Raw genomic sequence first — 115,343 nt, forward strand, 5'->3', positions numbered from 1 at the left:
TAACCGTAACTTCGAAGGTCGCCAAGGCCGTGGTAGTCGCACCCATTTAGTGAGCCCGGCAATGGCCGCTGCCGCTGCGGTGGCTGGGCATTTTGTTGATATTCGCAAACCTTACTAATTACCGTAACCCCAAGAGGAGAAGTTAATGCAACCTTTTACCACCCATACCGGGCTTGCGGTCATGATCGACAGTAGCAATATCGATACGGATCAGATCATTCCGAAACAGTTTTTATCTAAGGTCACGCGCGATGGCTTTGGCGTGCACTTATTCCACGACTGGCGTTATTTAGATGATGCGGGCGATAAGCCTAACCCTGAGTTTTCATTGAATCAAAACCGCTATAAAGGCGCATCGATTCTGTTGTCGCAGGAAAATTTTGGTTGTGGCTCAAGCCGCGAACATGCGCCTTGGGCACTGGCTGACTTTGGCCTACGGGCGATTATTGCTCCCAGTTTTGCCGACATTTTTTACGGTAACTCAATCAATAATGGCTTATTACCGGTGGCATTAACTCACGCGCAGGTGCGCCAGTTGATGGACGAAGTGGCGGCGCAAGAAGGTGCAGAGATCACGGTTGATCTTACTGCCTGCAAAGTAATTTCACCGTCGGGCGCCGAGTTTAGTTTTACGCTGGCAGAATCGGCAAGGCATAAGCTGCTAAACGGTTTAGATGCAATTGGGCTGACCTTGTCCCATGTGGCGCAGATAAGTGAATACGAAACGCGAATCCAAGGCTGGTGCCGTTAGAATTTCAGCGTACATTTGTACTGTTGTTATGTGAGCTTTTTAGTGCTTAAGTGTATGCTTAGGCACTTTTGTTTTAAACCTCAATGCGATAAAAACATAACTAACTGTATTTAAATAAATAAAATGACCAACATTATTTCCATATTTTTTATTTTGTAAGTGGCAGTGATTTATGCTGAATTTATTAACTTTGAATGCGTTACAAGTGTTTTAGTTTTTTACGTGTATATGTGTATGTTTATGTTGTTTATTTTTTAATTCATGAGTTTTTCACCAACCATTCCCGCGAATAAATATTGAGCTAAAAAAGGTTAAATCCTGTTTAAATGGTGATATCGGTCACTAAATCTGTTTTAAAGCTGTGGCTTGTCAGTGTTTTTATCTGTTTTATCTCCTTTGGTTGCAAACATCTTCTGCATAAGTAAACTGCTTCGCATTCAACATGGAGTGTTTACTCTATTTTGCCTGAACGCCACAGTACTCATTCAAGTAGTACAGATAACAATAATATTATTAGAGAATAACAATGCAAAAACGTCTTCTAACTTTAGCTGTTACTGCAGCTTTGTTAACTTCAACGACTCAACTCCACGCCGCTGGTTTTCAATTAGCCGAATATTCTGCCACAGGTTTAGGCCGCGCCTTTGCCGGTGAAGCCGCTATGGCGGATAACGCCTCCGCTCAAGCGCGTAATCCTGCCATGCTGACTTACCTTGAGGGGCGTCAGTTATCTGCGGGAGGCATTTATGTAATGCCAAACGTTGATGTGAAAGGTGATGTAAGCCTAAGCTCGCCACTACTTAGCCCAACCCCGGTAGAAATGAAAGGTGGTGATGCGCTGGATGTCGCCGATAATGCGCTTGTACCTAACTTTTATTATTCAAATCAGTTAAGTGACCAATGGACTTGGGGCTTAGCCGTTAATTCAAACTATGGTTTAGCCACTGAGTTACCAGCAACCCATGCCGCCGCTATTTTTGGTAATAAGACTTCGGTCACCACAGTTGAATTTAATCCTAATATTGCTTACCGCATTAATGATGCTGTCAGCGTAGGCGGTGGTGTACGTATTGTTTATGGTGAAGGTGAAATTGGTGCATCGTTACCAGGTTGGGTTGATGGTATTAAACCTGCGCTGCCGCCTCAAGTGGCTGGCATGTTACCTGCTGGTGGCACTGAGCTGAAAAGCATGAAAGGTGATGATGTCGGTTATGGCTGGCAGTTAGGGGCAAGCTGGCAGATTAACTCTATTCACCGTATCGGTTTTGCTTACCACAGTGGCGTTAAGCTGGACTTAGATGGTCATGCTTCTGGTGTGTTATATACTGGTGGGCAGGATGTTTCTATTGAAGGCTATTTACCGCTTGAGTTACCAGCGTTTGCTGAAATTGCTTCCCATCACCAATTGACCGATAACTGGGCCATGCATGCTAGCGTAAACTGGACAGATTGGAGTGTATTTGATCAACTGGTGGCTTATTTCCCTGGAGATGTTAAACCTAAAGGTGATTTAGAGTCTGATTTAGTTAAGGAAGAACATTTCAAAGATAACTGGCGTTTCGCGTTGGGAACGACTTATCAAGTGAATAATGATTGGTTAGTCCGTGCGGGTGTGGCTTTAGATCAAACCGCCGCGACGGATGAGTGGCGTACTACTACGATCCCAGACTCTGACCGTCTGTGGTTCTCTGTTGGAGCAGGTTATCAGGCAACTAAAAACCTGAATGTTGATTTTGCGGTGACTTACCTCAAAGCCACGGGTAATGCACCTATCAACGAACAGCAAAACTTACTGAACTTAGCGACAGTTAACTTTAACGGTGACGCGAGCGGTGATGTATGGCTTGCGGGTATCCAAATGAGCTACAAGATGTAATCTTTATTAATCATAAAAAAGCCCTGAATTTTCAGGGCTTTTTTGTGGGTGTTATTTTATTTGGTAAGCATATTTATACAACACGCTGCTGGTCATGGGGTTCAATTACAAATATATTTATAAGATAAGCAACCTGAGTTCGGGATAAGCTCTGCGTCTCTACAGGTTAAGTAGTCCGTCATTTCCTCGGTCGTGCAAAAGTGGTAGCTCGATAATTTAAGTAGGGTAACAGTGTGCAGAAAAAATACGTGGTGGCCTTAGATCAAGGTACGACAAGCTCTAGGGCGATAGTGTTTGATCATGACGCCAATATTGTCAGCATGTCTCAGCGGGAGTTTACTCAGTTATACCCTAATCCTGGTTGGGTTGAACACGATCCTATGGAAATCTGGGCAAGTCAAAGTTCAGTATTGATAGAAGTGTTAGCGCGAGCGGGTATTCATAGTGATGAAGTGGCTGCTATTGGTATTACCAATCAACGGGAAACCACTGTCATTTGGGAGAAGGCCACAGGTAAACCTATCTATAATGCGATAGTGTGGCAGTGTCGCCGTAGCGTGGAGATCTGTGAGCAGCTCAAAGCCCAAGGGCTTGAAGAGTATGTTCGAGACAACACCGGTCTATTACTTGACCCTTATTTTTCAGGCACTAAGATTAAATGGATACTCGACAATGTTCCCAATGCTCGTGCGCAAGCTGAGCGTGGAGAATTGTTATTCGGCACTATTGATACATGGTTGGTGTGGAAGTTAACCGAAGGAAAAGTACATGTTACCGATCCCACTAATGCGGCCCGTACACTGTTGTTTAATATTCATAATCTGGCTTGGGATGATAAATTACTTAAAGCCTTAGAGATTCCTTTATCTATGCTGCCTGAGGTTAAACCATCTTGTAGTGTATATGGCACCACTCGGATTGCCGGTGAAGGCAGTGAAATCCAAGTAGCAGGAATTGCGGGCGATCAACAGGCGGCGCTTTTTGGTCAGTTATGTGTCGAGCCTGGAATGGCGAAAAATACCTATGGCACAGGTTGTTTCCTGCTGATGAATACAGGGACAAAAGCGGTACGTTCGAACCATGGTTTACTGACAACTGTTGCAGTTGGTCCTATGGGGGAAGTTAATTACGCGCTGGAAGGTTCAGTATTTATGGGCGGCGCGACGATTCAATGGTTACGGGATGAACTGGGTCTCATCCGTGATGCTAGCGATACCGAGTATTTTGCCTCTAAGGTTGTAGATACTCATGGTGTATATCTCGTTCCTGCCTTTGTGGGGCTTGGTGCACCTTATTGGGATCCCAATGCGCGCGGCGCACTGTTTGGATTAACCCGTGGCGCGAACCGTAATCATATTATTCGGGCGGCGTTAGAGTCGATAGCCTATCAGAGTAGAGATTTACTCGATGCCATGACCAAAGATAGTGGTGTGAGTCTTAAGCGTTTAAAGGTTGATGGTGGCGCGGTAGCAAATGATTTTTTAATGCAGTTTCAAGCCGATATCACTAATGTTGAAGTACTCAGACCCAGTGTTTGTGAGACAACGGCTTTGGGCGCCGCATTTTTAGCTGGGCTTGCTGTGGGCTTTTGGGACAGTGCTTTAGAGCTTGAGCATAAGGCTTGTATTGATAAACAGTTTATCCCCAATATTGACGTAGAGACTCGGGCGCGTTTATATACTGGTTGGCAGGATGCAGTCGCCAGAACTCGTTCTTAACGTATTTAACCTGAGCTCGGGATAAGCAGAATCGCTGAATAGGCATCTTTTCGGGCCTCTCTGCGTTGCTCTGTCTAACCATAGCTCGCTATGGCACACGACAGAGCGCCTTGATATGCGCAAAAATCTGCGCATTCAGTCAGAAAATAGATTTTTCGTTTCAAACTAATTATTTATAGCATTGATTTAGTTTGTTAAATTTAGATTTTTCGACACTCATTATCCCGAGTTCAGGTTATTTAGCTTTTATGATATCGCTCGCGTCGCTGCTCGAGCGTAGGCATGGTTTTTTTGTCGTAACTCGATTGCTGCTTTTATGTTAATGCTTATAAAGCAGCTATTTTGAGTGGATAGCGCCACTGAGCATATTTTTATACTTCTATATCAATAATGTGTCGGCTGGATTGTTTTTGAATGTCAGCGACATCGTCCGTTACTTCAAGCACAACACCTTCTTTTAATACCTCAGGTTCATCCGATGCGCGGCGTTGCTTATTCTTATTACGATTAGAATCTTTGCGCCGTTCTCTAACCTTAGTATCGCGACCTTCTAATGTGGGTGGTAATTGCGATTGCGGGCTCTCGTGGCTATCAGCGGCATTTGCCGTAGCACTGCTAACTTGGTCGACGACCCGTTTGGGGTGCAACACCGCTTTGACTGGCTGAGCCAGCATGGCATAAATGCTATCTAATCCACTCATAACGCCTCCTTGTTTTATCCCTGTTACCATCATATCGGCAAACTTCGGTTAATATGTAGGCTATGTGCTGATTGTTGGCCATTATTAGAGAATAAAGACAAAGGTCCATCAAGCGATATTGTTATAATTATTTTGCTAATATTGTCTATTTTTTGATCTTCACCCCTTTTGTCACATTAATTTTCCATTACCTACAAATTTATAACGTCTTTAGTTAGAATTTAAATTTAGCTGTTATGCTCTTTTTTACTCTTTTTTGACTAACGAAGAAGACCAAAGTGAGGCTTATTTTATCATTTTGTACGCTTTAGATTATTTATCCACCGGTAAAACTCTCTACCAATAGAAATAATCCGCGATTTATTTCATCGCAAACGTCTGAAAAATAAAGGTTGCTGAGTATATCAGCGTACTTATTGCTGTACTTCCTTCTGTTTAGCTCGTTTCTAGTGTTTTTTCTTGGCACTCACTTAAGTGCCCAACATGCTGCTAACCCGCTTGCCTACTGGATTTATAAAAGGATCCCATCCCTTGACATTGCTTGTCGACTGTCCCTAAACTTAGCAGTTGTGGGAAATAGTGGATATTTGTGGATCAAAAACCAAAGGATAGGATGAATTAGCGTGTTTCGTGGAGCCAGTGCGATCAACTTAGATACAAAGGGACGGATCGCTATTCCAGTGCGATACCGCGAACCTTTGCAGCTTGAGCACCAGGGCCGCATCGTGATTACTGTCGACATCCAATCCGCTTGTTTACTCTTGTATCCAATCCATGAATGGGAGTTGATCGAAGCTAAGTTGTTAACGCTTTCCGATACCGATAAAACCCAGAGATCGTTAAAACGTCTGTTACTCGGTTACGCCCACGAAGTGGAGCTGGACGGTAATGGACGGATATTATTGCCACCACCGCTAAGACAATATGCCAATTTAGATAAGCGCATCATGCTGGTGGGACAATTGAACAAATTTGAGCTGTGGGATGAGCAATCTTGGCTGCAGCAAATTGATGAGTGTCAGGAAACGATTCGAAGTGAGGAGCTTGCCAATAACGAGCGTCTCGCAGATTTTTCACTTTAACGAGTCGTGCTAACTAAATAAGAAGAGAGTAATGAGTCAAGAATTTGCCCATTTATCCGTGCTGCTTGCAGAAACGGTTGGCGGTTTAAACATCAAAGACGATGGCATCTATATCGATGGTACGTTCGGCCGCGGTGGTCATTCAAGACAGGTATTACAGCATCTTGGTGAGAATGGTCGATTGATCGCAATCGATCGCGATCCTCAAGCGATCGAAGCGGCAAAACAGTTTAGTGATGATCCCCGTTTTCAAATCGTTCATGGTGGTTTTGGTCAATTAGCCGATTATGTAGAAGAGCTTGGGCTTGTGGGCAAAATTGATGGCGTATTACTCGATTTAGGTGTGTCTTCACCGCAACTTGACGACGCTGAACGTGGTTTTAGTTTTATGCGTGATGGACCACTTGATATGCGTATGGACAATAGCCAAGGCCAAACGGCCGCTCAGTGGTTGGCTCGTGCGGAAATTGAGGATATGGCGTGGGTATTCAAAACCTATGGCGAAGAGAAAAATGCTCGGCATATCGCCCGTTGTATCGCAGCCGACCGCGAAAAAACACCTTTTTTACGCACTAAAGATTTAGCCGATTTAATTGCACGCATCACTAAAAATAAAGAGCGTAATAAGCACCCTGCGACTCGTGTATTTCAGGCTATTCGTATCTATATCAACAGTGAGTTAGACCAAATCGAGCAAGCGCTTGAGGGGGCCGTTAATGTACTCGCTCCCCAAGGACGTTTGTCGGTTATCAGTTTTCATTCTTTAGAAGACCGTCTCGTTAAACGCTTTATTCGTCGCCATAGTCAAGGCGAACAAGTGCCATACGGCTTGCCTATCACTGAAGAACAAATCAATAAGTCGCGTAAATTACGTGCCGTAGGCAAAGCAGTTATGCCATCTGACGAAGAAATCGAACGCAATGCCAGAGCGCGCAGCTCAGTGTTACGCATTGCTGAGCGTTTAGATTACTAAGGGGCACACTGTGAGTAAGCCCTCGATTAATCTGCCACAAATCGTATTGCACGATTTATGGCTGCACAAATGGATATTGTTATTAGCACTACTCGTGCTCTGCAATGCCGTTGCTGTTGTCTATGGTAGCCATACGACTCGTCAACTAACGACCCAGTGGGATCAGCTGCTGCAGGAGCGCGACAGATTAGATATTGAATGGCGTAATTTATTATTAGAAGAGCAATCGCAGACCGAACATAGTCGCATTACGCGTATTGCCTCAAAGGAACTCAACATGAGTCGTCCATTACCCAGCGAAGAAGTTGTGGTAAAGGTGCCGTGAATATAGGGAAGATATGATTAGGCAAGCGAAAACTAAACGGGCAAGCAAACCGCAAAAACCACAACAGATCCATTGGCGTTTATACGTGGTGGTGGGGTTTGTGTGTGCGTTATTTTGCAGCCTAGTGGGGCGCGCAGCTTACATTCAAATTATTGAACCTGACAAATTACGCCATGAAAGTGATATGCGTACCTTGCGCACTACCAGCCGTGAGGTGCAGCGCGGTTTGATTACCGACCGCAATGGCGACATGCTAGCGGTAAGTGTGCCTGTGCGTGCTGTCTGGGCAGACCCTAAACAAGTCAATGATAACAACGGTTTTGCGGATATGCGCCGTTGGCAAGCTTTAGCCGATGTGCTGCACGAGCCTGTTGAAGATGTTCTTGATCGTGTACGCAGTAATCCCACTAAGCGTTTTACCTACTTAAAACGCCAAATTACTCCCGCAGTGGCAGATTACATTACTCAACTTAAGTTACCTGGTGTATTCCTTAAATCTGAATCCCGTCGTTATTATCCCGGTGGTGAAATTACCGCTCAGCTTATTGGCATCACTAACATCGATGACGTGGGAATTGAAGGTGTTGAAAATGCTTATAACAGCTGGTTAACAGGTACGCCTTCTAAGCAAAAAGTGCGTAAATCACGTGATGGCCATGTGGTTGAACGCCTTGATATTATACAAGAAGGTGAAAGCCCCAACGATCTTGTGCTGAGTATTGACCACCGCATTCAGCAGCTTGCATACCGTGAGCTAAAACGCACTACCGAGATGAACCAAGCAACCTCTGGTTCAATCGTTGTGCTCGATGTTCACACTGGCGAAGTTTTGGCGATGGTGAATACGCCTTCATACAATCCTAATGCGCGCGACAATCTACAAACTTTCAGAATGCGTAACCGCGCCATGACAGATACCTTCGAGCCGGGTTCGACCATTAAGCCCTTTGTGGTAGCTGCTGCGCTTGAAGCTGGCACCGTAAAATCAACCGATATAATTGCAACGTCTCCAGGATGGATGCGTTTAGGCGGCCGCCAAGTGCGCGACCCTGCAAATTATGGCGATATGAGCTTGGCGCGTATTTTGGCTAAATCTAGTAACGTTGGAATTAGTAAATTAGCTTTATCCATTCCCGTACAGCAGTTACTCGGCACATATCAATCGATGGGACTGGGCAGCTTTTCTGGCATAAACCTTACCGGTGAAAGCGCTGGTGTGATTCAAGACCGCCACCGTTGGTCAGACTTTGAGCGAGCCACTCTGTCTTTTGGTTATGGCTTAACTGCGACCACACTGCAACTTGCACGTATGTATGCCACCTTGGGTAATGGTGGCACTTTATATCCAATTTCAATAATGAAACTGAAAAAGCCCCCCGTAGGCGAGCAAGTAATTTCACCAAGTGTGGCTCACGATGTGATGCAGATGATGGTAAGTGTGACGGAAAAAGGCGGTACAGGCACTTTAGCGCATATTGATGGATATCCAGTTGCAGGTAAGTCTGGCACGAGTCGTAAGGCGGTTGCTGGCGGTTATGGCGATGATTATGTGGCTTTATTTGCCGGTATTGCCCCCGCGAATAATCCAAGGTTAGCGATAGTAGTGGTCGTGAACGAGCCTAAGGGCGATCTGTATTATGGTGGTTCTGTTGCGGGGCCAGCATTTGCCAAAGTGATGTCAGGCGCACTGCAAATGTTAAACGTTGAACCCATTACCGATAAAGAACAAGTGCAATTGGCGGGTATTGCTGCTGGGAGAGCAGAATGATGTTATTACGAGATCTGCTCGCGCCTTGGCTGCATTATGCCGGCGCACAGTTCATCAACGATTTGACCTTAGATAGCCGCGCAATACGTCGCGGCGATGTGTTTTTGGCGTTGCCAGGACATAAGGTCGATGGCAGACAATTTATTGAAAAAGCCTTGGAGTTAGGTGTGGCAGCCGTATTGGTCCACACGGATGATGCTGACCAGCATGGCAAAGTGTTGCTGCGCGAACCAATACAGCAAAGCGATAACGTTGAGCAAGGCGTGCAGATATATTTCTTTCAGCTAAATCGTCAGGTGTCGGCAATCGCGGCCCAGCGTTACCCCTTAGCGCACAAGTCAGCCGCGACGCCATCACTTGGGATTATTGGCATTACTGGCACCAATGGTAAAACCTCAACAAGCCAGCTGATTGCACAGCTAACAACCTTGCTCGGCCGTAAAGCCGCCGTTATGGGTACCCTTGGTAATGGTCTCTGGGGTGAATTAGTCGATAGCGGCAATACTACCGCCGATGCAATTACCTTAATGCGTCAACTGCAAGAGTTTGAGGCTCAAGGCGCGAGTGTTTGCGCTATGGAGGTATCGAGCCACGGTTTAGTACAAGGCCGCGTCGATGCCGTCCCATTCGATGTTGCCGTATTTACTAATCTGACGCGCGATCACCTCGATTACCACGGCGACATGGAAAGCTATGCCGCTGCTAAGCAAAGCCTATTTCGTTTCAGCAGCTTAGGTCACGGTTTGTTGAATATTGACGATGCAGTTGGTGCGTCTTGGTTGACTGAACTTAAACACATTCCAGCCCAATTGTGGGGCTTTAGTATTGAAGGTAATCAAGCTGCGGCTTTTTATACCAAAAATGCCAAGTTTGACGATCAAGGCGTTAATGCAACCTTAGTGTGGCCTGAGGGCGAGACTCAAATCCAGTCACCACTACTTGGTGCTTTTAACCTATCAAATTTACTCGCGGCGCTATCGGCTTTGTATCTGCAAGGTTTTGATATGAAAGCGTTAGCCGAGCAAGTGCAATACCTAACAGCCGTAGCGGGTCGTATGGAGCGTTTCACTACAGTGGATAACATCACCTTAGTGGTCGATTATGCTCATACACCCGATGCCATTGAACAAGCCTTAAATGCGCTACGCCGTCATTGTGCGGGTGATTTATGGTGCGTATTTGGTTGCGGTGGTGACCGAGATAAGGGCAAGCGTCCTTTGATGGGCAGAGCGGCTGAGCAATTTGCTGATCGCATTATGATCACCAGTGACAATGCGCGCAGTGAAGATCCTGCACAAATTATTACCGATATTATCCAAGGGTTTATTCATCCTCAGCAAGCGTTGACTCAGGTTGACCGTATCACAGCGATTAAAGACGTGGTGGCACTGGCTAAATCTGGCGATGTTATTTTGCTGGCGGGTAAAGGCCACGAAACTTACCAAGAGGCGGCAGGTGTGCGTCATGACTATGATGAGCGCGCTCTGGCACGTCAATTATCGGAGCAATCAAGATGATCCCTCTTTCTCTCGAGACACTAAGTCAACACTTAAGTGCGTATCGAGTTGGTGACGATGTCACTATTGAAGATTTAAGCAGCGATAGCCGTAAAATGGGCACCGCAACATTGTTTGTCGCGTTAAAGGGTGAGCGTTTTGACGGCCATGATTTTACCGCTACGGCAATTGAGAATGGCGCTGCGGCGTTAATGGTCGAGCGCGAGTTAGCTTTTGATATTCCACAGTTGATCGTGGCTGATTGCCAAAAGGCTATGGGTGCGATTGGCGCCTATGTGCGCGATCAAATCAATCCGATTTGTGTGGCTTTAACCGGTTCAAACGGCAAGACCAGCGTAAAAGAAATGATCGCGACCATTTTGTCGGCTAAGCATCAAGTATTGTATACCGCCGGCAACTTTAATAATGAAATCGGTGTGCCCTTAACGTTATTACGCTTAACGCCAGCGGATGAAATTGGTGTGTTTGAGCTCGGAGCGAATCATAAGGGAGAAATTGATTACACCTCGGGGCTTGTGCGGCCAAATGTTGCACTGGTTAATAATGTTGGCAGTGCTCATTTAGAAGGTTTTGGATCGCAAGCGGGTGTCGCGCAGGCCAAGTCAGAAATATTTAATCACTTACAAGCCGATGGCACTGCCATTATTAACGCCGATGATGCTTTCGCCGATGTGATGAGCGTAAAAGCGAGACAATATAAGCAGTTAAGTTTCTCCCAGCAAGATGGTGCGGCTAAACGGCATATTGATGTGATTGCAACAGGCCATAAAGCCAATGCAGAAGGTTGCTATCGTTTTATGCTCAATTACTCAGGTGAATCTTGCCAAGTGGTGCTCCCGCTGGCTGGACGTCATCAGGTGAGTAATGCGCTTGCTGCTGCAAGTGTATGTATTGCATTGGGATTAAGTTTGGCAGAAATATCAGAAGGCTTAGGCCAGTTAACGCCTGTTAAGGGACGAATGCAGCCAAGCCAATTGGGGCGGGTACGCCTAATCGATGATAGCTATAACGCAAATCCTGTTTCTGTGGGTGCCGCCATTGCTTGGTTAAAGGAAATTTCTGAAAATCGCTGTTTGGTACTGGGAGATTTGGGCGAATTAGGCGACAATGCGCCCCTTTTGCACGCTGAGTTGGGGCAACTGGCCAAACAACAGGGGATTGATGCCTTGTTTTGTACCGGAATCTTAAGCCAGCACACGAGCCAAGCTTTCGGTGCGGAGCACTATGACAGCGTGGCAACGTTAGTCGAAAAACTCATAAAGCATATCAACCAGTTGCCGGGACAGGTAACGGTTCTCGTTAAAGGTTCACGTAGCGCCGCCATGGAGCGGGTCGTGGATGGCCTAACAATAGCCTTTGGGCGTGGGGAGTTAGTGTAAATGCTAGTATATCTGGCGGAGTATTTAACCCGTTTTTACACCGGGTTTAACGTGTTTTCCTATGTGACATTTCGAGCCATTTTGGGCTTATTAACCGCATTGATTTTTAGTCTATGGTGGGGGCCTAAAATGATCGAGCGTCTGCAATTACTGCAGATTGGTCAGATTGTACGTAACGATGGTCCCGAATCTCATTTTAGTAAGCGTGGCACGCCGACTATGGGTGGTTTACTGATATTAGCGGCAATCTTTATCAGCGTATTGTTGTGGGGTGACCTCGGTAGCCGTTATGTGTGGGTGATGTTATTTGTGCTCGCCAGTTTCGGTTTGATCGGCTTTATCGACGATTATCGTAAAGTGGTACGTAAAGATACTAAAGGTTTGATCGCACGCTGGAAGTACATTCTGCAATCTTTAGCTGCGCTATTAATTGCTTTTTTCCTGTATGCCACAGCGGCAAACCCAGGTGAAACCCAGCTAGTTGTGCCTTTCTTTAAAGACGTGATGCCGCAACTCGGCGGCGTGTTTATCGTACTGGCCTATTTCACTATTGTGGGTTCAAGTAACGCAGTCAACTTGACTGATGGCCTAGACGGTTTGGCGATTATGCCGACTGTGATGGTGGCTGCGGCGTTTGCCTTGATTGCATATTTATCGGGTCACGCCCAGTTTGCCAATTACTTACATATTCCACACTTGCCAGGTTCTGGTGAGTTAGTAATTGTCTGTACGGCGATTGTGGGTGCTGGCTTAGGCTTTTTGTGGTTCAACACTTACCCCGCGCAAGTCTTTATGGGTGATGTGGGTTCACTGTCTTTAGGCGCGGCACTTGGCACTATCGCTGTACTCGTACGCCAAGAGATTTTGTTAGTGATTATGGGCGGCGTATTTGTGATGGAAACTCTGTCGGTGATCCTGCAAGTGGGTTCGTACAAGTTACGTGGTCAACGTATTTTTCGTATGGCGCCAATACACCATCACTATGAATTAAAGGGCTGGCCTGAACCGCGAGTTATTGTACGTTTTTGGATTATCTCGATATTCCTCGTTTTACTTGGCTTAGCCACGTTGAAGTTAAGGTAGCAGAATATGCAAAATCAGTATTCACATATAGTGTTAGGTTTAGGGGCGACGGGTTTGTCTGTCGTGCGCTATTTATGTGGAAAGGGCATTACACCACTGGTAATGGACAGCCGCAGGCAGCCTCCAGGTGCTGAGACGCTCTTAACATCTTTTCCTGATGTGAAACTGATTTCTGGCGGATTTGATTGCCGTTATTTAGTGCAGGCAAGCCAAATTATTATTAGCCCTGGTATTGCCATGTATACCCCTGAAGTACGTGTTGCTTTGGATATGGGTATCGAAGTGATTGGCGATATTGAGCTATTTGCCCGAGAAATTGCTGACCGTACACCTTGTGTTATCGGTATTACTGGTTCTAACGGTAAATCGACCGTCACGACATTAGTCGGCGAGATGGCAAGAGAGGCGGGTATTGCCGTTGCCGTCGGTGGGAATATTGGTTTGCCAGCGCTGGATTTATTGCATGAAAATGCAGACTTATTCGTACTCGAATTATCGAGCTTTCAGCTAGAAACGACTCATAGCCTTAAATGTGTGGCGGCAACCTGTTTAAACATCAGTGAAGATCACATGGACAGATATAGCGATTTAGCCGCCTACCGCGCGGCTAAATTACGTCTATATCAGCAGAGCCGTGCAGTGTTATTTAATCGTGATGACAAGCTAACCATACCGCCAGAGCCTATGAACCAAAATAGTTTCGGCTTAGCTGCGCCTGAGTGTGACGAATGGGGTATTAGCGATGGCAAAATTTGTCATGGCAGTAGTGAAATAGTACCAATAGCTGAAGTTTCATTACTTGGCAGCCATAACCACGCAAATCTGATTGCCGCTATGGCGTTGGTCGATTTTGTTGATGTGAGTAAACAAGTCATGGCCGAGGTGGCGCGTACTTTTACTGGGCTATCCCATCGCTGCGAAGTGGTGGCAATAAAGAATGGCATTACCTATGTCAATGACTCTAAGGCAACCAATGTCGGTGCTACGGTAGCGGCTATTGATGGCTTAAGTGATCACTTAGGCGATATTATTCTAATTGCGGGTGGTGATGGTAAAGGTGCTGATTTTACGCCTTTAACTGCCGCTTTAGCTAAGGTAACGCATCTTATTACTTTGGGTCGTGATGGTAACAAAATAGCGGCATTAAAAGCCGGAGCTATCAAAGTGGACTCTATGGCTGGTGCGGTTGCGAAGGCAACGGAGTTAGCGACCTCTGGCGATATTGTTTTATTATCGCCCGCCTGTGCCAGTTTAGATATGTACAGTAACTTCATGGCTCGAGGTGATGATTTCCGTGGCCTTGTGGAGCAACTCAATGGCGAGTGATGTAAGGCAACTTAACCTCTTGGGACGTTTACGTTTAGCGATACCCAATTGGCAACGTGATACCGAAGTGCCGGGCGTGCAATTATACGACCGCGCTTTACTCACTGCGGTGTTGTCTTTGATTGGTTTTGGTTTTGTGATGGTAATGTCAGCCTCTATGCCAGAGGCGCAAACGCTCACGGGAAACCCGTTTTATTTTATGACTCGTCATATGGGTTATTTAGTCGGTTGCTTAGTGATTGCTGGATTTGTGCTTAGAGTTGAAATGCAAACTTGGCAGCGCTGGAGCCCAATGCTGTTATTAGTTGTTGGCTTGATGTTGTTAGCAGTTTTAGTGGTCGGTACTACAGTAAACGGCGCAACGCGCTGGCTATCCCTTGGGCCTATTCGTATCCAAGTGGCTGAAGTGGCTAAGTTTGCCTTTGCTATTTATATGGCTGGTTATTTAGTACGTCGTCATCAAGAAGTGCGTGAAAACGCGAAAGGTTTCTATAAACCCATTGCAGTATTCGCTATTTATGCCGTGTTGATTTTGATGCAGCCAGACTTAGGAACTGTGGTGGTATTGTTTGTTGGCACTGTGGGTTTATTGTTTTTGGCCGGTGCACGTTTACTCGACTTTTTTGCTTTGATTTTCGCTGGTGTGTTAGCGTTTGTTGCCTTGGTATTGTTAGAGCCTTACCGCATGCGCCGAGTAACGTCGTTTATGGATCCTTGGCAAGACCCTTTCGGTAGTGGTTATCAATTAACACAATCTCTGATGGCCTATGGCCGTGGCGACTGGCTTGGCCAAGGTTTAGGTAACAGTATTCAAAAATTAGAATACTTGCCCGAGGCTCATACCGACTTTATCTTTGCCGTTATTGGCGAAGAGTTAGGCTTTATTGGTATTATCGCCGTGTTATTCGTGTTGTTATTTGTAGCATTAAGAGCGATTCGTTTAGGTAATTTGTGCTTGGCTATGGATAAACCTTTCGAGGGTTATTTGGGTTATGCGATTGGTATTTGGGTTTGTTTTCAGACTGTCGTGAATGTCGGTGCCAGTATCGGTATGTTACCGACCAAAGGACTGACCTTGCCTTTTATCAGCTACGGTGGCAGTAGTTTATGGGTCATGACGGCAGCAACCATGATGTTGATACGCATTGATTACGAGCGGCGCATGACGTTAGTTCAGGCCGTGCAAGGGAGATTGAAGTAATGAGCCCAACAGGAAAACGTATTTTAGTCATGGCAGGTGGTACGGGAGGACATGTGTTCCCGGCACTGGCAGTGGCGAAGTATTTAGCGCAGCAGGGTTGGCAAGTGCGTTGGTTAGGCACGGCTGATCGCATGGAGGCGCGTTTAGTCCCTCAATATGGATTTGATATTGATTTTATTGATATCAAAGGTGTGCGCGGTAATGGTTTACTCCGTAAGCTTGCTGCACCCTTTAAAGTGGTACGCTCAATATTGCAGGCTAAGGCCGTGATTGCGGAGTTTAAACCTGATGTAGTGCTTGGCATGGGCGGATTCGCCAGTGGTCCTGGTGGCGTGGCTGCAAGATTGGCCGGTATTCCGTTGGTGTTGCATGAGCAAAACGCCATTCCAGGCATGACTAACAAATTGCTGTCGCGCATTGCGACGCAAGTGTTATGTGCCTTTAAAAATACCTTTACCACAGTGAAAGCTAAGGTTGTAGGCAACCCGATTCGCCAAGAGTTGATTGCCTTAGGTGCGCAGCCTAAACCAGAGGCTGATGAAGCTTTAAAAGTGCTGGTTGTTGGCGGCAGCCTTGGGGCTAAGATATTTAACGATCTTATGCCAGAGGTAGTTGCGATACTGAGCCATCGGCAGTCGGTTACAGTGTGGCACCAAGTAGGTAAGGATAACCTCGCTAGTGTCAAAGCGACTTATCAACAACAAGGCCAAGATGGCGGCGTGAATATCGCTGAGTTTATTGATGATATGGAAGCCGCGTATCGTTGGGCTGATGTGGTATTGTGCCGAGCTGGCGCGCTGACGGTCTCTGAGTTAGCGGCGGTAGGACTACCGAGTATTCTGGTGCCTTATCCCCATGCGGTGGATGATCATCAAACCCGTAACGCACAAGTATTGGTTGAGGCTGGTGCGGCTTTCCTATTGCCACAGGCCATCTTGGACGTGAATATACTGGCGAGTAAATTACAGTTGCTGGCCAATGACAGAACAGAATTAGCCCGTATGGGCCAAAGAGCGAGAGATGTTGCGGTACTGGATGCGACTGAACAAGTTGCCGCAGTGTGCATCAGCCTTGCTGAGAAAGGATAAGCATGACTAAGACAGAAAGATACGCACAACTGAGAAGCATGATCCCAGAAATGCGCCGTATTAAGCGTATTCACTTCGTCGGCATTGGCGGCGCGGGCATGGGCGGTATTGCCGAAGTATTAGTAAATGAAGGCTATCAGGTGAGCGGGTCGGATATCGCGCAAAATGCAGTGACTGACAGATTATGTTTACTCGGTGCTAAGATCCAAATTGGTCATGCCGCTGAAAACGTACAGCAAGTTGATGTCGTCGTCGTTTCAACGGCGATTAATCTGGAAAACCCAGAAATCATTGCCGCTAAAGAATTACGCGTGCCTATTGTTCGCCGCGCTGAGATGTTGGCCGAGCTAATGCGTTATCGCCATGGTGTGGCGATCGCGGGCACTCACGGTAAAACGACCACAACCAGTCTTATCGCCAGTGTGTACGCTCAAGCGGAGCGGGATCCTACCTTTGTGATTGGTGGCTTGCTCAATAGTGCGGGAACCAATGCAAGGTTAGGCACTAGCCGTTACTTGATTGCCGAAGCCGATGAGAGCGATGCTAGCTTCTTGCATTTGCAGCCTATGGTTAGTGTGGTGACAAACATTGAAGCCGATCATATGGATACCTATGGTGGCGATTTCGAAAAATTGAAATCTACCTTTGTGGATTTTCTGCATAACTTGCCGTTTTACGGTGTTGCTGTGGTGTGTATCGACGATGCTGTAGTGCGTGAAATCATGCCACGTATTGGCCGTAAACACGTGACCTATGGTTTTAGTGACGATGCGGATGTGCAAGCGCTGAATTTCAGCCAGAAAGGGCATCAGTGCAGTTTTACGGTGAGGCGTAAAGGTAAAGAAGATCTTGATCTGGTATTAAATTTACCGGGTCAACATAACGTACTCAATGCCTTAGCTGCGATTGCGGTCGCGACCGAAGATGAAATCGATGATAGCGCGATGATTCAGGCGCTAGTGGAGTTTCAAGGTATAGGTCGTCGTTTCCAGCATTTAGGTAAGTTTGCCACGCCAAAAGGTGAAGTCATGTTGGTTGATGATTATGGCCATCACCCCAGTGAAGTTGCTGCGACGATTAAAGCGGCCCGTGCGGGTTGGCCTGACAAACGTTTAGTCATGGCATATCAGCCGCACAGGTACACTCGTACTCGTGATTTGTACGAAGATTTTGTTGAAGTGTTATCGCAAGTCGATTGCCTGCTGTTACTCGATGTTTATAGTGCGGGTGAAACGCCTATTACGGGGGCCGATGGCCGAGCCTTATGTCGCTCAATTCGGCTGCGCGGTCAGTTAGATCCGATTTTTATTGCCAGCCCAGATCAACTCGCCGAAGTGTTGCCTGATGTATTGCAAGAAGGCGATTTATTACTCACTCAAGGAGCAGGTAATATTGGTGCCCTATCGCGACAATTAGCTTCCACAGAGTTAGGTTTTGCTGTTATAGAGTTACCCGCACAAGCGAGCTAAGTATTGGTGGTGGTTCTGTTAGAAAAGGAAATTTTGACCAAAGGATTTTGGTCTATATAATGGCCAGTTTTTTGTGGTTTTTCATGGGTGTCGTTAAAGGTGGAATGAAGCGTGTCTTGGAGTGATAAGCGGCGGCACTGGCGGGCAAAAATGTCACGGGTTAATTGGTATCTGTGGAGTGGAGCTGGCTTTTTATTCTTCATCGTGGCCAGTTTTTTGTTTGGTGGTTATCAGTTACATAAATTTTTAAATGATGCCACCACCTTGCCAATTGAGGCGGTTGCCATCAAAGGTGAGCGGGCTTACACCTCAGATAAAGATATTCAGATTGCATTACAGGATTTGATGCAACGGAGTTTTTTTAGTGCTGACATCACCTTAGTGCAACAAGCATTAGAAGCCTTACCTTGGGTATATCGCGCATCGGTAAGACGTGAGTGGCCAGCGAAGCTCAGGGTATATTTGCAAGAACAGCAACCGGCGGCTCGTTGGAATAGCACCTCGTGGTTGAATGTACACGGTGATGTTTTTGATGCGCCAGCGCATCCGGGACTTGAGCATTTACCACAGTTATCTGGACCAGATGATATGGGGCTTGAGGTATTGACAGTCTATGCACAAGTCAATTCTCTATTAAAGATTAATGGTTTTACCTTAGCGAGTTTGAATTTAACGCCACGACATGCGTGGCACGCGACCCTAGCGAACGGCATTGTTTTAGATCTAGGTCGAGAAGATAAAATTGCACGGATACAGCGATTTATTACTGTTTATCCGGTGTTGGCAAAACAAGACAAAACTGTTGCCAGAGTTGATTTACGCTACGACACAGGGTTGGCCGTAGGCTGGGGCGATGGACAAACAAGAGAGCCGGTAATTAATGATCAAAAACCAAGATAGAAACCTTATCGTCGGGTTAGACATAGGCACCTCTAAGGTCGCAGTGATCATAGGCGAAGTGCTGCCCGATGGTGAAATCAGCATAGTCGGCCTTGGCAACCATCCCTCAAGGGGCATGGATAAAGGTGGCGTGAACGATTTAGATTCGATAGTTCGCAGTGTGCAACGTGCGCTCGATCAAGCTGAATTAATGGCAGATTGCCAAGTCGCATCAGTTTATTTGAGCATTTCAGGTAAACACATCGCCTGCCAAAACGAAAATGGCATGGTATCGATCAACGATGAAGAAGTGACACAGGAAGATGTCGATAACGTAATCCATACGGCTCGCTCGGTGAAAATCCCGACCGAACGTCGCATTTTACACGTGCTACCGCAGGAATATGCTATCGATGTGCAAGACGGTATTCGTAGCCCAATCGGTATGTCTGGTATGCGGATGGAAGCCAAGGTGCATATAGTGACCTGCGCCAATGATATGGCGAAGAACATCACTAAGAGCGTCGAACGTTGTGGTTTAAAAGTCGATGATTTAGTGTTCTCGGGGATTGCTTCGGCCGATGCCGTGCTGACCTTCGATGAGAAAGACTTAGGTGTGTGCATCGTTGATATTGGCGGTGGCACCACGGATATTGCGGTATACACTAACGGCGCCTTGCGGCATTGTGCCGTAGTACCAGTTGCTGGCAACCAAGTGACGAATGATATTGCGAAAATTTTCCGCACGCCATCGTCACATGCTGAACAAATTAAAGTGCAATTCGCCTGTGCGCGTAGCTCCATGGTGAGCCGCGAAGATAGCATCGAAGTGCCATCGGTAGGTGGTCGTCCATCGCGCAGCATGTCACGTCACACGCTCGCTGAAGTGGTAGAGCCAAGATACCAAGAGCTGTTTGAGTTAGTGCTCAAAGAATTAAAAGACAGTGGATTAGAAGATCAAATCGCCGCAGGTATTGTGCTCACAGGTGGCACAGCGTCGATACAAGGTGTGGTTGATATTGCGGAAGCGACATTCGGCATGCCAGTTCGCGTAGCGTCACCGCTACCGATCAAAGGGTTATATGAATACGTGGACCAGTCTATTTACTCCACTGGAGTTGGACTGCTTCATTACGGTGCTAGACGGGTGATCGAACGTCAGTTCGAGCGTCCTGAGCGCCAAGGGGTAACTAGCGCTTGGAATCGGGTCCAAAGTTGGTTTAAGGGCGAATTTTAATTTTCATAACGCAGGCAACACGGAGATCAGACAATGTTTGAGATCATGGATACTCACTCAGACGACGCGGTGATTAAAGTCATCGGCGTTGGCGGCGGCGGCGGTAACGCTGTCGAACATATGGTCAAACACAACATTGAAGGTGTTGAGTTTATCGTTACCAATACAGACGCTCAGGCCCTGAGAAAATCAGGTGCTGGATCAACGATTCAATTAGGACGTGATGTTACTAAGGGTCTCGGAGCAGGGGCAAACCCAGATGTGGGTCGTGCAGCAGCAGAAGAAGACCGCGAAAATATTCGTGCGGCGATCAAGGGCTCTGACATGATCTTTATCGCAGCCGGAATGGGCGGTGGTACAGGTACAGGCGCAGCACCCGTTGTGGCTCAGATTGCTCGCGAAGAAGGTATTCTGACCGTTGCAGTCGTGACTAAGCCTTTCCCATTTGAAGGGAAAAAACGCATGGTTTATGCCGAGCAAGGTATTGCTGAGCTGGCTAAGCATGTGGATTCGTTAATTACGATCCCAAATGAAAAGTTATTAAAAGTATTGGGCCGTGGTACTTCATTGCTTGATGCGTTTGCCGCAGCAAATAATGTGTTACTTGGTGCTGTACAAGGTATTGCCGAGCTTATCACTCGCCCTGGCCTGATTAACGTCGACTTCGCCGATGTGAAGACCGTGATGTCCGAAATGGGTAATGCCATGATGGGTACAGGTGTTGCTCGTGGTGAAGATCGTGCTGAAGAAGCGGCCGAAGCGGCTGTTGCCAGCCCGTTATTAGAAGACATCGACTTAGCCGGTGCACGTGGGGTGTTAGTAAACATCACTGCGGGTATGGACATGAGTATCGAAGAATTCGAAACCGTGGGTAATCACGTTAAAGCTTACGCCTCTGACAATGCGACTGTAGTTGTTGGTGCAGTCATCGACCCTGAAATGAGTGATGAGCTGCGTGTAACGGTTGTTGCGACCGGTATTGGTGCTGAAAAACGTCCTGATATCCAGTTGGTTTCTAAACCGGCACCTCGCCCAGAGCCTACACCAGTTGTCGTTGAACCAAAAGTTGAAGCCTATGTCGAAGAAGCAGTACATGTAAATTATGCTGCGCCAAAAGGCAACGTCGTACCTGCGGCGCAACCTGTATCTACGCCAGCGCCGTCGACAAAGCATGAGTTGGATTATCTTGATATTCCAGCATTTTTGCGCAAACAAGCCGACTAATGTTAGTGCTTGAGCTCAGCATAATTGTGCGGTGTTGTTCAGTTTAGACAATGCCACAACACTGCTGAATTTGTGTGAAATAATAAAATGATGTTATTATGTGGTACCAGTGCGGCTATTTAGTCGCCGCTGAGTGTAAAAATATTAGGTTTAATAATTGAAATTTAAACGGGTAACTGAATGATATTTCAAAGAACTGTTCAAAAAATGGTGAAAACAACTGGTGTCGGATTGCATTCTGGCAACAAGGTCACTTTGAGCATTATGCCCGCGCCCGTTAATTCAGGGATCGTACTCGTGCGCACCGATTTGAGTCCTGCTGTTGCTATTCCAGCGAAGGCGGAACAAGTTCGTGAAACCACAATGTGTACGGCACTTGTCAATGACGACGGTATTCGAATTTCGACTATTGAGCATTTATTTGCAGCACTTGCGGGTTTAGGCATAGATAACGCTGTAATCGAAGTGGACGCGCCTGAAATTCCGATAATGGATGGTAGTGCGAGCCCATTCGTCTTCTTATTGCAGTCTGCTGGTATTAAAGAGCAGGCAGCACCTAAGAAATATTTAAAGATTAAACGCCCTGTGCGTGTTGAAGATGGCGACAAATGGGCTGAGTTAAAGCCGTTTAAAGGTTTTAGAGTTAATTTTAAAATTGACTTTTCACATCCTGAAATTGCTCGTAGTCAACAGCATGTGGTGATGGATTTTTCAACATCCGCTTTCGTAAAAGATATCAGCCGTGCTCGTACGTTCGGGTTTATGCGAGATATCGAATATTTACGAGCCAACAATCTAGCGTTGGGCGGTAGCATGGAAAACGCAGTTGTACTTGATGAATATCGCGTCCTTAATCCCGACGGCCTGCGTTATGAGGATGAGTTTGTTAAGCACAAAATTTTAGATGCGTTTGGTGACTTATATGTTGCTGGACACGCTATCTTGGGTGAGTTTACGGCATATAAAACCGGCCATGCACTGAATAACCAATTAGTGCGTGCTTTATTAGCGCAGCAAGATGCGTGGGAGTTGGTCAGCTTTGAAAAAGAAGCCGATGTCCCTGTTAGCTTTACGGTACCTGGTGGCGCCGTATTTGCTTAAAAAAACGCTGAAGTTATTTATTACGGCTGGCCAATGAGGCCAGCCGTTTTAGTTTTTCACCCAATGAGCCACCAATATTTTCTGCTAATGCAGTAATATGTTCCGCAGACTCCATGCTTAATTCTTTATGTCCCTGTTTAGGCTTTGCGTCATACATTGCTAATCTTGGGTTGACTTTAACCTCAATTGCGGTAAGGATTGGGAGCGTTTCTGCTTGGAGCTGCGTGAGTAGCTTAGGCTTTTGGAAATTAATTCGTGCAGCCCAGGCCGCCGAAGTCGTTTCAATCACAAGAACACCCTGACGGAAATTAGCGACTTTTAGTTGCTCCGCAACAGGACCTGCAATAATCTGCTTCACATGCTGATCCAGATACAACAGTAGTTCCGCTTTCTCAGCAAGATCGGGTAACTTTCCCGATTGGTGCAGTAATTTGCTGAGATCTTGAGGGGGCTTTTTCATATGATAATAAGATGGCTGAATTAGGCTATGAGTGTAACAGTATTTATTCAAGGTCGGAATGGCGTCACACGCTGGCAGCCCAGTAAACGCTGGTTGCTACTTCCAATGCTATTGTTGGCGACGGGATCGGGTGTTTATCAATACAGCTCTGCTCTATTTCAAGATCAGCAGGCCAGTGTCGATAATGATCGTCTTGTACGCGAGCAACAGAAAAAACAAGTCTTAGAGCTAAAAAGTGCTACAGAGTCACAGCTAACCATGTTAGTAACTCACGTTGCACGTATGCAAGCTAAGATCACCCGTCTCGAAGCTTTAGGTCAACAGGTCGCCCAGCAAAATAAACTAGATGAAGATTTTGATTTTTCATCTGAAGTTGGTGTCGGTGGTTTGAGTGAGTTAGGCACTAATATCGAGCTCGGACAGCTTATCGTCGATATGGATAAGCTCGCATCACGCATTGACAATAATAATGTTCAGCTTTCACTCCTTGAAACCGTATCATTTAACCACCATATAGATGATGAACGTTATATATCAGGTGTCCCACTCGATAAAGGTTGGTTATCATCATCCTACGGATTACGTAATGATCCTTTTAACGGTCGCAGGACTGTACATAAAGGGATTGATTTCACCGGGCGAGAAGGGGCTAAAGTGATTGCAACTGCAGCAGGCGTAGTCACCTTTGCCGGTAATATGTTCGGTTATGGCGAGTTGGTTGAAATTGACCATGGTAACGGTTTACATACGCGTTACGGCCATAATAAAGCTTTGTCAGTGACTGTAGGTGATGTGGTCGCAAAAGGCGATGCTATCGCTAGTATGGGAAGCACGGGGCGCTCAACTGGGGCTCATGTGCATTATGAAGTGTTGCGCGACGGACAACAAATAGATCCACAAAAATTTGTCTATCGTAAAGCAAGTTAATTGAAACATTGGCTTCTAGTTCCCATCATGGACTTGGCCTACAGAAAATAAGTGATTCAGATGTTTGGTAAATTACTGACAAAAGTATTTGGTAGTCGCAACGACCGCACTCTTAAAGGGCTTCAAAAAATCGTTATTAGTATTAACGCATTGGAAGCTGATTATGAAAAATTAACCGATGAAGCATTAAAAGCAAAAACCGCTGAATTCCGTGAGCGTTTAGCTACGGGTGCTACATTAGATAGCATCATGGCTGAAGCGTTTGCAACAGTGCGTGAAGCGTCTAAGCGTGTATTTGAGATGCGCCATTTCGATGTGCAATTACTCGGCGGTATGGTACTTGATAGTAATCGTATTGCGGAAATGCGCACGGGTGAAGGTAAGACATTAACGGCGACTTTACCGGCTTATTTAAACGCATTGACAGGTAAAGGTGTTCACGTCATTACTGTGAACGATTATCTGGCACGTCGTGATGCCGAGAATAACCGCCCTCTGTTTGAGTTCCTCGGTTTAACCGTGGGTATCAACGTGGCTGGTCTTGGTCAGCACGAAAAGAAAGCCGCTTATAACGCCGATATCACTTACGGTACCAACAACGAGTTTGGTTTCGATTATTTGCGCGATAACATGGCGTTTTCACCGCAAGAACGCGTGCAACGTCCATTGCACTACGCCCTCATCGATGAAGTGGATTCAATCTTAATTGACGAAGCGCGCACGCCACTGATTATTTCCGGTGCAGCTGAAGATAGCTCAGAGCTTTATATCAAGATCAATACACTGATCCCAAATCTTATCCGTCAAGATAAAGAAGACACGGAAGAGTTTGTGGGTGAAGGCGACTACAGCATCGATGAAAAAGCCAAACAAGTGCATTTCACCGAACGCGGTCAAGAAAAAGTAGAAAACCTATTAATCGAGCGCGGCATGTTAGCCGAAGGCGATTCTCTCTATTCTGCTGCTAATATTTCACTATTACACCATGTTAATGCTGCACTGCGTGCGCATACGCTGTTTGAGCGTGATGTAGATTACATCGTACAAGACAACGAAGTCATCATAGTCGATGAGCATACGGGTCGTACTATGCCAGGTCGTCGTTGGTCAGAGGGCTTACATCAAGCTGTTGAAGCCAAAGAAGGCGTGCACATTCAAAACGAAAATCAAACATTGGCGTCGATTACTTTCCAGAACTACTTCCGTCAATACGAGAAGCTGGCCGGTATGACAGGTACTGCTGACACTGAAGCGTTCGAATTCCAACACATCTATGGATTAGACACCGTTGTAGTACCGACAAACCGTCCAATGGTGCGTAAGGACATGGCGGATTTGGTTTATCTTACCGCTGATGAAAAATATCAAGCCATTATAAAAGATATTAAAGATTGCCGTGAACGGGGTCAGCCAGTATTGGTGGGTACTGTATCAATCGAGCAGTCTGAATTACTAGCACGCTTAATGGTGCAAGAAAATATTCCACATAAAGTACTGAACGCTAAGTTCCATGAGAAAGAAGCTGAAATTGTTGCTCAAGCAGGTCGTCTTGGTTCTGTAACCATTGCCACTAACATGGCTGGTCGTGGTACTGATATCGTGCTTGGAGGAAACTGGAATATGGAAATCGATGAGCTCGATAATCCAACTCCAGAGCAAAAGGCTAAGATTAAGGCCGATTGGCAAATTCGTCATGACGAAGTAATTACAGCCGGCGGCTTACACATCTTAGGCACTGAACGTCATGAATCACGCCGTATCGATAACCAATTGCGTGGCCGTGCCGGTCGTCAAGGCGACGCGGGTTCATCACGCTTTTACCTGTCGATGGAAGATAGCTTAATGCGTATCTTTGCCTCGGATCGTGTTTCTAGCATGATGAAAAAACTGGGTATGGAAGAGGGCGAAGCTATCGAGCATCCATGGGTGTCTCGCGCTATTGAAAACGCTCAACGCAAAGTTGAAGCACGTAACTTCGATATTCGTAAGCAATTACTTGAATTTGATGACGTAGCCAACGATCAACGTCAAGTGGTTTATGCCCAACGTAACGAATTAATGGATGCTGAGAGTATTGAAGATACTATCAAAAACATTCAAGACGATGTGATTGGTGCTGTTATCGATCAGTATATTCCACCGCAATCTGTAGAAGAACTATGGGATGCCCCTGGATTGGAGCAGCGTCTGCAGCAAGAGTTTATGCTCAAGTTACCTATCCAAGAATGGCTAGATAAAGAAGACGATCTGCATGAAGAGAGTCTACGCGAGCGTATTATCACTGCTTGGGGTGAGGCTTATAAGGCAAAAGAGGAAATGGTTGGTGCGCAAGTGCTACGTCAATTCGAAAAAGCCGTTATGCTACAAACGCTCGATGGCTTGTGGAAAGAGCACTTAGCCGCGATGGACCATCTGCGTCAAGGTATCCATTTACGTGGCTACGCACAGAAGAATCCAAAACAAGAATATAAACGTGAGTCGTTCGAGTTGTTCCAACAGTTGTTGAACACCTTGAAACACGATGTCATCAGTGTGCTGTCAAAAGTGCAAGTGCAAGCTCAGTCAGATGTGGAAGAAATGGAAGCGCGTCGTCGTGAAGAAGATGCCAAGATCCAACGTGACTACCAACATGCTGCGGCAGAGTCACTTGTTGGCGGTGGCGATGAGCATGAAGCTGTCACTGCGCAAGCACCAATGATCCGTGATGGTGACAAAGTGGGTCGTAATGATCCTTGTCCTTGTGGCTCTGGCCGTAAATACAAACAATGCCATGGCAAACTTAGTTAATCTGCATCTTACAGATTAAGCCTACTGAATAAGTAGAATAGACCGAACACTAAAGGCAACTTATCTAAGTTGCCTTTTTATTTCCTCTTTAATACAGTGCCATTTGGATTAGCTTCTAGCTCTGCTTATATAGCTAATCTGCTTAATTCTTCAATGGACTCTATTGCACTCATCTGACTAACCTCTAAAACAGCACTCTTATTAGCAGTAAATTTAACCATCAAACACCATTTTGTGGATAAGTCTGAGGATAAGTAGTGGGTATGGTGTTGCTAACTTAAACAATTGAAAAAATAACACAAATATGCAAAAAATCCCTTGCGCACTTTCTCAATCTCCCTATAATGCGCATCCACTGACACGGTGATGAGCGTAACGCAAGTTAAGCAAATCAAACTAAGTCAGTTCATCGGTTAGCAAGCTAACGATGGGTGTTGAGAAAGTTGAAAAAACTACTTGACGCACTAACGGGAATGCGTAGAATACGCAGCCCTGACCCGCTGAGAAATCAGTGTGTGGTCAACGCTCTTTAACAATTTATCAAGCAAATCTGTGTGGACACTCACAGGTGTTGAGTTAATCGAAACTGCTTAGCCTTCGGGTTGGCAGTCAAAAATTTAAATCAATGTAACAATGAGTGTTCATAGCAATATGTACAGTTTGTTTCTGCTTCCTTTATAGGGATGTGGAAACAAAAAATCAGAATTCATTGAGCCGCTGATTGGCTTCTTATTTATAAGAAGTTGAGAAGCAAAAAACTTTAATTGAAGAGTTTGATCATGGCTCAGATTGAACGCTGGCGGCAGGCCTAACACATGCAAGTCGAGCGGCAGCGCAAGGGAGTTTACTCCTGAGGCGGCGAGCGGCGGACGGGTGAGTAATACCTAGGGATCTGCCCAGTCGAGGGGGATAACAGTTGGAAACGACTGCTAATACCGCATACGCCCTACGGGGGAAAGAAGGGGACCTTCGGGCCTTTCGCGATTGGATGAACCTAGGTGGGATTAGCTAGTTGGTGAGGTAATGGCTCACCAAGGCGACGATCCCTAGCTGTTCTGAGAGGATGATCAGCCACACTGGGACTGAGACACGGCCCAGACTCCTACGGGAGGCAGCAGTGGGGAATATTGGACAATGGGGGCAACCCTGATCCAGCCATGCCGCGTGTGTGAAGAAGGCCTTCGGGTTGTAAAGCACTTTCAGTAGGGAGGAAAGGTAGCGTGTTAATAGCGCGTTACTGTGACGTTACCTACAGAAGAAGGACCGGCTAACTCCGTGCCAGCAGCCGCGGTAATACGGAGGGTCCGAGCGTTAATCGGAATTACTGGGCGTAAAGCGTGCGCAGGCGGTTTGTTAAGCAAGATGTGAAAGCCCCGGGCTCAACCTGGGAATTGCATTTTGAACTGGCGAACTAGAGTCTTGTAGAGGGGGGTAGAATTCCAGGTGTAGCGGTGAAATGCGTAGAGATCTGGAGGAATACCGGTGGCGAAGGCGGCCCCCTGGACAAAGACTGACGCTCAGGCACGAAAGCGTGGGGAGCAAACAGGATTAGATACCCTGGTAGTCCACGCCGTAAACGATGTCTACTCGGAGTTTGGTGTCTTGAACACTGGGCTCTCAAGCTAACGCATTAAGTAGACCGCCTGGGGAGTACGGCCGCAAGGTTAAAACTCAAATGAATTGACGGGGGCCCGCACAAGCGGTGGAGCATGTGGTTTAATTCGATGCAACGCGAAGAACCTTACCTACTCTTGACATCCACAGAAGAGACCAGAGATGGACTTGTGCCTTCGGGAACTGTGAGACAGGTGCTGCATGGCTGTCGTCAGCTCGTGTTGTGAAATGTTGGGTTAAGTCCCGCAACGAGCGCAACCCCTATCCTTATTTGCCAGCACGTAATGGTGGGAACTCTAGGGAGACTGCCGGTGATAAACCGGAGGAAGGTGGGGACGACGTCAAGTCATCATGGCCCTTACGAGTAGGGCTACACACGTGCTACAATGGCGAGTACAGAGGGTTGCAAAGCCGCGAGGTGGAGCTAATCTCACAAAGCTCGTCGTAGTCCGGATTGGAGTCTGCAACTCGACTCCATGAAGTCGGAATCGCTAGTAATCGTGAATCAGAATGTCACGGTGAATACGTTCCCGGGCCTTGTACACACCGCCCGTCACACCATGGGAGTGGGCTGCAAAAGAAGTGGGTAGCTTAACCTTCGGGGGGGCGCTCACCACTTTGTGGTTCATGACTGGGGTGAAGTCGTAACAAGGTAGCCCTAGGGGAACCTGGGGCTGGATCACCTCCTTACCTATACGACTAACTTAATGTTTGGTCGAAAAATGCTCCTGCATTTTCGACATTCGGTACATCCGTGTACCTTTTGAGTGTTCACACAGATTTGCTTGATAGAAGAAAGAGTAAAAGATGAACCTAGTTAAATAGGTTTATCAAAGATGGGTCTGTAGCTCAGCTGGTTAGCACCCCAATCCCCTCATAAAGAGTAGGGTGAGGTCGGTGGTTCTAGATGAACTTAGATTTATCAATAAGATGGGTCTGTAGCTCAGCTGGTTAGAGCGCACCCCTGATAAGGGTGAGGTCGGTGGTTCAAGTCCACTCTGACCCACCAAATCTTTGTTCTCCTTTGTTAAATTAACACTCGTTTAGTGAACTAAACGTCGCGTTAATTTGCCGTGGGAACTTGATTTGGCAAACCAATCCTTTTAGAGGTTTGGAACATCTTACTTACTCGCACTGCATGTAAATGGGGCTATAGCTCAGCTGGGAGAGCGCCTGCCTTGCACGCAGGAGGTCTGCGGTTCGATCCCGCATAGCTCCACCATTTACTGCTTGTTTTGACTGGTTTATACCGAAAACGAGTGATATGCATTATGGATAGAGATGCCAAAGATAAACTGAAAAATTATCTTTGGCTTTTTTAAGCCCGCTCTTTAACAATTTGGAAAGCTGATAGTGATTAACATGATGATGTCTGTCGTTATGTTAATTACAAACCGATGTAAGTGTGGAAACACTTGCATCATGAGTTCTCAAACACTTTATTAAGTGTCTTGAATATTCAAAGTGAAGTATTTTGCTGTGGTGGCAGAGTATTTCACGTCTAAGGCGCGTCCACTTCCTGGTCGGGAGTGAGACAAGTAAAACCAAGCTGGTCGCAATGCGGCGCAGATGAGTGAAACTCATTTGGGTTGTATGGTTAAGCGACTAAGCGTATACGGTGGATGCCTTGGCAGTCAGAGGCGATGAAGGACGTAGTAACTTGCGAAAAGCGTTGGCGAGCTAGTAACAAGCATTTGAGCTAACGATGTCCGAATGGGGGAACCCAGCAGCATAAGCTGTTATCTGCACATGAATACATAGTGTGTAGAGGCGAACGAGGGGAACTGAAACATCTAAGTACCCTTAGGAAAAGAAATCAACCGAGATTCCCCTAGTAGCGGCGAGCGAACGGGGATTAGCCCTTAAGTCTATGGGGTGTTAGTGGAATGAGTTGGAAAGCTCAGCGGCACAGGGTGATAGCCCCGTACATGAAAACTAACCATAGATGAAAACGAGTAAGGCGGGACACGTGACATCCTGTTTGAATATGGGGGGACCATCCTCCAAGGCTAAATACTCCTGACTGACCGATAGTGAACCAGTACCGTGAGGGAAAGGCGAAAAGAACCCCTGTGAGGGGAGTGAAATAGAACCTGAAACCGTATACGTACAAGCAGTGGGAGCGGTTCTTGAGACCGTGACTGCGTACCTTTTGTATAATGGGTCAGCGACTTACATTTTGTAGCGAGGTTAAGCGAATAGCGGAGCCGTAGGGAAACCGAGTGTTAACTGCGCGTTTAGTTGCAAGGTGTAGACCCGAAACCGAGTGATCTAGCCATGGGCAGGTTGAAGGTTGAGTAACATCAACTGGAGGACCGAACCGACTAATGTTGAAAAATTAGCGGATGACTTGTGGCTGGGGGTGAAAGGCCAATCAAACTCGGAGATATCTGGTTCTCCTCGAAAGCTATTTAGGTAGCGCCTCGAGCGAATACCACTGGGGGTAGAGCACTGTTAAGGCTAGGGGGTCATCCCGACTTACCAACCCTTTGCAAACTCCGAATACCAGTGAGTACTACTCGGGAGACAGACGGCGGGTGCTAACGTCCGTCGTCAAAAGGGAAACAACCCAGACCGTCAGCTAAGGTCCCAAAGTACTAGCTAAGTGGGAAACGATGTGGGAAGGCTTAGACAGCTAGGATGTTGGCTTAGAAGCAGCCATCATTTAAAGAAAGCGTAATAGCTCACTAGTCGAGTCGGCCTGCGCGGAAGATGTAACGGGGCTAAGCTAGTCACCGAAGCTACGGGTGCGGTCCATTAGGACTGCGCGGTAGAGGAGCGTTCTGTAAGCCGTTGAAGGTGAAGGGGTAACCCACGCTGGAGGTATCAGAAGTGCGAATGCTGACATGAGTAACGATAAAGGGGGTGAAAAACCCCCTCGCCGGAAGACCAAGGGTTCCTGTCCAACGTTAATCGGGGCAGGGTGAGTCGACCCCTAAGGTGAGGCCGAAAGGCGTAATCGATGGGAAACAGATTAATATTTCTGTACTTCCGCTAACTGCGATGGAGAGACGGAGAAGGCTAGGCTAGCGCGGCGTTGGTAGTCCGCGTTTAAGGTGGTAGGTTGATTTCTTAGGCAAATCCGGGGAATCGCACTTTAGTGTGCAGACTGAGAGCTGATGACGAGGTCCTAAGGGACTGAAGTAGTTGATGCCATGCTTCCAGGAAAATCTTCTAAGCTTCAGGTTAGTGGGAATCGTACCCCAAACCGACACAGGTGGTCGGGTAGAGAATACCAAGGCGCTTGAGAGAACTCGGCTGAAGGAACTAGGCAAAATGGTACCGTAACTTCGGGAGAAGGTACGCTCCTGTTGGTGATGAGACTTGCTCTCTAAGCTGACGGGAGTCGCAGATACCAGGTGGCTGCAACTGTTTATCAAAAACACAGCACTGTGCAAACTCGCAAGAGGAAGTATACGGTGTGACGCCTGCCCGGTGCCGGAAGGTTAATTGATTGGGTTATCGCAAGAGAAGCTCATGATCGAAGCCCCGGTAAACGGCGGCCGTAACTATAACGGTCCTAAGGTAGCGAAATTCCTTGTCGGGTAAGTTCCGACCTGCACGAATGGCGTAATGATGGCCACGCTGTCTCCAGCCGAGACTCAGTGAAGTTGAAATTGCGGTGAAGATGCCGTATACCCGCGGCTAGACGGAAAGACCCCGTGAACCTTTACTATAGCTTGGCACTGAACATTGAACCTACATGTGTAGGATAGGTGGGAGACTATGAAGTTGTGACGCTAGTCATGATGGAGTCGTCCTTGAAATACCACCCTTGTAGTTTTGATGTTCTAACCGCGGCCCCTTATCGGGGTTCGGGACAGTGCCTGGTGGGTAGTTTGACTGGGGCGGTCTCCTCCCAAAGAGTAACGGAGGAGCACGAAGGTTGGCTAAGTACGGTCGGACATCGTACGGTTAGTGCAATGGCATAAGCCAGCTTAACTGCGAGACATACACGTCGAGCAGGTACGAAAGTAGGTCATAGTGATCCGGTGGTTCTGAATGGAAGGGCCATCGCTCAACGGATAAAAGGTACTCCGGGGATAACAGGCTGATACCGCCCAAGAGTTCATATCGACGGCGGTGTTTGGCACCTCGATGTCGGCTCATCACATCCTGGGGCTGAAGTCGGTCCCAAGGGTATGGCTGTTCGCCATTTAAAGTGGTACGCGAGCTGGGTTCAGAACGTCGTGAGACAGTTCGGTCCCTATCTGCCGTGGGCGTTGGATGATTGAAGGGAGCTGCTCCTAGTACGAGAGGACCGGAGTGGACGAACCGCTGGTGTTCGGGTTGTCATGCCAATGGCATTGCCCGGTAGCTACGTTCGGAATCGATAACCGCTGAAAGCATCTAAGCGGGAAGCGAGCCCTGAGATGAGTCATCCCTAGGAATTTAATTCCTCTAAAGAGCCGTTCGAGACTAGGACGTTGATAGGCATGGTGTGTAAGCGTTGTGAGGCGTTGAGCTAACATGTACTAATGACTCGAGAGGCTTAACCATACAACCCAGATGGGTTTTATATGGCCTTAGACGAATAGTGACACTTAATAAAGTGGTCATAAAATGCTCCTGCATTTATGACATCAAGTACATCCTTGTACTTGTCGAACTCAAGCAAGAAATCAGCTTTCCGAATTATTATTAGCGTGAGCCAGTGATGGACACGGTAATAAACAGAATTTGCTTGGTGACAATAGCCTTGTGGAACCACCTGATCCCATCCCGAACTCAGCAGTGAAACGCAAACGCGCCGATGGTAGTGTGGGGTCTCCCCATGTGAGAGTAGGTCATCGCCAAGCGCCTAATTATAATCGTAATCGATTAGTATAGAATTGCTGATATGGCTCAGTCGGTAGAGCGCATCCTTGGTAAGGATGAGGTCCCCAGTTCGATTCTGGGTATCAGCACCATTACAATCTAGTGTTTAATCCTAGAATACAGAATTTGCTTGGTGACAATAGCCTTGTGGAACCACCTGATCCCATCCCGAACTCAGCAGTGAAACGCAAACGCGCCGATGGTAGTGTGGGGTCTCCCCATGTGAGAGTAGGTCATCGCCAAGCGCCTAATTATCTCGATGAGATGTAACGAAGCCAGCTGAATAAGCTGGCTTTTTTGCATCTGTGATTTTAAGAAAGTAAGCGTTTAGCGAAGTACACCTAGCATCGATGTTCTGTAATACCACTTACTTTAATTATATGATCTAATAAGTCGTCACTTTCTCACCTTACAAAGTATCAACAAGCCCAATATCCTAGCCTTAGTTAAATCAGAGAAAAGCGCATGCGCTATCTTGCCTTATTGCATTTCACCGAAGGGCATTCTCGTACCGCTATTGCCACTATGCTGAAGGTCAGTAGAACCAGTGTTAATAAGTGGGTTACCACTTACCTTTCCCAAGGACTATCCGGCCTAGATGACAAGCCTAATCCAGGTCTGTCCTTGGCACAGCAAGCCAGTCTTAAAGCATTCGTACAGCAACGAAGTTTCTCTGAGCAAGGCGGGAGGCTCATGGCTAAGGATCTCAGCCATTTTTTTCAGTCTGAATTTGGCGTGACATTCAAACAAGCTAATATCTACCGTTTACTTCATTAATTGGGTTTTTCATGGATAACCACTCGCTCTCGCCACCCGAAACAATCGGAGGCTGTGTAAGCGGCTTTTAAAAAACTTCCTAATGGCAAAGATCCGTGACACCCCGGGGCATGTTGCACTCGCTCGCATTGATGTTTGGTTTCAAGATGAAGCCAGATTTGGTCAACAAAATACTACCCCCCGTATTTGGGCCAAGAAAGGGACGCGTCCACGCGCAGTAAGGCAGCAACAGTTTGAATCGGCGTATTTATATGGCACAGTGTGTCCTGCAACTGGCGCAACAGAAGCGATTATTGCCACATGCTAACAGCAAATACATGTACCAACATTTAAAGTTAATTTCTGCTGCAACGTCATTTGGGCGCCACGCCCTGATCATTATGGACGGCGCTGGCTGGCATCAACAAGCGTTAGCCGACGACTTTGATAATCTGACTGTCCTCAAGCTGCCTCCTTACTCACCCGAACTCAACCCCATAGAGCAAGTCTGGCAATGGCTACGCCAAAATGTGTTAGCCAATCGCTGTTTTAGTGGTTATGACGAATGCTCCATCGCATGGAGTAGCTTCATTGAGAAGAAAGAAAGGGTGAGCAAATTGTGCTTAAGACAATGGGCAATGTTGACCAGTTAATTAATACAAATGGTATTGATGTGTTCGCGCCCCATGTGATTAAGTGTGTTGAAGATCTTTAACATCAAGCTGCTTTTTAAAAGTGTCTTGAGTCATATTGAGTGGAGAGGGTGTGTGGTTAGCTATAAAGGCTCTGCTAAGGGCATCGGTACTCTGAGCAGAAAGATTTCTTGCTGCATAAAGACTATTTCCTTTGTTGGCGTTAGAACTACTGCATCTTAATAATACGCGATTAAATAATTTCTCTGCAGTTCACTGTTATAGCCTTTAAATATGTGATTTAGAATTTATAGGTTTAATGGTGTTAGGTTTATGAAATTGTACCCGCAAAGAGTCGTCTCGAAACATAATAGTGGGTAAGTCTGGGGGTAAGTTGTGGGTAGGGTGTGACTAGTGTAGATATCGGTAATTAATGGCTAATTTAGCGAAAAAAGCCCTTGCACAAAATCTCGCGCTGCCTATAATGCGCATCCACTGACACGGCAGACAGCGTTAAGCCGCCTGATGTGACAGTTCATCAATAAGTTTACTGATTGATGAGTGTTGAGAAAGTTTGTAAAAACTCCTTGACGCACAATGGGAAATGCGTAGAATACGCAGCCCTAGCCACCTGGAAGCATTTGATGCTCAGCGTGGTACTCACATTCTCTGATGAGATTGAGTTGCTCTTTAACAATATAAAACAAGAAATCTGTGTGGACACTCACAGGTGTTGAGTTAATCGAAACTGCTTAGCCTTCGGGTTGGCAGTCAAAAATTTAAATCAATGTAACAATGAGTGTTCATAGCAATATGTACAGTTTGTTTCTGCTTCCTTTATAGGGATGTGGAAACAAAAAATCAGAATTCATTGAGCCGCTGATTGGCTTCTTATTTATAAGAAGTTGAGAAGCAAAAAACTTTAATTGAAGAGTTTGATCATGGCTCAGATTGAACGCTGGCGGCAGGCCTAACACATGCAAGTCGAGCGGCAGCGCAAGGGAGTTTACTCCTGAGGCGGCGAGCGGCGGACGGGTGAGTAATACCTAGGGATCTGCCCAGTCGAGGGGGATAACAGTTGGAAACGACTGCTAATACCGCATACGCCCTACGGGGGAAAGAAGGGGACCTTCGGGCCTTTCGCGATTGGATGAACCTAGGTGGGATTAGCTAGTTGGTGAGGTAATGGCTCACCAAGGCGACGATCCCTAGCTGTTCTGAGAGGATGATCAGCCACACTGGGACTGAGACACGGCCCAGACTCCTACGGGAGGCAGCAGTGGGGAATATTGGACAATGGGGGCAACCCTGATCCAGCCATGCCGCGTGTGTGAAGAAGGCCTTCGGGTTGTAAAGCACTTTCAGTAGGGAGGAAAGGTAGCGTGTTAATAGCCCGTTACTGTGACGTTACCTACAGAAGAAGGACCGGCTAACTCCGTGCCAGCAGCCGCGGTAATACGGAGGGTCCGAGCGTTAATCGGAATTACTGGGCGTAAAGCGTGCGCAGGCGGTTTGTTAAGCAAGATGTGAAAGCCCCGGGCTCAACCTGGGAATTGCATTTTGAACTGGCGAACTAGAGTCTTGTAGAGGGGGGTAGAATTCCAGGTGTAGCGGTGAAATGCGTAGAGATCTGGAGGAATACCGGTGGCGAAGGCGGCCCCCTGGACAAAGACTGACGCTCAGGCACGAAAGCGTGGGGAGCAAACAGGATTAGATACCCTGGTAGTCCACGCCGTAAACGATGTCTACTCGGAGTTTGGTGTCTTGAACACTGGGCTCTCAAGCTAACGCATTAAGTAGACCGCCTGGGGAGTACGGCCGCAAGGTTAAAACTCAAATGAATTGACGGGGGCCCGCACAAGCGGTGGAGCATGTGGTTTAATTCGATGCAACGCGAAGAACCTTACCTACTCTTGACATCCACAGAAGAGACCAGAGATGGACTTGTGCCTTCGGGAACTGTGAGACAGGTGCTGCATGGCTGTCGTCAGCTCGTGTTGTGAAATGTTGGGTTAAGTCCCGCAACGAGCGCAACCCCTATCCTTATTTGCCAGCACGTAATGGTGGGAACTCTAGGGAGACTGCCGGTGATAAACCGGAGGAAGGTGGGGACGACGTCAAGTCATCATGGCCCTTACGAGTAGGGCTACACACGTGCTACAATGGCGAGTACAGAGGGTTGCAAAGCCGCGAGGTGGAGCTAATCTCACAAAGCTCGTCGTAGTCCGGATTGGAGTCTGCAACTCGACTCCATGAAGTCGGAATCGCTAGTAATCGTGAATCAGAATGTCACGGTGAATACGTTCCCGGGCCTTGTACACACCGCCCGTCACACCATGGGAGTGGGCTGCAAAAGAAGTGGGTAGCTTAACCTTCGGGGGGGCGCTCACCACTTTGTGGTTCATGACTGGGGTGAAGTCGTAACAAGGTAGCCCTAGGGGAACCTGGGGCTGGATCACCTCCTTACCTATACGACTAACTTAATGTTTGTTGAGTGTTCACACAGATTGCTTGTTTAACTTCTCTTAGGAGAAGCAGAGCGAAACATCCCTCTTGCAGGTAGATGTTGTTCTTTAACAATTTGGAAAGCTGATAGTGATTAACATGATGATGTCTGTCGTTATGTTAATTACAAACCGATGTAAGTGTGGAAACACTTGCATCATGAGTTCTCAAACACTTTATTAAGTGTCTTGAATATTCAAAGTGAAGTATTTTGCTGTGGTGGCAGAGTATTTCACGTCTAAGGCGCGTCCACTTCCTGGTCGGGAGTGAGACAAGTAAAACCAAGCTGGTCGCAATGCGGCGCAGATGAGTGAAACTCATTTGGGTTGTATGGTTAAGCGACTAAGCGTATACGGTGGATGCCTTGGCAGTCAGAGGCGATGAAGGACGTAGTAACTTGCGAAAAGCGTTGGCGAGCTAGTAACAAGCATTTGAGCTAACGATGTCCGAATGGGGGAACCCAGCAGCATAAGCTGTTATCTGCACATGAATACATAGTGTGTAGAGGCGAACGAGGGGAACTGAAACATCTAAGTACCCTTAGGAAAAGAAATCAACCGAGATTCCCCTAGTAGCGGCGAGCGAACGGGGATTAGCCCTTAAGTCTATGGGGTGTTAGTGGAATGAGTTGGAAAGCTCAGCGGCACAGGGTGATAGCCCCGTACATGAAAACTAACCATAGATGAAAACGAGTAAGGCGGGACACGTGACATCCTGTTTGAATATGGGGGGACCATCCTCCAAGGCTAAATACTCCTGACTGACCGATAGTGAACCAGTACCGTGAGGGAAAGGCGAAAAGAACCCCTGTGAGGGGAGTGAAATAGAACCTGAAACCGTATACGTACAAGCAGTGGGAGCGGTTCTTGAGACCGTGACTGCGTACCTTTTGTATAATGGGTCAGCGACTTACATTTTGTAGCGAGGTTAAGCGAATAGCGGAGCCGTAGGGAAACCGAGTGTTAACTGCGCGTTTAGTTGCAAGGTGTAGACCCGAAACCGAGTGATCTAGCCATGGGCAGGTTGAAGGTTGAGTAACATCAACTGGAGGACCGAACCGACTAATGTTGAAAAATTAGCGGATGACTTGTGGCTGGGGGTGAAAGGCCAATCAAACTCGGAGATATCTGGTTCTCCTCGAAAGCTATTTAGGTAGCGCCTCGAGCGAATACCACTGGGGGTAGAGCACTGTTAAGGCTAGGGGGTCATCCCGACTTACCAACCCTTTGCAAACTCCGAATACCAGTGAGTACTACTCGGGAGACAGACGGCGGGTGCTAACGTCCGTCGTCAAAAGGGAAACAACCCAGACCGTCAGCTAAGGTCCCAAAGTACTAGCTAAGTGGGAAACGATGTGGGAAGGCTTAGACAGCTAGGATGTTGGCTTAGAAGCAGCCATCATTTAAAGAAAGCGTAATAGCTCACTAGTCGAGTCGGCCTGCGCGGAAGATGTAACGGGGCTAAGCTAGTCACCGAAGCTACGGGTGCGGTCCATTAGGACTGCGCGGTAGAGGAGCGTTCTGTAAGCCGTTGAAGGTGAAGGGGTAACCCACGCTGGAGGTATCAGAAGTGCGAATGCTGACATGAGTAACGATAAAGGGGGTGAAAAACCCCCTCGCCGGAAGACCAAGGGTTCCTGTCCAACGTTAATCGGGGCAGGGTGAGTCGACCCCTAAGGTGAGGCCGAAAGGCGTAATCGATGGGAAACAGATTAATATTTCTGTACTTCCGCTAACTGCGATGGAGAGACGGAGAAGGCTAGGCTAGCGCGGCGTTGGTAGTCCGCGTTTAAGGTGGTAGGTTGATTTCTTAGGCAAATCCGGGGAATCGCACTTTAGTGTGCAGACTGAGAGCTGATGACGAGGTCCTAAGGGACTGAAGTAGTTGATGCCATGCTTCCAGGAAAATCTTCTAAGCTTCAGGTTAGTGGGAATCGTACCCCAAACCGACACAGGTGGTCGGGTAGAGAATACCAAGGCGCTTGAGAGAACTCGGCTGAAGGAACTAGGCAAAATGGTACCGTAACTTCGGGAGAAGGTACGCTCCTGTTGGTGATGAGACTTGCTCTCTAAGCTGACGGGAGTCGCAGATACCAGGTGGCTGCAACTGTTTATCAAAAACACAGCACTGTGCAAACTCGCAAGAGGAAGTATACGGTGTGACGCCTGCCCGGTGCCGGAAGGTTAATTGATTGGGTTATCGCAAGAGAAGCTCATGATCGAAGCCCCGGTAAACGGCGGCCGTAACTATAACGGTCCTAAGGTAGCGAAATTCCTTGTCGGGTAAGTTCCGACCTGCACGAATGGCGTAATGATGGCCACGCTGTCTCCAGCCGAGACTCAGTGAAGTTGAAATTGCGGTGAAGATGCCGTATACCCGCGGCTAGACGGAAAGACCCCGTGAACCTTTACTATAGCTTGGCACTGAACATTGAACCTACATGTGTAGGATAGGTGGGAGACTATGAAGTTGTGACGCTAGTCATGATGGAGTCGTCCTTGAAATACCACCCTTGTAGTTTTGATGTTCTAACCGCGGCCCCTTATCGGGGTTCGGGACAGTGCCTGGTGGGTAGTTTGACTGGGGCGGTCTCCTCCCAAAGAGTAACGGAGGAGCACGAAGGTTGGCTAAGTACGGTCGGACATCGTACGGTTAGTGCAATGGCATAAGCCAGCTTAACTGCGAGACATACACGTCGAGCAGGTACGAAAGTAGGTCATAGTGATCCGGTGGTTCTGAATGGAAGGGCCATCGCTCAACGGATAAAAGGTACTCCGGGGATAACAGGCTGATACCGCCCAAGAGTTCATATCGACGGCGGTGTTTGGCACCTCGATGTCGGCTCATCACATCCTGGGGCTGAAGTCGGTCCCAAGGGTATGGCTGTTCGCCATTTAAAGTGGTACGCGAGCTGGGTTCAGAACGTCGTGAGACAGTTCGGTCCCTATCTGCCGTGGGCGTTGGATGATTGAAGGGAGCTGCTCCTAGTACGAGAGGACCGGAGTGGACGAACCGCTGGTGTTCGGGTTGTCATGCCAATGGCATTGCCCGGTAGCTACGTTCGGAATCGATAACCGCTGAAAGCATCTAAGCGGGAAGCGAGCCCTGAGATGAGTCATCCCTAGGAATTTAATTCCTCTAAAGAGCCGTTCGAGACTAGGACGTTGATAGGCATGGTGTGTAAGCGTTGTGAGGCGTTGAGCTAACATGTACTAATGACTCGAGAGGCTTAACCATACAACCCAGATGGGTTTTATATGGCCTTAGACGAATAGTGACACTTAATAAAGTGGTCATAAAATGCTCCTGCATTTATGACATCAAGTACATCCTTGTACTTGTCGAACTCAAGCAAGAAATCAGCTTTCCGAATTATTATTAGCGTGAGCCAGTGATGGACACGGTAATAAACAGAATTTGCTTGGTGACAATAGCCTTGTGGAACCACCTGATCCCATCCCGAACTCAGCAGTGAAACGCAAACGCGCCGATGGTAGTGTGGGGTCTCCCCATGTGAGAGTAGGTCATCGCCAAGCGCCTAATTATCTCGATGAGATGTAACGAAGCCAGCTGAATAAGCTGGCTTTTTTGCGTCTATGATTTGGTATAATACCAATCCGTATTATACCAATTACTTTAATTATATGATCTAACAAGTCGTCACTTTCTCACCTCACAAAGTATGAATAAACCCAATATCCTAGCCTTAGTAAATCAGAGAAAAGTGCACGTAAACGTATGCGCTATTTTGCCTTACTGCATTTCAACCGAAGGACATTCTCGTACCGCTATTGCCACTATACTGAAGGTCAGTAGAACCAGTGTTAATAAGTGGGTTATCACTGACCTTTCCCAAGGACTATCCGGCCTAGATGACAAGCCTAATCCAGGTCTGTCCTTGGCACAGCAAGCCAGTCTTAAAGCATTCGTACAGCAACGAAGTTTCTCTGAGCAAGGCGGGAGGCTCATGGCTAAGGATCTCAGCCATTTTTTTCAGTCTGAATTTGGCGTGACATTCAAACAAGCTAATATCTACCGTTTACTTCATCAATTGGGTTTTTCATGGATAACCACTCGCTCTCGCCACCCGAAAGAATCGGAGGCTGTGCAAGAAGCTTTTAAAAAACTTCTTAATGGCAACGATCCGTGAGACCCCGGGCATGTTGCACTCGATCGCATTGATGTTTGGTTTCAAGATGAAGCCAAATTTGGTCAACAAAATACCACTACGCGACTATGGGCAGCAAAAGGCTCAAGGCAAGGGGCCGTCGACAACAGCAATTTAAGTATGCTTATCTCTTTGGTGCTGTGTGCTCAGCAACGGGTGTAACAGAAGCGTTGGTCACACCCTTTGTTAATCAAGATGCGATGAGGCAACACTTAACGCTAATATCAGAGGCAATTCATTCGGATAGATATGAACTTGTTATCATTGATGGCGCGGGCTGGCATACGGATTTTTTTGATTCATTGCGGATTGAATTAACCGATGACAATGTCGCTGTGACGGTTATTTGTCCTGATTTTATGGTGTCACAAATCCATAAGCGTGCTTTGGATGGTACAGGTAAACCGCTGGGGAAATCTCCCATGCAAGAAACTAAAATTCTTACTGCTGAACAATGTGCTGAGATGATATTGCCCGTTATAGCAACGCGAGGTCGTTTGCTGATCACCTCGTTACGTGGGTGTTTAGGGTGCTGGCTTAAATTAATCGCGCCAAGATTAATCGACAAAATTGCCCGCAGAGCTATCGCCTCCGGGCATTAAAGTCTATTTGTCGTTTTTATTAAGATGGTTAACTATGGTCTGTGTGGCCTCATTTTGAGTCGCTTTTTCACTGTCAGTATCGATATTCGCGGTTGCACTATAGCCGGTCATATCCTCTGCAATATGCAGCCAGTCTTGGTGCCAGTAAAAGCTGGCGCCTTCTAAGGTTTGCCAGTTATGTACGCCAGCCTTTTCACCTTTATAAATAAGATCTTTTACTGAGTACCCCATATGTTCACCTCATTGATTTTATGATTATTTAAATTATAAGCAGATAGATGGTGCCCGTCATCTGCCGAGATAAATGGGATTTAGCTCACAAATTTGAGCGAAACAAACCCCGTTTATACGAGGTTTATAGCGGTGGGTCTATTTAATTAGAGCTCGGGATAGTGGCTGTGGTAACGGGTTAATCCTATCCACAAAACTCACTCTACAGAGCTGGTTTCTTATCACAACTAAGGTTTTACGCACTGTAAAGGCGAGCCAGCACCTTTCCACTGCGTAGTTCCCTCGCTTAGAGATAAAGGTATAAAGGTTAATCCTTGGCTCATATTCGCAGGGGGCAAATCTGTTTCTAACTCATACATGCCCATAGGCATAGTGCCTGATGTTGCGTTGGCGATGGTTTGTCCGGCTGCAAGGCTTGAGTAGCGCAAACCCAACAGATCAAAATGGCTACGCCAATCTTTGCCTGTGAGCTGACTTAATGACACCAACATGAAGTCGTTGCCCGGTATATCCCTCACAGCTTTGCCACCATAGACGCCATGACCATCAAACGGAAATTGGCTAAAGCCCAGTTTGCTGCGGTTTGCTTCCCAATCATTGGCGTTATTGGCATATTTGCTAAAAATGCGACTGTGTTGATATAGCAAGGTAAACAGGTTAAAGCCATTTTCCAATGTGGTGCCATCGTTCAGCGTCATGCCGTGTGCCTTTAGCGCCATTTGGATATAAAACGCCATGCGATAGCCGTTATGTACTGCATAAGCATTGCTGGCCCAGGGCGCTGTGTATCTGTCTTCACCGCTATCGAGCACTTTACAGTTAGCGCCAAACACTACGCGTTTGCCGCTGGTGTCTGTCGTGCCTGCGGCATCAGACATAAATACATAAAATAGGTCTTTGTGGTTCATGTGGCCATCGGTCACTGTGCCTGTATTGCCATCACGTTGGTAGTGAGTTTTCCACTTCACCACATAGGGAAAAATATTATTAGAGTTTTCCCCAGCGCGACTGCCATAGCCTGCCCAGTTGTCACTGTCACCTGCCGCGGCATATTGTACATTCAGGCGATTAGTTTGCAGATTATGGCCTAACTCATGGTTATCACCCCAACCTGTTGGGTCGATATTCCAGGCAGCGTCCCAAGGATTACCGCTACAACCTGCGCCGCATTGGGCATTTTGGTCATAATTAGCGTGTTGAATAATGGTGCGAGTATGCAAATTATTGTCGATACAATCGTCGCCAAAGAGTCCTTTGCAGGCTGATAGTACATCACTTGGTAAGGATTCACTTAAACTTTTACCCTGTATTTTGAGCCCTGCAAGGGTGTAAACGCTGTTGATATGGTCGCCGACAATACTGTTGAGTAGCGCGTTGACGTCGATAATTTTACCGCCGATAGCATTCATAAAGCGGTCGCGCCGCAGATGCTGCTCTGCGCCATCGGTACGTAAGTCTACATGGGGTAATTCAGTTTTTTGAATACGATCATTAAAGGCTGCGATTTCAGTGGGGTTTGAGAAATCCATCACGGTCGGATGTTGTGCCACATGCTCAGCATTGACATCAACAGTTAGCGTGCCGCCATTACCACTCGAAGCATTACCGCTGATGTATAGATAAATCGGCCCGCCGTAAGGGGACGAAAACTCCAAGCTTTGCCCTTGTACTAACCGCAGGCGTTGCTGCGCTAGCTCCAATGGGCCGCGATAAGTTTTCTGTTCATAGGCGCGGTTAGTATTACGTCTATGATAGTTGAGTTTTATCTCTACATTGGCAGTGCTACTGTCGAGGCGAGTGAGTTTGATGGTTTGGCCCGGTAGAGCATACCAGCCGGTGGTCGTCCATTGGTCGGCATAAGGTACGCTAATGGTTTTTTGCTCGGAGATGGTGGCAGGGTAAGCGTAATGGGCATTATTGCCCTTGCTGAGATTAGCACTATCGGTAACATATTCCCCCAAATCAGGCTGGGCTAAGTTATGGGCGCGGGCATAACTTATTGTCCAGTCGGCAAATAGAGCCTGCTGCCACTGGGCGTATTCGTTATAGGCAATAGGGTAATCAATTTCGCTACGGTATTTATCGGCGAGCAGCAGTCCAGCTTTCATTAAAGGGAACTCAGCTTTGGTAAACACATCGATAGCATGGTTATCTAAGGTTACGGCATTGGCTCGATACCAATCGGCACCAGCTTTGAATGAATCAACAAAAGCGGGCGCATTGCAGCTCAAATAATTGCTACCACAATCGTTAAGCACTGAGGTATCAAAGCGGCTCTCCCTAAGTTTACCAAGTAGAGCATTCACTTTGGTCAGGGTTGTATCTTCGGCCAAAACATCAGTCACTCTGAGGTTATTAGCATTGAGTTTTGACCAGTAATTGCCTGCGGTCGACAGCCCCATATCAACGTAAAGTGGTGAGAGCATTGGGCTTTCATCACGCCAGTAATTAGAGAGCAGCAAGGGAATACCCGCCGCCTTAGCTTTAGCTATAGCAGCTTTTATACCGGCAAAACCCAGTGATTGACGGTCGATATCGCTAATCACAATCAGATCTGGTTTAAGCGTTTCGATACAGTTGCTTAACTGGCTGTAGTCACAGGTATTTGCGGCATTAATACTATGGGCATCTGGGTAGTTTTTGGTGAGCCAAGTGCGGATCCCCTCATTATGAGGAAAGTACCAACTGTCGGTGGCGCTTGGCATTTGGGCGGTGACTATACTGAATACATCGGTGCTGAGGCCGCTGGTTTTATCGGCGCCTTTGGTCAGCCAGCCTAAAAGGTTTTTCAGCAAAGCATCGGTTTGAGCAGAGGTATTAACGGAAAAAATATTTTCCGCCATAGCGGCATATCTCTGTCCCTGTTGCTCACCCGCCATCACTAAACCGCGCACTACGCTTGCGCCATTTGCGTCAATATTTGAAGGCAGTACAGTGAAAGTGTTTTCCGGCATAAAGCTCGAAAAAGTAATGGAGTCATGGCTCGGGTGCCAAGTTATGCTGTTACCTACTCCTTGATATAACTGTTTTATCTGGGCTTTACGATTAATGTCGATATTAGCGAGTTTAGCAATACTGAAATCAATTAACTCAGTTGCGCTCGCAAGCGTATGGTCTTGATATTTGATGGCTTTTTCGGCATTGGAAATAAATATCGGTGTGATAGTGCAATCAGACACCATTGCCGCAGTTGTGTAAGTCAGCTCATTAAGATTGCCCCCACAGCCGGTTACGCCATCGAGTGTAAAACCGCTATTGGCAATAACGCTAAAAATAGCGCTGTTGCCTGATGCGACTTTTTGGCTATTGGGGCTTAGTACGCCGCCCGTGGCTGCTACGCTGCTGGCGGTATATTGCGTTACAGGTGGTTGGACTGGGGGCTGAGTGGTGCCCGCGTCCTCAGAACCCCCACATCCGCTAAGAAGTAGAGTGATGGTGGCATAAAACAGTCGAATCCTCATGGGAGTCCTTGGTATTTTCGGGCTTTATATTTGGCTGGTATTGTATATTGCCATTATCATTTTAAATAGATTTAATCCTGTTATTTTATTTAAAATCATGTGCTTATAATTGACGCCGCGTCAAAATACAGGCATAAAAAAACCGGTAAGATACCGGTTTTTTTAAATGGTTTAATTATTAACCTTGTTGCTCACGCGCAATGGCGCGATAACCAATATCGGTACGGAAATACACATCATCCCAGTGAATCTCATCAACTAATTTATAAGCGGCTTTTTGCGCTTCAGTCACTGTATTGCCAAGGGCCGTTGCGCACAGGACGCGGCCACCGTTAGTGACCACGTGGCCGTCTTTTATTTCAGTACCGGCATGGAATACTTTGCCGTTATTGTCACCAAGGCTTAGACCGTCAATCACATCAAACTTACGGTACTCATCAGGGTAACCGCCTGCGGCTAACACCACACCCACGGCGGCGCGCTCGTCGTACTCGGCTGTGACTTTATTTAACTCGCCGCGGGTGGCGGCTAAGCACAGTTCAACGATATCAGACTGTAAACGCATCATGATAGGCTGCGTTTCTGGATCGCCAAAGCGGCAGTTATATTCAAGCACTTTAGCGCTGCCATCTGGCGAGATCATTAAACCGGCATACAAAAAGCCAGTGTAGACATTGCCTTCGGCGGCCATACCATCAACCGTTGGGCGAATAACGTTATTAATCGTCCAGTCGTGCACTGCTTGAGTGACTACGGGGGCAGGCGAGTAAGCGCCCATGCCTCCGGTATTTGGGCCGTAGTCGCCGTTATCACGCGCTTTATGATCTTGGCTAGTGGCCATTGGCAAAATATTTTTGCCATCGACCATTACGATAAAGCTGGCTTCTTCGCCTTTAAGAAATTCTTCAATTACCACGCGCGAACCCGCATCACCGAACTTGTTACCGGCGAGCATGTCATCAATCGCAGCATCGGCCTCTGCTTGATTTAACGCGATGATAACGCCCTTACCCGCGGCTAAACCGTCGGCTTTAATCACAACTGGATAACCAGTGGTCGCGGTTAATTCGCGCACAAACGCTTTGGCATCGTTAATGTCAGTACAGTTTTTATAACCCGCCGTTGGAATATTGTGGCGTGCTAAAAAGTCTTTGGTGAAAGCCTTTGAACCTTCAAGTTGCGCTGCGGCTTTAGTGGGGCCAAATATCGCTAAACCTGCGGCATTGAATGCATCAACCACGCCCATCACTAATGGCGCTTCTGGGCCAACGATAGTTAATTCGATGTTGTTGGTTTGGGCAAATGCGAGCAGAGCAGGAATGTCGGTGGCGCTGATCGCCAGATTTTCAACATTAGGCTCTAAGGCTGTGCCGGCATTGCCTGGCGCCACATAGACAGTTTCAACTTGAGTCGATTGAGCTGCTTTCCACGCTAGGGCATGTTCGCGGCCACCGCCACCAATGATTAACACTTTCATGGTTAAAACTCCCACACATCGTAAAAGAAAATGCCCTAAATCATTAGGGCTAAGTTTGATTTAATTGGTGATTAATGACGGAAGTGGCGCATGCCTGTCATTACCATCGCCATACCGTGCTCGTCGGCTGCGGCAATGATTTCAGCATCGCGCATTGAGCCACCCGGTTGGATGATGCAGCTAATACCCGCAGCAGCTGCGGCATCGATACCGTCACGGAATGGGAAAAAGGCATCGGAGGCCATCACAGAGTTCACCACTTCTAAACCTTCGTCAGCAGCCTTGATACCGGCGATTTTAGCGCTATAAACGCGGCTCATTTGACCAGCACCAACGCCGATAGTCATGCCGTCTTTGGCATAAACGATGGCGTTAGATTTAACGAATTTAGCCACTTTCCAGCAGAACATTAAGTCTTTCAACTCGCTTGCTGTCGGTTGACGTTTAGAAACGACTTTAATGTCTTCTAAACCAACCATACCCTGATCGCGATCTTGTACTAACAGGCCACCGTTAACGCGTTTGTAATCTAGGCTTTGAGTTTTCGTTGCCCATTGACCGCATTCTAATAGGCGCACATTGGTTTTTTTGGCAATCACATCTCGCGCCGCTTGGCTTACGCTTGGGGCAATAATGACTTCAACGAATTGGCGTTCCACGATAGCGCTGGCAGTCGCGGCATCTAACTCGCCGTTGAAGGCGATGATGCCACCAAAGGCTGATGTTGGGTCAGTTTGATAGGCACGGTTATAGGCATCGAGTAAATCTTTCCCTAATGCAACACCACATGGGTTAGCGTGTTTAACGATAACACACGCAGGCTCACTGAATTCTTTTACGCACTCAAGAGCGGAGTCAGTATCGGCAATGTTGTTGTAAGACAAAGCTTTGCCTTGTAATTGAATCGCGGTAGCCACAGAGGCTTCATCAATTTTGGTGTCAACGTAAAATGCCGCCGTTTGATGGCTATTTTCGCCATAGCGCAAATCTTGTTTTTTGATTAATTGGGTATTGAAGGTGCGTGGGAATTTTGAGCTTTCAACGGATAGGGAGTCTTCAGCGCATTCGTCAGTGCTATGGGCTGGAACCCTATGCATTGGAACCATAGTACCGAAGTAGTTGGCAATCATGCCATCGTAACCCGCAGTATGCTCAAAGGCCGCAATAGCTAAGTCGAAACGAGTCGCATGGGTGGTGCTACCATTATTCGCTGCCATTTCCGCTAGTACACGGTTGTAATCGGCTGCATTAACCACAATGGTGACATCTTTATGGTTTTTTGCTGCTGCGCGTACCATAGTCGGGCCGCCAATATCGATATTTTCGATAGCGTCTTCTAAGGTGCAACCGGTTTTAGCCACAGTGTCGGCGAAGGGATAAAGATTAACCACAACTAGATCGATAGCATTGATGTTGTTATCGGCCATTACACTTTCATCAAGACCACGGCGCGCCAAAATGCCGCCGTGCACTTTGGGGTGCAGCGTCTTAACACGACCGTCCATGATCTCAGGGTGTCCTGTATAATCAGATACTTCGATAACAGGCACGCCGTTATCGGCTAACAGGCGCGCAGTACCGCCCGTTGATAGTAACTCGACACCTTGAGCGTGCAGGGCTTGGGCGAACTCGAGCATTCCGTTTTTATCTGAAACGCTAAGCAGCGCGCGACGAATGGGTCTGGCATTATTGGCAGCAGTCATTTGGGTACAGGGTCCAGTTATTTTAGTTTCAAGGATCTTTCGGAAAACAGAACGAGCTCTGTATTATTCTGCTTTCCAAAAGTCCCTTGGTTCTACTGTTTGACTTTTATCCCACCGTCAGGCGCGCACATTCTAGCGTAAAACTGCTTTTGCGGGTGTTTTTTCTATGTGATTTCACAATATTCATATCAGAACAAAGCCGCACTAATAAAGGAGTGCTGTGTAATGTATTAATTACCTCTTGACCTTGGAGTAGGCTCCAAGGTTTATACTTGCTAACATTGAATGTTGTGCTAGAAATATTCCTTACGTTACGGCGTATTTCGCAAAGGATAAACACATGTACCGTATTGGTGAATTGGCAGATTTGTGTGAGGTGAAAGCCGACACATTGAGATTCTATGAGAAGCACGGCTTACTTACGCCCTCGAGTCGTACTGAGTCTGGTTATCGGGTATATACCCAGGATGATGCTGCGCGCCTGCGTTTTATTTTACGGGCTAAAGCAGTGGGTTTTACCCTAAATGAAATCAGTGACTTACTCTCGATTGAACTCGACAAATCTAACCGGGTCTGCGCTGATGTAAAGGGCATGGTGGATATTAAATTGGCACAAGTTCAGGCCAAAATGGCGGAGTTAACGCATTTTCAAACCAGTTTACAAAGCCTGTCTGATGCCTGTTGTGGTGGGCCACGTAGTGCTGAACATTGCTCCATTTTAGAGGCGTTAGAGTCAAGTACCGAGCGAGTACGGGCAGAGTATCATTCTCATCGACATGAACATCACCATGCCCACAGTAAAGCAACCTATAAAGAGTCAGGGAATTAATTATGTTACTGAAAAATTTTATTGATCTATTTTTAGAGTCTGCTCCGTGGTTATTACTGGGCTTAATACTGGCTGGGTTATTAAAAGTATTTGTGCCCATGGCGTGGATGCAAAAACAACTGGGTGGACACGGCTTTAAAACCGTGGTTAAGGCAGCAATGTTAGGCGCTCCTTTACCCTTATGTTCTTGCGGGGTGATCCCCGCCGCCGTAGGGCTGCGACGTGCAGGGGCATCGAAGGCCGCGACTACGTCATTTCTGGTATCCACTCCTGAAACGGGCGTTGACTCGATTGCCGTTTCCTACGTGTTGCTTGGCCCTTTTATGGCAATTATCAGGCCGATTGCAGCTATTTGTAGCGCGATTGTGGCGGGATTATTGGTTGGCCGCGATGACGACGATGGTAAACCTACCACGGCTAAGTCTGCAGCTAAGATAGATAATGAAGTACCGACAGCATCTTGCTGTGGGCCTAAGGCTGAGACTAAAGAGGTTACGGCAGAGCCAATTCAAAGTTGTTGCTCATCACCAGTAAAAGAACCCATTAAAGCGGACTCTTGTTGCAGTAGTGAGAAAAAGGCCACAATCAAAATGACGCCAATGGCGGCATCTAGCTTGATGAACAGCAATGCCAGTGCTTACACAAATGTAAGTCATGTTAGCGTGATAAAAACTGAGAAAACCGGAAGCTGTTGCAGCACTGCGGCACCAGTCATGCCTGAAAAAATCGTAGTGGTGAAAAAGGGCGCGTGTTGCGACACCTCAACTAAGGTTAGTGCAGATGCGAGTGCGGTTCATCATCAAGGTGAGGCCGATAGTTGCTGTGCATCAACCCAAGATATTGCCACTGAGTTAAAATCGGAATCGGTATTAACACGCGTAGTAGTGGGCCTTAAATATGCGGCGACGGATTTGGTGCGTGATACGACCCTGTGGTTGCTGGTAGGGCTCTTCTTTGCTGCATTAGTACAAACCTATGTCCCTGGTGACTTTTTAGCAAAATGGGGGGATGGAATTCTGGCGATGTTGGTCATGGTGCTAATCTCGGTGCCTATGTATATTTGTGCTACGGCATCAACGCCTATTGCGGCAGGATTGTTACTTGCAGGTGTATCACCCGGCGCTGTATTGGTATTTATGATGACGGGCCCAGCAACCAATATTGCGACCTTAGGCATAGTGACGAAAGAATTGGGTAAGCGTGCGTTATGGGGATACCTTGGTGGTGTTGTCGGCGTGGCGTTAATCGCAGGTATGTTAGTCAATTATTTGGTGGCAACGTTTGGATTTGTGGTGATGCCACAAATAGGCGAGCACCACGAAATATTGCCTGAATGGTTAGTGACGGCTTCGGGAATATTACTCGCGTTACTAATGGCAAAAGTGATATTTGAGAAGATCCCAAGGAGCTGGCTACGCCGCAGTGATTGTTGCTCTTAGCCGACCCAATATATTCAATATTAGCGTTCAACATAGTCACAAGATTTAACGACTAAATAAAAATCCCCAGTGTTAGCGCTAACACTGGGGATTTTTATATCTAAGATTAATCTGGATGCCAGCTTATAAGAATCGTTTATAAATTAGGTATATGCCAGCATTCTCACGTAATACTTTTATCGGTTCTGTGCAGAAATCCTAAGCTTAAATCAAAACCCTTAAGTGAGTACGACTCATGGCGCCGATAAACGCGGTCTAGTGTTAACCAATAATTTGCCGCCGAGATAAATGCTGGTCAACATGAAGCTTGCGCCTAAATACAACAATAAACCGTGCTCCATTTGCTCAAAACTTATCGCCACTAAGGGACCTATCACTGAGCCGACAGAATAACTCAGTAACATCATTTGCGCCGCTGAAACCATTTGGTTACTAGGTAAGTTGTCACAGGCTAAGCTAATTGCAATCGGGTAGAGGGCAAATGCACAGGCGCCAAGTAATATAAAACCTATGCTAAGGCTCACGATTGAGTGTTGCGTTAGCAAAAATATTGCGGCAGTGCCGAGTAAACAAAAAATGGCCATTAAACCATTCTTAAGTACACGTGGAGACAAATAACTCACTAAAGGTTGTACTAACATACCGCCCATGATGATAAGGGCCATAAATAAGCCCGTTTGCTGATCCAGCCCCATATCTTGGGATACATAGATAGGTAATAAACCATAAATAGGACCTAGTAAAAAACCTGAGACTAGGCAGCCTAAGATAGCTGACTTACTCAAAGTTTTTAATGCCGACAACGAAATAGAATGCTGTTCACTGGCCTGTGGTTGTCCACGTTTTACCAGTAAAGCTGGTAAACTTGCAGCGGCTAACAAACCCATTATAACAAGATAGGGTAAATGCCCTGTAGTACCTAAGTAATCTATGGCTAATTGGCCTATGGCTGTTCCGCCGTAAAGCGCAGTCATATAAAGGCCCAATCGTTTAGCGCGTTGCTTTTGGGTGTCTGCCATTAATAGCCAAGATTCAACCACGACAAAGACCCCTGCAACGGCAAACCCAGCAATAAACCTCGACAACAACCACATCCAACTTTGTGGCACTAATATCATAGCCACAACACTGCAAAGCAGGATATTAAGAAAGAGGATAAAAGCCTTACTATGGCCGATTCGCGTCACGATAGATGCAATACAAGGTGCACCAAGTAGTAGGCCGAAATAGAAAATACTCGCCAGTAAAGGTGCGAGTGAGGCGTTTAGTTCGAAAAAGGTAAGCGATAACGGGATCAGGCTCATTAAATAACCAGAGGCCAATGCAAATAAACTTAAGCCAACGACGGGGACGAATATGCTGGTTTTGTGAGTAGATTGACTTAACGCGATGTTTTCCACTGTATGCCCTAAAACGGATAAAAATAAAGCGAAAGGTGCTTAGGGGCGCGACTTTAGGACTAATTTAGAACAGGGTAAAGTGAGTTAGATTGACTGTATCGGTGAATAATATTTGTGTTTGTTTTTCAGGGGGACATTGCGTTTTAAATGTGTATATTTTGAAGCGTAACTGTAACGTAGCTAGTGCTTTAGCTTATCAGCTTAGACGTGAATAAAATACATGTTGCTTGGTAGACTGCCAGCAACAAGCGTTTGATCAAAGCTTAATTTGGTCATTATCACTTTGGTGAAATCTGAAGCTAGATCAATGTCACAGTTTTAAACAGTTATTCTATTACAGCTTTAAGTTGGTTTAGCTCATTCTTTATCCGTTTGAAAGTTAAAAACATAACTTTAAGATCGAAAATAGGTAAACTAAGCGGCTAATTGCAAGTTTATGTGCGTGATATCAGTAAAGTTTGTTGTTGCTCTGTAGTAAAAACACAAAATAAAGCGCTTTGCTCAGTGTGATCTATGCCCTAAATTTGCACCAAAATAAAATGGTATTAAGGTTGTAACCATGTCTGTAACACATTCAAGTACAGTTCCCCCTAATAAGTCCCCTACCAGTGATGAACTTGATAAGAAAAAAATGCTGATCCTCGCGGCAGATATTGTGCTGTTATTTGCACTACATTATGGTCTGCCCTTTGATCAAGGAGTGAATACCGGATTAGCGATTCTGGTTTTCTCTGCCATTCTTTGGCTTTCCGAAGCCATCCATATCAGTATTACTGCGATTTTAGTGCCTATTCTAGGCGTATTCTTTGGCGTATTTGAAACCAAAGAGGCGATGAGTAATTTTGCCAATCCGGTTATTTATCTCTTTTTTGGTGGCTTTGTACTGGCGGCGGCTTTGCATCATCAAAAGATTGATACTTTAATTGCGCAAAAGCTGTTGGTGGCCTCTAAAGGTAGATTAAGCGTTGCCTGCTTTATGTTGTTTGGCGTCACCGCACTGTTGTCTATGTGGATAAGTAACACGGCGACCGCAGCCATGATGCTACCGCTAGCTTTAGGTATTTTGTTGCAACTAGATAAAGCTAAATACCACAGGACCTATGTATTTTTACTGCTAGGGATTGCTTACTCGGCCAATATTGGCGGCATGGGTACTCTCGTCGGTAGCCCGCCTAATGCGATTGCTGCTGCGCAGGTAGGCCTAACATTTAGTGATTGGCTTAAGTTTGGGATCCCAACTGTTATTGTGATGCTGCCGCTAATGTGGCTAGCCTTATACTGGTATTTTAAGCCGGATCTATCTGCCAAAATTGAGATCAAGCGAGAAAGTAACGCATTGACTAATCAAGGTAAATTAACCTTGATGATATTTTTTATCACAGTGTGTTGTTGGATATTTAGTGTTCCGCTAGCTGAAGCCTTAGGTGGCATTTCTCAGCTTGATACTGTGGTCGCGCTAAGCGCTGTGGTGGTATTAGCTGGTTTAGGTTTAGTCGGCTGGAAGAAAATTGAATCGACCACTGACTGGGGTGTATTAATCTTGTTTGGCGGTGGCTTAACTTTAAGTGCCATCTTAAAAAGCACCGGCACGAGCGTATTTTTAGCTCACTTTATGACAGACATTTTTGGTAGCACACATATGTCGTTATTTGTGTTTGCTGTGATTGCGTTTGTCGTAATGCTCACCGAGTTTGCCAGTAATACCGCTAGCGCCGCATTATTAGTACCCGTGTTTGCCGCGATTGCCGAAGCATTGGGTGTGTCGCCTGTGATGTTATCTGTGATGATAGGTTTAGCGGCATCCTGTGCTTTTATGCTGCCAGTGGCAACGCCGCCCAATGCAATAGTGTATGGCTCTGGCTATATTAAGCAGTCTGAAATGGTGCGAGTTGGTATGATTATCAATATTATCAGCATGGTCGTGCTGAGTATTATTGCTCATGCATTTTGGGATATCTAAACTTACCTATTTATACGCTTATTTATTGTGCGTGCATAAAAAGTACCCCGCGAGGAGGTACTTTTTATGGCGATAGGATGGCAACGTAGCGTTAACAATAATTTTTTAACCATTGATCGAAAGCCGATTTAGGTAAAGCCCCCGCTTGTTGCGCGAGTAACTGACCTTGTTTAAAAATCATTAATGTCGGAATCGACCGAATATTGAATTGAGCAGCCAGTGCTTGCTGCTCCTCGGTATTGAGTTTGCCAAAGCGAAATTGATGTTCCCAAGTTTTAGCCGCTTCATAAAATATAGGGGCAAAACTTTTACAGGGCCCACACCAGCTGGCCCAAAAGTCGACCACCAGAGGTAACTCAGACTTATTGGCGTGGTTAGCAAAGTTTGTACTCGTGAGTTCAATCGGCGCTGGCGTAAACACACAGAGCTTACATTTACCGCATGTGGGCTGCTGCTTTAAACGTTCATCTGGAACCCGGTTTAACGTATCGCAATGCGGGCAGGCAATAATCATTATAAAACTCCAATAACGGGATTTAAGAAGATATTGGGTTGTGTGAGCGTTATTTAAAGGGGCTAGATATTAAGCTTATTGTAAAAGTTTATTGAAAGCACCGACAAGGTTGAATGCAGCTGATACAATTCTACGCATTAATATATCGCAAATGTACTCAGTGCGATTTACAAAGAGTTCAAATAAATGACTGAATTAGAGGTTATTGACCTCACCATAGGTGAAGGTAAGGTAGCTGTTAAAGGTGCGCTCATCACCACCCAATATCGCGGTTTCTTGCAGGATGGAACGCAATTCGATTCATCTTACGACCGAGGTCAAGCGTTTCAGTGTGTGATTGGCACTGGGCGTGTGATCAAAGGCTGGGATCAAGGTATTATGGGCATGAAAGTCGGCGGTAAACGTAAATTGCTGGTCCCAGCTCATTTAGCTTATGGTGAGCGTCAAATTGGAGCGCATATCGCACCACACTCCGATCTGACTTTTGAAATCGAGTTGTTAGAAGTGCTGACGCGCGACGAGTAATACCAGTTTTTATGGATTACGCTGGATAAGCGTGAGTGTGGCAGTTGAATCAGGTTAAAATGTTACTTTGATAACGAGTGTTTTACACTGATTTAAAATCCTCCATCTTAGGGAAAGAGGTTTCTAGTGGCTTTGGATAACTCAGCAGAAAACGCGGCAGAACTCATTGAGCAACTGCAAGCTGAAATAGCTCAGCTTAAACGTGAGAACGCGAATTTAACTGCGCTGAATCGTCGCGCCGAAGAAAAACTTTTTGCCGCGCTTGATGGCAATGGATTGTGCTTGTGGGAGCAGCATATCCCCAGCGGGAATTTAACGATATTTAATATGCGCTGGGGTGAGCTATTAGGTTTTAGTCGCGAAGAACTCGCCGCGCATATTGATAGCTGGAAAAGTAAATTACACCCTGATGATAAAGATTGGGTGATAAAAGCCTTTGACGATCATGTGAGTGGTAAAGCGGATTACTACCAAGTCATACACCGAATGCTGCACAAAGATGGTAGTGTCAGTTGGGTGTCAGATCGTGGTCGTATTGTTGAGCGCCTAGCCGATGGTACGCCGCTGCGAATGATGGGCAGTCATATCGATATTACTCAAGAAAAGCGTTACGAAATTGATTTAGCGCTTTTAGCACATAGCGATCCATTAACCAATCTTATGAATCGCCAAGCGATTTCCCAAGCATTCGATGGATGTTTGCAATCAGGGGGGCGCGGTGGATTATTCTTTATCGACCTTGATGGTTTTAAAGCATTAAATGATCACTATGGCCATAAGCTTGGTGATACTTTACTGATGCATATTGCCGATACACTTGTGCTCCATGCTGGCGAATTGGCACATATCGCCAGATTAGGCGGCGACGAGTTCGTAATATTAATGCCTACATCCAAAGTTGCAGAATTAGAAACACTCGCGCAGTCTCTACTCGAGGCTTATCGGCAGAGTTTTATATTAGAAGGCTGTGAAGTTGAGATAGGTCTAAGTATCGGTATCGATATTTTTGGTGCTAATGATAGTTTTGCTGAAAGCTGCGATCGTGCTGATGCCGCCATGTATCGCGTGAAACACCAAGGAAAACATGGATATTGTTTTTCTGTACAAACAGATGATACGAATTTAATCAGCAGAACTTAATCCACTCATTATCGAGAGTGGTATGAATAACATCTATTAATTTGCTATTTGATTGCCACCGCCTGATTGCCACAACCCCAAACTTCAACTGCTGCGACTTGCTTATTTGGTGGGCCAATCCAATGACTCATAGCTTTGCATTGAATATCGCCAGATATTTGCGTGAAACACAGTTCAAAATCTCCTGCCTCAGGTGTACGGCCTAAACGTAATACCGGTAAAATGGGCAGCTTAGGCTGATAATGCCAGCTGCCATCTTTAAGATAAGCATCATCTGGGATCTCCATACCCGCGCCAGTGCCTTGAACTCTTGCTTCGACTAGCACTAAACCCAGTGGCGTGACGTTATAGTCCTCCTCCCAACGAATTTTTTCTATAGTGTGGCTCCAGGCCAAAGTGAAGTGCGCTGTGGGCACTTGCGCCCACAGCGTACCTGCTAGGCCTAAACATAGACCTAGCACTGACTTACCGCTGATTTGTTAAAGACTGCTAATCTCAAAGGATTACCCTTACTCTGCGAGACGTTTGAGTTTGCGTGCCCGTAAGCTGTGCTGCACGATGAAGAGTAACGCCAGCCCAAAGCCGATTTCATCGCTTAATGGTGTAGCAAGAATCAAACTCGCCCCCGCAAGGAAGCCAATAACCCGTTCCCACCAGTAGAGTTTTTGTAATAGATATCCGGTAAAAATCACGCCCCAAATACCGATACCGACAGTTGCCTTAAGCACAACAAACACTGTGGCTAACCAACTATCACCTTGCAGCATTAATGCGGGATCGTAAACCGCCATAAAGGGGATCACAAAACCCGCGATCGCGATGCGAATCGCCCACAGGCTGATTTTAAGTCCAGACTCCCTTGCAATCGGCGCCGCAGCAAAACAAGCTAATGCAACGGGCGGCGTGAGATCGGCCATAATGCCAAAATAGAATACAAACATATGTGACACAATCAGCGGCACACCTAAGTCAAGTAACGCGGGCGCTGCAATTGAGCTGGTAATAATGTAGTTGGGAATGGTGGGTATGCCCATACCAAGCACTAGGCAAGTGACCATAGTTAACACGAGTGATAAGAACAAGTTATCTTGGCCTACCGCCAAAATGTAACTCGCGAAAGTTGAGGCAATCCCCGTAAGGGAAACGATACCGATAATTACGCCCACTAAAGCACAAGCAATACCCACAGGCACGGCATGGCGAGCACCTTCAACCAGCGCATGTAAGCAAATAGTGAGTGTTTCTTTACCGCCTTGAATAAACCAACAAATCGCAACTAACAGTGCAATAACCCCGAATACGACTGCAATACCGAGTTGGAAAAAGCCAGCGCATAACACTCCAAGGGCGATCCAAAAAGCGATACGCATCGCCATTGATGAAAGCCGCAGCACAATGGCTGAGCCTAAAATCACTATCGATGTCAGTGCTAAACCCACCATGCCTGAGAACAGGGGTGTTCTGCCCGAAAACAGCAAATAAACCAAAATAAATAAGGGGATCAGCAGATACCAGCGTTCTTTAATCGCTGCCCAAGGGTTAGGACATTGATCTTTTGGTAAGCCACAGAGATTGGCGCGTTTAGCCTCTAAATGTACCATCCAAAATACTGAGCAGAAATAAAGCAGGGCGGGAATCAATGCCGCTTTGGCAATTTCGATAAAGGGCACGTTAATGGTTTCGGCCATGATAAAAGCCACCGCGCCCATAATTGGCGGCATGATCTGGCTGCCCATACTGGATGTCGCCTCCACGCCACCGGCAAAGGCCGAGCGATAGCCAAATCGTTTCATCAACGGAATAGTAAATTGCCCCGTTGTGACTACGTTAGCAACGCCTGAGCCCGTAATGGTTCCCATCAGTGCTGACGATACCACTGCAACTTTCGCTGGGCCGCCGAGTTTGTGGCCGAATAAGCCCATGGCAAAGTCGGTGAATAAACGGATCATTCCGGCTTGCTCTAAAAAGGAGCCAAAAAGAATAAATAAGAAAATATACGTCGCTGATACATAGGTTGGGGTGCCGTATAAGCCTTCAGTGCCAAAGGCTAACTGGTTGATTATTTGATCAAACCCATAACCGCGGTGCATTAATTCACCTGGTAGGTATTGGCCAAATAAACCATAGGCCAAAAAGATGCTACAGATTATCGGGAGCGCCCAACCCATCACCCGTCTTGCGGCTTCAAACACTAATGCGATCAGTATGATACCAATCACCATGTCTGCGTCGGTTAAGTCGCCAGAGCGTTGAATTAAGTCAGCTTCGAAATACCACTGATAAGCTGCGGTTGCCATGCCTGCTAAACCGAGTAGCCAAGCCAATGGTTGCCAAGGTTGTGTTTTGCCTCTGGCGGGATAACTCAAAAAAACCACTAATAGTAAAAAGCCCACGTGGGTGGCACGTAACACTTGAGTAGACACGGGATGGAAAGCAGCGGTAATAATCTGAAAAATAGAAAAAACTAAAGCGGTATAAAACAGCGCTTTGGGCCAGTCGCCGGTATTTGCGCTGAGACCTTGTTGGGGATCACTCATATTATGCCTCACAGCATTAGACTACAGAGGCGAAAATAAGATGCCGTTAATCAACGGCATCTTAATCGCTTGGTTTGGGAATTTGTGCGCTCATATAACGTTAAGCAAACTTACAGTGCACCCACTTCTTTGTAATAACGCTCTGCACCTGGATGTAGTGGTATCGGCAGATTTTTTGTCGCGTTATCTAAGCTAATAGCTTTAGCGGCTGAGTGCGCGTTACCTAAGCGATCTAAGTGCTCGAACATCAGCTTAGTCATTTGATAGGCTAAATCATCTGATACGCTGCTCTGAGTCACCAGCAGGTTTTGAATCGCAACGGTAGAGACATCAGTGGTTTGGCCTTCATAGGTTGAAGCGGGGATCACGCCGTGTTGATAGGCGGGATTATTGATCTTCGCGATAACATCTTCAGGGATTTCAACAAAGTTAATTGCCATTGTCGCCGCTAAATCACGAATAGCAGCCATACCTAAGCCAGAAGATTGCAATGTCGCGTCTAACTGACGGTTTTTGATTAATTCAACAGATTCGGCATAGGGTAAAAACTCGACTTTACCCATGTCTTCGTAGCTTAAACCTGCCGCTTTAAAAATTGATCTAGCATTGAGTTCAGTACCCGATTTAGGCGCGCCCACTGAGATACGTTTGCCCTTTAAATCGGCTAAGGTTTTAATGCCAGATTCTTTATTGGCGACGATTTGAATGTAGTTAGGATAAGCCGCTGCAATAATACGGATTTTATCTAGTGGTTTTTTAAAGCCAGCATCAATATCGCCTTGATATGCAGCGGCAACAGAATCACCAAGAGCCAGTGCTAATTCTCCACGGCCAGATTGCAGTAAATTAAGGTTTTCTACCGAGGCTTTCGTCGCCTGAACTGAGGTTTTAGAGCCTTCAATACCATTATCATAGAGTTGCGATAAGGCTACGCCAATCGGGTAATACACGCCACTGGTGCCACCAGTGAGAATATTGATAAAAGCGGGGGCAGCGGCCATAGCAGCTGCGCTGAGGGTGAATGTTACTGCGGCGCCTGCGGCTACCCATTTTTTATTGATTTTCATGATGAAATATCCTGATTTTTTATAATGTTATATAGGGTCTTTCAAGCTCGGAATATCACGGCCTGCTAAGTATAACCTCATAAATTTTGGCAAAGGTCAATTAGCCTATGGTCGATACTGATATTTTTTACGTATTAAACGGAGGGTTCTTAGCGTTGTGATGCCAAACCATTGGGAGAAAGATGAGCACGTGGATTACATATGACTAATATTATTAACCCATAAAATAAGCTAATAAAAAGGGCTAACCTGAGGTTAACCCTATTTGTGTTACTTAAGAAAAATATCAAAAATAACAGGACACTACTTATAACAGGACACTATTTAGTGTTATCTAAGAAACCTTTAGTCACATTTTTAGCGTGTTTGGCTGCCTTTTTTTCTTTAGCAGACAGGAGTGGCTGTTTCTTCGATTCTTTACGGTTTTTTTGCTCTTTACTCATATAAAACTCCATGTACTTTGTGGTTATTCATCAGGCTAATCATGTAAGCCGTACTCAAGTGAACCTATTCCATGATGTCCTGATTGAAGCGAAATTCTTTATGTCGAATGACCAGATTAAAAAATTACAAACATTTAAAATCATTGATAATTATCTGTGAACTATTTGCCTCAATGAGCGATTACAGCAAAATAATCTTATCACTGAATTCCGCATCTTGATCCACTCATCGCTTAGAATAATTAACGCTAATGGTAGCGCTAACTTGTATAAGAAATATGCGATCTGTAACGCTGTGCGTTTGCGTTTATCAATGTTGGCTATTTATGTATCACGCTATACCCGTGCATGATTTATCTCTCTAGGTGGTTATTCCTATTATTGAAATCTGTTTATCGGCGGCTCGATTTACCTAAAATACCGCCCAAGATACCGCGTAAGATTTGTTTGCCTAATTGACTGCCGACAGTGCGCGCGGCTTGTTTTGATAGCGTTTGTGCTAAACCTTGGCGGCGTTTATTACCAAAAATCAGTTCACTGAACCAACCTTGGTCCTCTGTTTTTTGGCCCGTTTGAGCGTCATTTGCTGTCGCAGTAGTATTGCTGGTGGCGTTACCTGATCGTCTTTGGTTGAGTAATTCGTAGGCCGATTCGCGGTTGATGGCGTTATCGTATTTGCCACCAATCGGACTCTGTGCGCGTACTTGTTGTAGTTCTTCATTTGTGGCGGGGCCCATGCGGCAACGCGGCGGTGCGATGAGTGCGCGTTCAACCATAGTTGGTACGCCTTTATCTGCGAGCATAGATACTAGCGCTTCGCCTACCGCGAGTTGAGATATCACCTCACTCACAACCAATTTTGGATTGGGTACAAAGGTTTCGGCCGCCGTTTTAACTGCCTTTTGATCCCGAGGTGTATAGGCTCTTAAGGCGTGCTGAATGCGATTACCTAATTGTCCGAGAATTTCGCTCGGGATATCGTCAGGAAATTGCGAACAAAAATAAACGCCTACGCCCTTTGAGCGTATAAGCCGCATAATTTGCTCAACGCGTTTTAATAAACTCGGTGGACAGCCCTCAAACAGTAAATGCGCCTCATCGATAAAAAATACCAGTTTAGGTTTTTCGGGATCGCCAACTTCGGGTAGGTTTTCAAATAACTCCGAAAGGAGCCAGAGTAAAAAACTCGAATATAAACGAGGTGTTAAAATTAATTTATTCGCCGCTAACAAATTAATGATGCCGCGACCCTGTAAATTGGTCCGCATTAAATCTTCAAGTTGCAGCGCGGGTTCGCCAAAAAAGTCTTTACCACCATCGCGCTCTAGCCCCAGTACCGAGCGCTGAATCGCCGCGAGAGATTGGGCGCTAATTAGGCCATATTTGGCGGAGATCTCTTTACGTTCTTCGGCAACTAAGGCCAACATAGCGCGTAGGTCGTCTAAATCGAGCAGTAATAATCCTTGGTCGTCTGCAAGTTGAAACACGATATCTAGAATGCTGCTTTGGGTGTCATTAAGTTCGAGGATTCGGCCTAGTAATGTTGGGCCCATTTCGCTGATGGTCGTTCGCAGAGGGTGGCCCTGAATACCCGCTAAATCCCATAGCACCACAGGGTTGGCTTCGTTTTGATAGCCCTCAATACCAATTTGAGCCACCCTTTGTAACAGCTTTTCATTGGCAGTGCCCGCCATCGCAAGGCCGGAGATATCGCCTTTAACATCGGTGATAAATACTGGCACACCTTGGCGCGAAAAGCCTTCGGCTATGCTCATCAATGACACGGTTTTTCCTGTGCCTGTCGCGCCAGCAATTAACCCATGACGATTGGCATACTTAAGATTTAAGTGAGCTTGCTGCTCACCTTTTCCAATTAATAGCGTATTCAAGGGCATTCCTTATATTAACGATAGGGCTTTACGGTAGTGACTAGGGGATCTCTATTTAAGCCACTGTTGTGTGGTCAGTTATTTATATAAACATTTATCATTGAGTGTTGGCCTTAGCCTAGTTTATGTCAACATAATGAGTGAGTAAGCTTGATATCACTTGGCTAAAACCTATCACTGGCAATATGCTCGTTGCAGATACGTAAGGTGTGTTATTTTACATTCACTAAAGCCGCATTCACGCACCATACAGCAGCGACATAATGCGATCGTCCGTGATAAGTGCTTGAAGGCAATATATAAGCGGTTTAAAGAGTGATTTAACTAACGGTGCCATTAACTGTTTAATAAGTAACGAGAGTAAGGAGTGCTATGCGCTGGCGTGATATTGAAAGAAGCTCCAATGTGGAAGATAGACGCGGCCAGCAAATGGCGTCGGCGGGTATGCCTGTTGTTTTGTTAATGCGTTTTTTGCCTTTTTTATTAAGAACTAAAATCGGCCGAGTAGTGCTACTGATTGGTGGCATTTATTTTGCTTTTCAATATTTTACTGGCGGCCTGTCACTTGACCCGAGCACTCAATCTAATTTAAGCCAAGCGCAATCAGCCTCAACAACCGCTGCCCAAGATGAAAATGCTCAGTTTGTCGCGGCCATTTTAGGCACCACCGAAACGGTTTGGGGTCAATTATTAAAAGGACAGTATAAAGAGCCCAAGTTAGTGCTTTATCGCAATATGACCTCCACAGGCTGCGGTATGGGACAGGCGCAGTCAGGGCCTTTTTATTGCCCCGCCGACAGCAAGGTTTATATTGATTTGAGTTTTCTTGATGAGCTTAAAACTTTAGGCGCCCCCGGTGATTTTGCCTTTGCTTACGTGATTGCCCATGAAGTTGGCCACCATGTGCAAAATCTGCTGGGTACTAATGCTAAGGTGCGCCAAGCACAGCAAGGTGCAAGTAAAGTGCAGGCGAATCAATTGAGTGTCGCACTTGAATTACAGGCGGATTGCTATGCGGGTATTTGGGGGCATTACGTTAATCAACAACTTAATTTACTTGAAGCGGGCGATGTCGCCGAAGGCATTGCCGCTGCCAGCGCTGTGGGTGACGATCGCTTACAAAAAATGGCGGGTCGCGCTGTACAGCCCGATGCTTTTACCCACGGCAGCTCCGCACAAAGGGTTAAATGGTTTAAGACAGGGTTTGAGTCGGGTAATCTCGCCAGTTGTAATACCTTTGCGGCGAAGTGATTTTATTTGGTATTTCAAATGTATATCAAACATAAATGCTCTGAGCTTACCTGCACGTACTTAAATACACAGCACTTAAATACACGGTATTTAAATACACTGTAGAAGGATAACTGAGTGGCCTTTAACGATACCTTTAGACTGAGTAGCCACGCGGTGATCACTAATCAACAAGGACAAGTGCTGTTGCTTAAGGCTAATTACGGTAACTTTGCTTGGGGCTTACCCGGCGGCGCACTCGAGCCCGGTGAAACGATTCATGAGGCCTTGGTGCGCGAATGCCAAGAAGAATTAGGCTTAAGTGTGCAGGTCAACTATTTGAGCGGCGTGTATTATCACAGTGCTTATCAATCCCAAGCTTTTATCTTTCGTTGTGAACTGCAATTGCCTGATGGGCCTGAGGTGTTTGAGTTGGCAAAAAATGGGGCAGAAGGCGCGCCACTGCCAATCCATTTAAGCCACGAACATTCAGAGTTTGCCTTCTACGATATCGATACCCTCAGCGCGGTTCAGCAGCAAAGAATTAACGATTGCCTCAATTTCAACGGGGTTGTCATGAGTGCAAAATTTTAATCCTTTGCCAGTAAACCGCCGGCCGTTAATCGGCTTGGGTTTGCGCGAGTAAGGTTTCTAAGCAATGTTCAGTAATACCGTAATAGGCTTTAATGTCAGCAATTTGCGCGAGTATTGCGGTGCTGTCTTTCTGATTATGTTGTGGCTTTTTCACCGCCAAAATCATCTTATTTTTATTAGTATGTTCTAGGCTGATAAATTCAAACACCTTAGTCGCATAACCATTGGCTTCTAAAAATAGCGCACGTAATGAATCCGTCACCATTTCAGCCTGTTGGCCCATGTGCACCCCATATTGCAGCATAGGTTTGAACAACTCTGGGCTGTGCATCTGCGGGCGAATTTGTTTATGGCAGCAAGGCGAACACATGATGATGTCGGCATTGGCGCGAATACCATAATGAATCGCATAGTCAGTAGCGATATCGCAGGCATGCAGGGCGATCATCACATCGGTTTGCTTAGGCGCATGGGTTCTCACATCGCCGCAAACAAACGACAATCCTTGATGATCCAGCGTTGCCGCCGTTTCATTACATAAATCGGCCAAGGCTTGGCGCAATTCTACCCCAGTCACCTGTGCATCATTGTGTAGGCTGTGGCGCAGGTAGTCATGGATTGCAAAAGTGAGATAGCCTTTGCCTGAGCCAAAATCGACCACATTGATCGGTTGGTCATTCTTGTGGGGTGAAGCTTCGAGTGCTTGGCTGAAAACCTCAATAAACTTATTGATTTGTTTCCATTTGCGCGACATCGCAGGGATAAGATTATGCTGGCTGTCAGTCACACCGAGCTGAGTCAGGAAGGGGCGCTGGATATCCACAAAACGCTTTTTCTCACGGTCATGTTCTAACGGCGCCGCGACGGCTTGTTTAACGTTATGTGTACTGATTTGGACTTTGCCTTTTTTGCTGATCTCAAGCTGAACTTCTGCCTGCGCCGTGGCTAAGTGGGCACTCTTAAAATCGTTACCGAGTAACAGTTTTATGCTGGCTAAGCCTTCGTCATAACTCAGGTTTTTAGTGATGTGATTTGTCTGGTGTTGATACACAAACGACAGCACAGGTTCATTTTGCAAACTGATCGGCCTAATCGTAATGCGCTGCAGGCTTTTATCTGCCCCTCGGTACTTACTCAACAATAGTTTGATCAGACTATTCTTCGCCAAGCTGTCAGCCAAAAGCTGGTAAAAATCATCAAAAGAATTAAGCGCTGAATGGGACATTATTGTTTCCGAAAAAGTAACCAAGAAAAACAGGGTGAGTATTCTAACCGCGATCCGCCGCTACCTAAAGTTATTCTCATCGAGAAAGAGGGTTGAGTTTCGATGCATTACTATCTATTTCAGGTAGTCGTGTTAAGCGCAGCTACTCCTGTTACAGTCCCAACTCTTGTTTGAATTATTTAATCAAAGTCAAAGTCGTGGGGCTTCACCCCCTGATTTTTAATCAAGTGTCGACCAAGAAGGACTGCTCGTCCTATCCTCCTTCCTATTTATAACCACTCAGCCATGACGCCCCCCAACGGAGTTGAAAGCCCCTTGGGCATTAAGCGTTCTTATGCTATCGCGTCAGACGCTCGTCCCTGATTCGACTGACGCTATCTCGGCATCTGATAGGCAGGATGCCTGAATGTCGTGAAGTACATGGATGCACGTGAACGACCATGCCGAGACGCACGCGCTCTTTATTAAATCAAGAGCTCTATTCGCCCTGCGGCAACTCCGAGGGGATGCGTATTCCGTCGATTTTGAGTTGTCTGATTGGTCACTTAAAGCATTAAAGAGTTGTGGATGTCCTTTTCTTTTTGAAGCGTTTAACTCCAATTTTCAAACGACGAAGAGATAGTATTTACATCGCCAAATCACCTGCCAAGAAAACCTACAAAGGCTTTGAAGATACCCCAAGGGATACCGCCAACCAACTGCGTGACAGCTTAGTACAAAGGCTGTGTCTTATCTAACTGGATTAGATGGATCTTTTCTGACACAATCCTAAAAATTATCTGCTCTAATCTAATCGGTGTAATCGTTTAATTGCTCTACTTTGAATATGAGGTTCGAAAGCTTTTAGGTGATTACCATTGCAGTTTTTGCCACAAAATAATAAGAAGCGAGGCACATGGATGGTCGATACAATTCCAAGCTATGAAGAGATGATGCCTTCAGTGCTTAAGGTCTTAGTTGACGGGCAGCAAAAACCTCTGAAGCAGGTTTATGATGACGTTGCAGCCCTCTATGGCTTTTCAGAAGAGCAGCTTGCGCTCACCCTGCCCAGTGGCAAGCTAACCTATGTTCGCAGCAGAGTAGGCTGGGCTAAAACCTATCTGGTTAAAGCGGGACTTATCCAGCAACCTAAACGTGGTATCTGCGAAATAACCAACAGAGGAAGAGAAGCACTAGCAAGTGGGCAGCTTATTAATAACGACTACTTATCCCTGTTTGACACCTTCAATGACTTTAGAAGTTCCCACCACGAGCAATCAACTGATCAAGGTAAAGTAGAGCGTTATGCCAGTATCAGCCATAACGATAATACTCAAACCCCAACAGAGTTAATGGCACAAGCCTTTTCCGCCCTTAACTCAGCCCTCGCCGATGAGCTACTTGAACAAATCCACACACTATCGCCTAAGTTTTTCGAGCAGCTGGTGGTCGATTTAATGCTAGCCATGGGTTACGGCGGCAGCCAAAAGGATGCCGGGCAGGCGACCCAGTACAGCAGCGATGGGGGTATCGATGGCATCATCAAAGAGGATAAGCTCGGGCTTGAATCCATCTACCTGCAAGCCAAGCGCTACCGCGACAACACAGTTGGTAGGCCAGATATTCAGGCCTTTGCTGGCGCACTCGATATGCACCGCGCTCGCAAAGGGGTGTTTATTACCATCTCCAATTTCAGTAAAGACGCCCGTGATTTTGTTACCCGCATTGAAAAACGCATCGTCCTTATCGACGGACATGAACTGGCCACACTGATGATAGATCACAATGTCGGTGTTTCGACTCGCGAGCTGTATGCCGTTAAGGCAATTGATTCTGATTATTTTGCTGAAGAGTAAACAGAGAAATTAACGAACCACGCATTGTTAAATTAAGAGGGTGCATGCTTGTAAGAAGGGGGGCAGATTACTGTGGGGGTTAGCAAGATTAAGCACTGACATGGAAGTGACCGTCCGTGACAGGGATGTCACGGTCGAGCACACAGGGATGTGCTTGCTGCGTGTCACTGGAATGACAGTGCTTAATCGTTGAAACAGAATGATGAACCCCCTTTCTATGAATCATTAATACAGTTTTGCCCTTGTTTAATTCCTACTCGAGACAAAGATCTGTTACCGAAAAGCTGGATTCCCGCTCACAAGCATTGCGGGAATGACGGCTATAAGAAGGCAGAAACTTAACGAGCCATCAATTATTTAGTTTTCTTTATCTTGCAAAGGCTTTGTCAGCCAAGCCATTCACATCTGTGAAGTTCGATTCAGCACTGCGGCATTCTTGCAGAGAAAGCACAAACCAAGGTGCGGCAATATACCACTCACCTTATGGCTCTAGTCTTATGCCTCTTGTCTTGAGGCTCTTATCTTATGGCTTTGTATTGTGGATCAAACGCGCAGGCGGGTTTTCTTCTGCTATAATGCCCCCTCGATTTTTTGGAGGCGAGAATGGACGTATCTTCTTTACTAGACGGCCTGAATGATAAGCAGCGCGAGGCTGTCGCGGCACCGCAATCTAGCATGTTAGTGTTGGCGGGCGCGGGCAGTGGTAAAACTCGGGTGTTGACCCACCGTATTGCTTGGCTGATGCAGGTTGAACAGCAGAGTCCGTACTCGATTCTCGCGGTGACATTTACCAATAAAGCGGCGGCTGAGATGCGCGAGCGAGTTGAAAAAGTCGCTGGCACCAATATGGGCCGCATGTGGATTGGCACTTTTCACGGCTTGGCGCATCGTTTGTTACGCACTCACTTCCAAGATGCGGGTTTACCGCAAAGCTTCCAAATCCTCGATTCTGACGATCAAGTGCGCTTGATCAAACGTATTCTTAAAAGCTTGAATTTGGATGAGAAACAATATCCTCCACGCCAAGCTCAGGGTTATATCAATGGTAAAAAAGACCAAGGATTACGCCCTAAACATATCGATGCGGGCGGTTTTCCGCTTGAGCAAAATCTGCTAAAAATCTATCAGGTTTACCAAGAATCTTGTGACCGCGCAGGTTTAGTCGATTTTGCCGAAATCCTATTACGTGCCCATGAGTTATGGCTCAATAAGCCACATTTGTTGGCCCATTATCAAGACAGATTTAAGCATATTTTGGTGGACGAGTTCCAAGATACCAACGCCATTCAATATGCGTGGATCCGTGTGCTTGCCGGTCAAACTGCCAATGTGATGATAGTCGGTGATGACGACCAATCGATTTACGGCTGGCGCGGCGCTCAGGTTGAAAACCTACATCGATTCTTAAAAGATTTCCCAACGGCGACCACGATTCGCCTTGAGCAAAACTATCGCTCTAAAGGCAATATTCTTAAAGCTTCCAACGCCTTAATCGCCAATAACCCAGAGCGTATGGGTAAAGAGTTGTGGACGGATGAAGCCGATGGCGATCCAATTTCGCTCTATTGCGCCTTTAACGAAATGGATGAGGCGCGCTTTATTGTCGGCCGGATTAATGATTGGCACGAAAAGGGCGGCAATCTTGGTGATTGTGCGATTTTATATCGTTCAAACGCTCAGTCGCGGGTATTAGAAGAAGCCTTATTACACAAAGGTTTAGCCTATCGTATCTATGGTGGTTTACGCTTTTTCGAGCGCCAAGAAATTAAAGATGCCATGGGTTACCTGCGGCTGATTAATAACAAAGATGACGATGCAGCGTTCGAGCGTGTGGTTAACACGCCGCCCCGTGGTATTGGCGATCGCACTTTGGATATTTTGCGCACTACGGCGCGTCAGCATGAGTTAACCCTGTGGCAGGCGAGCGTGCGCTTGCTCGACGAAAAAGTGCTTGCGGGTCGCGCGGCAAATTCTGTACGTGGTTTCATGGACTTAATTATGACACTGCGTGAAGACACCCAAGATATGGTGCTGTATCGCATGGCAGATACTGTGATTCAAGCGTCGGGTCTTAAGGCCATGTATGAAGCTGAAAAGGGCGAAAAAGCCCACGCCAGAATCGAAAACTTAGAAGAATTAGTCACGGCGGCACGTACTTTTGAGATGCCCGAAGAGCTGGAGGACATGGGTGAACTTAACGGTTTTCTCTCCCACGCGGCGCTCGAAGCGGGCGAAGGCCAAGCCGATGCCTTTACCGATGCGGTGCAGCTAATGACGCTGCATTCTGCCAAAGGACTAGAGTTCACTATGGTGTTTATGGCGGGTGTTGAAGAAGGCATTTTCCCGAGTAAAATGGCACTCGAAGAAGGCGATAGACTCGATGAAGAACGCCGTCTTTGCTATGTGGGCATGACCCGCGCCATGGAAAAGCTCTACATTACCTATGCAGAATCACGGCGCATTTATGGCCGCGAAGATTACGCTCGGCCATCGCGTTTTATCAAAGAAATCCCGCCTGAATATGTGGATGAAATCCGCCTTAAGGCGCAGGTTTCAACACCGATGGCAAATAATCGTTTTAGCGCCCCAAAGTCAGCGGCGACTAATGACACCGGCTTTAACGTTGGCCAACGAGTCAATCACCCTAAATTTGGCGAAGGTAAAGTGACTAACTTTGAAGGCAGCGGCGCCCAAGGGCGAGTACAAGTGAGCTTTACTGACTTTGGCAGCAAGTGGTTAGTGGTGGCTTACGCTCGTTTAGAAGCGCTTTAATGCCTGTCGTAGCCGTGATAAATACTGTTTTTGGTTACAGTCTTTTTGGCGCATATTCGCATCGGGAGAAGCATAGGTATATGATGTTACACCTGAAAATCGAGTGTAAACTTGAGCCGATATTAGGAATGGGAGTACCTAGTTAATGAATTTAAAGCAGAAGTGGGATGTGTATTCCCGTCTTACTCGAATCGACCGCCCTATCGGTACGCTGTTATTGCTGTGGCCATGTTTGATGGCACTGATGTTAGCTGCTGGAGGGATGCCCGATTTTAAGGTATTAATCATCTTTATTTTGGGTGTAGTAATTATGCGTGCCTGTGGCTGCATTATTAATGATTATGCCGATCGCGATCTGGACTCTTTTGTTGAACGCACTCGATCTCGCCCGTTAGCCAGTGGTGAAATCAGCAGCAAAGAAGCCTTGTTACTGTTTGCCATATTAGGCCTAGTGGCGTTTGGTTTAGTATTATTACTCAATGGCTTAGTCGTTAAGTTATCCGTTATTGGCATTATCCTCACCATTATTTACCCCTTCACTAAACGTATTACCAATATGCCGCAAATGTTTTTGGGCATAGTGTGGAGTTGGTCTATCCCTATGGCATACGCGGCGCAAACGGGTACGGTGCCGATGGAAGCTTGGTGGCTATTTGCCGCCAATTGGTGTTGGACTGTCGCCTACGACACTATGTACGCCATGGTCGATAGGGACGATGATTTAAAAGTAGGCATAAAGTCCACTGCGATTTTGTTTGGTAAATATGACCGCCAAATCATCGGTTTATTTCAGCTTGGCGCATTAACCTGCTTTATTGCCGCGGGTTGGAGCGCCGATCGTGGTTTAGTGTATGGCCTAGGAATACTGACTTTTATCGGCTTTAGCACCTACCAACAGCTATTGATTTTTGGCCGCGAGCGCGCACCGTGTTTTAAGGCATTCCTCAATAATAATTGGGCGGGGTTGGTATTATTCACCACCTTAGCCGCCGATTATTTATTAGCTTAAGCACATAGCGGCTGTTGGGCTGTAGCTCAACAGCCGCTATGTAATATCCGTCACTCTGCCGCATTAATCACTCACGCCAGATATCCCCACAGCTTTACTTGCATCAACAACTAATAATATGTGCTACTCAATGCGTGCCACTGAATGAATTGGGTGGGGCACATGATTGGCATTCATGCTTAAAAAGAGTTATACCAATCGAATTAAATATCTGTTCATTCAGCGGGAGTTCAACGCGCTTTAGACAAGGCGAAGGATTGAAGACATAGTGGTGCTCTGTCGAAAGCCTTAAACGCAGTATAAAGCGCGTTGAAACCCGCCCTTTGGGAGCCTCACAGGCATCCCACTCCCGTGTTGCATTGACTTAAAAGGGAATAACCATTTCTGCGTCAATGCGCCTCGGATTGAAATACCTGTGAGGCTCTGAACTGATTAGATATTTAATGTGACTGGTATTGAACACATCTGATATTTTGCATATGTTGTTGACGCGATGGCTTAATTGAGTATGATTTTACTCTCTATTGAGGGAATGTTTATGGCGCAGCTAATACCATTACAATTGTTTAAGTTACTGTCTGATGAAACGCGGTTAAGTATTATGCTCTTGCTTCGTGAGGCCGGTGAACTGTGCGTGTGTGATATCACAGTTGCTATGCAACAAACTCAACCTAAGATATCGCGCCACCTTGCAATGTTAAGAGCATCAGGCTTATTACTGGATCGCCGTGACGGTAAATGGATCCATTATCGCCTCTCGCCGCATATTCCCGTGTGGGCTGCTCATATTCTTGATCAAGCGGGCCTGTGTCAGTTGATTGAAACCAACCAACTCATTAAGCGGCTGCAACAAGGTCATTTATCTTGTCTGTAATACGCTAAAAAATTTTACAGATACACATCCGAAAATTCATATGTGTATTCGGGTGCATTTCAAATGTATGTATTGCGGGGAAGACCATGCTACTGGCGATAACGATTTTTACACTGACCTTAATCTTGGTGATTTGGCAACCTAAGGGCTTAGGGATTGGCTGGAGCGCCTCGATTGGTGCTGTTATGGCGCTTGCCACAGGCGCCGTGCAATTGAGTGATATTGCTGTGGTATGGCAGATAGTCTGGAATGCGACGGCCACCTTTATCGCAGTGATTATTATCAGTTTATTATTAGATAAAGCGGGTTTTTTCGAGTGGGCGGCATTGCATGTGGCCCGCTTTGGCAATGGCAAAGGGCGCTGGCTGTTTAGTTATATCATTTTGCTCGGTGCCTGCGTGGCGGCATTATTTGCTAACGATGGCGCGGCGTTAATCCTCACGCCTATCGTTATTGCGATGTTATTGGCGCTCGGTTTTAGCCGCGGTGCGACTCTAGCCTTTGTAATGGCGGCGGGTTTTATTGCCGATACCGCTAGTTTGCCGCTGATAGTGTCTAATCTGGTGAACATTGTCTCGGCAGACTTTTTTAACCTGGGTTTTATGGACTATGCCGCCGTGATGCTGCCAGTTGATCTGGTGGCAATTGTGGCGACCTTAGGTATGTTGCACTGGTTTTTCCGTAAAGATATTCCAGTTACTTACGATATTGCTAAGCTAAAGTCGCCCAATGAGGCAATTAGCGATCCGCAAACCTTTAAGGTGGGTTGGCTGGTGTTGGCGTTACTCTTGATTGGATTTTTCGCCCTAGAGCCTTTAGGTATCCCCGTGAGTGTGGTTGCCGCTGTTGGCGCTTTGATTCTTTGGGGCGTTGCCCGTCGCGGTAAGGTTATCGATACAACTGAGGTGCTCAAGCAAGCGCCGTGGCAAATCGTTATTTTTTCGCTCGGCATGTATCTGGTGGTATACGGTTTACGCAATGCGGGCCTGACGGATTTACTGGCGAATATACTCAATACCTTCGCACAATACGGTATCTGGGGCGCGACTTTAGGCACGGGCTTTTTGACGGCATTTTTATCTTCGGTGATGAATAATATGCCGACTGTACTGATTGGCGCCCTGTCGATTGAGGCCAGCGAAGCCAGCGGTGTGATTAAAGACGCTATGGTGTACGCCAATATTATTGGTAGCGATCTTGGGCCTAAAATTACTCCAATTGGTAGTTTAGCCACCTTGTTATGGTTGCATGTGCTATCACAAAAAAATATCACTATTACATGGGGTTACTATTTTAGAGTCGGTATTGTGATGACGTTACCGATACTGTTAGTGACCCTTGTTGCTCTGGCGGTTCGTCTGTCTTTTTAACGCGGCTTTTATTGAGCATGTAACGGACTATTCTAGGCGCGCAATATTAGGTGCTGAGTACCGATAGTTAACTAAATTTTGTTGAATAGAGAGAAAATCATGCAAGCAGCCAGCGTTATTCGTATTTTTCATAATCCAGACTGTGGCACCTCGCGCAATACGCTAGCGCTTATTCGTAATAGCGGTGTTGAGCCTGACATTATTCATTATCTTCAAACCCCGCCATCGCGGCCCGAGTTACTTACCTTGATTGCTGCTATGGGCATACCAACAAGGGTGCTGCTGCGCACCAATGTGGCGCCTTTTGAAGCATTAGGGCTTGCCAATGACCGTTTTAGCGACGATGAATTGGTCGATTTTATGTTGGCCCATCCGATTTTAATTAATCGCCCTATTGTGGTGACTCCACTTGGCACAAGGTTATGCCGCCCCTCTGAGTTGGTGTTGGATATATTACCTAACGCGCAGCAAGGTGCTTTTAGCAAAGAAGATGGAGACGCTGTGATTGATATAAAGGGAAAAAGGTTAACATAATGAATCTATTAGATAACGCACTTTCTTTAAATAACGTGTCAGCTTCAGATAACGTGCCAGAGCCCATGCCAGCACTTCAGCCTCAGTTGTTAGACCGTCGCATTCAGGCGGCGCAATTTATGCTGTCGCCAGAGGCGCATCCGCCTCGAGTGCTCATGCTCTATGGCTCAGTGCGTGAACGCTCTTACAGTCGCTTAACTACCGAGGAAGCCGCACGGTTACTCACTAGCATGGGTGCTGAGGTACGGATTTTTAATCCATCAGGCTTGCCGTTAGCTGATGACGCCCCCGATACGCACCCTAAAGTGCAAGAGTTACGGGAAATGGTGCGCTGGAGTGAGGCTATGGTGTGGTGCTCACCCGAGCGTCATGGTGCTATGACCGGCATAATGAAAACCCAAATTGATTGGATCCCGCTGAGTGAGGGGGCAATTCGTCCTTCACAGGGTAAAACCTTGGCCATTATGCAGGTGAGTGGCGGCTCGCAATCTTTTAATGCCCTCAATCAAATGCGGATATTAGGTCGCTGGATGCGGATGTTCACGATCCCAAATCAGTCCTCGGTGGCGAAGGCGTGGCAAGAATTTGATGAAGCAGGGCGGATGAAACCTTCAGCCTATTACGATCGCATTGTGGATGTGATGGAAGAGTTAATGAAATTTACTCTGTTACTGCGGGGAAATGTGGATTACTTAACCGACAGATACAGTGAGCGTAAAGAAAGCCACGCAGAACTTACCGCCAGAGTGGAGCAAAAGCGCATTTAGGCTTGCGTCTACCAATACCAAATGGTTACATTTTAATATCGCGATAGTATTTTTATAGCGGTGGCAACGTATTCAATGTTGTATTTGATGTGAGTCGCTAAGTTTAAACTGCGAATATTAGAATTAATCGCCAAAGGAATAAACCATCAAATGAGGTGATATATGTCGTGTCAGTTAACCCGATTGCTAGGGATAAAATTACCGATTATTCAAGCGCCTATGGCAGGTGTTCAGGGCAGTGCCTTAACGATAGCCGTGTCGCAAACGGGCGCTTTAGGGTCGTTGCCCTGCGCCATGTTATCCCCTGAGGCTTTGCACACTGAATTAACGCATATTCGTACCCAAACGACTAAGCCCATCAATGTAAACTTCTTTTGTCATCAAGAGCCCGCACCACAAGCGGTAAAACAAGCCATGTGGCTCAAGCAACTCGCGCCTTATTTTGCTGAGCTGGGTATCCATCCTGATACGCAAGCTGCGGGAGCACAACGCGCGCCCTACACCAGTGCTCAGGCTGAAGTGTTAGCCAAATTTAAACCCGAAGTTGTGAGTTTTCACTTTGGTTTACCCAATGATGATTTGCTGCTAGAGATCAAATCTTGGGGCTCTAAAGTGATTTCTACCGCAACCACAGTGGCAGAAGCCTTGTGGCTAGAGGCGCATGGCGTGGATGCTATTATTGCTCAAGGTTTAGAGGCTGGTGGCCATAGAGGGAATTTTTTATCCGATGATTTAACTGCGCAGCTCGGCACTTTTAGCTTATTGCCGCAAATCATCGCCGCCGTTGCTGTGCCCGTTATCGCCGCAGGTGGCATAGTTGATGCCAAAACCGTGCGCGCCGCGATGGCAATGGGCGCTTCGGCGGTGCAAGTCGGCACGGCCTATTTACTTTGCCCTGAATGCACTACCAGTAAGCTTCACCGCGCCGCGCTGCAAAGTGAGGCCACGCAGCATACTGCGCTGACTAACTTATATTCTGGTCGCCCCGCACGCGGCATAGTGAATCGCTTTATGGCTGAACTTGGGCCTATCAACCAAGCCGTACCCGATTTCCCTCTTGCAGCAAGTGCTGTTGCCGTATTGCGAAGCGCGGCAGAAGAGCAAGGATTGGATGATTTTAGCCCACTGTGGTGTGGCCAAAATGCTTCAGGCTGCCAAGCTATTCCCGCTGCAGAGCTCACAAAGCTGTTAGCTTTAGGCTTGATGGTTTAACCATCTACTTGAGTGTTTTTAAGCCAGCCTTGTATTCATTCTTGTTGCCCCAATGTATTTGATAAGCCAAGCAACTTTATTGGTTATCACTATTATGGTTTTGGCAGTTATGTATAGCTGTCATTTGTTGTATAGCTCAACTTACAGGGATGTTAAATGCTAAAAATACGCCTAAGACGCCCAGTTAAATATCGAATAGCCTTCCTCATATTGATGGTTACTGTGTATTTTATTGGGTTTAATATCGTGCCAGAACAGTTAACGCAAACAAGTGACCAGTTGTTTTTGGCTGTCGTCAGTGCACTATATTTTGTGTTGTTACCTCTGCTTTATTGGTATTGGGTTATCAAAATTGGTAAGCAAAAAAGCTGGAAAATATTAGTCATTCTAAGTTTGAGCAGCCTCATGGCTCGCCTCAGTTATCCTCCTCAAATTGCAGAGTATTTCGAGTTTATCGCTTGGTTACGTTTCCCTATTATCGCGGTATTACTGATCATCGAACTGTACTTGATGGTGAGCATTATTAAGGGGTTGTGGCAGGCGAGAAAGGCTTCTGATGACCCAAGATTAGCGATAATTGCTCAGTATGCTGCCACAGTGGCGCAAGATCAGAGCAATGCGGTGAAACAACTAAGAGCACTTAATACTGAGGGCGCATCAAACACTGATTTACCAAAGAATCAAATGCCTGATGATAAGAAGCTGACCTTAGGTTTAATACTGGCTACAGAGCCCGCGAGTTGGTATTACGCTATCCCTTATTTTTCCCGTCGCCACCCAGTATCTATCACACCGCTTAAGTTACTGAGTGGCCAACCTTGGCATGCTTTAGTCATCATAATGTGTTTAATCGCGGCCTCTACACTAAGTTACATGCTACTGGATGATGTGAGTCATATTGCTGCCGTATTCGTTTCTGGTTTGATCTTGTATTCAGTGGTATTCATCGCTGCCAATTACCGCATCAGTCGTTATTACTCCCTGTACCAAAAGGAAGGTAAGCTGATGATCAATAATGGTATCTGGGGTTTTATGTCGATTGATTTAACCCAGATAAATGAACTGAAATTAGGGATGTTTACGACTCATATGCAGCCACAGCAAGTGGGCGGTGCTTCAGAAATATTGACAATAGGCCGTGGCGATACCGCGAATGTGCAGCTGATTTTTAAGCAGTCCCAAACTTATTATGGTGGCATGGGCCAATTGCCAGAGTCGTTCAGTGTGGTCAACCTTATTGTGGATGATCCTCAAGTATTCGCTGATGCGCTTGGCCAAATCCACGAGTTACGAAAAGCATACTAGGTTGGATTTATATAACAAATATTTTATTGTAAGAATTTGATTTTAAATAATTATGTTTAATGCCTTATATTTAATATCTTGCACTTGATGATTTAGGTATCACAGAGTGCCATTGTGATAAGTTGCGATATCTTTGCCATTATCTACTCTCTAACACTTGCATTTTACATAGCTAAATTAGTGGTACATTGGTTTATACTCGTCGTCTAATGATTTACCGCGAGTTAAGCTCAACGGCTTAATTCAGCCGTTCCTTCAGCCTGTGCATGAGTCTGTAGCACGGCTTCAAATGATTAATATCGATGGTCATAGATGTTGCTGACCTCTATAGATTTAAGGATAACGTTATGTTGTTACGTCAAATCATTGTTATGTGTCTTGCCGTTGTGAGTTTTACTGCATTTGCGGGCGATAAAGCCTATCAACAAATCACACTTAAAACCTATCCAGATCAGCAGCAAGTGACCTTAGCCAGTGTGGCGGGTGACAAGCCGATATACCTAAAGTTTTGGGCTACTTGGTGCCAGCCTTGTATGGAGCAAATGCCACATTTTGAAGCCCTGCAGAAGAAGTATCAGGACAAGATTAATATCGTCGCAGTGAACATCAATATTAATGAAGAGCAGCCTAAGATCGCTGAGGTTATCGCGCGTTTTGGGCTGACTATGCCCGTGTGGTTAGATAATGAAGGCGAGTTAGGTGTGGCTTTAGGCTTGGTCGGCACGCCCTATAGCGTATTAATTAATCGTGCGGGTGATGTGGTTTACACTAGCCACGAGTCAGATGCTAATTTAGATAAATTTATTGATATGTTAGCCAGTGGCCAAGAGTTGACCGCGCAGACAACAGAGGCGCCTAATGCGGAGCAAACGGCTAAGTTACTCAAACCTTGGGTTCAGGGTGAGCATTTACTGTTTTTTACTGCAACATGGTGCGATTGGTACTTAGCCGAGAGCCGTCCTGAGATGTCTAAACAGTGTGTTGCTGTGCAAAATGGTTTAAATGATCTCGTGCAAAAACTACCCAATAAAGCCTGGCATGGCGTGGTAAATCACCTGTGGACTGACGATAAAGCACTGGCGGATTTTAAGCAGCTGTATAAAACACAAATAGACTTTAGTATCGATGAGTTAGGCGTGTTGTTTAATCATTTTAACATTCGAAATATTCCGACTTTACTCTGGATCAAGGATGGTAAAGTAATGCAGCGAATTACTGATTTTAGCCAGTCAGAGAAAGTTGTCGAGCAGTTGTCAGTTCAATAACTCCTTTATAACGTTAGGACTTTGGCGTAATGCCGAGTATTTTCTACTTTATCATTCGTTTTTATTGTGGGAAATTTTAGCCCTATGACGCCAATTTTTAGTAATGCCGCGATTGGTCGTACCCTATTGATTTTGCTGTTGTGTGCTGGCGTGTTCTTTTTTATCGACTTTTTAGTGCCCGCCTTAGCCGCTTTGATCGTGTGTTTTTCGAGTTGGCCCCTGTATCAAAAACTATTGGCAAAATGCGGGAATCGCACTGCATTGGCGGCGACCATTGCGTTGTGTTGCATCGTGCTTGGGCTGATTATCCCGCTGGTGTTGGTATTTTCCTATGCGTTACAAGAGATTAAAACCTGGGTTGATTGGTTGGTATTTACTAACCAACACGGCTCGCCTGTGCCGGTGTGGATCAAAGATTTACCTTGGATGGGTGAGTGGCTGACCCTGCAATGGCAGCAATTTATCGGTGAGCCACACGAATTAGGCAAAATCATCAGCGCCATCAGCGGTCAGAACTTAAGTGGCATTTCCCGTTGGGTATTGCAGTTGGGCTGGAACACGTTGGGCTTATTATTGACGTTGATTTTTATGCTGATCACCTTATTTTTTCTTTATAAAGACGGTGAACAAGTGGCGAAACAATTGGATGTTATCGGTGAGCGAGTGCTACCCGCCCGTTGGCATAGCTTTTCTCGAGTGGTGCCAGCTACGGTCAGTTCGACTGTTATTGGCATGACGCTTATCGCCATTGGTGAAGGCATAGTGTTAGGGATTGCCTATTGGATTGCCGGTGTGCCATCGGCCGTAGCATTTGGGGTATTTACCGCCTTTATGGCTTTGGTTCCCGGCGGCGCGCCCACCATGTTTACCTTAATTTCACTTTATTTGGTCGGCACTGGCGATACGACTGCGGGTGTCGGTTTGTTCCTCTGGGGTAGCATAGAGCTGTTTATTGTTGATAAAACCCTGCGGCCGAATTTGGTTGGTGGGCCAATTAAATTGCCTTTCTTACCGACATTTTTTGGCTTGATTGGCGGCGTAAAAACCATGGGTTTTGTTGGTTTGTTTGTCGGCCCAGTGTTGATGGCCTTGCTGGTGGCGATTTGGCGGGAATGGTTAAGGGAAGAACCTGAAATAATACAAAGTGATAAATAGGCGTGAAGCTAAAAGCTAAGGCTTAGTCTGCCATAAGGTATTTTTGCGCTCTTCGGTGTAAAACCACCAAGGTTTAGCATCTTCGCCCGCCATAAAACGGGTAATGGAGATAAACACATCGATCATGCACGGGTCGTGTCTCTGGCCCGTTTTGTTACATAGGGTTTGATATAGGTCGTAGGGATTTTGCCCCAGCAGTTGCTCTGGTTTATCTATACCAAGCAAACGTAAATCCGCCGCACAGGATTTGCCAATATTCGGCAAATCAGTTAATTGCTTCACCTCAGCACGCACTACTTTCGCAGGATTCATACGGATTGCCTCGTTAAAACACACGCTGAAAAGTCATTACTGCTGGATAATCGCTTGAGCGAAATAAGAGCCTGTAAATAACAGGCCCTAAACAAAGTTATAAAACTTAGGCTTTAACCAGCTTAGTGAGATCCGCTGGGCGGTAGTATACCGATTTTAGTACCTTGCCTTGGCGAACCACTTTACCGGCCATTTGCACATCTTTAGCGCATTTCGCAATAATGAAGTCGCCCTGTTGGCTGCCGACAATGTCTACACCTTGCTTGGCATAAAAGGCAATCGTCTCAGCCAGTTCTTGTTCGTTGCGGCACACTTTGCTCATATTGCTCGAATGGATTTCATCCCAGCAGCTTATAAAATCAATTTCACGGTTTTTAGCCACGCAAAGCAACAAGTCAATCAGGTAGCTGATTTCGAGCCTGTCAGTTACTGCCTTGGCACCTAAATGTACTAAACGTCCCATTAATACATAAACAGAATCGACGATGGCATCGGCTTGCTCGATACGGCTATCGGCTTCAGTTAACTCAGTGAGTTCTTCAATAATCAAGGACGTATGTAAGGTATCGGCCTTGTCATCTAATGAATTAACATCATTAACGGGCAAGTCGAAGGTGCTACGAAACTCACTGATATCACGATATAAGTGGTCATAAATAGGTTGTGTTAAGCGGGTGAGTTTCATCTGATTTGCCTTGATATAAAGAGTTTGGCGGCAATTTTAAAGAAATGCGCCGCGAAATACAAAGTTCCGCGATGGGGTCAAGCGTATAAAAAGACCCGCTGCTAATATTAGTGCAGCGGGCTTCGGTTAATTACGGGTGGTGTGTACCGAAGGAGATTTTAGTGATTAACTTACTGATTAACCTGTTGGTTATTGGCCGTACTTGGCAATCAACTGGTCTAGGTAAGGTGCTACGTCTTTATCACCCCAGTCTAAATATCCGCGAACAAAGCCCACCAGATTACCCTTAGCATCAAAAAAATACGTCGCGGGAACCACGTTTGCAGGAATGATTTGTTCTATGTTTTGCGTTGGGTCAAACCAAGTTTGGTAGTCTTTAAAATTGTGTTTAGTGAGGAACGGACGAACTTCTTTAAGATCCTCATCGATAGAGATTGGCACTATGGCAATATTTTTGTCCTGATATTGTTGCTTAAGCTGCTGCAGTTGTGGAATTTCACGTAAACAAGGTACACACCAAGTTGCCCAAAGATTGACTAACACCAGTTTGCCTTGGTGCTGCTTTAGGGTTTGAGTTTGTCCTGCCTCATCGAGAAAGAGCACATTTGGCACTCCGCGCGCGTGCTGCATTTCAACAAAGCCAGTCATTACCCTAGGCTTAGGAATGGCTTCACCAGTATCGTAAAGTTTATTTTGTAAAGAGTGGGCTTGGACTATGGTGCTTAATAGAGCAAAACCACACAGCAGCGTGAGCCTAACCAAATATCGTTTCATAGATTAATCCTCTATTTTTTAAAGAGTAGGGCGTGGTGCACTACGTTTAGTGAGCGCAAGGCAAATCCCTACACCGAGTAATAGGAACAGTAATGGCCCAAACCACAACGCCAAGGTTGAGCCTTTAAGTTCGGGCTGATAACGGATTTTTTCACCATAGCGTTGCACCATAAAATGAATAATCTCGTCTTGGCTTTGCCCTTGTTCCAGCATGGTAAATATCTGCGCTTTAAGCTCATGGGCGATAGGGGCTTGAGACTCAAATAGGCTTTGGTTGGTTGCCATAGGGCAGCGCAGCACTTTACTGATATCCATAGCCTGTTGTTGATTAGACACTTTAGCGATTGGTCGCTCTTGCGCCATAAAGAAAAATATCGCGGCTCCCAAAAATAGTGTGATAACAAGTAACCCCATTAAAAAACTGAGGTAAGGTGAGCGAAATGAGGGGGTCATTAGGCAATACTCTCCTGCGGTAGTGGATTTGATGGGTTATGTAAGTTTTCGATATCTAAGGTTTTAACATCTAAAGCTTCAACATCAGATAGATAGCCAAGGCGGCAAGCGGGCCACGCCGCGATAGCACCACCTAATATCATGAATAAGGCACCAAGCCATATCCAACTCGCCAGAGGTTTATAGCTGATGCGGATAAGGTATTCGTTATCACTCAGTTGTAGGCCCATTGAAACGTAAATATCCCGCCATAGACCGTGGTCAATACCAGCATGGGACATTTCCATACCATTACTTTTAAAGGTTTGCCGTTGGGGCGTAACATAGGCTAATACTCGCTCATCTTGGGCGGCATCGCGAATACTGATATTGGCTTGGATAGCGGTAAAACTATTGGTATCAACATTTTCAGTGCTTTCATAAACCAGTACATAACCCGCTAGTGGTTTACCTTGCCCAGGTCCCATTCGAAGCAGGGCTTCTTGTTCAAAAAATGATACAGCCGTAGCGCCAGTAATCGTAATAGCCACCCCAAAATGGGCGATTAGCATCGCCACCAAGCGGCGTTTAGAAAGAGTGGTTACTGTATTGTCAGCATTAACGCTTACGGGATTATTTTTGCTGGTTTGCTTATAGCATCCTAATGCCGCCATCAGCGTGAGTAATAAACAAACCAGTAACCAAAGCGCTGCTGCAGTGCCAAGCATTAAAAATAAATAGTCCCCTTTGGCGGCTTGAAAGCTTATCCATAAGGTTAAGGCTAATACCAATATACCCGGAATGAGCAAGGGCTTAAGTTGCGCTTTTGATGCCTTTTGCCACTGGGCTAAGGGAGCGATACCCATTAACAACACGAGTAAAAAGGTGAGCGGTACAAAGATCGCATTGAAATAAGGCGCGCCAACGGAAAGCGTTCCTAAACCGAGTAGTTCGTAGAGTAAGGGATAAAAAGTCCCCAGTAGCACTGAGAATGCAGCTACCACTAAAAGAATAATGCCGAGCAACAAGAGGGTTTCTTTACTGAAAAGCGCAAAGCTGACATCTTGCCTAAAGGTATGGGCTTTGAGCGCAAAAATAAGTAAAGCGGCGCTGACAAAAAGCACGAGTAAACAAAGGATTGACATACCACGGGTGGGATCAGAGGCAAAAGCGTGCACCGACTGCACTATGCCAGAACGGACTAAGAAACTGCCGAGTAAACACAGCGAGAAAGCTAATAGACACAAGAGTAAAGTGGTGATCTTAAAGCCCTGACTGCGTTTGGTTAATATGACGGAATGCACTAACGCTGTCGCGACCAGCCAAGGAATAAAAGACGCGTTTTCTACCGGATCCCAAAACCACCACCCGCCCCAACCTAATTCGTTATAGGCCCACCATGAGCCGAAGGCATTACCCGCCGTTAAAAAAATCCACGCGAATAGTACCCAAGGTTGTAAATGCTTGACTTGGCGAGCATTAAATTTCCCCCCGAGTAGTGATGCTAAGGCCGCTGCAAAACAAACGGTCAGCCCAACATAGCCAAGAAAGAGCATAGGTGGATGCAGTATCAACCCTATGTCCTGCAATATGGGGTTGAGATCGCGCCCCTCAATCGGAAAATCAGGTAATAAACGAGCAAAAGGATTAGAGGTAAACAGTAAAAACAGGTTAAAGCCGAGGATCACTAAGGATAAAATCGCCAGTAACCTGGCAAAATACAACGCATCTTGGTAGCGGTCACTGCTGTTAGCGTGGGTACAATCGGTTATCGATAGACGATAACTGATAATGGCGCCCCAGAGCGCAATGGCAAATACCCAAAATAACATTGAACCTTCATGGCTACCCCAAACGGCTGCGATTTTATATCCCAGCGCTAATTGACTATTAGAATGGTTGGCAACATAAGCAACAGAAAAATCATCGGTGACAAAGCAATAAACGAGGCAGAGGAGCGATGTGAATACTGATAGAAATAATGCCCGAAATAGAATAGGACTGCATCCTAATAGGTAAGCATTATTTCGATAAATGCCGACGAATGCTATTAATGCCGATAATAGTGCAATAACAGTGCTAATAATTAGCAAAACATGTCCTATTTCTGGCAGCATTACGGTCATTTATTTATTTCCTTTTGGTTATTACACTATTTAATGGCTATAGGGCGTAAGTATTAAGTTATTGGCAAGTGTTAAGTTATTATTAATTATTAAGTCGTTATAAAGTGTCAAATATTAAGCCATTAGTAATGAATTGATGGTTGGTTAAATTGATTTTTATATTTTATGTTGGCGATTCGCTATTTTGTTGATCAAGGTTATTCGAATGCTGTTTTAAAAAATGTGATCTATTCCTTTATTAATTCCTTTATTTGTCTCGTTGAATATTTTTTAAAGTTAAAAGTTATTTTTAGATTGTTTTAGAACTAAAAATGGTGTTTTTTGTTCTAAAAAACTAACAAGTTATTTTGATTATGTTATTGATTTTTTTGATTTAAATGTGGTGCTTGTTATCTTGATTTGTTTATAAGAATTTAATGTGCTCTAGCTCTGATTTTTCATCACCGTCGTTCTTCATCATGCAGTCACTGATCAATTGTTTGTGTCGTTCCGAGAACAATTATGTTCAGTGAAAAATATAAAACTAATGATAATTAGGAGTGAATGATGAAACGATGGAAATCCAAGGCAGCATTAAGTGTGCTGTTTTGTTTAGGCACTGTCGTCAGTGCGGTAGGGTTAGCGTCTGACGCTAAGTCTGCAGGAGACGTCAAGCCCGGTTATGGCAATAAACAGCAAAGTGCCGAGGCGCAAGCTATTATGGCCAATCCCGATGTAACATTTGAATCTCGGGGTGTGAGAACCCTTCAGGATTATATCGTTCAAGAAAAAGAGTTATTTGATTTTCTGTTTGAAAATCATCCGGTATTTAAATATGCAGAAGCTGGCCGCCTAAAGGGTACTTATAAAGTCAGTGACCGTGGGGAAGAATATTTACACGGTGGTGACAGTCAAAAATATAGCCAACACCAAGAGGGTAATCGCCCTATGGCACTGCAATATCGACTTGGCGCTAAGTCGATATTGGATTTCCCTAATAAGTTTGTTGGGCCTGAAAAATGTGGTGAATGCCATGGCCCACAGTATGAAAAATGGAAACGTTCACGCCATTCTAAAACCTTACGCTTCCCTGGTAACCACCCAGAAGTCGATAACGATTTAGAAAAAACAATGTATGGCACTAAAGATACGTCGATTCTGCCAGATGGTATTACGCCAGACGCCATTTACGCCACAGTGGGAACACCAAGAACCAAATATGGCTTTATTGATGGCTATTTAGTTCGCGGTACTTACCATATTCGCGATGGTCTGCTTAAAGACGGTACCGGTACTATGGTGGCCGGTGGTAACCAATTCTCCCGTGGTTGGGCTGAATGGTTAACGCCTGAAATGGCAAAGAAAATCCAAAAAGTCGTCCCTGATTTCCCAACAACGATGGAAGGATTTGGTACCAGTGGTTCACACCAGTGGGGCATGAGCTCGTACGGCGCTAAGTATGAAAAGGAGTTTTTATTCCAACCAGCTAGCTCCTATTGCGAAATGTGCCATAGCTTCAAATTTGACTTTAAAACCAAAGAAGAGTTCTTTGCTGCGTTAGGCAACCCTAAAGAACTGCAAAAACACACTGTTTCACTGGGTATTACCTGTGAAGAGTGTCATGGCGCAGGGGGTCACTTAGATGGCGGTATTGGCGGCGGCATGCCTTCAAACTGTGAGCGTTGTCACCAGCGATTCAACTTTGTTGAAGAGCTAGCCCAAACACCTCAAGGTAAAGAAAAGCTGGAATATGCCTTCAACGTGAAGATGAAGTCATCATGCCCATCTTGTGGTACTGAAGGCTCGCAAATGTTTGCCTCTGCTCACTACGACAAGGGTATGCGCTGCTCGACATGTCATGATCCGCATGAAGTCACCGATGGCGATTGGAAGGCTGGTATCACGAAACCTAAGTTAGTGAAAGAGTGTACCGACTGCCATGCTGCACAGGCTGAAATTGCTAAAAACACTAAGACGCATGGTAAGCAAACCTGTCAAAGCTGCCACATGCCAAACATGGGAAGCTGTGAAAACTTTACCGCTATTCAGGTGCCTGACATGGCGGGCTTTGATAACGTACGTAAATCCCACATGTGGAAAATTGATGTGGATCCATTACGTAAAACACTCAACCCACCAGCAGGTAAGTCACGCGAATCTTCTACTAAAGGTTGGACTGTAGCGAAAGATGAGCAGGGCCATAACTACCTCGATTTAATGTGGACTTGTGCCCGTACCTCAGTGTCAGACCACGATGTGGTTGACAACAAAGGTTGTCATAGCCAATTCCAATCAGAGTTGCCAGCCGGTCTGCATTTCAAAGACCAAATGGAAATCTATGGCAAAGTTCAGAAGTGGCAAAAGCCAGTGAAAGAAACCTTTGCACAAGTAGAGGAAGCACTCGTTCGTATCGATAAGTCAATGTCAAAGGCTAAGTTATCGACAGAAGACAAAGCGCAGGTGTTGATGTTTACCGATAAAGCCGAAGAAGTCATCAAGCTCATTCGAGATGATGGTTCATGGGGTGCACACGGTGCTCGTTACTCACTCAAACGTTTAGACGCAGCTTTGACCTATGTTACTCAAGCCCAAGCCATTATTGATGCTAAAGGCCTAAGTGCAAAAAAAGCCTAGTTTAATGTAAGCCCTAGTTATCCCCGACACCTCTGGGTGTCGGGGAATTTGAGAACCAGATTATGAATACATTACTGCGTCGCAGCCTTACTCAAACCTTAGTGATCTTAGCTATGGGTATTATGGCAATGCCTGTGGTGGCGGGTGGTGGCTCTGAGATGTCCGAAGTGCCTTATAACGAAATCGAACTTAACCCAATTTCAATGATGGAAGCCGAAACATTAGTCGGGCAGCAGGAGGTTTATTTTTTTGACGTAAATACGCTGGAAATATGGGCGGATGGTTTTATCCCCGGGGCGGTTTTTTTCAATGTGCAGAATTGGAGAGAGTTACTTCCAAAGAATAAAGATGCGGTGATGGTGTTTTATTGCGCTAATCGCCTGTGTACCACCAGCAATATGGCCGCCAGAGAAACCATGAAATTAGGTTACACCGGTGTGCGGCATATGGCTGACGGCATTTTTGGCTGGCGCATGTCAGGCCGAGTCATTGAAAAGCCATAGTTAAGACAAGATTTATCGTCAGTTTAGTTTGCGGGTCAAAAAGTGAAACTCACAGGGTTAATTACTAAAGAGAACATAATATGAAAACACGTATGCCAACTTCTTTTATTCCAAAAACCGTCACAGTGGCGACCTGTGCGGCACTCTTTATTTCTATGGCAAGTTTTGCAGCGCCCAGTTTGCAAACCGATGCCGATAAAACCTCATACAGCATGGGGGCATCCATCGGTAATTACATTTCTGGTCAAGTCTATAACCAAGTTGAGTTGGGTTCAGCGGTGAATGTTGATTTGGTGGTGCAAGGTTTTATCGATGCTCTCAAAGATAAACAACAACTGACCGATGAAGAAGTGTTGACCTACCTTAATCAGCGGGCTGAAGAACTGAACGCCGCTAGAACGCTAGTCGCTGAAAAACAAATGGTAGAAACCAAAAAAGCCGGCGCCGCTTTTTTAGCGGAAAACCAGAAAAAGTCTGGTGTTAAGGTCACAGCATCGGGTTTGCAATATGAAGTCCTCAACCAAGGTTCAGGTAATAAACCTAAAGCAGAAGATGTTGTGACAGTGGAATACGTGGGCAAACTGATTGATGGCACTGAGTTTGAAAACACCGTTGGTCGTAAAGAGCCGACGCGTTTTGCCTTGATGTCAGTGATCCCCGGATGGGAAGAGGGGATCAAACTGATGCCTAAGGGCGCTAAATATCGCTTTGTGATCCCGGCCAGTCTTGCTTACGGCGCAGAGTCAGTCGGGGTGATCCCGCCTGAATCCACTTTGGTGTTTGATGTTGAGCTTAAAAATATTGAAACCCCGAGCGAAATGAAAGAGATAAAAAACAAAAGCATGATGCCAGGTCACAGTTAATAGTGGCTATTCGCGGTATTGATGACGATAACAGGCGCTCAGTTTAGGGGATAGAACCGTGGATCTAGGGTTAGGAATTAGCATGTGTTTGGGGCTGTTTGTTGCTTATATTTATTGGCAACACCGCCGCTTAAATCTTGCACAAGATATGGCGCAATTACCTGCCGTATCCGCTAAAGCACCTTTGTTAATGGGCGCGCTACTGGTGCTACTGACCCTAGCTATTTACAGCCAAACTGGCCGTTTTCACGATTGGAACCAAGGTAAAGTTGATGAAAATATTGACTATTTAGTCGCGGCCGATATTACCAAGGGGATTCGTTTGGTTGAAAAAGAGCCGCAAAATACCTTGGCGTTGATGTCTCTGGCACAGGCCTATAGTGCTGGTGGTTTGTATGCTGATGCGGTGCAAACCTTAGACAAATTATTACTGCTGACGGGTGAAGATGCCGAGGTGCTCGGCAGTAAAGCTAATGCGCTTTACTACCGCGATCAACGCCAAATTAGCCCTGAAACCACACAAGTGATCAATCAAGCGCTGGCTTTATGGCCTACAGAACCTCAAACACGCTTGCTACTCGCCACCGATGCCTATCTGAACGCTCGCTATAGTGAGGCCATTAGTCATTGGCAGCAATTGTTGGCAGAGCCAAGTGCTGATATCAACCGCGATACGATTTATACCGCCATAGAAAAAGCGCAAATAAAATTGAATGAAAGTGGTAGTGCATCGAGTCATTAATCACTTTGAGTAAGTGAATCATGTTTCATATTAGACCGCTAGATAAAGTCTTTTAAGTCAATATTTAACGAGGTGTGATTACCTTAAAACGTAATTATGTACAGTTTAATTCTGCATAAAGCTGTGGGATTTAAAAACTTCAGTTAGTTGGCGGCCGGATGTCATTTTTTATCAACCCTCGTCGTACAGGACTGTCCCTGCAAGGTGCCTTGACGAGGTGTTGATTCTTTATTCAACAGGAGCAATAAGATGAAGATGTACTATGGGTTACTACTGTTAATACCTTTGCTATTTAGTGGCCATAAAAGTGAGGCGACCGAGCAAATCCACCAAGCCGAGATGATCCATGAACATGACCGATGTCATTTGTGCGGCATGGTGATCACTAAATACCCTGGCCCCAAAGGGCAAGTACACCTCAAAGCTGACAAAATGGTGCCTAAATTTTGTTCTAGCCGCGATATGTTTAACTTTGCTTTGCAAAGTGAAAACAAGCGCCAGATTGATTATATGATGGTGCATGACGCCGCCACGACCCATTGGGAACAGCCAGACGATAGCGCGTTTATCGATGCAAAAAGTGCATTTTATGTGTATGGCACGACTAAAAAAGCCGTGATGGGACCCGCGGTTGCTCCTCTTAGTACTCAGGCCGCCGCCGAAGCCTTTGCCAAAGAATATGGTGGTCGCGTGTTGACCTTCAACGACATTACATTAGAACTGTTGGCGGGTGATAAGTAGGGCTATAAAGATGAAGCTGCATCGACTCTTTATTGGGCTGTTGTGCTTTGCCTCTTGTAGTAGCTGGGCAGCGCTCACTCGGGTGACAGATACTGATTCACTGACGCTGGCGCTCGGTAAGGCTCAAGATGGTGACACTATTGTACTGGCGACAGCGGTATACAACGGCTCATTTAGTGTGACGCAATCTATTCATTTAAAAGGTGAAGCTGGCGCTACTTTAGATGCACAGCGCCAAGGTAGTGCGTTAATTGTTGAAGCTGCCAAGGTGACTATTGAAGGGCTCAATATCCGTCATTGGGGGCGAGATCTCTATTATCGTGATGCGGGGATCTTGCTACAGCAAGGGGCGGATAACGTGCTGATCACCGCCAATCGCCTCGAGGGTGATGGTTTTGGTATTTATGGCGAACACATAAATGCGCCCGAAATCCTTGCTAACAGTATTAGTGGTAATGGCGCTATTTATGTATTGGATAGGGGCGATGGTATTTACCTTAAGCATGTTACTGCTCCGCAAATTCATAATAACCAGCTTATTTTTGTCCGTGATGGCGTGTATCTGGAGTCTGTTAACCACAGCCGCATTTCTGAAAATCAATTTACCAAGCTGCAATATGGTATCCATTACATGTATACCCAAACTGACGAAGCGTGGCAAAACCAAGCCATTGCCGTTGATGGAGGTTATGCCTTAATGAGCTCAACCGATATTTATCTGCACCATAATCGCGTAACTCAGGCGCGTGACTTTGGCATTTTGCTCAATATCACTGAGTCCTGCCATGTACAAGCTAACAGCGTTAGCAATATTCATAACCCTAAGGGAACCGTGGAATTAGGTAATGAGGGCAAAGGTATTTTTATCTACGCAGCGCAAAATAATCGCATTGAAGATAATGAGTTTAGTCATAGCGATACGGGGATCAGTATGTCGATGGGCGGTGAGAAAAATCGTCTGTGGCGTAATCGTATTGTGGCAAATCAAACCCAAGTAAAATACGTGGGCGACGCACAACTGGAGTGGAGTTATCAGGGGCAGGGTAACTATTGGTCGCAATATCAAGGCTGGGATTTAGATTCCAATGGGATTGGCGATCTTGTGCATCGGCCTAACGACAGTTTAGATAAACTATTTTGGCTTTATCCAGAGGCAAAATTATTAATGGAAAGTCCGGTAGTGTTGCTACTACGTTGGGTCGAGCGACAATTTCAGCCCCAAGCAACAAGTGGTATTAGTGACAGCTTCCCCTTAATGCGTTGGGGCGAGCCTGCGCAAGTTGATGGAGTTTCGCGATGAATCATCAAGCGGTTACACACTCTGCGAGTAAAGCTATCTTGCATAGCGACATTGCCGTTAAAGCCATTAATGTCGTTAAGTCTTATAACCAATTTAAGGCACTGCAAGATGTGAGTTTTGATGTGTTAAAAGGCGAAGTCATCGCCCTCATTGGGCATAATGGCGCAGGTAAATCTACGTTACTTAAATTGATTTTAGGGCTTATTGCCCCCACCAGCGGCCAGATTTTTGTGCAAGGCCACAATGTAGGAGCCATGAATGCACAGCAGCGTTTATCTTTAGGTTACTTACCTGAAAATGTAAGCTTTTATGACAACATGACCGCTTTGGAACTGCTGCAGTATTTCGCAAAACTTAAGGGCATCGCCCCTGCAAAAGCCAATACATTACTTGCCGAGTTTGGTTTAGAGGCCGCTAAAAATCAGCGTTTAAATACCTTTTCAAAGGGAATGCGTCAGCGCCTTGGGCTCGCACAGGCGATATTAGCCAACCCCAAAATATTATTACTCGATGAGCCAACCGTGGGTTTAGATCCCTTAGCGTCGGCATTTTTATATCAAAAAATCGCGCAACTTAAAGCCCAAGGCTGCGCCATTATCATTAGCACCCATGAGTTAGGATTAGTGCAAGATCAAATGGAAAGAGCCTTGATCTTAGGTCAAGGCCGCATGCTTGCTGGCGGAAGCTTAGCCTCTCTTAGGGCGGCAACTGAGTTACCCAGCCAAATTTTTTTACACTCGTTATCCCAAACACAGAAGCAAGAGGTGCTAAGCGAGCCTATTTTAAGTGCATGTGTGAACACATCTTCGCAGCAGGGCTTAAAGCTGACCATAGCGCCCAGCCAAAAAGCCGCGGTATTACATCATTTATTACAAAAAATGAAGCTAGTGGACTTTTCTGTAGAGCCGCCGAGCTTGCAGGATATATTTCATCACTATATGGAAAGTATTATGGGCAGCGTTTGCGATGCTCCAGCGCCTATTTTATCCCCTACGGCCTTTCAAGCGGTGAATATGACGAGTGACCTTAAGCGGGAGTCGATGACATGAGTCAAACCGACGTTTTATCGGGAGAAAGCCATTTAAGCGGCCTGAGCATTATTAGCACTATCGCCGCGAAAGAATTTAAGGATAACCTGCGTAACCGTTGGTTATGGATGATGACGGCAATATTGCTACTGCTTTCATTGAGCGTGAGTTTTATGGGCAGCGCTATATCTGGCAGCTTAACCATGTTTGAGCCTGCACAAACCCTCTCTGGATTAGTCACGTTATCGGTGTTTATTCTTCCGTTAGGTGCGATTCTGTTAAGTTATGACAGCTTTGTGGGGGAGAAAGAGGCCGGTACTTTACTGTTATTGTTGACCTATCCTTTAGCGCGCTGGCATCTGCTGTGTGGTAAGTTTTTAGGCCATGGTTGCGTGATGGCGATTGCCTGTATTTTAGGCTTTGGCGTGACAGGGCTAATGCTGATTTTATTAGGTGATGCTAAGGTTCAGTTAACCATAGTCAGCGGATTTACTCATTTAATCCTCAGCAGTATTTTACTCTCATTAGTCTTTATTTTATTAGGCTATTGGGTCAGTTTGTGTGTGCGAGAAAAAGCTAAGGCATTAGGAATATTACTTATTTTATGGTTTGTACTGGCGCTAATATATGATCTGGTATTACTTACTGTATTAGTCGCGATGGCCGACATACTTAATCGCGAGTTATTTAACATAGTGATTTTATTCAATCCTACCGATTTATTTCGCGCCTTAAATTTGATTGCTAATCCCGCAGATACGCTCGTTGCGAAAAGTAGCCTTACGCTAATAGCGCAAACAGGCCTTGGATTACCCTTAATGTATTGTTTATTTGCTGGCTGGATTATCGGCTTACTCTTTTGCTGTCATTGGGTCTTTAAACAGCAAGAAATTTAATTAGCACCTGCTACATTAGGTGGAATTAGCGCTTATTAAACAATAACTAAACTGAGTATGCAGTCACAGTATTTTATGTTGTTAAAACGTAACATAAACCCTATTAGCTTGGTGATGCTTTGTCACTCTAGCTTATGGATAAATACGTTGTCCTAATATGGTTGTCAGCGGTTAGTACAATCATACCTTATCAGTTTTTACTGATTTATCGGGCGCTTAACATGCATAAAATTACTGCTTATTTATTTTTAGATGAACAGGCTAAGCAATTAGTCGATCAAGTGCATGGTACATCCATCAGTTTGACTTTTTCTGAAGCGGCGGTGTTGGCCTTATTGTTGTCATCCCCCAATGCGATTTTTACCAAAGAAGCGCTTTTAGAGGCTGGCTGGCCTGATCGCGTTGTTGCGCCAACATCGTTAACTCAGTGCATTAGTACCCTGCGTAAAAAGTTAGAACCCTATACCGAAGTGCAGTTAAAAACCATCGCCCGCCGTGGTTATCAACTGCATGTTTCAGAACAATCCCATGTAAAAATGTTAGCAATAAACGATGCTGATGCTATCCGTGATGCCATTGTTGGGGTATCTGCTTGGACTAAATTTGCGGGCATTGCCTTACTGTGCGTTATCTTGGCGATCGTCTGGTATGTGAGTGACCGCCATGCCATGGTTAAACATTTGGTTAAGTGGCATGCCGATAAATTTATCAGTCTCAATATCGGTGGCACTGTTGGAACCGCGCAAATGTTCTACATTGGTGATGAGGAACATTTGCACCCGTCATTGTGGCAAAAACATTTAGCGCCTGAAGGTAATCTTGTTGACAGTATTAAGCATTTCAGTGCCTTTGTGGCAACGGATGGGCATAATTATTCGATGGCAATTTGCCCTGAGTTAGATGCCGATGCCTGTAATGGTAGCGGTATCATTAATATCACCGCATTAGATGCAAAACCGGCAGGTTTGAATATGGCCGAGTTTATTCCGCTCAGTCAGCAAATGGAGCAACGCATTCGTTACAATCGTATTGTGTTGCCCACCGATGATACTGCCATGGGTGAACTGCTTGAGCATAATTACCATGCGGATATTTATTTCCCTGTTGCGGGCGAGCTGTTAGTGCGTAACGATCTTAGTATGTCTCTAGTGTACGAGGGCAAAAATAAGGGTAAGTTTTATTCGACCTCATGTATCACAGACCAAGATTGCTTAACGACACCGATTAAATACACCATCCGCGGCGAGTTTGAACAGTATCAAACTGAAATCAGTAACCTTAAAGTAGATGTATTCCACGTTAAGGTGCAGCAAAAAGAGCTGACAAAGCCGGATGAAGTTAGCGCTTCTGCGATGCAGTTTTATCGTGAAATCCGTAAACACGATATCCGCGATGAAGACTTATTTTATTATCGTATCTATCAAAATGAGCAAACCGCGGTGTGGATCATTCCTCAAATGGGACAAGTGGTTGCATGGGCTCAGTACTCACAAATTAAGCTGTAACCCAGCTATAAATAATATTAAGCCGGCATCACGTCGGCTTTTTCGTCTTCATCGATTTATTTCTGGTCATGCTAGCGTGCCTTTTTAAACGGCTAGATTAGGTAAAAATCGATATTTTATATTAATTTTTTATCATAAAAAGTGGCTTTATTTTACATCTGCGGCCACAGCCAGTTACACTGCCAAGCCATTGGGGTAAGTGATTGAGCTTAGCCAAAAGGGTGACGAGCGCTGAGCTAAAGAAACTAGCCGTACAGTTAAATTAACGTGTTGTTGCCACGACCAAAATATAATAATAAAACAGAGGAGTTATTCATGTCTGATCGTCTTATTCCCGTGCTGTTACTGTCTACATCAGTACTGACAGGGCTCACAGCTTGCAATGATAGCAGCCAAGAAAATACTGCAAAAACCAGTGATACTGCGCCTAAAAGCCAAGCCGTTGCGACTCAAATGCCTATCGGTATTAATTTGGCAGCCATGATGCCAAGCGTAAAACCTGGGGATGATTTTTATGCTTACGCCAATGGCGAGTGGATGAAAACGATGGCGATCCCGGCCGATCGTTCTAGCACGGGTGCTTTTCTGGTGGCCTTTGAAGCGACCGAAAAACATAATACCAGCCTGATTGCTAAGCTGGTTAACGCTCAGCACGCCGCGGGCAGCGACGAGGCGCGTATCGCAGATTTCTACAAGGCTTACATCGATACCGCCGCGATTGACGCCGCAGGAATGAAACCTGCCGAGGCCGATATTGCCCGTTTTGAGGCCATTAGCAGCAAACAAGATTTATCTGCGATATTAGGCGCAAATTTACGCGCCGATGTTGATCCACTTAATGCGACCGACTTTTCTACCGAAAACCTGTTCGGGATTTTTGTAACCCAAGGACTCGCCACACCGGGCGAAGTATTACCCTATATTTTACAGGGCGGTTTAGGCTTACCTGAGCGCGAATATTACCTATCCGCCGATCCTAAAATGGCTGAGATTCGCACTGCTTATCGTGCCTATATTGAAACACTCCTTAAAGACGCAGGTGTGAGTGATGCTGCAGCCCGCGCCAATCGGATTTTTGCCCTTGAACACAAGATTGCCGCCGCCCATGCTAGCCGTGAAGAAAGTGAAGATTTTGCTAAATCTTCGGGCGTGTGGAGCCGCGCTGACTTTGATACTAAAGCGCCGGGCATAGATTGGGCTGCTTTTTGGGATGCCGCGCAGTTGGGTAATCAACCAAAATTTGCCGCTTACCATGCCACTGCAATCAGCGGCCTTTCTGCATTAGTGGCTTCAGAGCCGCTAAATGCATGGAAAGATTGGTTGGTGTTTCATCACATTAATAGCCATGCCGATGTGTTGCCATCAAATATTGATCAAGCTGCATTTGCCTTTAATGGCACTAAGCTTTCTGGCACGCCAGAGCAGCGAAGCCGCGACAAACTCGCCCTAAGCGCCCTTGACCAATACTTAGGGGATGCCGTAGGTCATGCCTATGTTGAGCAATATTTCCCAGCATCCGCCAAGGCAGAAGTGAGCACTATGGTGGATAACATAGTGGCAGCTTTTGGTCAGCGAGTTGAAAAATTAGATTGGATGGACCCTTCCACTAAAAAAGAGGCCTTAGCGAAAGTAGCGACTATCGCAGTGGGCGTCGGTTATCCCGACAAATGGCGCAACTACGACAGCTACGCAGTTTCTGCAACCAATGCCTACGCCAATGCCGTTAACGGCGAAAAAGTCGAATATGTCCATCAGTTAGCCAAAATTGGTAAGCCAATGGATAAAGGCGAGTGGTGGATGACCCCGCAAGTGGTGAATGCAGTGAACTTGCCGGTGCAAAATGCGCTTAACTTCCCAGCGGGTATTTTGCAGCCGCCATTTTTTGATGCTAAGGCCGATGCGGCTTACAACTATGGCGCAATAGGCGCTGTGATTGGCCATGAAATCAGCCACAGTTTTGACAACAATGGTGCAGCGTTTGACTCAACTGGCGCTATGCGTAATTGGTGGACTCCCGCTGACTTTGCCCAGTTTGCTAAACAAGGCGATGCGTTAGCCCAGCAGTTTGATGCCTATGCTCCATTCTCTGATTTGCATGTGAATGGCAAGCTCACCTTAGGTGAAAACATTGCCGATGTGGCAGGTTTAGCTGCGGCTTATGATGCTTACCATGCTTCACTTAAAGGGGCAGACGCGCCTGTGATTGAAGGCTTTAGTGGCGATCAACGCTTCTTTATTGGCTTTGCACAAACTTGGGCCACTAAAATGCGCGATGAAGCGCTGCGTGCTCGCGTTGCTACCGATGGCCATGCGCCCGGCATGTACCGCGCACTGACCGTGCGTAACTTAGATGCTTGGTATCGCGCATTTGATGTTAAGCCAGGTGATAAGCTGTATTTAGCCCCAGAAGATCGGGTTAAGATTTGGTAAGTTTACTCGGTTGATTTAAAAAAAGGGGAACGCTAGCGTTCCCCTTTTTTTACTTAATAAGATTATTAGCGATTTTCTAGGCGGTTATAATCCAACCAGCCACTCGTTATTGGGTGGCTATCAAAAAATACTTGATTGAGTTTGTCGCTAAAGGCCCAAAATTGAGGATTAGTGCGGCGAATACCGACAAAATCGAGCAACGCCTCGTAGTCCTTTTCGGTTTGCATTTGCTCTACTGTCGCGACAACTTTGGCTAAGTCCTGCTCTTTCACCAGCCAAAATGCCTCTGGATAACTGCCTAATAAACCATACACTAAGGTGACATCATCCTTCGCGGGTTCGCGATTATTCGCCTCATTAAAAAGACTCGAAATATTACGATGAGCACTATTGCGAACTAAGCTGAAAACCTCGGCTTTACCTGCGTTTTCTGGCTCGACCATGATCATAGTCAACTCAGGTAATAAGGTCGCTTGTGTGCCCTTTATTCGGCTTAGTGCCTGCAGTAATGCTTTACTATTGGCCTGTAACTGGTTGTTTTCTAACTCGTATTTATGTGGCTGAACCTTAGCGACTTTCCCCCTAAGCTTTTGATACAACTCGCCTTTTAGGTCATCGCTATAGTAGAGCACGCCAGTGGGTTGATTAAAGGTGTTGATATCGCCTGTGATAAACGCCGAAAGTTGAGTGCCAGAGCCTTGATACCAATCACTTAATTGTTTACGTCTTTCTTCTTGTGGCAGTAAGGTTAAGAAGTTTGACTCTCCCTCCATGCGCAAAAAATCCATATACAGGCGAGTGAGCAGCTGGTGGCCATAGTTACCATAAACATCAAATCCTGCTACCAGTAAATAATGGATACGCTCTAACAAAGCATAATCAATGATCCAAGCGGTTTTGGGCGTCTCGCCCACTAAACCTTTAACGACAGTCGCATTATCAAAGTGACGTAATACCGTGAGGCTAGCATTGTCATTATTACCGTCTCCATCCCAGATACTGTCAATTGTAAGGTGTTGGCCATTTTTTAATTTGTTATTTAAAAATTGATTACGTGCTCGAAGATATCTGCCTTGCTTGGCGGCATATTTGACCCAAGTGACTGCCATTGCAGAGCTTTCTTCCTCAGCTGGCATACGTAGATTTTCTAGCTGTGATTGTTGAAATGCGATGACATCGGCGCCGTCGATATAATCAGGTGTAACAAAGTACACCCAAAATCTATCGTTAATCACATTGAGCGCGACCTGACCACGACACACCGGGCCTTTAATAAAGCCCATAATGGTGTCTTGGGCACGGGTTAACATAAATCGATAGCGCGCCCCAGCTGGCAGTTGAATAAAGGCCTCGAATGGGTTAGCCGCGACACTTGGCGCATAGCTTGGTAGTGCAGTCACTTGATAATCGGCATCGATAAACCATTGTTGCCAGTTATTCAGTAAGCTGGCGTTTAAGGTGTAGGGAATATGGGTTTTATCGACAATGGTGGCTCGATAAGGCCGAAAACGATAATAGACGCGCTGCACCTTAGGATCGTCAAATGGGCGCCTGGAGGCAATAATATCAAGGGCTTGCCCTGGTGGTGTACTGGATCGCACTAGCTCGAAAAATAGCGGTTGTGCGCTTGGCTCTGTCAAAGACTCAAAATATAAATGAAAGGCAAATAAATGCTCATAGATATAACGGGCGCTTAATTGGCTTTTTAAACTATCGCCGTTTAAGAAAGTCTCCCATTGGGTGATTTCAGTTGTAAATTCAGGGCTTAGCGATGGCGAAAATGGCAGTGGTGCGCCTTGTTCGAGCCAGTGCATCAGCACTTGGTGTTCATTAGCATTCAGCGCTGGCAAGCCATAGGGCATACCGGCATACGGTTGGCTTTGCTGATATTGGTCCATTTCTTCTAGGTTGGCACACTGCTGAACTCTGTCTAGGCTGAAATCAAAACGCTTATCTAAAATCTTGTCTTCGGGTAGTGGATGCATTTGTTTAAGTGTGAGCATTCTGGCCAGTACCGAAGCTTGGGTATTAGCCTCTGGGGTTTGGTTGCGCTCGTTTAGTACGGGGTAAAAACCATGTTGGCGCCAAGTTTCGGTAGTAAAGGCATCGACAAATAGTCGGTTAGGTGTAGCTGCCACAAGGCGAGAACCTTGATAAACCTTTTCTTTACTTGCGCCGCGTTCTATACCTTCGCTTGAGGTCATTTTGAGCTGGCAAGGGGCGTCATAACAGGCATGGCAAACCACGCAGCGGCTGTTGAGAACCGGCTCAACCTCTTTTTGCACAAACTCGGCTTGTGTAATAAAGTTTTGATTTAGCTCGGCATTTTCGAGGCGTTTTTGCGGTGAGCTAGTGCCAAAAAGGCGATCAAAGTCGACTTGCGCTACGCTGGCACACCCCGCGACCAGTAGCACTGTCACCAGTAACAGCTGTTTCCATATACCTTGTATTGCAGCCATTCATTACTCCTTTGATTCACTATTACATTACCTCGCAGGCAATGATATCTCACCCTCTAATGGGCATTACTTTAGCAGAAGAGTCGCCTAAATTTAAAATCTATCATGTATTCAAGCTAATAAGCTCGGTTTACTGACGTTATACTGTTTGGCGCACTAACCTAAATTAAGTAATATAGCTGGCTATAACAGAATGCCAGTGATGGCGGTTTTAATCGCTCAAGTATGGTTGTGGTAATAATAAAAGGGTGAAGTATGACTGCAGATAACCGCTATTTTTACCAGCCGAGTAAAGGTCATGGTCTGGCGCACGATCCTTTAAATGCCATTATAGGCCCACGGCCTATTGGCTGGATTTCATCGCGTAATGCTCAGGGACAACGCAATCTTGCGCCTTATAGTTTTTTCAATTGTTTTAATTACAAACCGCCGATTATTGGTTTTGCCAGCATAGGTTGGAAAGATAGTGTCGCCAATATTGTTGAAACAGGGGAGTTTGTGTGGAACCTCGCCACCCGCAGTCTCGCTGAGCAGATGAACCAAACCTCAGCTACATTGGCACACGGCCAAGATGAGTTCAGCTTTGCCGGACTCAATGCTAAAGCAGGCACGATTGTTAAGGCCGATTTAGTGGCTGAAAGCCCAGTGAATTTTGAATGTAGGCTGTCCCAATGTATCCAGTTAACTGCCGCCAATGGCGATAATATTGATACTTGGTTAGTGCTAGGTGAAGTGGTGGCCGTGCATATTGCCAAGCACTTACTCAGCAGCGAGGGGATTTATCAAACTGCACTCGCCGAGCCAATATTACGTGCCGGCGGTCCATCGGCGTACTATGGGATCTCTGAAGATTTGCGTTTTGAGCTACATAGACCATAAGTGTGGCGGTTTGCTTAGGTGCCGCAGGGTTTGGGGGCTAGCGTAGTTCGAGTTTTCACTCATGAGTGTTGTTATCTCATGGCTGAGCAATCCAAGGTTGAAGCTTTTTTTTAAAAGAAAATCTAAGTCGTGGGGCTTCCCCACGACTTTAAGACGTTAAATAATATTACATTTTTAAGTTAACGCTGTGCTTAATGATTAGATTAATAAATTGAAAATTACTGTTAGCTGTAGTGCCACTTATATTTAGCAAGTCACCAATTGTGTTAATTACACAATTAGGCGTCCACTTATCTAACGTATTAGTTGTACTTTATATTCATCGCAATCAGCGGTTCGCGTGAGGCTTTTTCGGCACGTAGGCGGGCAAGGTATTTTTCCCATAGATCCACTTGATGGGTGGCGAGATCGTAGAGCACTTTCCACGAGAATAAACCGGTGTCGTGGCCATCATCAAAGACGATTTTCACTGCGTAGTTGCCGACGGGTTCTATGGCACTGATGTTGACGTTTTTCTTGCGGGTGACCAGCTTTGGATTGCCGTGACCATGTACTTCAGCCGAGGGCGAGTAGACTCTGAGCATCTCGCAGCTGAGTTGATGTTGCTCACCATTGTCGAAACTGACTTCTAGAATGCGCGATTTACGTTTCAGTTTTAGATCGGTGACATTGGGCGTTGCTGTGGTCATAGGTTGGCTACCAGAAAGTGCTAGAAATAAGATAACGAATGCCTGATTACTGTAACCATTAACGGCTAAGGATACAAAGAGTATGCCTTAGCCGTGATCACAGTTTTGCCATTAGGTGGGGAGTTTGGTATTAATGGCATACTAAACTTTTACCTAAGTTCAAGTTTTACCAGTCTTACCGCTTAAAGGATAAAGCGGCTGAGATCTTCATCTTGGACTAAGTTATCTAAATGAGCGCTAACATAGTCGGCGTCGATAACAAAAGCAGAGCCTGATTTTTCCGATGCATCGTAAGAGATGTCTTCCATCAGTTTTTCCATCACAGTGTGTAAACGGCGAGCACCAATATTTTCAGTGCGCTCATTCACTTGCCATGCGGCTTTGGCAATGCTGTCGATACCCGATTCGGTGAACTCGATTTTCACGCCCTCAGTGCCCATTAACGCGACATATTGCTCGGTCAGTGATGCATGGGGTTCTGTAAGAATACGTTTAAAATCATTGGCTGATAACGCATCTAACTCAACACGTATGGGTAAACGACCCTGTAACTCAGGAATTAAATCTGACGGTTTAGACATCTGGAATGCACCAGAGGCGATAAACAAAATATGGTCGGTTTTCACCATGCCGTGCTTAGTGGTTACCGTGCAGCCTTCAATCAGTGGCAGTAAATCACGTTGCACACCTTCACGGGAAACGTCTGGGCCTGAGGTTTCGCCGCGTTTACAGATTTTATCGATTTCGTCGATAAAAACGATACCGTTTTGCTCAACCATCTCAATGGCTTGCTCTTTTAAATCTTCTTGGTTAACCAGCTTCGCCGCTTCTTCCTCTATGAGTAACTTAAAGGCTTCTTTGATTTTCATCTTGCGGCGTTTAGCAGGGGCTTGGCCCATATTTTTAAACAGGCTTTGCAGCTGATTAGTCATTTCTTCCATGCCTGGAGGCGACATGATTTCGACCCCAATTTGCGGCTGGGCAACATCAATATCAATTTCTTTATCGTCTAATTGACCTTCGCGGAGTTTTTTACGAAACACTTGGCGGGTATTTGAGCTTGAGTCGGTTTCTGCACTTTCCCAGTCATTTTTTGGCTTAGGCAACAGCGCATCGAGGATACGTTCTTCGGCGTGTTCTTCTGCAAGTTGGCGACACTTACCCATTTGCTGTTCGCGGGTAAGCTTGATGGCGATATCGGTTAAATCGCGGATGATTTGCTCGACTTCTTTACCGACATAACCGACTTCGGTGTATTTAGTCGCTTCGACTTTAATAAATGGCGCGTTAGCTAACTTAGCTAAACGGCGGGCAATTTCAGTCTTACCTACGCCAGTTGGGCCAATCATTAAAATATTTTTTGGGGTAACTTCTTGACGGAAATCAGCATCCAATTGCATCCGGCGCCAGCGGTTACGCAGGGCGACAGCAACAGAACGTTTGGCTTTTTGTTGGCCAATAATGTGTGCATCCAGCTCGTGGACAATCTCACGGGGGGTCATTTCAGACATATATTCCTCACGGGCTGTTTAGTAATTGAGTTCTTCAATTGTTTTGAATTGATTGGTAAATACGCAAATGTCACCCGCTATAGTCAGGGATTTTTCAGCGATTTCTAAGGCCGATAATTCAGTGTTTTGCAATAAGGCCAACGCCGCAGCTTGGGCATAATTGCCGCCTGAACCGATAGCGACTAAATCGTATTCTGGCTGCACTACATCACCATTACCGGTGATGATAAGCGAGGTTTCGGCATCGGCGACAACGAGTAAAGCTTCGAGTTTTCGCAGCATACGATCGGTACGCCAATCTTTGGCAAGCTCAACGGCCGAGCGTAATAAATGGCCTTGGTGCATTTCGAGTTTTGCCTCAAAACGTTCAAATAAGGTGAAGGCATCGGCGGTGCCGCCAGCAAAACCTGCCAGTACCTTGTTGTGATATAAGCGACGCACTTTTTTGGCGTTACCTTTCATCACGGTATTGCCTAGGGAGACTTGGCCATCGCCGGCGATGACAACTTGATTATTACGGCGTACTGATACGATAGTGGTCACAATGAATCCTCTTCTGGCCCGTATGACAAATCATACGGTGGATGATGGATTAGATATGGGGATAGATGACCGTAATTCAAGTAATAGCCGCAAATGCGAAAAGAGTTTGCTTACTTTTTCATGCCTTTGATTGCAAAAGTAAGCACTTAAAACGTTATGCTTGAATTTTTAATAGGCAAATTGCAGCAGGTACACTGTCTATACCGCATTCTTGTAATGTTGCACTCATACTTTTTACAAACTCAGTTTTATGTTGCCTAACGACTTGATAAATCTGGAAACACATCACAATATCACTTTCTGATAGTCCTTTATTCTTAAAGGCAATCGCAGATAAATAGCAACGGATCATAAAACAATCGAGCACGAGTAAGCGGAATGCTTCCCAAGAGGGTTGTTGTGAGTCTAATAAAGGGAAATGGTTGTGATAAATAGAATACAAAATATAGCGTTCAAACAGTTCGGCATGGCCAGTAAGCGCCGGCGCCGCATGTTCTGTCCAAGCTTGATTTAGCGCATCAATGTGATATTCGTTTTCTTCATTACACAATGCTCTAACTGCATCATTTAGCGTGGTAAATCTTGCGCGTAATCCTCTTGAGTGCGACTGACATAATTCATTATGAACCGTGATAAACGCATGCATTTGTGGCTGAGGTGTATAAGGTAGCTTTTCATATTGCTCCGCCAACGCTCCTGATTCAGCATACAATTTTAGTTGTTGTAAACGCTTATCGAGTTCTTCAATTGGCAGAGTATTTTGACGAACTTGGTCACATACTTTGATTAATAGTCCAATTGCTAGCAATGCATGTTGCCAGCCTCCTTTCATATTCACCAATAGATCGATGCAGGATTCATGGGTTTTTTCTAACCATAGTGGGCTGGGTGATGACGACTGTTTTGTGCCACTTCTATTCGTGTCAAATTGGAACGCATCAGGGTTGAATAGCACTAAACGAGCGACTTCTGGACAAGATAAATAGAGGCTTTCATGCTTATTACCACCAATGACCTTGTGGATCCGTGGATAAGTTTTACATGTGTGGCTCAGCGCCTGCACCCCCGCTTTTGCATGGACATCACACAGCTTTTGTTCATTAACGAATGGACATACACCTTGTTCATTGAGCCTTATATCGGCCCAATCGTTTGCGCTTTTTTTGGTTTCAATAAAGGCCGTTTTTGCCGTTGTGGCGAGCAATGGATGTTTGATGGTGTTTTTATAGCTTTTTTTATCAAAAGATATGCGCCAATCGTTACAACAGCTATCTTCACATTCTGGCCCAATACATTGGAATAATGTGACATAGCCTGGTTTTATGATGAGATTGTCCATCAGTAATTTCTTTATTCTTACAGTGAGTTAGATGAAATATAACAAATAAAACGGACTAATGCCAGTTTAGTCAAACAGTGTTAAACAAAGTTAAATAGCTAAGTTACAACCGTTTGTTATTGCTAAACGGATGACTTACTTATGGTTTAACGCCCTGTTTTATACGCAACTGATTCGGCGCCGCGAGGTTGAGTAGAGAGTAATTATGACTTATAGGATTGAGTTCAGATTACCTAAGTGCTGCACCAGTTCTGCCATATTATTGACTTCGAGCTTTTTGATGATTTTTGCGCGGTGCACTTCAATTGTGCGTAGCGATAAAAACATCACCTCCGAGATTTGTTTGTTAGTCATACCTTGGATGAGATGAGCTAACACTTGTTGTTCTCGCTCGGTGAGTCTTTCAAACTTTTGCTGCAAGCTTTGTTGTTCGAAGTTGGTCAGACTTTCTCGCTGTGCCTTTTCAATCGCTTGGACTAATGATTTACCCGATACCGGCTTTTGAAAAAAATCACAGGCACCTTTGCGAAATGCACTTAATGCCATAGGTAAATCACCGTGACCCGTAAGAAAGATCACTCCCAGTGGGCTTTTAGTCTCCAGTAGTTTTTGTTGTATTTCCTGCCCTGTAATTTCGGGCATACGGCTATCTAAAATAACGCAACCTGCTTGTGATAATACACAGCGCTTGAGAAAGTCGTGGCCATTACTAAAGGTTTGCACTTGATAACCAAATTGTCTGAGCATAAACCCCAATGAATCGAGGATCGCGGCATCGTCATCAACTAAATACAATGGCAATTTGGTAAACATAGCTTTCCTGCTGGAGTTAAAGGGCATGAATAGCTTAAGCCGCAGAGGGACTTAGCTCAATTTTAAGCCTAGGTCTTGAGAGATACATCACTAAATCAGCCTTATCCTATGATCTTAATGTCGGAGTTTGGTGGCATTTCACAGCAGCAATAATGGCGGTAAGTTATGGTCTTGATATGTATGACTAGGCTCTGAAAGACAAGCAACACCTATGAAAAAACATGAGCTATTGCAGCGGGTTTCACTGTTTAGCACATTGGGCTACTGGTTACTGCTGTGTTTGAGTGGGCTGGCCTTATACCATCCTAGCGTTAGCATCGCTGACGAAGCATTGAAAGAGCATCAATTTAGAGTCGGTGTGTTAGCAAATCATGGTGTATTAAAGGCCAAGCAGCGTTGGCAACCTATGATGGATTATCTATCTGAGCAGGTGCCTAATAGTCATTTTGAGGTTGTGCCCGTTGATTTTAATGGCATGCGCAGCCAGTTACTCAGTAACGATCTGCAGTTTATTGTCACCAATCCTGGGCAGTATCTGCACTTAAGTAATCATTTTCCGCTGTCTTGGCTTGCGACGATGAAAAGCCGTAAACATCAGGGCAGCACTTTTACTATCGGCGCGACGATTATCGTGCGTGCTGATAGTCCTATCCGCACTCTGCAAGATTTACGTGGACGCAATGTCGTCGCCAGCGATCCGCAAGCTTTAGGTGGATACCAAGCCGCCATGGGCTTGTTGTATAAAATGGGCTTTCTTTCTGAAGAGTTTTTTGGGCAAGTGCGCTTTCTTGGGTTTCCACTTGAACCATTGGTCTATCAAGTACGTGATGGTAACGCCGATGCCGCGATTGTGCCTTTTTGTACCTTAGAGGAAATGATCGAAACGGGTTTGGTTAATCAAGCTGATTACCGAATCATCCATCCGAATACTCCCGCTGGATATGATTGCGAGGTCAGCACCCAGTTATACCCTAATTGGTCATTTGCGGCGGCGGATACCGTTCCTCCTCAGCTCACAATGGCAATTACCCGCGCCTTATTTGATTTGCCTGTTGACCATGTGGCCGCGATTACGGCTGACACTTTGGGCTGGACTGCACCGATAAGCCAGCTAAAAGTTATTGAATTATTTAAGGAACTGCAGCTACAGCGCGGATCGCCGCCACTTTATCAAACGGTGCATAAATGGATGGCAAAAAACAAAGAATGGGGCATTGCACTACTGTTAATTTTTATCATATCTACGATTTACCACTTGTGGCTTGAGTATAAGTTTCGCCAAAAAAGTGAATTTTTACTCAACACAGAACGACAATTAAAAGATAAAGCGCTGCAGCTTGAGCGCTTACAGAGTGCGGCGATTCTGGGGGAGATTGGCGCAGGTCTTGCCCATGAACTTAATCAACCCATTGCAGCCATCACTCAATACAGCGAAGGCGCTATGTTGCAGTTGGAGCGATTGGGGCAGGATAATCCAGAACTCTACGATGTGTTGGGTAAGATTAATGTGCAGTCTATTCGTGCGGGCGCCGTTGTACACCGCATTCGCGGCTTACTGAAACGCCGTCAGGCAAAGGCTGAACCTTTAAATATTGTACTGGTAGTGAAAGAAGCCTTAGCTTTACTGCGGCGCGAGCTAGATCGTGCTCAAATACATGCTCATGTAAACGTTCATGGAGAACCCTTTGAATTAATGGGCGATAGCGTTGGTTTGAGCCAGATGTGGGTTAACTTGATCAAAAATAGTTTAGATGCGCTAGAGCTCTGCAGTGATCATCGTATGCGTAAATTGTGGATCGAAATTTATTATCAGCCACATAAAATTAAAGTATTAGTGATTGATAATGGTGAAGGACTACAAGGGCAGGCGAGCGAGTTAATGGCTTCTTTCGCATCGACTAAAGATGAAGGTTTAGGGCTCGGCTTAGCTATCTGTAAAGATGTTGTCACTCGCCACCACGGCAGCATTCAAATCGAAAACTGCCAAGATTGCAGTCGTGAGGTCACCTTACCTTGGCAGCAAGGTTGCGTCGTCACGGTAGTATTGCCCAAGGGGTAAGATACTCAGATAATTTAAACCTAACGCATGGCTAACATGGTTTTGCGGCGGGCTTGCTCTAGAATAATGCCCACGGCGAGTCCGGCGGCGGCGTTGATTGCAAGGCAAGTGATCGCGGTTGATAAAATCACCAAGATACAAAAAGGCCTACCATCAATTAAGCGTTTTGACCATGCCAGTTGTAACCCTGCTATCGTCAGTAAGCTGCCGAGGATAGCCATTGGAATTAAGCTTAACAACCAAGCAATATTACTGCCCCAGCAGAGGGCGATAATTAAACAACTACTGCCAAAAATAAGTGGTGCAAGATAAGTGCGTGCGCCAAAATGATATTGTACAGTGAGCCCTCCCGCACCGTGGCACATGGCCGAGGCGCCAAAGGGCGCGAGTAATAAATTGGCTAGGCCTGAGGTTATCGCAAAGTTTTTTGGTGTGAGTTTAGCGGCATCTTCGGGGAATTTTTCCTGTGCCATCGCTGAAATGGCAATAACGGCATTGGTTAGGGTCAATGCCAGTTGCGGTAACACCAGAAAAAGGGCTGCGGAAGTCCATTCGACGGCTGTCGGCCAAGTTAACTGAAATGGTGTTGTCATTGCTTGAATATCAAGATTATTACTGATTAAGCCTGTTTGCGTGCTTGCCTGCCAAATCATCCCTGCCGCAATCACTAAAGGCATAGCAAGGTAACGTAACGGTAAAAATTTACTGATAAAGAGTAGTCCAAAAGCCCCAAAACCTAACAGCCAAAACTCACTCATCATCTTCGCGCCCATCCACATTAGCTGTAGACCGATTGCGAGTTGGATACCGACACTCACGGCTTGAGAGAGTTGTTTAGCTAACCAAGTAATCGCACCGCTAAAGGCAAGAATAAGCAGTATTATCCCCATTAACATGGCACTTGCTTGCAACATTCCAGGTGATAACCCTTGGGCAATAACCAGTGCCGCGATGACTTTCATCGGTTGTACGGGAATTGGGCGGCGGTAAAATAACGCGCTTAGGATAGCGAATAGCCCAAAACCCAAAAAGATTCCTTGGGCTGAAAATTGATTGAGGGCAATAAGCCCGAGTACCAAAGGTAAAAAAGTACCGAGATCGGCAAATGCACCGCTGGTTTCTCCAAGTAAACGGTTAAATGACTGGTTACACACTTTTTTAGGGGAATTGCCCGAGATCATACATATTGCCGTAATTGAACACACTATAACTACGCAAAATAAGTGCCAGAAAAATAAGGTTATTCTGCTGGTAAACTGAGTGAAACTACCGCGCGGCGTCACTCAGCGAGACAAACTGGGGCAGGGTAAAAATTGGCAGGGTCGAAATGTCTGTGTTTGTGTCTATTACTGCTGGGATTAACGATTAACTCAAACTCAGTTATTAGTGGTAATTCAACCACAGCAGTGACAGTTAGTGCCGTGGCGGGTTCTCTTTATTATGTAACCTAAACTCGGGATAACGAGTGTCGAAAAATCTAAATTTAACAAACTAAATCAATGCTATAAATGATTAGTTTGAAACGAAAAATCTATTTAGGCTAACCAGCAATCAGATTAGTGAGTGATGGCGGGTGATTCGGTGAGATTAAGTGGTGGCTCGATGCCATAGGATTCAAATAGCCGAGTGATTTCACCTGAGGTGCGCATGTCGTCGACTATTTGGTGAACTTGTTTAGCATATTGATGCAGCGGTGACATGATCGGAATACTGAAATAGCGGCCGTTATTGCTTATGTCGACATATTCCACCTGCTTAAATCGGGGCTCTTTAGCAAAAATTGACATTTCATGTTGTTCGGAGGTAATGACTAAATCGATGCGCTTCGCCTTCAACATATTGATTAATTGGTCATTATTATTAACAAAAGACACTTTGAGTTGTTTTTGATTATCATTGAACTGCGAACAGTAAAAAGTACCTCTAAGTGCGCCAATGATATAAGGCTTTAATTCATCGAAATGTTTAACCTCAAACTGTCGATTTTCAAGAGCAAAGTAATAGACGTAGCGCTTGTCGTATCCCAGTAGCATAGGGTCTAGGAAATTGTTGCGTTTGGGTGTCATCGAATGGACGGGAATTAGGTCGACTTGTCCTATTTCGGCTATTTTAATCGTGCGTGCCCATGGCACATTACTCCAACTTACCTTGTAACCTAGACGGGTGATGACTTCATTGATCACTGCGGCACCAGGGCCTTTGCATTCACCATTTTCGAAATAAATAACTGGGTGCCTATCGCGACAGTGTGCTTGCCAAACAACAGCAGAGGTTTCTGCCATCGCTTGGGGCAGAAATAAGCATGAAATAATAACTATCAGTATTAGCCTCATTCATCTTGCCTATTAAATGGTCAGTTTTAATTATTTGGCTGGGCAGTTAATCCGACTATCTTTTATTTCTAGTCATTGAGCCGCACCGATTCGGTTAATACAATGATTGTAGTGTTTACACATCCACTGTGCATTTTAAGTAATTATAAATACACTCTATCTTGTCGCGAAAAGATTTAGTTTTTTAATTTGGCCAAACTTTTTCCGGGACTCATTAGTTGCTGGGAAACTTATCTATCCGACTCAAGATAGGGCATTAATTGGGTTTAAGTAGCTTCAATTTTGGTTTCGGCTTAGGCAGGCTCGAATTCCGTGAGGCAAGATTTAGTGCTGGTTTGATAGAGCAGCTGATCGCTATTCATATCGTATTTGCTAAAATGACGCAGCAATAAGCTAGACGTATGGACACTATTTAATAATTGAGTTCTCTATGTTATAGGTGCTCGAAAAGAAATCGTCGAGCCCCTCGATTGGACTGATTTTAATGCCGATGACCATGCCAGTATTGTATTGAGTATGCAGGTAAACCATGGAGGGAATGTACCTATACTGTAAAAAAATCTGCGAACATAGAGGCTTAAATGCAGCTGTAAGGCTCATGAAGGCGAGCTGCTATTTTCAGGAGCTGCAATTAGTGCCTGATCATGGTTTTAGCGATTGTGCTTTATTTGATTTCATTGAACATGAGCTGAAATTTCCATTACCTCATCTGCATTAAGTCGAATATCCACGTGAAAGACGTTGAAGGTAAGTTGTTTCTGGTTAAGAAATGTTAACTGCTAAGCGACCGCATTAGTACGTTAAAGCACGTTCAAATTCCCAAAAACCGTCAATCAGTTGTTCGAGTCATATGCTGTAAAAAGAAAGACATAAAAGAAGCGTGGTATCTGGCAACAAGTCGGGACGATTTATCTAGCCCTAAGTTACTGATGCAGCATGGGAAGTGTTAGGGTATTGAAACAACCTCTAGGGATATCAAGGGCTATCTCGATATTTGGGTGGCATTGAGCTAGGTTGAGCGACTGCGCCGTTCAACCCCATGATCACTAGCGTTATTGATGTTGAATATGGATCTCTTTTATCGGGCACGCAATCTCTATTCCAGCTTGTTTAAGTGCGTTGTAGAGCGCCAAGTTCACTTTGTATTTATGTTGAAAATAGTTTTGTGTCGGTACCCAGTAACGTACACCCATTTCAATCCCGACAGCATTAAAACCATTGATGCCAATATTGGGTGTGGTCTCTTGATAAACATAGGAATTGTTACTTAATAACTCAGTAATCACACTAATGGCATGTTCGGGATTTGTGTTGTAACTGAGATTAAATTGGGTTTCTACTAATTTATTACTGAAGGAATTATGTAAAATCTCGCCAACAATGTGCTTGTTAGGAATATTAATTTGTTCGCCTTCCTCATTGGTGAGAATGGTCATACCTAAATTAATACGTTTAACAACACCGCTTTCTCCTTTTATTTCAATGGTGTTACCCACGAGGAAAGGGCGCGTTACTATAATCGTCACACCAGCGGCATAGTTAGCCAACATGCCTTGCAGCGCTAAACCTGCACCCAAAGAGATAGCACCAATTGCAGCAACCATAGGGGTTACGCTGATGCCGATTTTACTCAGGGCGATAATTCCGACCATAACGATGATGAGAATACGGATAAGGTTACTGACAAAATTGCTGAGAGTGATATCGACATTGTGTTTTTTGAACTGTTTAGCAACTAAGCGCGATACTTTACTAGCAACCCATAGACCGAGTAAAAAAATCAGTAAGGCGCCCACGAGTTGGAAGCTGTAGGTGACTAAAAACTCTGTGACCAGTTGATAAACACCCTGCAACTGTTGTAATTCTTGATTGATTCCTGGTGTTATCATTATGATATCCCTGTAATAAATTTAACTGTACCAGTATAGCGTACAACCCAGTACAAATACTTATTTGCCTTCATCTGTGAAGCGTATCATGTAATCGTGGTTGGTTTAATGAGCGAATAGGGTGAGTCAGGTATGCTGGCAGCTTATCCAATATAGGGAGTTGAGTGTTTATGAAAACGCTATTGTTATGTCTATCTTGTCTATTAACCCCAATATGGGCGTTTGCTGCAAGTTATGTTGCCGGTGATGCGATTAATTCTATTACACTGCTCGATCAACATGATAAAACCGTTACAGTGACAGATGAAACCCAAGTGTTACTTTTTAGCCGTAGCATGAAAGGTGGCGATATTATTAAAGAAGCACTCACTCCTTTGAGTGATACTCAAATGCCTACTGGCTTGGTTTATGTTGCAGATATTAGCGGCATGCCTTCTTTGATTGCTAAGTTTGTTGCTGTACCACAAATGAAAGATTTACCTTTTGTGATTGGCTTAGATAGGGAGGGTGAGATCAGCCGTTTATTACCTGACACTAAAGATATGGCCACTATGATATTGCTCAATCAGCGTAAGATTGTAGACATTGCTTATTTTGACTCTAGTGAAGCCTTGAGCCAAGCGCTTGCCAAACTTAACCAATCGCAGTAATAACTCAGTTAAATTGATGCAGAGTTAGATCATCATATGTAAAACATTACAGATATAAGGCATTACATTGGCATTATTGGGCAGTGTGATGCCATCTCAAATCAGTAGCTTTATGGTGAATATTTGGGCCAGCCAGTCTACCTACCTTTCTTTCGATAATGTCATAAAAGTTAACTTCGTATTCAGTAAATCTACACAAATTTATCTAAGGGTTTATGTAGATAATTATTTGTTTTATCTTAACTTTTTTTAAAATCAAAGTTTGTCAGTATGTGTTGGAATAAAAAATTATTAATTCAGCATAAAAATTCATTGCGTAAAGCAGGGAAATATCGTTTACTGCGCACGTTTTTAAGATATTACACTCACTTTTATTTATTTGACCCCAAGGAGACTCTGGCCCAATGAGCCAATTTCAATCTATTGATGTTGCTGACTATTATGATATGGATACCTTCAAGCGTATTGAAGCGTTTGCCAAAGACAAAGCAACCCCATTCGTCGTGATCGATACTAGTATCATAGCGAAACAATACGATGACATGGTTAATAGTTTTCCTTACGCTAACGTTTATTATGCAGTTAAGGCAAATCCTGCGGCCGAGGTTTTATCTTTATTAAAAGATAAGGGCTCAAATTTTGATATCGCCTCAATTTATGAGCTTGATATGGTGATGAATGTAGGTGTAACAGCCGATCGCGTTAGCTACGGCAACACCATCAAAAAACGCCAAGATGTACGTGCATTTTATGAACGCGGTGTGCGTATGTACGCATCTGACTCAGAAGCCGATCTGCGTATGATCGCCGAAGAAGCACCGGGAGCGCGTGTTTATGTGCGTATTCTGACCGAAGGCACCGATACTGCTGATTGGCCGTTATCGCGTAAATTTGGTTGCCAAAACGAAATGGCTTATGACCTATTAGTGTTGGCGCAAGAATTAGGTTTAGAACCCTTTGGGATTTCGTTCCATGTAGGCTCTCAACAGCGTGATATCGGTGCTTGGGATGCTGCGATTGGTAAAGTTAAAAGCATTTTCGACCGTCTGCGTGATGAGCACAATATTACCTTGAAGATGATCAATATGGGTGGCGGTTTTCCTGCTAACTACATTGATAAAACCAACCAATTGGGTGTATATGCTGAGCAGATCACTCATTTCCTAAAAGAAGATTTTGGTGACGATTTACCGCAAATTATTTTGGAGCCGGGTCGTTCATTGATTTCTAACGCAGGAATTTTAGTCTCTGAAGTGGTACTGGTCAGCAAAAAATCCTACACAGCGTTAGAGCGTTGGGTGTTTACTGATGTGGGTAAATTTTCTGGTTTGATTGAAACCATGGACGAAGCGATTAAGTTTCCAATTTATACCGACCGTAAAGGTGAGCTAGATAAGTGCGTCATTGCCGGCCCAACCTGTGATAGTGCCGATATTATGTATGAACACTACAGTTATGGTTTACCGAATGATCTAGCGATTGGTGACCGTATGTACTGGTTAACTGCTGGCGCTTACACCACGACCTATTCGGCAGTATGTTTTAATGGTTTTCCCCCGCTGAAAGATTACTACCTGTAAGCGATTTAAATTACGATAATAAGGGCGCTTAGGCGCCCTTATTGCTATTTAGAATTGTTGTCTAGACAATAGCGGATTATTGGTGGGACTTAAGGATTTGATAAATCTCTTCTTTTAGGCGTAACTTCTTGCTTTTAAGCTCTTTCACCGCGGGATTAAAATCACTAGCAACCCGTTTTTCTAGCTGTTTAATTTCTTCATCTAAATGATTATGTTCATCGAATTTACGTTGAAAATGAGCATCCTTGGTCTTCAGGGTAGAAATTAATTCTCTGTATTCTGCAAACATCGGTATTCTCCTTGTCGTCACTATTCCACGTTAGTTGAATTTTAACCCTAGCCTTTATACTGGCTGATAAGAAGTTATTTTGCTCAAATTCTGCTCGGCACTAGATTAATACTAAAGACTGAATTATTTAAAGTAACTATAAATCAATGGATTAGATATTATTTATCATAGGAGATGGCAGTTGGGCTTGATCTAGCTCACACTTTATCTGGCATACATTAAACTGATATCCGCAACACGAGTAAATTTGCTATCTTATGATCAGATTTATGTGTAATTAGTAATTTCATTACGATTAGACAATTACTTCTTGCCGATAATTCTGTGATCAAGTTAACCTTCACCGCTTCGATACTAGGTTAAAGTCGATTTAATAAGAATTTAATTATCAAAAATGAAAGGGGTTTTCACAATGGCTGATGTATTTCATTTAGGTTTGACCAAAGCAATGCTCGATGGTGCTACCTTGGCAATCGTGCCTGGTGATCCAGAGCGTGTAAAGCGTATTGCTGAATTAATGGACAATGCGACGTTTCTTGCTAGCCACCGCGAATATACCAGCTATTTAGCGTATGCCGATGGCAAGCCGGTTGTCGTGTGTTCAACCGGTATCGGTGGTCCATCGACGTCTATTGCGGTAGAAGAATTGGCACAATTGGGTGTGAATACCTTTTTGCGTATTGGTACCACAGGCGCTATCCAACCTCATGTGAATGTAGGTGATGTGATTGTGACTCAAGCTTCAGTGCGTTTAGATGGCGCAAGCTTGCATTTTGCACCTATGGAGTTTCCTGCGGTTGCCAACTTTGAATGTACTACCGCTATGGTTGCAGCGTGTCGTGATGCTGGCGTAGAACCACACATCGGTATTACTGCATCTTCTGATACTTTCTACCCAGGTCAAGAGCGTTACGATACTGTCAGTGGCCGTATAACACGTCGCTTTGCTGGGTCGATGAAAGAGTGGCAAGACATGGGCGTGTTGAACTATGAGATGGAGTCTTCTACTTTATTCACTATGTGTGCGACTCAAGGTTGGCGTGCAGCCTGTGTTGCTGGTGTGATTGTTAACCGCACTCAGCAAGAAATCCCTAATGAAACCACAATGAAGAAAACTGAAGTGAACGCGATTGCTATCGTGATTGCTGCGGCAAAAAAACTGCTTGCTTAAGGTTAATTAAGCCAAACGGTGCTTCTCTGTATAGGGACAGCTCAATAAAAAAGGTGCCTCAGGCACCTTTTTTATTGCTTTAAAACCGTATTGATATCGATTAAAAGTGATACTTGGCAATCACAGAGTAAGTGTCTTGATCTACGCCTTTCACGCCGTATTTATTTGTCCACAGATCGTACTCAATACCCACCAATAACTTATTGGCCTGATGATCGCCGAATAGACTCTTACCAAGGTCGTATTTTAGCTGTGGATTAAAGTGGAAGTTCTCTTCGTAGCCGTTATCATCGCTGGCAAATACCCAGTCGATAAAGCCATCGAGTACTATATTGGCTGAACCAATAGGAATATCGATACGGAAAGCCGGGCTAAACTGCCAGCCATCGCTATTATTGCCTGTGCTCATACCCTCACGACGGTAAGTATTCAAGTTCAGGTAGGTGAAATAAGGCACGGC

At 45.6% G+C, this 115,343-nt stretch carries 84 protein-coding genes, 3 tRNA genes, 7 rRNA genes and 2 pseudogenes (2 of these 96 cut by a window edge); 66 read left to right on the forward strand and 30 right to left on the reverse strand.

What is annotated here, in order from left to right; translation table 11 throughout:
- The 4 genes from leuC to glpK all read left to right on the forward strand — a co-directional run.
- Positions 1-118: the 3' end of a 3-isopropylmalate dehydratase large subunit gene (leuC, locus tag C9I43_RS18205; RefSeq protein WP_076497105.1), read on the forward strand. Its footprint begins 1,289 nt before the window's first position; the window shows 118 of its 1,407 coding nt (coding positions 1,290-1,407); the start codon falls outside the window, past its left edge; its stop codon occupies positions 116-118.
- Positions 119-145: 27 nt separating this feature from the next.
- Positions 146-751 (forward strand): 3-isopropylmalate dehydratase small subunit, encoded by a 606-nt coding sequence (leuD, locus tag C9I43_RS18210; protein WP_076497104.1) that lies wholly within the window; start codon positions 146-148, stop codon positions 749-751.
- Between the two features lie 526 nt (positions 752-1,277).
- On the forward strand, positions 1,278-2,627 hold the full coding sequence (locus C9I43_RS18215; protein WP_107885041.1) for an outer membrane protein transport protein: 1,350 nt from the start codon (positions 1,278-1,280) through the stop codon (positions 2,625-2,627).
- 233 nt (positions 2,628-2,860) lie between these two features.
- Positions 2,861-4,345, forward strand: coding sequence for a glycerol kinase GlpK (gene glpK, locus C9I43_RS18220; RefSeq protein ID WP_107885044.1), 1,485 nt, complete (start codon positions 2,861-2,863; stop codon positions 4,343-4,345).
- A 371-nt stretch (positions 4,346-4,716) separates the two neighbouring features.
- Here glpK and C9I43_RS18225 read toward each other — a convergent pair whose 3' ends face one another.
- Positions 4,717-5,046, reverse strand: a complete 330-nt coding sequence (locus C9I43_RS18225; RefSeq protein WP_076497101.1) for a hypothetical protein — start codon at positions 5,044-5,046, stop codon at positions 4,717-4,719.
- A gap of 623 nt (positions 5,047-5,669) precedes the next feature.
- On the opposite strand from C9I43_RS18225, the gene mraZ reads away from it, so the two are divergent.
- The 15 genes from mraZ to lpxC all read left to right on the forward strand — a co-directional run bounded on the left by mraZ (position 5,670) and on the right by lpxC (position 22,698).
- A complete protein-coding gene (gene mraZ, locus C9I43_RS18230) occupies positions 5,670-6,128 on the forward strand; it encodes a division/cell wall cluster transcriptional repressor MraZ (RefSeq protein WP_076497100.1) in 459 nt (152 codons plus the stop codon).
- A gap of 31 nt (positions 6,129-6,159) precedes the next feature.
- Positions 6,160-7,101, forward strand: a complete 942-nt coding sequence (gene rsmH / locus C9I43_RS18235) for a 16S rRNA (cytosine(1402)-N(4))-methyltransferase RsmH (RefSeq protein WP_076497099.1) — start codon at positions 6,160-6,162, stop codon at positions 7,099-7,101.
- A 10-nt stretch (positions 7,102-7,111) separates the two neighbouring features.
- On the forward strand, positions 7,112-7,426 hold the full coding sequence (gene ftsL / locus C9I43_RS18240) for a cell division protein FtsL (RefSeq protein WP_076497098.1): 315 nt from the start codon (positions 7,112-7,114) through the stop codon (positions 7,424-7,426).
- A gap of 13 nt (positions 7,427-7,439) precedes the next feature.
- Complete coding sequence (locus C9I43_RS18245; protein ID WP_076497097.1) at positions 7,440-9,194, forward strand: peptidoglycan D,D-transpeptidase FtsI family protein; 1,755 nt, start codon at positions 7,440-7,442, stop codon at positions 9,192-9,194.
- Complete coding sequence (gene murE / locus C9I43_RS18250) at positions 9,191-10,711, forward strand: UDP-N-acetylmuramoyl-L-alanyl-D-glutamate--2,6-diaminopimelate ligase (protein WP_107885046.1); 1,521 nt, start codon at positions 9,191-9,193, stop codon at positions 10,709-10,711. The genes C9I43_RS18245 and murE overlap by 4 nt, the downstream gene beginning before the upstream one ends.
- Positions 10,708-12,090 (forward strand): UDP-N-acetylmuramoyl-tripeptide--D-alanyl-D-alanine ligase, encoded by a 1,383-nt coding sequence (locus C9I43_RS18255; RefSeq protein ID WP_107885049.1) that lies wholly within the window; start codon positions 10,708-10,710, stop codon positions 12,088-12,090. The genes murE and C9I43_RS18255 overlap by 4 nt, the downstream gene beginning before the upstream one ends.
- On the forward strand, positions 12,091-13,173 hold the full coding sequence (gene mraY, locus C9I43_RS18260; RefSeq protein ID WP_107885052.1) for a phospho-N-acetylmuramoyl-pentapeptide-transferase: 1,083 nt from the start codon (positions 12,091-12,093) through the stop codon (positions 13,171-13,173).
- Positions 13,174-13,179: 6 nt separating this feature from the next.
- On the forward strand, positions 13,180-14,499 hold the full coding sequence (murD, locus tag C9I43_RS18265; RefSeq protein WP_107885054.1) for a UDP-N-acetylmuramoyl-L-alanine--D-glutamate ligase: 1,320 nt from the start codon (positions 13,180-13,182) through the stop codon (positions 14,497-14,499).
- The gene (ftsW, locus tag C9I43_RS18270) at positions 14,489-15,700 is read left to right on the forward strand and encodes a cell division protein FtsW (RefSeq protein ID WP_107885056.1); all 1,212 of its coding nucleotides are present in this window, start codon (positions 14,489-14,491) and stop codon (positions 15,698-15,700) included. Before murD ends, ftsW begins: the two co-directional genes overlap by 11 nt.
- The gene (murG, locus tag C9I43_RS18275; protein WP_107885058.1) at positions 15,700-16,788 is read left to right on the forward strand and encodes an undecaprenyldiphospho-muramoylpentapeptide beta-N-acetylglucosaminyltransferase; all 1,089 of its coding nucleotides are present in this window, start codon (positions 15,700-15,702) and stop codon (positions 16,786-16,788) included. The genes ftsW and murG overlap by 1 nt, the downstream gene beginning before the upstream one ends.
- Positions 16,789-16,790: 2 nt before the next feature.
- Positions 16,791-18,257 carry a UDP-N-acetylmuramate--L-alanine ligase gene (murC, locus tag C9I43_RS18280; RefSeq protein WP_076497090.1) on the forward strand — a complete coding sequence of 489 codons (1,467 nt, stop codon included), beginning with the start codon at positions 16,791-16,793 and terminating at the stop codon, positions 18,255-18,257.
- A 150-nt stretch (positions 18,258-18,407) separates the two neighbouring features.
- Positions 18,408-19,157, forward strand: a complete 750-nt coding sequence (locus C9I43_RS18285; RefSeq protein WP_181317938.1) for a cell division protein FtsQ/DivIB — start codon at positions 18,408-18,410, stop codon at positions 19,155-19,157.
- Entirely contained in the window at positions 19,138-20,373 is a 1,236-nt protein-coding gene (gene ftsA / locus C9I43_RS18290) for a cell division protein FtsA (protein ID WP_076497088.1), read from the forward strand. Before C9I43_RS18285 ends, ftsA begins: the two co-directional genes overlap by 20 nt.
- Before the next feature lie 33 nt (positions 20,374-20,406).
- Positions 20,407-21,597 (forward strand): cell division protein FtsZ, encoded by a 1,191-nt coding sequence (ftsZ, locus tag C9I43_RS18295; RefSeq protein ID WP_076497087.1) that lies wholly within the window; start codon positions 20,407-20,409, stop codon positions 21,595-21,597.
- A gap of 180 nt (positions 21,598-21,777) precedes the next feature.
- Complete coding sequence (gene lpxC, locus C9I43_RS18300) at positions 21,778-22,698, forward strand: UDP-3-O-acyl-N-acetylglucosamine deacetylase (RefSeq protein ID WP_107885062.1); 921 nt, start codon at positions 21,778-21,780, stop codon at positions 22,696-22,698.
- Positions 22,699-22,711: 13 nt separating this feature from the next.
- Here lpxC and C9I43_RS18305 read toward each other — a convergent pair whose 3' ends face one another.
- Positions 22,712-23,158 carry a DUF721 domain-containing protein gene (locus C9I43_RS18305; protein WP_076497085.1) on the reverse strand — a complete coding sequence of 149 codons (447 nt, stop codon included), beginning with the start codon at positions 23,156-23,158 and terminating at the stop codon, positions 22,712-22,714.
- A gap of 27 nt (positions 23,159-23,185) precedes the next feature.
- On the opposite strand from C9I43_RS18305, the gene C9I43_RS18310 reads away from it, so the two are divergent.
- The 14 genes and pseudogenes from C9I43_RS18310 to C9I43_RS18375 all read left to right on the forward strand — a co-directional run bounded on the left by C9I43_RS18310 (position 23,186) and on the right by C9I43_RS18375 (position 41,967).
- The gene (locus tag C9I43_RS18310) at positions 23,186-24,085 is read left to right on the forward strand and encodes a M23 family metallopeptidase (RefSeq protein ID WP_076497084.1); all 900 of its coding nucleotides are present in this window, start codon (positions 23,186-23,188) and stop codon (positions 24,083-24,085) included.
- Between the two features lie 60 nt (positions 24,086-24,145).
- Positions 24,146-26,872, forward strand: a complete 2,727-nt coding sequence (gene secA / locus C9I43_RS18315) for a preprotein translocase subunit SecA (protein WP_107885064.1) — start codon at positions 24,146-24,148, stop codon at positions 26,870-26,872.
- Positions 26,873-27,633: 761 nt separating this feature from the next.
- Positions 27,634-29,176, forward strand: a 16S ribosomal RNA gene (locus C9I43_RS18320).
- 242 nt (positions 29,177-29,418) lie between these two features.
- A tRNA-Ile gene (locus C9I43_RS18325) sits at positions 29,419-29,495 on the forward strand.
- A 137-nt stretch (positions 29,496-29,632) separates the two neighbouring features.
- Positions 29,633-29,708, forward strand: a tRNA-Ala gene (locus C9I43_RS18330).
- Between the two features lie 373 nt (positions 29,709-30,081).
- Positions 30,082-32,986 (forward strand): 23S ribosomal RNA (locus C9I43_RS18335).
- A gap of 183 nt (positions 32,987-33,169) precedes the next feature.
- A 5S ribosomal RNA gene (gene rrf / locus C9I43_RS18340) occupies positions 33,170-33,285 on the forward strand.
- Positions 33,286-33,320: 35 nt separating this feature from the next.
- Positions 33,321-33,396, forward strand: a tRNA-Thr gene (locus C9I43_RS18345).
- Positions 33,397-33,433: 37 nt separating this feature from the next.
- Positions 33,434-33,549: ribosomal RNA gene (rrf, locus tag C9I43_RS18350) — 5S ribosomal RNA — on the forward strand.
- The 16S, 23S and 5S rRNA genes sit together here with 3 tRNA genes alongside, the layout of an rRNA operon.
- A gap of 173 nt (positions 33,550-33,722) precedes the next feature.
- Positions 33,723-34,713, forward strand: a pseudogene (locus C9I43_RS18355) (IS630 family transposase).
- Between the two features lie 902 nt (positions 34,714-35,615).
- A 16S ribosomal RNA gene (locus tag C9I43_RS18360) occupies positions 35,616-37,158 on the forward strand.
- Positions 37,159-37,529: 371 nt separating this feature from the next.
- Positions 37,530-40,434 (forward strand): 23S ribosomal RNA (locus C9I43_RS18365).
- Between the two features lie 183 nt (positions 40,435-40,617).
- Positions 40,618-40,733: ribosomal RNA gene (gene rrf / locus C9I43_RS18370) — 5S ribosomal RNA — on the forward strand.
- A 146-nt stretch (positions 40,734-40,879) separates the two neighbouring features.
- Positions 40,880-41,967 (forward strand): annotated as a pseudogene (locus tag C9I43_RS18375) (IS630 family transposase).
- Positions 41,968-41,970: 3 nt separating this feature from the next.
- On the opposite strand, the gene C9I43_RS18385 reads toward C9I43_RS18375, so the two are convergent.
- The 4 genes from C9I43_RS18385 to purH all read right to left on the reverse strand — a co-directional run bounded on the left by C9I43_RS18385 (position 41,971) and on the right by purH (position 48,839).
- Positions 41,971-42,198: a hypothetical protein gene (locus tag C9I43_RS18385; RefSeq protein WP_076499450.1), complete on the reverse strand. Its 228-nt coding sequence runs from the start codon at positions 42,196-42,198 to the stop codon at positions 41,971-41,973.
- 227 nt (positions 42,199-42,425) lie between these two features.
- Positions 42,426-45,659, reverse strand: coding sequence for an ImpA family metalloprotease (locus C9I43_RS18390; protein WP_107885066.1), 3,234 nt, complete (start codon positions 45,657-45,659; stop codon positions 42,426-42,428).
- Positions 45,660-45,837: 178 nt separating this feature from the next.
- Positions 45,838-47,136: a phosphoribosylamine--glycine ligase gene (purD, locus tag C9I43_RS18395; protein WP_107885067.1), complete on the reverse strand. Its 1,299-nt coding sequence runs from the start codon at positions 47,134-47,136 to the stop codon at positions 45,838-45,840.
- A 71-nt stretch (positions 47,137-47,207) separates the two neighbouring features.
- The gene (gene purH, locus C9I43_RS18400; protein ID WP_107885069.1) at positions 47,208-48,839 is read right to left on the reverse strand and encodes a bifunctional phosphoribosylaminoimidazolecarboxamide formyltransferase/IMP cyclohydrolase; all 1,632 of its coding nucleotides are present in this window, start codon (positions 48,837-48,839) and stop codon (positions 47,208-47,210) included.
- A gap of 340 nt (positions 48,840-49,179) precedes the next feature.
- On the opposite strand from purH, the gene zntR reads away from it, so the two are divergent.
- Together zntR and C9I43_RS18410 are read left to right on the forward strand one after the other, a co-directional pair.
- The gene (gene zntR, locus C9I43_RS18405) at positions 49,180-49,668 is read left to right on the forward strand and encodes a Zn(2+)-responsive transcriptional regulator (RefSeq protein ID WP_076499442.1); all 489 of its coding nucleotides are present in this window, start codon (positions 49,180-49,182) and stop codon (positions 49,666-49,668) included.
- A gap of 2 nt (positions 49,669-49,670) precedes the next feature.
- Positions 49,671-51,107, forward strand: a complete 1,437-nt coding sequence (locus C9I43_RS18410; protein WP_107885071.1) for an SO_0444 family Cu/Zn efflux transporter — start codon at positions 49,671-49,673, stop codon at positions 51,105-51,107.
- Between the two features lie 233 nt (positions 51,108-51,340).
- Here C9I43_RS18410 and C9I43_RS18415 read toward each other — a convergent pair whose 3' ends face one another.
- The gene (locus C9I43_RS18415; RefSeq protein WP_107885073.1) at positions 51,341-52,507 is read right to left on the reverse strand and encodes an MFS transporter; all 1,167 of its coding nucleotides are present in this window, start codon (positions 52,505-52,507) and stop codon (positions 51,341-51,343) included.
- A 559-nt stretch (positions 52,508-53,066) separates the two neighbouring features.
- On the opposite strand from C9I43_RS18415, the gene C9I43_RS18420 reads away from it, so the two are divergent.
- Complete coding sequence (locus C9I43_RS18420; protein WP_107885075.1) at positions 53,067-54,467, forward strand: DASS family sodium-coupled anion symporter; 1,401 nt, start codon at positions 53,067-53,069, stop codon at positions 54,465-54,467.
- Positions 54,468-54,558: 91 nt separating this feature from the next.
- On the opposite strand, the gene trxC is transcribed toward C9I43_RS18420, so the two are convergent.
- Positions 54,559-54,981 (reverse strand): thioredoxin TrxC, encoded by a 423-nt coding sequence (gene trxC / locus C9I43_RS18425; protein WP_107885077.1) that lies wholly within the window; start codon positions 54,979-54,981, stop codon positions 54,559-54,561.
- Positions 54,982-55,167: 186 nt separating this feature from the next.
- Between trxC and C9I43_RS18430 the strand changes: the two genes are divergently transcribed.
- On the forward strand, positions 55,168-55,506 hold the full coding sequence (locus C9I43_RS18430; RefSeq protein WP_107885079.1) for an FKBP-type peptidyl-prolyl cis-trans isomerase: 339 nt from the start codon (positions 55,168-55,170) through the stop codon (positions 55,504-55,506).
- 132 nt (positions 55,507-55,638) lie between these two features.
- Complete coding sequence (locus C9I43_RS18435) at positions 55,639-56,646, forward strand: sensor domain-containing diguanylate cyclase (protein ID WP_107885226.1); 1,008 nt, start codon at positions 55,639-55,641, stop codon at positions 56,644-56,646.
- 44 nt (positions 56,647-56,690) lie between these two features.
- Here the strand turns inward: C9I43_RS18435 and C9I43_RS18440 are convergent, their stop codons facing one another.
- The 5 genes from C9I43_RS18440 to C9I43_RS18460 all read right to left on the reverse strand — a co-directional run bounded on the left by C9I43_RS18440 (position 56,691) and on the right by C9I43_RS18460 (position 62,582).
- Positions 56,691-57,107: a DUF1850 domain-containing protein gene (locus C9I43_RS18440; RefSeq protein ID WP_107885081.1), complete on the reverse strand. Its 417-nt coding sequence runs from the start codon at positions 57,105-57,107 to the stop codon at positions 56,691-56,693.
- Positions 57,108-57,155: 48 nt separating this feature from the next.
- Positions 57,156-59,183, reverse strand: a complete 2,028-nt coding sequence (locus C9I43_RS18445) for a TRAP transporter permease (protein ID WP_107885083.1) — start codon at positions 59,181-59,183, stop codon at positions 57,156-57,158.
- A gap of 110 nt (positions 59,184-59,293) precedes the next feature.
- Positions 59,294-60,250, reverse strand: coding sequence for a TAXI family TRAP transporter solute-binding subunit (locus C9I43_RS18450; RefSeq protein WP_107885085.1), 957 nt, complete (start codon positions 60,248-60,250; stop codon positions 59,294-59,296).
- A 320-nt stretch (positions 60,251-60,570) separates the two neighbouring features.
- The gene (locus C9I43_RS19135) at positions 60,571-60,693 is read right to left on the reverse strand and encodes a hypothetical protein (RefSeq protein WP_107885087.1); all 123 of its coding nucleotides are present in this window, start codon (positions 60,691-60,693) and stop codon (positions 60,571-60,573) included.
- A 392-nt stretch (positions 60,694-61,085) separates the two neighbouring features.
- Positions 61,086-62,582 carry a helicase HerA-like domain-containing protein gene (locus C9I43_RS18460; protein ID WP_107885089.1) on the reverse strand — a complete coding sequence of 499 codons (1,497 nt, stop codon included), beginning with the start codon at positions 62,580-62,582 and terminating at the stop codon, positions 61,086-61,088.
- Between the two features lie 372 nt (positions 62,583-62,954).
- Between C9I43_RS18460 and ypfJ the strand changes: the two genes are divergently transcribed.
- Together ypfJ and C9I43_RS18470 are read left to right on the forward strand one after the other, a co-directional pair.
- Complete coding sequence (ypfJ, locus tag C9I43_RS18465; RefSeq protein WP_076499413.1) at positions 62,955-63,833, forward strand: KPN_02809 family neutral zinc metallopeptidase; 879 nt, start codon at positions 62,955-62,957, stop codon at positions 63,831-63,833.
- Positions 63,834-63,950: 117 nt separating this feature from the next.
- Entirely contained in the window at positions 63,951-64,406 is a 456-nt protein-coding gene (locus C9I43_RS18470) for an NUDIX hydrolase (RefSeq protein WP_107885090.1), read from the forward strand.
- A gap of 25 nt (positions 64,407-64,431) precedes the next feature.
- On the opposite strand, the gene C9I43_RS18475 is transcribed toward C9I43_RS18470, so the two are convergent.
- Positions 64,432-65,631, reverse strand: a complete 1,200-nt coding sequence (locus C9I43_RS18475) for a class I SAM-dependent methyltransferase (protein WP_107885092.1) — start codon at positions 65,629-65,631, stop codon at positions 64,432-64,434.
- Between the two features lie 899 nt (positions 65,632-66,530).
- On the opposite strand from C9I43_RS18475, the gene C9I43_RS18480 reads away from it, so the two are divergent.
- From C9I43_RS18480 to C9I43_RS18530, 11 genes are all read left to right on the forward strand, one after another.
- Entirely contained in the window at positions 66,531-67,466 is a 936-nt protein-coding gene (locus C9I43_RS18480) for a restriction endonuclease (protein WP_107885094.1), read from the forward strand.
- A gap of 603 nt (positions 67,467-68,069) precedes the next feature.
- Positions 68,070-70,238: a DNA helicase II gene (gene uvrD, locus C9I43_RS18485; protein ID WP_076499403.1), complete on the forward strand. Its 2,169-nt coding sequence runs from the start codon at positions 68,070-68,072 to the stop codon at positions 70,236-70,238.
- Positions 70,239-70,383: 145 nt separating this feature from the next.
- Positions 70,384-71,247: a 4-hydroxybenzoate octaprenyltransferase gene (gene ubiA, locus C9I43_RS18490; RefSeq protein WP_107885096.1), complete on the forward strand. Its 864-nt coding sequence runs from the start codon at positions 70,384-70,386 to the stop codon at positions 71,245-71,247.
- Between the two features lie 538 nt (positions 71,248-71,785).
- Complete coding sequence (locus tag C9I43_RS18495; protein WP_107885228.1) at positions 71,786-72,121, forward strand: metalloregulator ArsR/SmtB family transcription factor; 336 nt, start codon at positions 71,786-71,788, stop codon at positions 72,119-72,121.
- 86 nt (positions 72,122-72,207) lie between these two features.
- Positions 72,208-73,491, forward strand: coding sequence for an arsenic transporter (locus C9I43_RS18500; RefSeq protein ID WP_107885098.1), 1,284 nt, complete (start codon positions 72,208-72,210; stop codon positions 73,489-73,491).
- Between the two features lie 99 nt (positions 73,492-73,590).
- On the forward strand, positions 73,591-74,025 hold the full coding sequence (arsC, locus tag C9I43_RS18505) for an arsenate reductase (glutaredoxin) (RefSeq protein ID WP_107885100.1): 435 nt from the start codon (positions 73,591-73,593) through the stop codon (positions 74,023-74,025).
- A gap of 65 nt (positions 74,026-74,090) precedes the next feature.
- Positions 74,091-74,792, forward strand: a complete 702-nt coding sequence (gene arsH / locus C9I43_RS18510; protein ID WP_107885230.1) for an arsenical resistance protein ArsH — start codon at positions 74,091-74,093, stop codon at positions 74,790-74,792.
- A gap of 162 nt (positions 74,793-74,954) precedes the next feature.
- Positions 74,955-76,004 (forward strand): NAD(P)H-dependent flavin oxidoreductase, encoded by a 1,050-nt coding sequence (locus C9I43_RS18515; protein ID WP_107885102.1) that lies wholly within the window; start codon positions 74,955-74,957, stop codon positions 76,002-76,004.
- 156 nt (positions 76,005-76,160) lie between these two features.
- Complete coding sequence (locus C9I43_RS18520; RefSeq protein WP_107885104.1) at positions 76,161-77,309, forward strand: hypothetical protein; 1,149 nt, start codon at positions 76,161-76,163, stop codon at positions 77,307-77,309.
- Between the two features lie 347 nt (positions 77,310-77,656).
- Positions 77,657-78,574, forward strand: coding sequence for a TlpA family protein disulfide reductase (locus C9I43_RS18525; RefSeq protein WP_107885106.1), 918 nt, complete (start codon positions 77,657-77,659; stop codon positions 78,572-78,574).
- Between the two features lie 84 nt (positions 78,575-78,658).
- Positions 78,659-79,729, forward strand: a complete 1,071-nt coding sequence (locus C9I43_RS18530; RefSeq protein ID WP_107885108.1) for an AI-2E family transporter — start codon at positions 78,659-78,661, stop codon at positions 79,727-79,729.
- Between the two features lie 15 nt (positions 79,730-79,744).
- On the opposite strand, the gene C9I43_RS18535 is transcribed toward C9I43_RS18530, so the two are convergent.
- From C9I43_RS18535 to C9I43_RS18555, 5 genes are all read right to left on the reverse strand, one after another.
- The gene (locus C9I43_RS18535; protein WP_107885110.1) at positions 79,745-80,041 is read right to left on the reverse strand and encodes a helix-hairpin-helix domain-containing protein; all 297 of its coding nucleotides are present in this window, start codon (positions 80,039-80,041) and stop codon (positions 79,745-79,747) included.
- Positions 80,042-80,147: 106 nt separating this feature from the next.
- Positions 80,148-80,726: a nucleoside triphosphate pyrophosphohydrolase family protein gene (locus tag C9I43_RS18540; protein WP_076499385.1), complete on the reverse strand. Its 579-nt coding sequence runs from the start codon at positions 80,724-80,726 to the stop codon at positions 80,148-80,150.
- Positions 80,727-80,915: 189 nt separating this feature from the next.
- Positions 80,916-81,500 (reverse strand): TlpA family protein disulfide reductase, encoded by a 585-nt coding sequence (locus C9I43_RS18545; RefSeq protein ID WP_107885112.1) that lies wholly within the window; start codon positions 81,498-81,500, stop codon positions 80,916-80,918.
- An 18-nt stretch (positions 81,501-81,518) separates the two neighbouring features.
- Positions 81,519-81,953, reverse strand: coding sequence for a cytochrome c-type biogenesis protein (locus C9I43_RS18550; protein ID WP_107885114.1), 435 nt, complete (start codon positions 81,951-81,953; stop codon positions 81,519-81,521).
- Positions 81,953-84,058, reverse strand: a complete 2,106-nt coding sequence (locus C9I43_RS18555) for a heme lyase CcmF/NrfE family subunit (RefSeq protein ID WP_107885116.1) — start codon at positions 84,056-84,058, stop codon at positions 81,953-81,955. Before C9I43_RS18555 ends, C9I43_RS18550 begins: the two co-directional genes overlap by 1 nt.
- A 546-nt stretch (positions 84,059-84,604) precedes the next feature.
- On the opposite strand from C9I43_RS18555, the gene sirA reads away from it, so the two are divergent.
- From sirA to C9I43_RS18605, 10 genes are all read left to right on the forward strand, one after another.
- A complete protein-coding gene (sirA, locus tag C9I43_RS18560; protein ID WP_107885118.1) occupies positions 84,605-86,671 on the forward strand; it encodes a dissimilatory sulfite reductase SirA in 2,067 nt (688 codons plus the stop codon).
- Positions 86,672-86,733: 62 nt separating this feature from the next.
- Positions 86,734-87,174, forward strand: coding sequence for a rhodanese-like domain-containing protein (locus tag C9I43_RS18565; protein ID WP_076499375.1), 441 nt, complete (start codon positions 86,734-86,736; stop codon positions 87,172-87,174).
- Positions 87,175-87,254: 80 nt separating this feature from the next.
- Complete coding sequence (locus C9I43_RS18570) at positions 87,255-88,037, forward strand: FKBP-type peptidyl-prolyl cis-trans isomerase (RefSeq protein WP_076499372.1); 783 nt, start codon at positions 87,255-87,257, stop codon at positions 88,035-88,037.
- A 58-nt stretch (positions 88,038-88,095) separates the two neighbouring features.
- Complete coding sequence (locus C9I43_RS18575) at positions 88,096-88,779, forward strand: tetratricopeptide repeat protein (protein WP_258192033.1); 684 nt, start codon at positions 88,096-88,098, stop codon at positions 88,777-88,779.
- A gap of 249 nt (positions 88,780-89,028) precedes the next feature.
- Positions 89,029-89,520: a nitrous oxide reductase accessory protein NosL gene (locus tag C9I43_RS18580; protein WP_107885122.1), complete on the forward strand. Its 492-nt coding sequence runs from the start codon at positions 89,029-89,031 to the stop codon at positions 89,518-89,520.
- Between the two features lie 10 nt (positions 89,521-89,530).
- Positions 89,531-90,820: a nitrous oxide reductase family maturation protein NosD gene (gene nosD / locus C9I43_RS18585; protein WP_107885124.1), complete on the forward strand. Its 1,290-nt coding sequence runs from the start codon at positions 89,531-89,533 to the stop codon at positions 90,818-90,820.
- On the forward strand, positions 90,817-91,869 hold the full coding sequence (locus C9I43_RS18590) for an ABC transporter ATP-binding protein (RefSeq protein ID WP_107885126.1): 1,053 nt from the start codon (positions 90,817-90,819) through the stop codon (positions 91,867-91,869). The genes nosD and C9I43_RS18590 overlap by 4 nt, the downstream gene beginning before the upstream one ends.
- Positions 91,866-92,744, forward strand: a complete 879-nt coding sequence (locus tag C9I43_RS18595; RefSeq protein WP_107885128.1) for an ABC transporter permease subunit — start codon at positions 91,866-91,868, stop codon at positions 92,742-92,744. Before C9I43_RS18590 ends, C9I43_RS18595 begins: the two co-directional genes overlap by 4 nt.
- A gap of 221 nt (positions 92,745-92,965) precedes the next feature.
- The gene (locus C9I43_RS18600) at positions 92,966-94,249 is read left to right on the forward strand and encodes a winged helix-turn-helix domain-containing protein (RefSeq protein ID WP_107885131.1); all 1,284 of its coding nucleotides are present in this window, start codon (positions 92,966-92,968) and stop codon (positions 94,247-94,249) included.
- A gap of 315 nt (positions 94,250-94,564) precedes the next feature.
- Entirely contained in the window at positions 94,565-96,679 is a 2,115-nt protein-coding gene (locus C9I43_RS18605; RefSeq protein WP_107885133.1) for a M13 family metallopeptidase, read from the forward strand.
- A 65-nt stretch (positions 96,680-96,744) separates the two neighbouring features.
- Here the strand turns inward: C9I43_RS18605 and C9I43_RS18610 are convergent, their stop codons facing one another.
- Positions 96,745-99,138: a fatty acid cis/trans isomerase gene (locus tag C9I43_RS18610; protein ID WP_107885135.1), complete on the reverse strand. Its 2,394-nt coding sequence runs from the start codon at positions 99,136-99,138 to the stop codon at positions 96,745-96,747.
- Between the two features lie 255 nt (positions 99,139-99,393).
- Here C9I43_RS18610 and C9I43_RS18615 point away from each other — a divergent pair, with 255 nt between their 5' ends.
- Complete coding sequence (locus C9I43_RS18615) at positions 99,394-100,017, forward strand: flavin reductase family protein (protein WP_076499342.1); 624 nt, start codon at positions 99,394-99,396, stop codon at positions 100,015-100,017.
- Between the two features lie 302 nt (positions 100,018-100,319).
- On the opposite strand, the gene C9I43_RS18620 is transcribed toward C9I43_RS18615, so the two are convergent.
- From C9I43_RS18620 to C9I43_RS18640, 5 genes are all read right to left on the reverse strand, one after another.
- Complete coding sequence (locus C9I43_RS18620; protein WP_076499339.1) at positions 100,320-100,706, reverse strand: gamma-butyrobetaine hydroxylase family protein; 387 nt, start codon at positions 100,704-100,706, stop codon at positions 100,320-100,322.
- 182 nt (positions 100,707-100,888) lie between these two features.
- Positions 100,889-102,217, reverse strand: coding sequence for an ATP-dependent protease ATPase subunit HslU (hslU, locus tag C9I43_RS18625; protein WP_107885137.1), 1,329 nt, complete (start codon positions 102,215-102,217; stop codon positions 100,889-100,891).
- A gap of 18 nt (positions 102,218-102,235) precedes the next feature.
- Positions 102,236-102,760: an ATP-dependent protease subunit HslV gene (gene hslV, locus C9I43_RS18630; RefSeq protein WP_076499334.1), complete on the reverse strand. Its 525-nt coding sequence runs from the start codon at positions 102,758-102,760 to the stop codon at positions 102,236-102,238.
- Positions 102,761-102,914: 154 nt separating this feature from the next.
- On the reverse strand, positions 102,915-104,099 hold the full coding sequence (gene fliB / locus C9I43_RS18635) for a flagellin lysine-N-methylase (protein ID WP_107885139.1): 1,185 nt from the start codon (positions 104,097-104,099) through the stop codon (positions 102,915-102,917).
- A gap of 210 nt (positions 104,100-104,309) precedes the next feature.
- Positions 104,310-104,912, reverse strand: a complete 603-nt coding sequence (locus C9I43_RS18640; protein WP_107885141.1) for a response regulator transcription factor — start codon at positions 104,910-104,912, stop codon at positions 104,310-104,312.
- A 211-nt stretch (positions 104,913-105,123) separates the two neighbouring features.
- Here C9I43_RS18640 and C9I43_RS18645 point away from each other — a divergent pair, with 211 nt between their 5' ends.
- Positions 105,124-106,971, forward strand: a complete 1,848-nt coding sequence (locus tag C9I43_RS18645) for a sensor histidine kinase (RefSeq protein WP_107885143.1) — start codon at positions 105,124-105,126, stop codon at positions 106,969-106,971.
- A 20-nt stretch (positions 106,972-106,991) separates the two neighbouring features.
- On the opposite strand, the gene C9I43_RS18650 is transcribed toward C9I43_RS18645, so the two are convergent.
- The 3 genes from C9I43_RS18650 to C9I43_RS18660 form a co-directional block, all read right to left on the reverse strand.
- Entirely contained in the window at positions 106,992-108,152 is a 1,161-nt protein-coding gene (locus C9I43_RS18650) for a putative sulfate/molybdate transporter (RefSeq protein WP_107885145.1), read from the reverse strand.
- Positions 108,153-108,527: 375 nt separating this feature from the next.
- On the reverse strand, positions 108,528-109,304 hold the full coding sequence (locus tag C9I43_RS18655; protein WP_107885147.1) for a substrate-binding periplasmic protein: 777 nt from the start codon (positions 109,302-109,304) through the stop codon (positions 108,528-108,530).
- 1,052 nt (positions 109,305-110,356) lie between these two features.
- A complete protein-coding gene (locus tag C9I43_RS18660) occupies positions 110,357-111,193 on the reverse strand; it encodes a mechanosensitive ion channel family protein (RefSeq protein WP_107885149.1) in 837 nt (278 codons plus the stop codon).
- 170 nt (positions 111,194-111,363) lie between these two features.
- Here C9I43_RS18660 and C9I43_RS18665 point away from each other — a divergent pair, with 170 nt between their 5' ends.
- A complete protein-coding gene (locus C9I43_RS18665; protein ID WP_076499321.1) occupies positions 111,364-111,843 on the forward strand; it encodes a hypothetical protein in 480 nt (159 codons plus the stop codon).
- Positions 111,844-112,247: 404 nt separating this feature from the next.
- Complete coding sequence (locus C9I43_RS18670) at positions 112,248-113,423, forward strand: type III PLP-dependent enzyme (protein WP_107885151.1); 1,176 nt, start codon at positions 112,248-112,250, stop codon at positions 113,421-113,423.
- 76 nt (positions 113,424-113,499) lie between these two features.
- Here C9I43_RS18670 and C9I43_RS18675 read toward each other — a convergent pair whose 3' ends face one another.
- Positions 113,500-113,712, reverse strand: a complete 213-nt coding sequence (locus C9I43_RS18675; RefSeq protein WP_076499317.1) for an HP1242/YdcH family protein — start codon at positions 113,710-113,712, stop codon at positions 113,500-113,502.
- A 412-nt stretch (positions 113,713-114,124) separates the two neighbouring features.
- Here C9I43_RS18675 and udp point away from each other — a divergent pair, with 412 nt between their 5' ends.
- Positions 114,125-114,883 carry a uridine phosphorylase gene (udp, locus tag C9I43_RS18680; protein WP_076499315.1) on the forward strand — a complete coding sequence of 253 codons (759 nt, stop codon included), beginning with the start codon at positions 114,125-114,127 and terminating at the stop codon, positions 114,881-114,883.
- Positions 114,884-114,983: 100 nt separating this feature from the next.
- Here the strand turns inward: udp and C9I43_RS18685 are convergent, their stop codons facing one another.
- A protein-coding gene (locus C9I43_RS18685; RefSeq protein ID WP_076499313.1) for an outer membrane protein OmpK crosses the window boundary here: on the reverse strand, positions 114,984-115,343 show its end. The gene runs 393 nt beyond the window's last position; 360 of the gene's 753 nt are visible here — the last part of the coding sequence; its start codon lies off the right edge, out of view; the stop codon is at positions 114,984-114,986.

This window comes from Shewanella morhuae (genome assembly GCF_003028295.1).
Lineage (GTDB): Bacteria > Pseudomonadota > Gammaproteobacteria > Enterobacterales > Shewanellaceae > Shewanella > Shewanella morhuae.

Excerpts from the sequence above, each read along its gene's own strand:
- C9I43_RS18515 (WP_107885102.1), top strand. The coding sequence starts at position 74,955 with ATGTCGTGTCAGTTAACCCGATTGCTAGGGATAAAATTACCGATTATT.
- purD (WP_107885067.1), bottom strand. The coding sequence starts at position 47,136 with ATGAAAGTGTTAATCATTGGTGGCGGTGGCCGCGAACATGCCCTAGCG.
- C9I43_RS18565 (WP_076499375.1), top strand. The coding sequence starts at position 86,734 with ATGAATACATTACTGCGTCGCAGCCTTACTCAAACCTTAGTGATCTTA.
- C9I43_RS18430 (WP_107885079.1), top strand. The coding sequence starts at position 55,168 with ATGACTGAATTAGAGGTTATTGACCTCACCATAGGTGAAGGTAAGGTA.
- C9I43_RS18580 (WP_107885122.1), top strand. The coding sequence starts at position 89,029 with ATGAAGATGTACTATGGGTTACTACTGTTAATACCTTTGCTATTTAGT.
- murD (WP_107885054.1), top strand. The coding sequence starts at position 13,180 with ATGCAAAATCAGTATTCACATATAGTGTTAGGTTTAGGGGCGACGGGT.
- C9I43_RS18500 (WP_107885098.1), top strand. The coding sequence starts at position 72,208 with ATGCTACTGGCGATAACGATTTTTACACTGACCTTAATCTTGGTGATT.
- C9I43_RS18655 (WP_107885147.1), bottom strand. The coding sequence starts at position 109,304 with ATGAGGCTAATACTGATAGTTATTATTTCATGCTTATTTCTGCCCCAA.
- purH (WP_107885069.1), bottom strand. The coding sequence starts at position 48,839 with ATGACTGCTGCCAATAATGCCAGACCCATTCGTCGCGCGCTGCTTAGC.
- C9I43_RS18605 (WP_107885133.1), top strand. The coding sequence starts at position 94,565 with ATGTCTGATCGTCTTATTCCCGTGCTGTTACTGTCTACATCAGTACTG.
- C9I43_RS18305 (WP_076497085.1), bottom strand. The coding sequence starts at position 23,158 with ATGAAAAAGCCCCCTCAAGATCTCAGCAAATTACTGCACCAATCGGGA.
- C9I43_RS18570 (WP_076499372.1), top strand. The coding sequence starts at position 87,255 with ATGAAAACACGTATGCCAACTTCTTTTATTCCAAAAACCGTCACAGTG.
- C9I43_RS18645 (WP_107885143.1), top strand. The coding sequence starts at position 105,124 with ATGAAAAAACATGAGCTATTGCAGCGGGTTTCACTGTTTAGCACATTG.
- C9I43_RS18285 (WP_181317938.1), top strand. The coding sequence starts at position 18,408 with ATGTCACGGGTTAATTGGTATCTGTGGAGTGGAGCTGGCTTTTTATTC.
- lpxC (WP_107885062.1), top strand. The coding sequence starts at position 21,778 with ATGATATTTCAAAGAACTGTTCAAAAAATGGTGAAAACAACTGGTGTC.
- ubiA (WP_107885096.1), top strand. The coding sequence starts at position 70,384 with ATGAATTTAAAGCAGAAGTGGGATGTGTATTCCCGTCTTACTCGAATC.
- C9I43_RS18480 (WP_107885094.1), top strand. The coding sequence starts at position 66,531 with ATGGTCGATACAATTCCAAGCTATGAAGAGATGATGCCTTCAGTGCTT.
- ftsW (WP_107885056.1), top strand. The coding sequence starts at position 14,489 with ATGGCGAGTGATGTAAGGCAACTTAACCTCTTGGGACGTTTACGTTTA.
- uvrD (WP_076499403.1), top strand. The coding sequence starts at position 68,070 with ATGGACGTATCTTCTTTACTAGACGGCCTGAATGATAAGCAGCGCGAG.
- rsmH (WP_076497099.1), top strand. The coding sequence starts at position 6,160 with ATGAGTCAAGAATTTGCCCATTTATCCGTGCTGCTTGCAGAAACGGTT.
- C9I43_RS18610 (WP_107885135.1), bottom strand. The coding sequence starts at position 99,138 with ATGGCTGCAATACAAGGTATATGGAAACAGCTGTTACTGGTGACAGTG.
- arsC (WP_107885100.1), top strand. The coding sequence starts at position 73,591 with ATGCAAGCAGCCAGCGTTATTCGTATTTTTCATAATCCAGACTGTGGC.
- C9I43_RS18530 (WP_107885108.1), top strand. The coding sequence starts at position 78,659 with ATGACGCCAATTTTTAGTAATGCCGCGATTGGTCGTACCCTATTGATT.
- C9I43_RS18670 (WP_107885151.1), top strand. The coding sequence starts at position 112,248 with ATGAGCCAATTTCAATCTATTGATGTTGCTGACTATTATGATATGGAT.
- C9I43_RS18385 (WP_076499450.1), bottom strand. The coding sequence starts at position 42,198 with ATGGGGTACTCAGTAAAAGATCTTATTTATAAAGGTGAAAAGGCTGGC.
- nosD (WP_107885124.1), top strand. The coding sequence starts at position 89,531 with ATGAAGCTGCATCGACTCTTTATTGGGCTGTTGTGCTTTGCCTCTTGT.
- trxC (WP_107885077.1), bottom strand. The coding sequence starts at position 54,981 with ATGATTATTGCCTGCCCGCATTGCGATACGTTAAACCGGGTTCCAGAT.
- C9I43_RS18410 (WP_107885071.1), top strand. The coding sequence starts at position 49,671 with ATGTTACTGAAAAATTTTATTGATCTATTTTTAGAGTCTGCTCCGTGG.
- C9I43_RS18495 (WP_107885228.1), top strand. The coding sequence starts at position 71,786 with ATGGCGCAGCTAATACCATTACAATTGTTTAAGTTACTGTCTGATGAA.
- C9I43_RS18555 (WP_107885116.1), bottom strand. The coding sequence starts at position 84,058 with ATGACCGTAATGCTGCCAGAAATAGGACATGTTTTGCTAATTATTAGC.
- C9I43_RS18255 (WP_107885049.1), top strand. The coding sequence starts at position 10,708 with ATGATCCCTCTTTCTCTCGAGACACTAAGTCAACACTTAAGTGCGTAT.
- C9I43_RS18450 (WP_107885085.1), bottom strand. The coding sequence starts at position 60,250 with ATGAAAATCAATAAAAAATGGGTAGCCGCAGGCGCCGCAGTAACATTC.
- C9I43_RS18595 (WP_107885128.1), top strand. The coding sequence starts at position 91,866 with ATGAGTCAAACCGACGTTTTATCGGGAGAAAGCCATTTAAGCGGCCTG.
- murG (WP_107885058.1), top strand. The coding sequence starts at position 15,700 with ATGAGCCCAACAGGAAAACGTATTTTAGTCATGGCAGGTGGTACGGGA.
- C9I43_RS18665 (WP_076499321.1), top strand. The coding sequence starts at position 111,364 with ATGAAAACGCTATTGTTATGTCTATCTTGTCTATTAACCCCAATATGG.
- mraY (WP_107885052.1), top strand. The coding sequence starts at position 12,091 with ATGCTAGTATATCTGGCGGAGTATTTAACCCGTTTTTACACCGGGTTT.
- C9I43_RS18620 (WP_076499339.1), bottom strand. The coding sequence starts at position 100,706 with ATGACCACAGCAACGCCCAATGTCACCGATCTAAAACTGAAACGTAAA.
- C9I43_RS18225 (WP_076497101.1), bottom strand. The coding sequence starts at position 5,046 with ATGAGTGGATTAGATAGCATTTATGCCATGCTGGCTCAGCCAGTCAAA.
- C9I43_RS18600 (WP_107885131.1), top strand. The coding sequence starts at position 92,966 with ATGCATAAAATTACTGCTTATTTATTTTTAGATGAACAGGCTAAGCAA.
- C9I43_RS18475 (WP_107885092.1), bottom strand. The coding sequence starts at position 65,631 with ATGTCCCATTCAGCGCTTAATTCTTTTGATGATTTTTACCAGCTTTTG.
- C9I43_RS19135 (WP_107885087.1), bottom strand. The coding sequence starts at position 60,693 with ATGAGTAAAGAGCAAAAAAACCGTAAAGAATCGAAGAAACAGCCACTC.
- C9I43_RS18590 (WP_107885126.1), top strand. The coding sequence starts at position 90,817 with ATGAATCATCAAGCGGTTACACACTCTGCGAGTAAAGCTATCTTGCAT.
- C9I43_RS18650 (WP_107885145.1), bottom strand. The coding sequence starts at position 108,152 with ATGATCTCGGGCAATTCCCCTAAAAAAGTGTGTAACCAGTCATTTAAC.
- C9I43_RS18640 (WP_107885141.1), bottom strand. The coding sequence starts at position 104,912 with ATGTTTACCAAATTGCCATTGTATTTAGTTGATGACGATGCCGCGATC.
- C9I43_RS18245 (WP_076497097.1), top strand. The coding sequence starts at position 7,440 with ATGATTAGGCAAGCGAAAACTAAACGGGCAAGCAAACCGCAAAAACCA.
- C9I43_RS18390 (WP_107885066.1), bottom strand. The coding sequence starts at position 45,659 with ATGAGGATTCGACTGTTTTATGCCACCATCACTCTACTTCTTAGCGGA.
- C9I43_RS18525 (WP_107885106.1), top strand. The coding sequence starts at position 77,657 with ATGTTGTTACGTCAAATCATTGTTATGTGTCTTGCCGTTGTGAGTTTT.
- C9I43_RS18545 (WP_107885112.1), bottom strand. The coding sequence starts at position 81,500 with ATGAAACGATATTTGGTTAGGCTCACGCTGCTGTGTGGTTTTGCTCTA.
- C9I43_RS18550 (WP_107885114.1), bottom strand. The coding sequence starts at position 81,953 with ATGACCCCCTCATTTCGCTCACCTTACCTCAGTTTTTTAATGGGGTTA.
- C9I43_RS18615 (WP_076499342.1), top strand. The coding sequence starts at position 99,394 with ATGACTGCAGATAACCGCTATTTTTACCAGCCGAGTAAAGGTCATGGT.
- arsH (WP_107885230.1), top strand. The coding sequence starts at position 74,091 with ATGCCAGCACTTCAGCCTCAGTTGTTAGACCGTCGCATTCAGGCGGCG.
- fliB (WP_107885139.1), bottom strand. The coding sequence starts at position 104,099 with ATGGACAATCTCATCATAAAACCAGGCTATGTCACATTATTCCAATGT.
- murE (WP_107885046.1), top strand. The coding sequence starts at position 9,191 with ATGATGTTATTACGAGATCTGCTCGCGCCTTGGCTGCATTATGCCGGC.
- hslU (WP_107885137.1), bottom strand. The coding sequence starts at position 102,217 with ATGTCTGAAATGACCCCCCGTGAGATTGTCCACGAGCTGGATGCACAC.
- ftsZ (WP_076497087.1), top strand. The coding sequence starts at position 20,407 with ATGTTTGAGATCATGGATACTCACTCAGACGACGCGGTGATTAAAGTC.
- udp (WP_076499315.1), top strand. The coding sequence starts at position 114,125 with ATGGCTGATGTATTTCATTTAGGTTTGACCAAAGCAATGCTCGATGGT.
- C9I43_RS18420 (WP_107885075.1), top strand. The coding sequence starts at position 53,067 with ATGTCTGTAACACATTCAAGTACAGTTCCCCCTAATAAGTCCCCTACC.
- ypfJ (WP_076499413.1), top strand. The coding sequence starts at position 62,955 with ATGCGCTGGCGTGATATTGAAAGAAGCTCCAATGTGGAAGATAGACGC.
- murC (WP_076497090.1), top strand. The coding sequence starts at position 16,791 with ATGACTAAGACAGAAAGATACGCACAACTGAGAAGCATGATCCCAGAA.
- C9I43_RS18540 (WP_076499385.1), bottom strand. The coding sequence starts at position 80,726 with ATGAAACTCACCCGCTTAACACAACCTATTTATGACCACTTATATCGT.
- ftsA (WP_076497088.1), top strand. The coding sequence starts at position 19,138 with ATGATCAAAAACCAAGATAGAAACCTTATCGTCGGGTTAGACATAGGC.
- C9I43_RS18535 (WP_107885110.1), bottom strand. The coding sequence starts at position 80,041 with ATGAATCCTGCGAAAGTAGTGCGTGCTGAGGTGAAGCAATTAACTGAT.
- C9I43_RS18445 (WP_107885083.1), bottom strand. The coding sequence starts at position 59,183 with ATGAGTGATCCCCAACAAGGTCTCAGCGCAAATACCGGCGACTGGCCC.
- C9I43_RS18660 (WP_107885149.1), bottom strand. The coding sequence starts at position 111,193 with ATGATAACACCAGGAATCAATCAAGAATTACAACAGTTGCAGGGTGTT.
- leuD (WP_076497104.1), top strand. The coding sequence starts at position 146 with ATGCAACCTTTTACCACCCATACCGGGCTTGCGGTCATGATCGACAGT.
- C9I43_RS18520 (WP_107885104.1), top strand. The coding sequence starts at position 76,161 with ATGCTAAAAATACGCCTAAGACGCCCAGTTAAATATCGAATAGCCTTC.
- C9I43_RS18215 (WP_107885041.1), top strand. The coding sequence starts at position 1,278 with ATGCAAAAACGTCTTCTAACTTTAGCTGTTACTGCAGCTTTGTTAACT.
- secA (WP_107885064.1), top strand. The coding sequence starts at position 24,146 with ATGTTTGGTAAATTACTGACAAAAGTATTTGGTAGTCGCAACGACCGC.
- C9I43_RS18675 (WP_076499317.1), bottom strand. The coding sequence starts at position 113,712 with ATGTTTGCAGAATACAGAGAATTAATTTCTACCCTGAAGACCAAGGAT.
- zntR (WP_076499442.1), top strand. The coding sequence starts at position 49,180 with ATGTACCGTATTGGTGAATTGGCAGATTTGTGTGAGGTGAAAGCCGAC.
- sirA (WP_107885118.1), top strand. The coding sequence starts at position 84,605 with ATGAAACGATGGAAATCCAAGGCAGCATTAAGTGTGCTGTTTTGTTTA.
- C9I43_RS18310 (WP_076497084.1), top strand. The coding sequence starts at position 23,186 with ATGAGTGTAACAGTATTTATTCAAGGTCGGAATGGCGTCACACGCTGG.